Origin of the sequence: Pseudomonas sp. LLC-1 (assembly GCF_002992185.1) — a bacterium.
Classification (GTDB): Bacteria; Pseudomonadota; Gammaproteobacteria; order Pseudomonadales; family Pseudomonadaceae; genus Aquipseudomonas; species Aquipseudomonas monteilii.
Window position 1 is genome coordinate 1 of record NZ_LUVY01000003.1, and the last position, 105,044, is coordinate 105,044.

The following is a 105,044-nucleotide window of genomic DNA, read 5'->3' on the forward strand; positions in this document are numbered from 1 at the left end:
TACGCTCGGCCTCCTGAAGTCGCAATCGGCGGCGCCTGAACGATTGCGCGCTTAGAAGCAAAAGCCGAAGCAAGAGCAAGAGCAAGAGCGCTCAGGCTCGTACGCTATCAAGCTACCCGCGCCAACGGAAACAACCGTTTGAAGTTCGCCGTGGTTTGTTCCGCCAGTTGCTCATAACTGGCCCCCCGCAACGAGGCCACGTACTCCGCCACCTCGCGCACATACTGCGGCAAATTCGGCTTGCCCCGGTGCGGAATCGGTGCCAGGTACGGCGAATCGGTTTCCACCAGCAGCCGATCGACCGGCACCTGCCGCGCCACTTCACGCAGGGCTTCGGCATTGCGGAACGTCACGATGCCAGACAGGGAAATGTAATACCCCAAATCCAGCGCCGCCCTGGCCATGTCCCAGTCTTCGGTAAAGCAATGCAGCACGCCAGCCTGCGGCAGGTTGGCCTCGCGCAACAACGCCAGGGTATCGGCGCGTGCCGCCCGGGTGTGCACGATCACCGGCTTGCCAGTCTGCCGCGAGGCTTCCAGGTGCAGGCGGAACGAAGCCTGCTGCAGTTCGGCAGCTTCGGGCTCATAGTGATAATCCAGCCCGGTTTCGCCAATCGCCACCACATGCGGGTGGGCCAGCTCGCGCAGCAGCCACTCCAGCGCCGGGGTTTCACCCGGCGCCAGGTCCAGCGGGTGCACACCTACCGAGCAATCAACATCGGCGTATTGCTCGCTCAGGGCTTTCACCGCGCCGGCGTTCTCGGGACTGACACCGATACAGAGGAAGTGCCCCACCCCACGTTCACGCGCCGCCTGCAAGGCAGCATCGAGGGAGCCCTGATGGGCGCTCAGGTCAAGACGGTCGAGGTGGCAATGGGAATCTACGAGCATGGGATAACAGCACACATGAAAAATGGGAAATCAGCGGGCGCCCGGCAATTGCAGCCAGTGAGCCAGCAGCGACTCTAGCAACAGGGCGCGGTTGAGGTTGGCCTTGCCCAGCACCTTCTGGCGCTGCTCCAGGATCCATGCCTGCACCTCCAGCACCTTGGCCTGGCGGCTCTTCTGCGCCAGGTATTGCACCACCTTGCGCATATCGGCCAAGCCTAAACCTTCCTCGTCCTGGGTCAACTGGTAGCGCAGGATCAGGTGCGACCAATCGCAAAACCAGTCGAACAGCAACAACAACGGTACACCGTTCCAGGCATCGGCCAACTGACTGGGCGATTGCTGCTGTTTGAGCAGCTTCTTCACCCCGTCGGTAACCAGCGCACGCTGCTCACGCACGCCTTGCGCCTGCAGGCTGACTGCCATCAATGGCGAACCGGCCGCCAACGTCAGCAGCTCGTCACGTTCGGCCTGGTCACTGTCGGGCAACGCTTCGGCCAGCCACGCCTGGCTCTGGGCCAAGCCGGGCTGCGGGCAGGCGACCTGCTGACAGCGGCTCTTGATGGTGGGCAGCAGGCGGCTAGGCTGGTGCGTGACCAACAGCAACACGGTATTGCCAGAGGGCTCTTCAAGGCTTTTGAGCAGTGCGTTGGAGGCATTTACGTTCATCGCCTCCACCGGCTCGATCAAGACGACCTTGCGCCCGCCCAGCTGGGCCGTCTGCACCACGAAGGCTACCAGTTCGCGCACCTGGTCGACCTTGATCGGCTTATCGGCCTCTTCAGGTTCGAGGACGAAGTTGTCCGGGTGGCTGCCCGCCTTGAGCAGCAGGCAAGACTTGCACCCACCGCAGGCGTTCAGCCCTTGAGGCTGCTGACAGAGCAGACGGGCCATCAGGCGCTCTGCCAAGGCCCGCTTGCCGATACCCTGTGGCCCGTGCAACAGATAGGCATGGGCGTGTTGGCTTCGGCCGGCCAGCTGCTGCCAGAGGGCCTGCTGCCAAGGGTAGGCCTCAGCCACGGCAACGCTCCACGATGCCAGGCAGCAGCACGTCAATGGCCCGCTGCACAGCCTCAAGGGATTGCGCGGCGTCCAGCAGGCTGTAGCGCTGCGGCTCGCGCCGGGCCCGCTGCAGATACGCCTGGCGAACGGCTTCGAAGAAGGCCTGGCCTTCCTGCTCGAAACGGTCCAGGCGACCGCGGGCGGCGGCGCGGGCAAGGCCTACCTCGACCGGCAGGTCGAACACCAGGGTCAGGTCTGGGCGCAGGTCGCCCTGTACAAATTGCTCCAGGGCAGCGATACGCTCGACAGACAAGCCACGGCCACCCCCTTGATAGGCATAGGTGGCGTCCGTGAAGCGGTCACACAACACGACGGCCCCGCGGGCCAATGCCGGACGAATGACCTGTGCCAGGTGCTGGGCGCGCGCAGCAAATACCAGCAGCAGCTCGGTGTCGGCTGCCATGGTTTCATCGCTGGGAGCCAGCAACAGTTCGCGCACTTTTTCGGCCAGGGGCGTACCGCCAGGTTCCCGGGTCAATACCACATCCAGGCCCTGCTCGCGCAAGCGCGCGGCCAGGTAGTCACGATTGGTGCTCTTGCCCGCGCCTTCGGGGCCTTCCAGCGTAATAAACAAGCCGCTCACAGGCAGTCCTTAATGTTGTTCGTCAGGCGTCGGCCGTTCGGCCGCTTGCGCGCCACCGGCAGGGGCGTCCTGCACAGGGGGCTCATCGGGTGCCGGCTGCGCTGCCGGCTCATCCACCGCAGGCACCTCGGGCTGGGCGTCTTCAGCAGCCGGTTGTACCTCTTGCTGCGGGGCGGGGCTGGAGCGGTAGTCTGCACGGCGCTTGAGCTGGAACTCGCGCACCGCCGAGTTGTGGTCATCGAGGTCGTCGGAGAACACGTGACTACCGTCGCCACGGGCGACGAAGTACAGGCTGGTACCATTCGACGGGTTGAGCGCCGCATGAATCGCTTCGCGACCGACCATGGCAATCGGGGTCGGCGGCAACCCTGTGATGGTATAGGTGTTGTAGGGCGTCGGTTCGCGCAGGTCGGCGCGGGTAATCTTGCCGTTGTAGCGCTCACCCATGCCGTAGATCACCGTCGGGTCGGTCTGCAGCATCATGCCCAGGCGCAGGCGCCGCACGAACACGCCGGCTATCTGCCCACGTTCCTGGGGGATACCGGTTTCCTTTTCCACCAGCGAAGCCATGATCAGCGCCTGGTAAGGGTCGCGGTATGGCAGGTCGGTGGTGCGCTCGGCCCATTCCTTGGCCAGCACTTCGTCCAGACGCATGTAGGCCTGTTGCAGCAACTCGACATCGCTCATGCCGCGCACGAAGCGGTAGGTGTCCGGGAAGAAGCGCCCTTCCGGGAACACGCCGGTATGGCCGAGCTTGTCCATCACCTCGGAGTCCGACAGGCCGTCCAGGGTGTGCTTGATCTTTTCATGCTTGGCCACGGCCGAGCGTACCTGGCGGAAGGTCCAGCCTTCGACCAGCGTGAGGTTGTACTGCACCACATCAGCACGTCGCCAGGCATCGAACAGCTGCTCGACGGTCATGCCCGGGGTAAGGCGGTACTCGCCGGTGTGCAGGGGGGTGCCAGCCATGTTGAAGCGCCAGTACAAGCGCAGCCACACGGCGTCGTCGAGCAACCCTTCCCTCTGCATGCGATAGAACATGCGGTTGGGGGTGGTGCCATTGGGCACATCGAGCAGGCGCTCCTGCGTGACGTGCAAGGGTTGCTCCAGGACGGCGTTGACCTTCCAGGCCGACCAGCCAAGCGCCAGGCCGGCGAGGATCAAGCCCATTTCCAGCAGCAGCAGGAATTTACGTCTCACGAATTCAGGTTTCCAGTAACGTACGGGCAACGGCCTGCAGTTTACGGGTGAGCGGGCCAGGCGACCAGTTTAGCGCGGCTACGCCACGCACGGGCCAAATGCCGTAAACGCTATTGCAAACAAATACTTCATCTGCGTGCTCCAGCGCCTCGAACGGCAAGTCACAGACCTGCGCCGGGATGCCCAGCAGTACGGCCTGCTCCAGCAACGCCGCACGCATCACCCCGGCCACACCACAACGGCTGAGGTCGGCGGTAAACAGCACGCCGTCGCGCACCAGGAACAGATTGCTGTATACCCCTTCGATTACCCTGCCCTGCCCGTCACGCATCAGGCCTTCGGCGTGTTCGCTGTCCTGCCATTCGGCACGGGCCAGCACCTGCTCCAGGCGGTTGAGGTGTTTGAGCCCGGCCAGCAGCGGTTGTTCCCCAAGCCGGGTCTGGCACGGGAACAACCGCACACCTTGCTCGGCATGCTCAAGAGGATAGCCGGGCAACGGGCTGCCCTGCAGGATGCGCCGCGGCGCGACACCGGCTACCGGGGCATAGCCACGCTGGCTGTCGCCACGGGTGAGGATAAGTTTGGCTACGCCTTCACCGAGCTGGCTGGCATAGCGAAGCAGTTCGTCGCGCACCAGCGCCAGGTCGGCGGTGATCGCCAGGCGCTGGCAGCCCAGCGCCAGGCGTGCGAGGTGGCCGTCCAGCAAGCTGGGGCGACCGCCGCGCACGGCAATGGTCTCGAACAGGCCATCGCCGTAGGCCAGGCCACGGTTCTGCAGGTTGAGTGCAGCCGCCGGCTGGCCATCGATCCAGCTGTGCATCAACCGGCGAACCGGCGGAACACCAGCGAGCCGTTGGTGCCGCCAAAGCCGAACGAGTTGGACAACACCACGTCGATCGGCATGCTGCGCGCCTGGTGCGGCACAAAGTCAAGGTCGCAACCTTCGTCCGGCTCGTCCAGGTTGATGGTGGGCGGTGCCATCTGGCTGTTGATGGCCAGCACGCTGAAGATCGCCTCCACCGCACCGGCAGCACCCAGCAGGTGACCGGTCATCGACTTGGTCGAGCTGACCGCCAGCTTGTAGGCATGCTCACCGAACACGCGCTTGATCGCAGCCACTTCGGCCACGTCGCCCGCAGGGGTCGAAGTGCCGTGGGCGTTGATGTAGCTGACTTCTTCCGGCTTGATGCCGGCATCGCGCAGGGCGTTGGCCATGCAACGGGCAGCGCCTTCGCCAGTGTCGGGCGGCGAGGTCATGTGGTAGGCGTCGCCGCTCATGCCAAAGCCAACCAGCTCGGCATAGATGGTCGCACCACGCGCCTGGGCGTGCTCCAGCTCTTCGAGCACCAAGGCACCGGCACCGTCGGACAACACGAAGCCGTCACGGCCCTTGTCCCACGGACGGCTGGCCCGGCTTGGCTCGTCGTTGCGGGTGGACAGCGCGCGCGAAGCACCGAAACCGCCCATGCCCAGGCCGCAAGCGGCCATTTCGGCGCCACCGGCGATCATCACGTCGGCCTCACCGTAGGCGATATTGCGTGCGGCCATGCCGATGCAATGGGTGCCGGTGGTGCAGGCGGTGGCAATGGCGTAGTTCGGCCCTTGCAGACCCAGGTGGATCGACAGGAACCCGGAGATCATGTTGATGATCGAGCCCGGTACGAAGAACGGCGAAATGCGGCGCGGCCCCGAGTCGTGCAGGGTGCGGCTGGTTTCTTCGATGTTGGTCAGGCCACCGATACCCGAGCCCATGGCCACGCCAATACGCTCGCGATTGGCGTCGGTGACCTCCAGGCCGGCATTACGCACCGCCTGGAAACCGGCCGCCAGGCCGTACTGGATGAACAGGTCGAGCTTGCGGGCCTCTTTGGCCGACAGGTATTGCTCGACTTCGAAGCCTTTCACCGAGCCGCCAAAACGGGTGGAGTAGGCAGACAGGTCCGTGTGTTCGATCGGACCAATGCCACTGCGGCCAGCCAGAATGCCCTGCCAGGTGCTCGGTACATCGGTACCCAGTGGCGACAGCATACCCATACCGGTGACCACGACGCGTCTACGCGACACAGTACTCTCCTTTTCTAATAACAGAGTCTCTTGCCATTGCATTCAAGCGCAGGAATGGAATGGCAACAGGCTCTTGGTGCGCGGTGAACGAAGCAGCCTTGAAAATGCGGGGCGCTCGCAAAGAAAAAACCGCACGCCAGCGAAGGCAGTGCGGTTTTCCCCGACAAGAAGCGTCGACTAAAGCGTCTTAGGCCTGGTGGGCTTTGACGTAGTCTACAGCAGCTTGAACGGTAGTGATCTTCTCGGCTTCTTCGTCAGGGATTTCGGTCTCGAATTCCTCTTCCAGAGCCATCACCAGCTCAACGGTGTCAAGCGAATCGGCACCCAGGTCATCAACGAAGGACTTCTCGAGAGTCACTTCTTCTTCCTTGACGCCCAGTTGCTCGGCGACGATTTTCTTGACGCGTTCTTCGATGTTGCTCATACCTAGGTTTACTCCTAATGGATATATGTCAGGCAGCTGGCCGGTGGCTAATTTTATAGAAAGACGTTCGCTTTTCAAGCGAAACGCACCTTCAAGCTAGCCACCCCACCCGCTGCCTGGAATCTGGTTGCAGCTTTATAACGGATTTTAGGCTCGCAGTATGACTCTTTTTTTACGAAATCCGTCACATTGAGTTGCAGTGTTACATGTACATCCCGCCGTTGACCGGCACGGTAGCGCCGGTCACGTAGCCAGCGCCGTCGGACGCCAGGAACGAAACCACCTTGGCGATTTCGTCGGCCTGGCCCAGGCGGCCCAGCGGAATCTGGGTCTGCAGGGCTTCGCGCTGCGCTTCTGGCAGCTCGCGGGTCATGTCGGTGTCGATGAAGCCCGGGGTCACCGAGTTGACGGTGATGCCACGCGAGCCCACTTCACGCGCCAGGGCGCGGCTGAAGCCTTCCAGGCCAGCCTTGGCGGCCGCATAGTTGGCCTGGCCGGCGTTACCCATGGCACCCACAACCGAGCCGATGCTGATGATACGGCCCCAACGTGCCTTGGTCATGCCACGCAGCACGCCCTTGGACAGACGGTAGAGGCTGTTCAGGTTGGTGTCGATCACGTCGAACCACTCGTCGTCTTTCATGCGCAGCATCAGGTTGTCGCGGGTGATGCCGGCGTTGTTGACCAAAATGGCCGGTGCGCCGAACTGCTCGCCGATGGCGGCCAGTACCGCTTCAACCGACTCGGCGCTGGTCACGTTCAGCTCCATGCCGGTACCGGTGATGCCGTGCTCTTTCAGGGTGGCAGCGATGCGCTCGGCGCCGGACGCCGAAGTGGCGGTGCCGATCACGGTCGCGCCCTGGCGGCCCAGCTCGAGGGCGATGGCCTGGCCAATGCCACGGCTGGCGCCGGTGACCAGTGCAACTTTACCTTGCAGGCTCATGCAAGCTTCTCCAAATCAGGCCAGTGCCGCGCGGGTGGCGGCAACGGCATCAGGGGTGTTGAGGTTGTAAGTGGTCACGCCATCGGCGCAACGCTTGTTCAGGCCAGCCAGGACCTTGCCCGGGCCACACTCGACCAGGTTGACCGCACCATTGGCAGCCAGGGTCTGCACACACTCCACCCAACGCACAGGCTGGTACAGCTGCGCCAGCAGGTCGTGCTTGAGTGCATCGAGGTCGGCAGCAACAGCAGCCGTGACGTTCTGCACCACTGGAATTTGCGGGGCCTTCCACTCGATGGCGTTGACCGACTCGGCAAAGCGCTCGGCCGCCGGCTTCATCAGGGCACAGTGCGACGGCACGCTGACCGCCAACGGCAGGGCACGCTTGGCGCCCTTGGCCTTGCACAGCTCCATGGCGCGATCCACGGCAGCTTTATTGCCAGCGATGACCACCTGGCCTGGCGAGTTGAAGTTGACGGCGCTGACCACTTGGTCTTCAGCGGCTTCGGCGCAGATTTCAACGACCACAGCATCGTCCAGGCCGAGGATGGCAGCCATGGCACCATGCCCCGCCGGTACGGCCTCCTGCATCAGCTGACCGCGGCGCTCGACCAGGCGAACAGCGTCTTTCAGGGTGATGCTGCCCGCAGCGACCAGGGCGCTGTATTCGCCCAGGCTGTGGCCAGAAACGAAGGCTGGCTGCGCGCCGCCCTCTTCCAGCCACAGGCGCCACAGCGCGATGGACGCGGTGAGGATGGCCGGCTGGGTCTTGTCGGTCTGGTTGAGTTGCTCTTCAGGGCCTTCCTGGACCAGCTTCCACAGGTCGTAACCCAGTGCTTCGGACGCTTCCTTGAAGGTTTCGATGATCACTGGCTTCTCGGCGCCGAGCTCGGCGAGCATGCCCAGCGACTGGGAACCTTGACCGGGAAAGACGAATGCGAGAGATGCAGACATTGAACAAGCCCTTATGATCTTGTCGTCGGATAGGGTGCGCCAGGCCCTGGGCCAGGCGCGGAATCTGAAAACTTGGATGGATACACAGACCAAGCGGTCACATTTAAGCACTTCATGGGCAAAATGCCTAAGGCAACAGGTCTTCGAGGCGCCCATGCAAGCGCTGCGGCAGGTTTTCCTGTATCTCGATCAACGCCCGCTGGATGGCGCTCTGAAAGCCCTGCACGCCCGCCGAGCCATGGCTCTTGATGACAATGCCCTGCAACCCCAGGAAACTGGCACCATTGTGCCGCGCCGGCGCCAGGTCGGCCTGCAGACGCTTGAGCAGCGGCATGGCCACCGCCCCGGCTGCCCGCGACAACACGCCACCCTTGAACAACTGCTCGATGCGCGCAGCGATCATCGTCGCCAACCCCTCGCTGGACTTGAGCAGGATATTGCCGACGAACCCATCGCACACCACCACATCGGCCTCACCACGATACAGCCCGTCACCCTCGACAAAGCCCACGTAGTTAAGCCCACGGGCATTCTGCAACAGGCTGGCAGCCAGCTTGACCTGCTGATTGCCCTTGATGTCCTCGGTGCCGATGTTCAGCAGCGCCACCCGCGGGCGATGCACACCCAGAGCCTGAGCAGCCACCGACCCCATCACGGCAAACTGGTAGAGGTTTTCGGCACTGCAATCGACATTGGCACCCAGGTCGAGCAACTGACAGTAACCCGCCTGAGTCGGAATCGCCGCCACCATGGCGGGCCGGTCGATACCTGGCAAGGTCTTGAGCACGAAACGGGACAGCGCCATCAGCGCGCCGGTATTACCGGCACTGACGCAGGCCTGGGCCTTGCCGTCACGCACCAGTTCGAGGGCGATGCGCATCGACGAATCCGGCTTGCCCCGCAATGCCTGGGAGGGCCGCTCATCCATGCCGACCACCTCACTGGCGGCGACAATCTGCAGGCGCGCGCGATCCGCAGCCGCAAGGCCGCTGACAAGATCTTCCAGAAGGGAGGGTTGACCGACGAGGGTCAGGTGCAGCGAGGGGGTAGCAGAAAGGCAGGCAATGCTAGCCTGGACAATGCTGCGGGGACCGAAGTCCCCGCCCATTGCGTCGATCGCGATGATCTGAGCGGACAAGGATTACTCGTCAGCGCCCTTGTCGACCACTTTGCGACCACGGTATACGCCTTCTGGCGAAACGTGGTGGCGCAGGTGAACTTCACCGGTGGTTTTCTCTACCGACAGCGCGTTTTCCGACAGGGCGTCGTGCGAACGGCGCATGTCACGGGCAGAGCGGGATTTTTTGTTCTGCTGAACAGCCATAATTGATTAACTCCTAAACGTTTGGGTCACGCTTTAACTGCGCCAAAACACTGAACGGGTTGGACCGCGATACCTCGTCCTTGCTCGATTCGGGCTCGTCTGCGCCCGCCGGCTGCTGGCATTCTTCCGGATGATGAGCAGGCACGATTGGCAAGGCGAGCAGAAGCTCCTCCTCGATCAATGCCTGCAGATCCAAAGGATCTTCGCCCAGTTCCAGCACGTCATAGCCTTTCGGCAACGACTGGGTATTCGCACCCTCCTTCACCACGGCGTAAGTACATTCGCTGTGGATCGGCAGGGTGACCAGCTCAAGACAACGCTGGCAAACCATCTTGACTTCGACGTCCAGCTCGCTGTGGATAACCACCACGTGCTGTTCATCTCGTTCAAAATCGAACTTCGCCTGCACCGTACCGACATTGTCGGAAAGCGGGTCGCAGAGTCTTTCCAAATCAGCGAGTTGCAGCGAACCGTTAAGGGTTACGCCACGATCGGCTAATTTGCGCGGGTCAACGTGAGGTGGAATCGGGTCATTCAACATAGGCGCAGCATAATAGGGATGCCCCCCGCCCCTGTCAAAGGAAATTAGGCGGCATCGTGCGTGATAGAATTTGTTCAACTGATTCAGGAGTCTACCATGCTTCCTTTGCTACTGGCTTCCAGCTCTGCCTATCGCCGCGAACTGCTCGCACGCCTGCGCCTGCCCTTCACCTGGGCAAGCCCCGATATAGACGAGCAGCGCCTGGCTGATGAACCGGCGGTAGAGCTGGTGCGCCGCCTGGCCAGGCAAAAGGCCGAGGCCCTGGCGGGCAGCCACCCCGGGCACCTGATTATCGGCTCGGACCAGGTGGCCGTGCTGGGCGAACAGGTGCTGGGCAAACCACACACCTTCGAGCGGGCCTGCGAGCAATTACTGGAGTGCAGCGGGCAGCAGGTGAGCTTTTTGACCGGATTGGCACTACTGAACAGCGCCACCGGGCAATGCCAGGTGGATTGCGTGCCGTTTACCGTGACGATGCGCGAATTGAGCCGCGAGCGCGTGGAGCGCTATGTTGCGGCGGAACAGCCGCTGGATTGCGCAGGGAGCTTCAAGGCAGAAGGATTGGGGGTGAGCCTGTTCCAGAGTACGCACGGCTGCGATGCGACCAGCCTGATCGGGCTGCCACTGATCCGATTAGTGGACATGCTGACCAAAGAAGGCGTGGTGATTCCTTGAGATTCCGGGGGGCGCAAAGCGCCCCCAGCGGTTTCAGCCTGAATCAACGCAACTGCGGCCCCTGGAACCCCATCCACATCGCCAGGTGCTCAGCCACGCTGGCCCCTACGCGCTTGGAGAAGCGGTCGAACGGCGACTCCTGAACAGTGAAGTCCACCAACTCTTTCTCACCAACGACCTCACGCGCCACATAGCTGGCACTGCCCAGCCCGTCCACCAACCCCAGCGCCTTGGCCTGCTCACCCGACCAGATCAGGCCGCTGAACAGCTCCGGATGCTCTTTGTCCTTCAGACGCTCGCCACGGCCCTGCTTGACCATGGCAATGAACTGGTTGTGCGTGGTGTCCAGCACACCCTGCCAGAACCGGGTTTCATCAGGCTTTTCCGGTGAAAACGGGTCAAGAAACGCCTTGTGCTCACCCGACGTGTAAGAACGCCGCTCCACACCCAGCTTCTCCATGGTGCCGACAAAACCATAGCCGGCTGCCGTCACACCAATTGAACCGACCAGACTGGCTTTATCGGCATAGATTTCATCCGCCGCACTGGCGATGTAATAGGCACCGGAAGCACCAAGATCCGCAATGACCGCATACAGCTTGATGGCCGGGTATTCGGCCCGCAAACGGCGGATTTCGTCATACACGTAACCCGCCTGCACCGGACTGCCACCCGGGCTGTTGATGCGCATTACCACAGCCTTGGTCTTGCTGTCCTTGAACGCCTCGCGCAGGCTCTTGACGATATTGTCGGCACTGGCGGCCTCCTGGTCGGCAATCACCCCGCGCACCTCGACCAGCGCGGTATGGCTGACACTGCGCGACGCGGCCTTGTCCATGTCCATGAGCGGTGTGAACAACGCCAGGATGCCGAACAGGTAGACGAAGGTCAGCAGCTTGAAGAAGATGCCCCAGCGCCGCGACCGACGCTGCTCCTGCACGCTGGCCAGCAGGGTCTTCTCCAGCAGCTTCCAGCTTTTGCGCTCTTCACGCTCCTCGGGCTCGGCCTCGGGGGCTTTCCATTCGTCTGCCATGTTTACCTACCTTGGAAGTGGAATTGCGGAACCAGCCAGCCACTCGCGCAACTGGGAAAAGTGATTGATGCTTACCTGCGGGCCGAATTCGGCCAGCGCCTGCAGCGACATGGCGCCATAGCCCACCGCCACCGAATGCATACCGGCATTGCTGGCCATCTGCAGGTCGAACGCCGAATCTCCGACCATCAGCGCACGCCCGGGTTCGACGCCGCAATGGCCGAGGATTTCCTCAAGCATCAAAGGATGCGGCTTGCCACGGGTTTCGTCGGCGGCGCGAGTGATATCGAAGAACGCCTCCCAACCGTTGGCCTTGAGCACCCGGTCCAGGCCGCGACGCGCCTTGCCGGTAGCCACCGCCAGGCGGTAACCCTCGGCACGGAAGGCGTCCAGCGACTCGACAACGCCGTCGAACAACGGCGAAGGCTGCTGGTCCAGCGCCATGTAGATATCGGCATAGTGCTGACGGAAGGTTTCGACCTGCGCAGGCGCCAGGTGCGGGTACAGGGTATGAATGGCCTCGCCCAGGGCCAGGCCGATGATTCCCTTGACCGCCTCGTCACTGCTTTGCGCCTCGCCGGCGCGATCGGCAGCGGCATTCATGGCCTCGACGATGCGCCCGATGGAATCGGCCAGCGTGCCGTCCCAGTCGAAGATCAGTAGCTCATAGCCTTTTTTCATAGGTCAGGACGCACTCAGACGCTCAACGGTTTTCGCCCACACTTCATCCACGGGCGCTTCAAGCTTGAGCTCACCACCGTCCGGCAGTGGCACGGTCAGCGCGTAGGCGTGCAGGAACAGGCGCTTGCCACCCAGCTCGCGGATCTCGCGACTGAAGTCTTCGTCACCGTACTTGCTGTCGCCAGCAATCATGTGCCCGGCATGCAAGGTGTGCACGCGGATCTGGTGGGTGCGGCCGGTGATCGGGCGCGCCTCGACAATGGTCGCGAACTCGCCAAAGCGGCGCAGCACGCGGAACAGGGTCAGCGCCTCCTTGCCCTCCTCGTTCACTTCGACCATGCGCTCGCCGGAGCGCAGGTTGCTCTTGAGCAAGGGCGCATTGACCTGCTTCTTCGAGGTGGGCCAGTGGCCGCGCACCAGCGCCATGTAGCGCTTGTCGACACCGTCGCCGCGCAGTGCGGCATGCAGGTGGCGCAGCATGCTGCGCTTCTTGGCGATCATCAGCAGGCCGGATGTGTCGCGGTCCAGGCGATGCACCAGCTCCAGCTCCTTGGCGTCCGGGCGCAGTTGGCGCAGCGCCTCGATCACACCAAAGCTCAGGCCACTGCCGCCGTGCACGGCAATGCCAGCCGGTTTGTTCATCACGATCAGCGCCTTGTCTTCGTAGACAATGGCGGCCTCAAGGCGCTGCAGCAGGCCCTGGGCCACCGGCGCCGGCTCGTCACGCTCCGGCAGGCGGACGGGCGGCACCCGCACGATGTCGCCAGCCTGGATCTTGTACTCCGGCTTGACCCGCCCCTTGTTCACCCGCACTTCACCCTTGCGCAGGATGCGGTAGACCAAGGTTTTGGGCACGCCCTTGAGGGCCGTGATGAGGAAATTGTCGATGCGTTGGCCGGCAAGCTCCGGCGCGACTTCGATCAGCTGAACGCCGGAAGTCGGAGGGGTATTGGTCGTCATGGCGGGATCATAACAATTTTTTATGGAATTGAAGCACTTAATCATTGCTGCTATAGTCGCGAACGCCGCCAAAAGCGGCAGGCCAGCGGCACCAGGCTCTTTGCCGGCCCTGACCAACGCAATTCTCCAGGACGCGAGGCCGTCCTACGGGGTTTTCGCCAGTTTACCGAATTGCCTGGAATCGCCACCAGCGCTGTGTAGAGAAGACCGAAAAAAAACGACAAGTGCGGTGTTTCACCTGCTTACCCGATTCTTTTCGCTGCACCTCTGCCCGCCCCGTCGCTTCCACGCAACGCACGGCGAATGCTTCGGAAATACCTGCCTTGGACATGAATGGCGCCAGTGCAGTACCTGCAGTGGCGAAAAATGCAACCCGTTGCGGATTCAGCGCGCGGCAGCACCCGAATTATCAGGGATACGTGCAGGGTGGAGATGCACAGCCCTCGGACCGTGTAGCACCGCGTCCGGCCACCAGCCCACTGACGGCTGGCGAGCGGATAAGGTCCTGAACAGATGCCCCCGGGCGTCCACGGCTGACGGTTGATTCCTCCTCCTGACTGAGTGCACAAGGCCCGCTTGGTTGATTCGGATTCCTATTCGAAGCCACCGGGGCCTTGTTGGCACCGCAGCAAACAGGACGCGTCGTCGCGACAACGGCAGGCTGGGCAACCGGCTGGTGCCGAACGTCGCTCGACACGGGGGTGGCCCGGCCACCCTTTGCGCACCTTGGCACCGACCATGAGACGTCGTGTGTGCCGAACGCCGTTTCCGGCAGCCCGGAAACCGACGGTACAACATGAAAAGAATGCTGATTAACGCGACTCAACCCGAAGAGTTGCGTGTAGCCCTGGTGGACGGCCAACGTCTCTACGACCTGGACATCGAGTCCGGTGCGCGCGAGCAGAAAAAGGCCAACATCTACAAAGGCAAGATCACCCGCATCGAACCCAGCCTCGAAGCCGCCTTCGTCGACTTCGGCTCCGAACGTCACGGCTTCCTGCCGCTGAAAGAAATCTCCCGCGAATACTTCAAGAAGGCCCCCGAAGGCCGCGTCAACATCAAGGAAGTGCTCAGCGAAGGCCAGGAAGTCATCGTCCAGGTCGAGAAGGAAGAGCGCGGCAACAAAGGCGCCGCCCTCACCACCTTCATCAGCCTGGCCGGCCGCTACCTGGTACTGATGCCCAACAACCCGCGCGCCGGTGGCATCTCCCGCCGCATCGAAGGCGAAGAGCGCAACGAACTGCGCGAAGCCCTGAACGGCCTGACCGTGCCGGGCGACATGGGCCTGATCGTGCGCACTGCCGGCCTTGGCCGCAGCAGCGAAGAGATGCAGTGGGACCTCGACTACCTGCTGCAACTGTGGACCGCCATCAAGGAAGCGTCCCTGGACCGCGCCGCGCCGTTCCTGATCTACCAGGAAAGCAACGTCATCATCCGCGCCATCCGCGACTACCTGCGCCAGGACATCGGTGAAGTGCTGATCGACAGCATCGACGCCCAGGAAGAAGCCCTGACCTTCATCCGCCAGGTGATGCCGCAGTACGCCAGCAAAGTGAAGCTGTACGAAGACAGCGTGCCGCTGTTCAACCGCTTCCAGATCGAAAGCCAGATCGAAACCGCCTTCCAGCGCGTGGTCGACCTGCCGTCCGGTGGTTCGATCGTGATCGACCCGACCGAAGCCCTGGTGTCCATCGACATCAACTCGGCGCGCGCCACCAAAGGCAGCGACATCGAAGAAACCGCCCTGCAGACCAACCTGGAAGCGGCCGAAGAAATCGCCCGCCAGCTGCGCCTGCGTGACATCGGCGGCCTGATCGTCATCGACTTCATCGACATGACCCCGGCGAAGAACCAGCGCGCCGTGGAAGAGCGCGTTCGTGAATGCCTGGAAGCCGACCGCGCCCGCGTGCAGGTTGGCCGCATTTCGCGCTTCGGCCTGCTGGAAATGTCCCGTCAGCGCCTGCGCCCGTCGCTGGGCGAAAGCAGCGGCATCGTCTGCCCGCGCTGCTCCGGCACCGGCATCATCCGTGACGTCGAGTCGCTGTCGCTGGCCATCCTGCGCCTGATCGAAGAAGAAGCCCTGAAGGACCGCACCGCCGAAGTCCGTGCCCAGGTCCCGATCCCGGTAGCCGCGTTCCTGCTCAACGAGAAGCGCAACTCGATCACCAAGATCGAACTGCGCACCCGTGCACGCATCATCATCCTGCCGAACGACCACCTGGAAACCCCGCACTTCGAAGTCCAGCGTCTGCGCGACGACAACCCGGAAGTGCTGAACAACCAGTCCAGCTACGAAATCGCCGCCGCCGAGGCCGAAGAAGCGCCGCAGCCGACCGCCACCCGCACCCTGGTACGCCAGGAAGCCGCGGTGAAGACCGCTCCGGCCCGCGCCAATGCGCCAGTACCCGCCGCCGCTGAAGAGCAGCAGCCTGCCGCACCGGTCGCCCCTGCCCCGAGCGCTCCGGAGCCAAGCCTGTTCAAGGGCCTGGTGAAGTCGCTGGTCAGCCTGTTCGCCGGCAAGGACGAGCCTGCTGCCGCACCAGTCGTTACCACCGCCGCCGAAAAACCGGCTGCCGAACGCAGCCCGCGCAACGAAGAGCGCCGCAACGGCCGCCAGCAAAGCCGCAACCGCAACGGCCGCCGCGACGAAGAGCGCAAGCCGCGTGAAGAGCGTGCCGAGCGCGCGCCACGCGAAGAACGCCAGCCACGCGAGGAACGCGCTCCGCGCGAAGAGCGTGCGCCACGTGAAGAACGCGCCCCACGCGAAGAGCGTGCACCGCGTGAAGAACGCGCACCACGCCAGCCGCGCGAAGACCGCCGCAGCAACCGTGGCGAAGAGCGCGTGCGCGAACTGCGCGAGCCGCTGGATGCCACTCCGCCAGCCGAACGCGAAGAGCGTCAGCCACGCGAAGAACGTGTAGCCCGTGAAGAGCGTGCACCGCGTGAAGAACGCGCACCACGTGAAGAACGTGCGCCGCGTGAGCCGCGTGAAGAGCGCGCGCCACGCGAAGAACGTGCTCCGCGTGAAGAGCGTGCCCCACGCGAAGAACGCGCACCGCGTGAAGAACGCGCCCCACGCGAAGAGCGTGCTCCACGCCCACCACGCGAAGAGCGTCAACCACGGGCAGCCGAAGAAGCAGCTGAACAGGCTGCCGAACTGGCCGAAGAGCAACTGCCAAACGAAGAACTGCTGCAAGACGAGCAGGAAGGCACCGATGGCGAGCGCCCGCGCCGCCGCTCCCGTGGCCAGCGTCGTCGCAGCAACCGTCGCGAGCGTCAGCGCAACGCCAATGGCGAGCTGATCGACGGCGAAGAAGAAGGCAGCGAAGAGCAGCCACAACAGCACCAGGCCACCGAGCTGGGTGCCGAACTGGCCGCTGGCCTGGCGGTAACTGCCGCCGTCGCCAGCAGCAACATCAGCGCCGACGCCGAGGCCCAGGCCAATCAGCAGGCCGAGCGTGCTACCGCTGAAGTTGCCGTCGCTGCAGAGACCGACAACAGCGAAGCCGCCCAGCCGGTTGAACAGGCTGAAAAAGTGGAGCAGGCCGAAGCGGTCGCCAAGGCCGAGGAAGTTGCCGTGGCCCCAGTGGTCGAGCAGCCTGTCAGCGAGCCGGTGGTCGTGGCCGAAGTCACTGCCGCGCCAGTGGTCGAAGTCGCCCCGCAGCCAGCCGTTGAGGAAGCCCCTGCCGCCGAGCCGGTCGTGGTTGCCGAGGCGCCAGTGGAGGCCCCGGTGGTCGAAGCCGGTGAAATCGAACAGGCCCCGGCCGTGGTCGAAGCCGCTCCGGTTGTCGAGCAGCCTGCAGCGGTTGTTGAAGCCCAGCCAGAAGTTGTGGCCGAGCCTGCACCTGTGGTCGAGCCGGCACCGGTCGAAGCCCCGGTAGCGGTAGAGCCTGCTACTGTCATGCTGGCCAACGGCCGTGCGCCGAACGACCCGCGTGAAGTGCGCCGCCGCAAGCGTGAGGCCGAGGCTGCCGCCAAAGCTGCACAGGAAGCTGCTGCTGCCTCCGAGGAGCCAGCCCTGGAAGCCGCCGATGAGCACAAGCCTCATCACGGTTGATAGCCAAGGCTGAATGAAAAAGCCCCGCCAGTGCGAACTGGCGGGGCTTTTTCTTGGTCAAGCGGAAATGGTCGCTTTGTTCGATACGCCTCTACAGTGCCCAACCTGACAGACCTAGCAGATTTGCCAGTAGTGGCTGCGTTAGCCCGGTGATACCGTCGGGACTCACTCGAACTCATTTGCTCGCCGAGAAACCTTATGAAAAACCAACAAAGCATCATGGCGTGCTATTTCCGCTCCTGGCGCGACATTGCGACTGGCGCCCCGGAAAACAAGGTATCCATGCGTGATCTACCGGCCGAGGTGGATATCGCTTTCGTCTTTCCTGACGGCAACGAACCAGCCACTTACTGGAAGACGCTTGAGTCGGACATCATTCCGGCCTTGCACCAGAAAAACATCAAAGTCGTTCGCACAGTCGCCATTGACGAACTGATCGAACTTGGTGCAACAGCCGATGCCATCTTCCAGCGCTTCTTTTCATCGACGAATGGCCTGGACGGCCTCGATATCGATATCGAACGCACACTGACAGAAACTCAACGCAATCAGGCCGAAGCCATTTCCCGAGAACTGAAACAACTGCTAGGCCCAGACCGGTTGTTCATCTACGACACCACTGAGCGGGGCGACGCCAGCCTGCTTCGCTCACTGGAACCTCAGCTGGATTACGTACTTTTCCAGGCCTATGGCCAGAATCCAGGCAGCTTACAACAGCATTTTGACCGAATGTTCAATGACTTTCTTGCGCCGTCGAAGTTTCTGGTTGGCTTCTCATTCTATGAAGAACGCGGCTTTCGCTGGGGCGATGTGAAGGTCCCTTTTGAAAGCAGTACTGCTCACGCCTATGCCGCCTGGAACCCAAGCCAGGGGCGCAAGGGCGGCATCTTCTCCTACGCCGTGGACCGTGACGGTGTGCTTGAGGGTGATGACACATTGCAAGCCACAGACTTCGAGTGGACCAAACAACTGAAGGGGTTGCTCTAGAAGCGGTTTTGCCCGCTAACATGCACGTCGGGGCTGCTCCGCAGCCCCTCGATCAGTAGAGGTTAGGCTCCATCTCCAGCTCAACCCCGAACCGCTCCAGGATGTCAGCCTGAATGCGTTGCGCCAGCGCATGCATCTGCGCCCCGCTCGCCTGGCCGTAGTTGACCAGCACCAGCGACTGCAAGCGATGAACACCGGCATCCCCCTCGCGATGCCCCTTCCAGCCCGCCTGCTCGATCAACCAGCCCGCCGCCAGCTTCACCTGGCCTTCGGCCTGAGGATAAGCCACCACGCCAGGGCAATGCGCACGAATACGCTCGACCTGCGCGGCCGACACCACCGGGTTCTTGAAGAAGCTCCCGGCATTACCCAACTCCGCAGGGTCTGGCAGCTTCTCGCGGCGAATGCTGCAAATGGCATCACTGATTGCCTGGGCAGTCGGCTCGGTCGCGCCCTGCTCCGTCAGCCGCTGGCGCACCGGGCCGTAATCGAGATGGGCCTGCAGGGTATGGCTCAAGGCAAAGCGCACACGCAAGATCAACCAGCGACCAGGGTTGCGCTTGAACACGCTGTCGCGATAACCGAAATCACAGTCCGCCAAACCAAACTCACGCAGCTCACCTGTCTCGCGGTCCAGCGCCGTCAGGCCGGCAAACACGTCCTTGATCTCTACCCCATAGGCGCCCACGTTCTGCATCGGCGCGGCGCCCACAGTGCCAGGGATCAGGCTGAGGTTTTCAAGCCCACAATAGCCCTGCGCCAGCGTCCACTGCACGAACGGGTGCCATGGCTCACCCGCCTCGGCCTCGACCACGATACGTTCACCATCGTCGCTGAGCACACGACGGCCACGGCTGGCCATGTGCAGCACCAGCGCATCGATGTCACGGGTCAGCAGCAGGTTGCTGCCGCCGCCGATCACCAGCACCGGCAGGCCCTGCTGATGCGCCTGGCCCAGCGCCTGACGTACCTGCTGGTCATCCTGCGCCTGGCTGAAGTAGCGAGCCTTCACGTCGATGCCGAAGGTGTTGTACGGCTTGAGCGATACCTGCTCCTGCCACTGCACTGTCATAGCCGCCCCTTGATTTCCAACACCAGCGCCTGGCACGCCGCCTCGACCAGGTCCAGCACCTGTTCGAAGCCGTCTGCGCCGCCGTAATACGGGTCTGGCACTTCATCCAGCGCAGCACCATAGCGGCGCAGGAACAAGTCAAGCTCGCCCACTGCGTTGTGTGGGCGCAGGGCGCGCAGGTCGCGCAGGTTGCTCTCGTCCATCGCCAGGACCAGGTCATATTCGGCGAAGTGCGCCGCCTTGACCTGCTGGGCACGCTGCTGCGAAAGGTCGTAACCACGCGCCAGCGCCGCCTTGCAGGTACGGCTGTCAGGCGCCTTGCCCACATGCCAGTCACCCGTGCCGGCAGACGCCACCTGCACCTTGTCGGCCAGCCCGGCGGCCTGCAATTGGTGGCGCAGCACGCCTTCGGCAGTGGGCGAACGGCAGATGTTGCCCAGGCACACGAACAGAACGCGCATCAGGCCTCCAGCAAGCGCCGTACGCGCTCCAGGTCTTCAGGGGTATCCACACCCACGGCGGGCGCCTCGATGGCGTCCTCGACGTGAATGCGCACGCCATGCCACAGGGCACGCAGCTGCTCCAGCGCTTCGGTCTGTTCGAGCCAGCATGGCCCCCAGCCGACGAAGTCCTGCAGGAAGCCAACGCGGTAGGCGTACATGCCGATGTGGCGGCGATACGGCACACCCTCCGGCAGCACATTGCGGTCCTTGGCAAAGGCATCGCGAGCCCAGGGCAGCGGTGCACGGCTGAAGGTCAGGGCCAGGCCGTTCTTGTCACTGACCACCTTGACCGCGTTGGGGTTGAACACGGTTTCCGGCTCATGGATCGGCTCGGCCAGGGTGGCGATGCCAGCCTCTGGATGCGCCGCCAGGTTGGCGGCCACCTGGTTGATGATGACCGGCGGAATCAGCGGCTCGTCGCCCTGCACGTTGACCACGATGGCGTCAGCCGGCAGGCCCAGCTGTGCGGCCACTTCGGCCAGGCGGTCGGTGCCCGACTCGTGGTCGGCGCGGGTCATCAGCACTTCGGCACCAAAGCCTTGGCACGCTTCGAGGATGCTGGCGTCGTCGGTGGCGATGACCACGCGACTGGCAGCGCTTTTACGCGCCTGCTCCCACACATGCTGCACCATCGGCTTGCCGGCAATCGCCAGCAGCGGCTTGCCCGGCAGGCGCGTGGAGCGCAACCGGGCGGGAATCACTACCGTGAAGTCCAGGCTCATTTGTCCAGACGCTCGTCGTCGGTCAGGGTGCGCGCCTCGCTTTCCAGCATGACCGGGATGCCGTCGCGGATCGGGTAGGCCAGGCCGGCGCCCTTGCTGATCAGCTCGGTCTTGTCGGCGCTGAGCTTGAGCGGGCCCTTGGTGATCGGGCAGGCCAGGATATCGAGCAGTTTGGTGTCCATTGGAGGCTTCCTTTAGGCCAGTCGGCCGGAAATTGAAAATGGGCTCAGGGCTTGCGCAGCAGGCGCTGCAGCTGGCTGTCGAACCAGGCGCTGAACGCCGGGGTGGGCTGCGCCTCGACGGCCAGGTACCACCAGTCGTCAGCGGCGAAGGCCCGGCATTTCACCGCATCCTTCTCGGTCATGACCAACGGCAGCGGCGGGCTGAACGCCAGGCTCTGGGCGCTGAACTGCGCATGGTCGGCAAAGGGGTGCGGCACCGGCTGCCAGTTTAGCCCCAGCAGGGTATTGAAGAAACGTTGCGGGTTACCGATACCGGCTACCGCGTGCAGACGCTGGCCGGCGGGGAAGTGATCAAGCGCCCGGCGTTCGCCACTGCGCAGGTTGACCAGCGCGGACGGTTGCAGGCAAAAGCCAAAACCCTCGGCGCGGTCTGTGCTGGCACCATTGAACAGCACCGCGTCCGCAGCCTGCAGGCGCTCGGCCGGCTCACGCAGCGGGCCGGCGGGCAGGCAGCGGCCATTGCCCAGGCCACGGGCGGCATCGATCAGCACCAGCTCCAGGTCACGGGCCAGGCGGTAGTGCTGCATACCATCGTCACACAGGATCAGGTCGAGTGGTTCACTGGCCAACAGCGCCTGCACGGCACGGGAGCGGTCCGGGTCGATCATCAGCGGCACGCCCGTGCGCTGCACGATCAGCAGCGGCTCATCACCGGCCTGCCCGGCAGCTTGATCGGCCTGCACACGCCAAGGCAACTGCGGCGGCTTGGCGCCATAGCCACGGCTGACCACACCCACTTTCAGCCCCTGTTGGCGGCAGTGTTCGATCAGCCAGAGAATCATCGGCGTCTTGCCGGTGCCACCGACGGTGATGTTGCCCACCACGATGACCGGCACCGGCGCCCGGTAGCTGGCACTTTCGCCACTGAGAAAGCGCGTCCGCTTGCGCGTGACCACACGGCGGTACAGCGCCTCCAACGGGCGCAGCAACGCCAAGGCCGGATGCCCGGCGTACCAGGCAGCAAGCAAACGGTCGGCGAAAGCCATCAAGGCGTGCCCTGAGCCGCCTCGACTGTGGTCATGCGCAACTGGCTGAAACCGAGCTTGCCGGCAGCATCCATTGCAGTGACCACAGCCTGATGCGGCGTCTTGCCGTCGGCGCTGATGGCCAGCGGCAGCTTGTTGTCGCCGCCCGATTCACGCTCGATGGCTTCGCTCAAGGTGGCCAGGTCGCTCTTGGGCAGCAGGTGATTGTTCACCGAATACACGCCCTCGGCGCTGATGGTGATTTCCACCAGCTTGCCCTGGTCGGCCGGCGCCTGCTCGGCGCTGGCGGCTTCGGGCAGCTCGACACGCAGCTGAGTCTCGCGGGTAAAGGTGGTGGTAACCACGAAGAACAGCAGCAGGACGAACACCACGTCGATCAGCGACGCCAGGTTGATGTCGACGTTCTCCCGCTGGCGATTGCGCCGGAACTTCACGCCTTGCCTCCGGCCACTTCCACTTCACGGTCGCCCTGGATCACTTCCACCAGCTTGATCGCTTCCTGCTCCATGCCGACCACCAGTTCATCGATGCGGCGCAGCAGGAAACGGTGGAAGAACACGGCCGGGATACCGACCATCAGGCCTGCAGCGGTGGTCACCAGGGCCTTGGAGATCCCCCCGGCCAGTACGGCGGCGTTGGCGGTCATCTGCGAGCCCATGAAGGCACTGAAGATGTCGATCATGCCCAGCACGGTGCCCAGCAGGCCCAGCAGCGGGGCCATGGCGGCAATGGTGCCGAGGGTGCTGATGTAGCGCTCCAGCTCGTGGATGACGCGCGAGGCGGCTTCCTCGATGCACTCTTTCATGATTTCGCGGCCATGGCGCGAGTTGGCCAGGCCAGCGGCGAGGATTTCGCCCAGCGGCGAATCGGCGCGCAGGGCCTTGAGCTTGTCACTGGTCAGTTGCTTGTCCTTGATCCACATCCACACCTGGCCCAGCAGGTGCGGCGGGGTGACGCGACTGGCGCGCAGGGTCCACAGGCGCTCGACGACGATAGCCATGGCAGCGATGGAACTCAGAATGATCGGCAGCATCATCCAACCACCAGACTTGACCAATTCCCACACAGTAAACGCCCCTTCGGAAAAAGGCCGCCACTCTACCATAGGCGCGCCGAGGGCTCATCTGCCGGAGGTCAGGGAATTGGCCTGGCACCTGAGAAGGGGCCGGTTTAGCCATCGCTACGCTCACGCCAGAATCGCCGCTGCCCCCGCACACCTTCAACCGTCCCGTTTCTGCCCAACACCAACCGCAACGCCCCCTCCACCGCCGTATCATGTATCGCCATCCCATACCGTCGATAGCGCTCGACCACCTGCACATGCGGGTGCCCGAAGCTATTGTTGCGCCCCCGCGAAATCAGCACCCCGCGCGGCGCCGTGGCACGGATGAAGGCCTCGCTGGACGAGCTGCGGCTGCCATGGTGTGGCGACTGCAACCAGTCGACCCTCGGCGTCTCGGCGGCCGCCAGCCAGGCCTGTTCGGCACCGGCCTCCATATCCCCCGCCAGCAGCAAGCGCTCGCCCTGCGCCTCGACCATCAGCACGCACGAGCGGTCATTGCTGCTCTGTCCGTCGGCCCAACGCCATAGCGAAAATCGCACGCCATCCCAGTCCCATCGCTCGCCGCTGACACAAGGTTGCAACGGAACATCGTTCAGCGCTTCCCCACCGATTATCCGCCGCACCGGCAGACCTCGCTGGATGGCGGCAGCGCCGCCCGCATGATCAGCATGGGCGTGGCTGACCAGCATCACGTCAAGGCCCGCCACCCCCAGCTTGCGCAGGGTCGGCAGCACCACCCGCTCGCCCAGGTCACTGTCACCCTTGGCCGGCCCGGCATCGTAAAGCAGGTTGTGATGGCGGGTGCGCAACAGCACTGCCAGCCCTTGGCCGACGTCCAGTTGCCAGACTTCGACCTGCCCAAGCGGCACCGCCTCCCTCGGCACCCACAGGGCCAACAGCATCACGCCCCCCAACCCACGCAACGGCACGCCCCGAGGCAGCAGCACCAACAGCGCCCCCAGGCAAACCAGTAACCAGGCCCACACTGGCAATGCCGCCGGCATCCAGGCCGGGCGCTGTTGCGCCACCAACGCCAACCCTCGGAACAACAGGTCCAGCAGCCCGCCCGCCAGCCATAACAACGCCTCCCCTACCCCGGGCAATGGCAGCAGCACCGTGCCCAGCAGCGCCATCGGCAACACCGCCAGGCTGATCCACGGCACCGCTACCAGATTGGCCAACGGCGCACTCAAGCTCACCGGCAGGCCAGTCGCCAACAACACTGGCAGCAAACCGATGGCGATGACCCATTGCGCCCGTGTCCAGGCTTGCCAGGGCCGCCAGCCCCCTAGCCGGGCACTGAAGCAATAGATAAGCGTGGCGACTGCGGTAAACGACAGCCAGAACCCCGGCAACAGCGCCGCCAGCGGTTCGACCAGCAACACCACGACCAGCGCCAGCAACAGCGGCAACAGTGCACCGAGGTGGCGAAAACGCAGACGCCAGAGCAACACCACGGCCAACATCAGGCAGGCGCGCTGCACCGGCACGCCCGCACCGGCCAGCCAACCGTAGGCCAGTGCTGCGGTCATGGCCAGGCCACACGCCCAGGGCAACCAGGGCAGCCGTGCAGGCCACAACCCCCAGCGCGCCAGCCCGGCAACCAGGCCATACAGCAAACCGGCGACCAGGCCGATATGCTGGCCAGAAATCACCAGCAGGTGCACCGTGCCGGTGGCCTGCAACGTCTGCCAGTCTTCCCGGGCCAGGCCCGCCCCGTCACCCAACACCAGCGCCACCAACGCCGCCGTTCGGCCATTGGCCTCGACTGCGAGCAAGCGCTGACGCAGCGCATCGCGCCAACCACCGGTTACTGGCGCCAGCAGCTGCCCCGCCTTGACCGTGCCCGTGGCACCCACCCGCCGCGCCAGCAACTGCGCCTCGCGGTCTGGCCCATGCGGGTTCGACAGCCCAGCCGGACGCTGCAAGGTCACGGCCAGCCGCCACTGCTCGCCCGCCCGCAGAGGCGGCCCGCCGAACCAGCTCAGTTGCAGGCGCTGCGGCAGCTCGGCCCGCCGCGAGCGTGCCGCGTCCAGCTCGAAGCGCACGCCTTGTGCCGTTCGGGCCGGCAAGCCGACCACCCGCCCTTCCAGCCACAAGGTGCGGCCATCCAGGCCGGCAGCCAGGCGATCATCAAGGGCCTGCTGGACAGACCCGCAAGCCCAGCACAGGCCCAGCAGAAAGCAGCCCAACGGCCACACGCGGGTGAACAGGCTGGCGACAGCGCAGGCAGCCAGCGCGATCAACCATCCGACCGATGGCAATGCGGGGAGAAAGCCCAGGCACAACAGCCCGAGCGCGAGCGCAAACATCCCTGTGCGCATGAGGTAGAGCTCCAGAAGGCAAATCACCCTCTGAGGCATAGCCCAATTGCCGGCAACCCTTGCTCAACAATTGTCACAAACTCTAAACGAGGCTGAATCCGAATCAAGGCATACTGCCCGGATCAACGCTCCGGGAGCCTACATGCCGCGCCGACTTTTCAAACGCTACATGCCGGACCCGACCAGCATTCGGGAACACAAGTCCTTACGCTTTTTCGGCAAGCTGCTGCACGACCCGAACCTCTGGCACCTGAACCGTCATTCAGTGGCACGGGCCATGGGTGTGGGCCTGTTTGCGGCGTTGATCCCGATGCCGGCGCAAATGCTGCTGGCCGCCGCGCTGGCCATTCCGGTGCGCGGTAACCTGCCGATTGCCGTCAGCCTGGTGTGGCTGACCAACCCGCTGACCATGCCGCCGGTGTTCTTCGTCACCTACATGACCGGCGCCTGGCTGATGCAGGTGCCGCCGCGCACCCTGCCCGACGAGCTGACCTTCCAATGGATCACCGACCAGCTGTCGACGCTGTGGCAACCTTTCCTGCTCGGTTCGGTGGTGTGCGGCGTGGTGCTGGGCATCGCCGGCTACTTCGCCACCATGCTGTACTGGCGCTGGTGGGTGGGCCGGCAGTGGCGCCGTCGCCAATGCCGGTGCAAGGCCTCAGGCCCGCATGCCGCGGCCGCTGACCAGCAAGCGAACGCACACCCCATAGAGCACTGCGGTGGCGACCAGCATGAAGGTGATCGCCGTGCCAATGCTGATATCCGACACCCCTAGAATGCCGTAGCGGAACGAGTTGACCATGTGCAGCACCGGGTTGGCCAGCGACACGGTCTGCCAGAACGGCGGCAGCAGGTTGATCGAGTAGAACACCCCGCCCAGGTAGGTCAGCGGCGTCAGCACGAAGGTGGGGATGATCGAAATATCGTCGAAGTTGCGCGCAAACACCGCATTGACGAAGCCCAGCAGCGAGAAGATGGTGGCCGTCAGCAGCACCACAGCCACGGTCACGCCCAGGTGATGCACCTGCAGGTCGGTGAAGAACATCGACAGGAGGGTCACGATCACCCCCACCGCCAGCCCGCGCAGCACGCCACCCAGCACATAACCCACGAGAATGGTGTGCGGCGATACCGGCGACACCATCAGTTCTTCGATCGAGCGCTGGAACTTGCTGCCGAAGAAGCTCGACACCACGTTGCCGTAGGAGTTGGTGATCACCGACATCATGATCAGCCCCGGCACGATGTACTGCATGTAGGTAAAGCCGCCCATGTCGCCGATCTGCCGGCCGATCAGGTTACCGAAGATGACGAAGTACAGCACCATGGTGATGGCTGGCGGCAGCAAGGTTTGCGGCCAGATGCGCAAGAACCGCCGCACTTCGCGGTAGACGATGGTGTTCAGGGCGACCCAGTTGGTGCGCAGTTCCACACTCATACGGCCACCTTCGACAGGTTTTTTTCCACCAGGGACACGAACAGCTCCTCAAGCCGGTTGGTTTTGTTGCGCAGGCTTTGCACCTCGATGTTCTGCAGCGCCAGCTGGCCGAACAGTGCGGTGATGCCAATGTCCTTTTCCACTTGCACCTCAAGGGTGTGCGGGGTCAGCAGCCGGCACGGGTAGCCTTGCAGCACCGGCGCGCTGGCCAGGTCCTGCTTGAGGTCGAGCACGAAGGTTTCGACATGCAGCTTGCCCAGCAACTGGCGCATGCTGGTGTTCTCGACGATGGTGCCGTGGTCGATGATGCCGATGTTACGGCACAGCTGCTCAGCCTCTTCCAGGTAGTGGGTGGTGAGGATGATGGTGATGCCTTTCTGGTTAAGCTCGGTGAGGAAACTCCACATCGAGCGGCGCAGTTCGATGTCCACACCTGCGGTGGGTTCGTCGAGAATCAGCAGGCGCGGCTCGTGGATCAGCGCGCGTGCGATCATCAAGCGGCGCTTCATGCCACCCGACAGCGAACGCGACTGCACATCACGCTTGTCCCACAGGCCCAGCTGGGTCAGGTACTGTTCGGCGCGCTCCTTGGCCACCTTGGGTGGGATGCCGTAGTAGCCGGCCTGGGTCACGACGATGTCGAAGGTTTTCTCGAACTGGTTGAAGTTGAACTCCTGCGGCACCACGCCCAGGCAGCGCTTGAGCGCCGAAGGCTCGCGGTCCAGGTCATGGCCGAACACATTGACCGTGCCGCTGGTTTTGTTCACCAAAGTGGACAGGATGCCGATGGTGGTCGATTTGCCGGCGCCGTTAGGGCCGAGCAAGGCGAAGAAGTCGCCTTCGGCAACATCAAGGTCGATGCCTTTGAGGGCCTGAAAGCCGTTGCCGTAGGTCTTGGTGAGCTGTCGGATGGACAGGGCGGAACTCATAGCGGGTCACTTACCGAAAAAAAGGTGCAGGACACGCCAGGTAAAGTCACTGGCGCAGTGAGTGCGGCCATGGTGCAAGGCCAGGCCGCACAAGTACAGTCACATCTATTGATAATGACTATCGAAGCAGGGTCAGGTGAGCGCGGTCATCACCGCGGCCTGATAGGCCGGGCGCTGTTTCAGGCGCTCATACCAGGCTTCCAGGTGGTACATGGCCGGGCGCTCGATGGGCATTTCGAACCAGGCATAGATGAAGCTGCCCAGTGGGATGTCGCCCATGCCGATCTGGTCACCGGACAGGTAAGGCTGTTGGGCCAGGGTTTCGTCGGCGATGGCCAGCAACTGGGCGCATTGTTTGTGCGCGGCGTTGATCGCCACCCAGTCGCGCTGGTCTTCCGGGGTGCGCAGCAGGCCCCAGAACAACGGGCGGAACGGTGCAGCGAAGGATGAGGTGGTCCAGTCCATCCACTTGTCGGCCAGGGCGCGTTGACGTGGGTCTTCCAGGTACCAGCCCTGCTCGGCGCCGTATTCGGCGCACAGGTAGCGGACGATGGTGTTGGACTCCCACAGGGTCAGGTCGCCGTCCTCCAGCATCGGCACCAGGCCGTTGGGGTTGCGGGCGCGGTAGTGCGGCTCGTTGACCACGCCGAAGGCGCCGCCGGCGTCGATGGATTCGAAGTCCAGACCCAGCTCGTGGGCGATCCACAGCGCCTTGCGCACATTGCTCGAATTCTTGCGGCCCCAGATCTTCAGCATGGCAATGTCCTTAATGAATGCGGAGGTGGTGCAGTCTACTCCAGAGTTTCGCCGCCTGTACCGGCCTCTTCGCGGGCACGCCCGCTCCCACAGGATCACCACAGTCATCAAACACTCACTACTCCTGTGCGGGCGTGCCCGCGAAGAGGCCGGTACAGGCAAACAAAGAACTGAAACTCCCACCGCCACACCCTGTCACTGTTCTGAACCTGCCGTTCACAGCGTTGCGTCTAAGCTGTCTGGGACGGCTAAAGCCCCCTGGTTCCAAGGAGGACCGATTATGTTGCTGTTGTGGTTGGTGGTGCTGGTAATCGGCGCGGCATATCTCACGCACCGGCGCCTCGCGCCTTTGCAAATACTGGGCATCATGGCGGCCTATGTGCTGCTGATGGGCATTTTCAGCAGTGCGCCCGGCTGGCTATTGGCCCTGATCTGGGTGGTGCTGGCATTGAAAATCGCCCTGGTGGCACTGCCGGACTGGCGCCGCAAGGTGTTCACCGGCCCGATATTCCGCTGGTTCCAGCGTACCCTGCCGCCCATGTCGCAAACCGAGCGCGAGGCAATCGACGCCGGTACGGTCTGGTGGGACGGCGAACTGTTCAGCGGCCGCCCCGACTGGCGTACTTTGCTGGCCTACCCGGCACCGAAGCTGACTGAAGAAGAGCAAGCCTTCATTGACGGCCCGACAGAAGCACTGTGCGCCATGGTCAGCGACTGGCAGATCGGCCAGGACCTGGACCTGCCGCCCGAGGCCTGGCAGCACATCAAATCCCACGGCTTCTTTGCCCTGATCATCCCCAAGGAATACGGCGGCAAAGGGTTCTCTGCCCATGCCCACTCCCAGGTGGCGATGAAACTGGCCACGCGCAGCGGCGACCTGGCCTCCACGGTAATGGTGCCCAACTCGCTCGGCCCGGCCGAATTGTTGTTGCACTACGGCACCGACGAACAACGTAACCACTACCTGCCGCGCCTGGCCCGTGGCGATGACATTCCCTGCTTCGCGCTCACCGGCCCGTTGGCCGGCTCCGACGCAGGTGCAATGCCCGACACCGGGGTCATCTGCAAAGGCCAGTGGAACGGCGAAGAGGTCATCGGCCTTCGCCTGAACTGGGAAAAACGCTACATCACGCTAGGGCCGGTCGCTACCCTGCTGGGCCTGGCGTTCAAGGCCTACGACCCGGATCACCTGCTGGGCGAGGAAGAAGAACTGGGCATCAGCCTCGCACTGATCCCAACCGAAACCCCCGGCGTGGATATCGGCAAACGCCACCTGCCGCTGGGCGCCGCCTTCATGAACGGCCCTAATAGCGGCAAGGACGTTTTCGTGCCGCTGAGCTTCCTGATCGGCGGCCAGGCCATGCTCGGCAAGGGCTGGATGATGCTGATGAACTGCCTGTCTGTTGGCCGTTCCATCTCACTGCCCGCTGTGGGTACCGGTGCGGCCAAGTACACCAGCCTGGTCACCGGCCAGTACGCCAACATCCGCGAGCAATTCAACGTGCCGCTGGCAGCCTTCGAAGGTATACAGGAATCACTGGCACGCATCGGCGGCAATGCCTGGCTAATGGATAGCGCCCGCCTGCTGACGGCCAAAGCTGTGGACTTGGGCGAAAAGCCTTCGGTGTTGTCGGCGATTCTCAAGTACCACCTCACTGAACGTGGGCGCGAATGTATCCAGCACGCCATGGACGTGCACGGCGGCAAGGGCATCATCATGGGGCCCAACAACTACCTGGGTCGCAACTGGCAAGGGGCGCCGATCTTCATCACGGTCGAGGGCGCGAACATTCTCTCGCGCAACTTGATGATCTTCGGCCAAGGCGCCATCCGCTGCCATCCGTTCGTGCTGAAAGAAATGGCTTTGGCTGGCCGTGATGACCGGGAGCAGGCACTGAAACAATTCGACGACCTGCTGATGAAACACATCATGTTCGCGGCCGGTAACGCCGCCAGCACGCTGGTGTTCAACCTGGGCCTTGGGCGCTTCGAGCCAGTACCCGGGGATGCCTTGAGCCAGGGTTACTTCCGTGCCCTCAATCGTCAGGCCGCCGCCTTCGCCCTGCTCGCCGACCTGTCGATGATGCTGCTGGGCGGCGCACTCAAGCGCCGCGAACGCCTGAGTGCGAGGCTGGGCGATGTATTGAGCTACCTGTACCTGTCCAGTGCCGCGCTCAAGCGCTACCACGACCTGGGCTCACCCGAGCACATGCAGCCACTGCTGCGCTGGGCCCTGGAAGAAAGCCTGGGCCAGGCGGAAAAGGCGTTGGACCGGCTGCTCGACAACTTCCCCAACCGTTTCGTCGGTTGCGCACTGCGCGTGCTGGTGTTCCCCTTTGGCCGTCGCCATACCGGGCCGAGCGATGAACTGGATGCCGAGGTGGCAGCACTGATCGGCCGCAGCAAGGGCGACCCGGCGCTGGAGGAATTGCTTGCCGGATGCTTTAGACCACAAGCCGAGGGCGACCCGGTGGCAGCACTGCAGCGGGCCTGCGATCTTCTGGACGAAGCTGCGCCACTGCACAAAGTGCTGCATCAGGCGATTAAGGAGGGCAACGCTTATCCTGCTCCCGGGCAGTCAACCATCGATGCCGCCGTCGCGAGCGGGGCACTGCAAGCTGACGAGGGGCACCGGTTGCACGCGGCGGAACAGGCACGACGGACGGTGATCGATGTGGATGCATTCGACAAAGAAATGCTGAGGCTGACACAGGGCAGAATCCGCTAAACATCAATTGACTTGGCGCCAATCGGGCCCTGTGCTCGCTTGGCGCCAGCGCTCGCACGCCTGCTTCAGTCATTGAAGAATTTAACGGCTTGGGTCGCTGAATATAGAGGGACAGGAATAACCGTGACCGCCCAGTACAACAATCGGCTACTGTCCATATCGCGCCCTGCAATGACGCTTACGGTCGAAGGGGCCGAGTTTCCCGGGGTGAAAACCCCGGCGTTGGAAACCGAACCGCCGCCATGGAGGGTAGACCACTCCGTTTCACCAGCAGGCACGGGCATATCCTTGCCTTCGTCCACATCGTAGTACCACAACTGGAGGGTCAAACTACCGTTAACAACAGAGTATTTAATATAGTGCGTTTGCCTGGCGTATAACGTGACAAATGTAGAAAGGGCAGAATTACCATTCACCGTTACTTTGATGACATCGAACACTGCTCGTTCCCTGACCGTCTCCACCTGCGCTGGCTTCTCCAACGTCTTCCGAACATCTTCGTATATTACAGATGGCGCCTGAGAAGGCGGCGGCACATAATAGCAAGCGCTATCGCTTTTCTCCAGCGCTCCATGCTGGTCGCCAACAAATACTATCGTGGCGTTTTTCAAATCGGATATTTCCATCAGCTCTTTTTCAAACCCCGCGCCGACTACGCACATCAACGGGCTTACTGATACCGGATCACCTGCAACGCCTATATCAGCATCTTCCATGGCTGCACTGCGCTTACGCTTGTATCCAAAGTTAAAGAGTATTGATGCCGCTTCATCATGGGATGGGTCTACCAGGGCCGTTCCTTCCGGCACCATCAAGGACGCCATCCACTCGCTGTCAAGGGGGCGCTGCGGAATCAGGATTTCCGGAAAGGCCGTAGCAAGGCTGGTAGCACTAAAACCCTGAAAGGAGCCCCATCCAAGGGCAGTGGACAACATGTCACTGCCCCTCACCAACTCTGCGGTTGAGGGCGACACAAGGCCATAATTGATACCCTCCAAGATTGCAGCAGCGGGCACTAATGCCACATCTTGCAGCCAGGGGTTTTCCGGAGCTGCAAGCAAGTGATAAAGCACTACCTTTTTTTGCTCATTATAGTGCTCAGCCAATAGCCGCTGTTCGCTATCGTTTCCGCTGTAGGTATAGTCCACTGCACCGTTCCACACCAGACTCACCGCTCTATCTGCCAGTGTCGAGTAGACGATTTTAAAGCGCTCATTGTAAGTTGTAAAAGCGATGCTGATTGTCAACATCCAGTGACCGGGGCGTTCCATTGTCCGAACATAGCTCATCCAGGGGGCGCTCGCGCCCGGGTCTGTAGTGAGCGCGACTTCCGTTTCTCTCAGCGCCCGCTGCTCCAGGTCAAGGAACAAGGTAGCGCCAGAGCTTCTGTATGCCAACTTAGGCAGCCCCATCTGTAACTGTTTGAATTTCTTGGTGCCGGGGCCGGTTTGCCTGTCCAGATTGATCATTTCCCCTGGGGCATCGGACAATGCAGGGTAACGATCATGCCAAAGCGTATTGAGCATGCTCGTCCCAATTTCCATTGCCCCAAGAAACATTGGTGATTGCGATTCAGTACTCATTGCCCGTCTCCTCTGTAATCCCTATCAGATTCCCGATGCCAGCATGACCGGCATTGCCCGCCTCGAATACTGGCAAAAATGTCAGGTCAGCCCCCGCGACTGCTCGATGGATCACAACGCGGTACAATGGCGGCATTGCCTCATGCCTAAGGACACATCCGTGACAAACGCCTTCCAAAACTATCACCTGCAACTGCTCGAGCACGTGCGCAGCATCCTCGTAGCCCTTGAAAACGCCGAGCAGTTGCCTGAAGAAAGCCATGCGCTGTTTTTGGAGCGCTTCGATGAACTGCTTGCCCTGCTGCCCGTAGAACCGTTACAGAGCCAGTACCTTGGCCAAGACCTGATGTGCCAGGTCATCCAGCGTTACCCCCAGATCGCTCATCTGGTGCCTCGTGATCTGCTCTGGTTCTTTGGCGGTGACTGCCTGCACTTCATGCCTGACGCAGAGCTTGATCTGTATCAGCAACTGGAGGAGCTTCGCTACGAAGCAACGCAGCGCGGGCTGCCGTTTGACTGGAACGTGGAAAAACAGCAACTGCTCGCCTCGCGGCAGGCTGATTGATCACGGGAGTGGCAGCCCCCAAAAATCGCATTCCACCCTACTCTATAGCGAATTGACCTACAGATTTGGTTTCCGCATCGCAGTTAGTCTCTTCTCCGCGATCAGCCGGCGCTCCCCATGGCCTCGGCTGAAGCGCACAAAACTAACAACTAACCTTCAATCTGGAGCGCTCAATGAAACGTATTTTTGCACTGCTGGCTTTCGGCCTTGGCTGCAGCTCAGCCATGGCCAACACGGGTATCATCAACTTCGAAGGTACTGTAAGTGCCGGCGGCACTTGCCAGATCGACGTCGTCACGCCTGGCGGCCCTGGCCTGCCGAAAGTCTACTTGGGCGACTTCAGAACTTCAGACTTCACAGCAGTCGGGCAAAAAACCCGGCTCGAAAGGTTTGCCCTTCGCGTAGACCCTGCGAAGTGCCCCGTCACCGCTGGCGACGTTGCAGCAGTCACATACAGTGCCAACTATGGTGCTGACCCATCCGGCAAACTGTATCAACTGCAGAGTGGCATCGGTTATGCTTCCGGTATGGCCTTGGCGATCTTTGACAAGAGCAACGCTCAGCTCGACCCTGATGCAGAGTCGGTAGAATATGCACTGAGCGACACACAAGTTACCGATATGAACTTTACCGCCCAGTTGCACACAACTGCAGCGTCGGTAACTGAAGGGCACATTGCCACCAGCGTCAACTTCCTGGTCGATATTCGATAACTCGCCATGGCACAAGCGCAGCCTGCTGCGCTTGCTCTCTTACTCATTCATGACTTGCCTCAATGCCTAATTCACTCATTTTCCGTTTACTTCTACTCACTGGCCTGTCAAGCGGCATGATTGCCTCAGCCCAAGCCGCGCTTACCCTCAGCACTACACGCATCATTCAAGCAAGTGACAAGCAAAGCAGTTCCATCATCGTTGCCAATCCCAGCACTCAAACCTTTGCCGCACAGAGTTGGGTCAACACCGAAGCTGACGACAATATTACCGCCGTTCCACTCATTGCCACCCCCGCGCTATTCCGCCTTGCGCCGGGCAGTGAGCAGACTGTTCAGATCAATCAAATCCCGAATAATCTGCCCAAGGACAAGGAATCCTTGTTTTACTTCAATGTACAGGAAATTCCGCAAACCGATGGTGACCCGTCAAACACACTGACCATTGCCCTGCGCACCCGAATCAAACTACTTTACCGCCCCGCCGAACTGCAGGAACCCCTTGAGGATGGCCTGAAAAAACTGCAATGGTCCTTACAGCGACTTGACGGCAAAACTCAACTGGTTGTGCATAATCCCTCACCCTATCATTACACCTTCAGGCAGGCGCACCTGGAAAACGGCAGCACACGCAAGCGCATTGAAGCCCATAAAATGGTTGCCCCAGGTGGCACTCAGGCCTACCCCGTAGAAGCGTTTGCAATAACCCCCAAAATGCACGTGACTTTCACAACCATCAACGACTTTGGGGGCACCACTGCCGAAATGAGAGCTCCTGTTTCCGGCCCATGATAACCACGTCAAGACTGCAACTGAGGTCTCATTTCAGGGAAATTTACCCAACTGTACCCCTGATTGAAACTTACATTGACATGTACCGTGAACGGGTTATTAAGCAACAGTGTTGACAGGTACGACTTCAGCACCACCACATCGTTACGTGCGCCGATGCCGTTTTCAACATCGTCCGCCTCAATCGCATAGTTTTTCAAAACTTGGTGCGGCTCCGCCTCTTGGCCATTGCTCAGGGTCCCGGTCACCCAGATATCGACCCATTGCCCTTCCGCCATGAACTTCCAGGTTCCCAATGTCACCCGGTTACGCTCATCCGCATCGGACAACTTGAATATCCCGTTCCTCACGCCAGCCAGTTGAACGACCGGTAGGCCCCGGCTCAACGAACCAACAGTAAGGCCTACTGGCGGCGAAGGGTAATCGTGACGCTTGTCGCCCGAGACGACATAGTTGACCTGGATGGTCGTTGCGCCCTGTGCAGCCACCTTGTCTTCAGGAATTTCGAATTGACGCGAACGTCCCTGGTATTCGGTAGAGGTCGAGTAATACCCTGGGTCTCCGGGCTGGCCCCATTCCACCCGTAATGTTTCATCGGGGTAAACAACTGCTTCAGCCGGTACCTTTATGAGAAGGGGTAGAGCCAGATCATTGAGTGCCAAATGCAGGTTTTCCTGATCCCCCGTGGTTTGCTCGATGCTCAACAATGGCAGCGCTCGCAAGCCAGCCGACACACTCAGTTTAAAAGGCCTGGGGAACACACTGATATTGCCGGCTCGATCCTTGATGGCATAGTACACATAGCGGTCTCCGTCTCCTCGTTCAAGCACCAATGCGCCAGGGAAATCGATGTAGACCGGCCTGATAGTGTCTTCAAATGTCAGTTCATGTTTACCGGCCTCCATTTCCGCAAAGGGCTCGGTATCCCAATAATAGATAACCGTGTCACCTGCTTTGGGCGTGATATATCCAGGCACCTGGGTTCGCAGGCGTTGATCGTGGTTCCTCAGGTAGCGCTCCGTAAGCCCGTCACGTTCGATTTCTTCCGGGTCTTCAACGACCGTCAGAAGGCCCTGGCCTGCCCCCAATACAGGCGCCTGCAAGTCGATCAATACCTCCAGCGTCTTGGAAAGGCTCGTGTCAAGGTTGGCATTGGTTACTTCGTAACGCAGCACATGGGGGCCGTCAGTCAGCTTGTCCTTGGGAACACTCAGGATCAGATCCCCAGGCTGCACAGGGGCCTCCCAGGACCCTTGATCCACTTCTACCTCATCCCAGAGCAATTTCAGCAGTTCCGGCCTGCCAGGGCGTGGATCACTGACCGGCCACATGGGTACGATCACCTCCAGATCCTTCTCGGTAGCGCTGATGGGGAGCAGGTTGATGTCGCCACCCGGGATGTCGTCAAGCAAGTCAGTCACCGTGACAGCCTCTAGTAGCTCCTTGAACAACAGCTTCGACCACGGCTTTAGTAACCACTTTAACAACTTGTTTAGTAACGACTCATTGTCTGACATTTGGCTCATTTAGTGACTCCCACTAAAAAGGAGGCCCTAGGGCCTCCTGATGAGTACTTACCAGCTATACCGCACGCCAAGGTTCACACCCCAGGGCTGGTCGATATGTTCGCCGCGGCTGTGATCGATATCGGCATGCAGCTGCAGGCTTTGCGCTACGGTAACAGCCACACCGGCGCCCACCTCCAGGCGGGAGCCTGAGAGATCGTTGGAGAAGCGGTTTTCGTTGACCTTTACATCATTGTTGTTGATGAACTCGTGAGCGTAGGCAGCACGCAGGTAGGGTTGAACAATGCCACCCGCTGACATCTCGAAGTTGCGCCCGACTGTCGCACCAGCCTTGCCCAGCACGGACCGGACAGCGTCGCCTTGGGCCTGCAGGTCATTGTCCAGGTGATAGTCTTTACCTTGAATATAAGCGGTGGACCACTGGGTAAATGGCTCAACGAAATACCCTTGATCGAGCTCGATGTGACGACCGAACTCGGCCGACACGCCAACACCGTTGTTGCCGTAGTGGCCTTTGGTTTGTGCACCGTCACTCAAGGCAACCGTGGAGTCGTTGTCAAAGCGGTTCAACTTCACTACGCCGTCGAAGTAGTACCCGCTGACGCGGTCAAGCCAGGTGGTGTACATCCCGAGGTAGTAGCTGTCCACCTCACCACTGGTGCCGCCCTCCAGGTTCAGGTCCGAACGGCTGTAACCAGCCAATACACCCAGTAACCATTGACCATCACCAACCGGCAGCGGCGCATCTGCACCGAGGGAAAACCCGTGTTGGGTTTGTTTGTAAGCAACACCGGAACTTGCGGCAACATCAAACTTGTTGCCATAGGTCCGAACCCAGCCACCGGCCTTGCCATCATCCAGACGCAACTCGCCCATGCGGCTGCGCAAAGAGGTCAACTCGCCGTACCATACGGTTGGCGCAGTATTGAACAGCGCCAATACCGAGCGGGTGCCGGGGCTGATGATCTTGCTCGAACCGTCGAGGAACCAGTCGTCACCACGCTGTACCAATTCGTAGGAAAACGCCCCCAGGTCCACAGGCCCGTTAACCAACGAGAACGAGGCATCACCCCCGCCCGTATGCACCACCTGAAGCTGGTTTTCTGCTTGCGGCTCTGCACCACTGCTGCCGATCAGCAAGCTATGGCTGCCCGTGGCTGTGCCAGTGATATCAAGGAAATCGGTTTCCCCGGTGGCGAAGTTGGCATCCATTTCAAACGTGCCTTCACCTGACAGGTTGTCCAGCGTCAACCGATGGTATGCATCGGGCTGGCCAAACTGCACGGTCCCGCCAGCGAGCACCAGATCGCCGACCTTGGCGTCGTCAACCATCGTCCAGCGTGACTGATCGCCAATAGACAGTTTGCCGACATTTTCCAACTGGCCCGTGAGCGTAGCTTGCCGATCCAGTGATATGGCTGCACTGGACCCCTCCTCCACTTTTACGTTGCCCACCAGGTTGGCGTTCACTACAGCCAGGTCGGCACTCGACTGGTTGCGCACTTCGAGGAGGTTGCCATTGCTAGCGCTAAGCTGTGCGCCATTGCTGACCGTGATTTTGGCTGTGGCACCCCCTTCGGTCTCCCCATCCACCAGTATGGCCGAACCGTCTTTCCCGACGACTTGCGAACCATCCAGATCGATACGGGCCTCGCCGGCACGGCCATCGGTATTTACCAAAATACCTTCCTGTGCGCCGACGATCGTGCTGCCCTGCGCCTGGAGCCAGCCATTGAGCATGCGCACGCCGGCACTGCCCTGCCCTATGCCCTGTACCGTACTGCCATTGAGGTGCAGTTCTGAGTCACTGGCAATGAGCGCACCACCCTTCCTGCCGCTGATGTTACTGCCCGTAACCCACGCCTGCGAGCCGACGCCATTACTGCGGCCCAAGACAACGCCACGCTCATCGCTGGTGATGGTACTGCCATTGATGTCAGCGCGCGCGCTCCCCTCCATCAACACACCGTCCCTGGCCGATGTCACCGTGCTACCGTTGAGTTCCAGCGCCCCACTTTCACGCAGGAAGATCTGGTCCGTGCTGGCGCCGTTGCCCGTCAGCTTTGCACCGCCCTGAACCTGATAACTATCAGGCAAATTACTGCCATCGATGACCGTGTCACGGTCGACGATGACCTGCGCCACCGCCACATCCCCTACATACAAGCTTAACGGCAGCGCCGCCATGCAACACACCAGCCCATTGCGAACTTTAAATTTCTTGAAGTTACTTTTCATTTCCAAAATCTCATGCAGATCTAGAAGCAGGCACGTTAATGAGTGAATGAAACACATGAGTCGGTGCCGATCGCGAACAAGCTACAGGAAATAAATCCAGCCACTATAGGAAAAGCCTTACAAACTAGCGCGAATAGCCCTACGCTGCGCGACATCCTTTTCGCGCAGCATAAGTTAATTCAGATGCCACCACCTTCAGGATCACAAACACCAGAGGGTGGCATAAAGGAAAGCTCCACCTTGGCTTCAATCGAAGGTATGTCTCCCTTGGCCGTCTTTAGTGTATATTGCACATTTGCGCGAGAACTATTGAACCTTGGGTCCGGGTTCCCTTCATGTGTGGGAAGCACATTGGTCTCGTAGGGGATCCGCCAGGTAAAGCCCGTGATCGGATGCTCACTATCTATAGCGATCGGAATGTCTAATGTGACAGCGTCAATTTCATCGAAACCTAAATCATCACTCTCGCCTCTGTACACCCACCACTTTGCTTGAATCTGCGTAAATGGAGAGAACTGATAATACTCAGTGAGGTCCGGAATCAACACCTCGACAGCGGGCCCGTCAGCATGATCGTTACTGCGTTGTATCGAAGTACAAGTAACCCTGCCATTTACCAAATGTTCGAATGTTGCGGCAACAGGTGTAATAGTGATTGCATCAACGGAGACAGGCGTAACTTTCGAGCGCACAGGGTTATGCACGCCTGGGCGTGAGGCCAAATAATCGACAAGTATAGCCGGGCCATTGCCACCCTTTTCGATGACAGCCCAAGGCACCTCTACCGATACCGTGTCACCTGGGCTGTCGGTGCCTGACACGGTGTAAGTCGCCGCTGGCTCACCTGCCCAATAGAATTCAAGTTCATCATCTTCCTCGACGAAGCTGTAGAGCTCAATTTCCAGATCGGCAATTAAACCCGCATCATCAGCATTCAATTCATTGTCGTCACTCGTGCCTCCCCTGCCCTTGACTACAACTTCTTTTAAACCGGGATGAATGGGCAGTGGCCATTCTGGATCGGGGCCACCTGGGTCCATGGTTTCGAAGTCTACGTTAATATCAGTATCAGCGCCGCCCACCGGATGGGTACCACGCATCAGGACATAGCTGACAGTGGTGGGCAGGGGCCCCTTGTTATTACCGTAAGCGCGCAGCAATACCTCATCGGATACTTTTACCGGGATATTCTCTTTAGTAGCAGACCCAACCGTTTCAGCCGGTAACGCTATGCCACCCCAACTCACCACCACAGTATCGGTGGCTTTCATATGTTCCTGCCAAGGGACCCATACTTCCACACCCAAATGAGCGTCAGCCTGGTCAATCAAAAAACCGTCAGCCGCAGTGGCCAACGGCACCACAGGGTCATCAAAGGTAGCAGGCAGTTCGCCCAACGCTACAGGAATACTGGTCCAGACAGACAACGCACTGATGTTGAGGGCCTTGTCGACCAGCAGGTAGAGGGCATACACCCCGCCATCCCCAACGGCGCGGATTTTATCTTCAGGAATCGATAGCTCCTGATCGGCACCTGTCGTAGGTAGCGCCACGATCGGTGGATCAAGGTCTTCAACCTTGTCTGGAAGGCGACTCATCCAGTACACCAAGACCTGATCGCCTTCTGCCCAGCTGGAATAGGCGGGTAGTTTCAACTTGGCACCCACTTTCAACGATTCATCGGTCACAACCGGGATATCAGGGAACTTGGGCGGCGCCGCATGCGAATAGGGCGGATTTCGGTCGAAAATCAGCGTCAGGGGTCCCGACCAGGAAGTATCCCCATTGATATTCATGACCCAACTTCTGAAATGGTGGGTGCCGTCCACTCGCAGCGCGTCTTGATCTTTAGGGATTACTACGGGATATGGATCAGGCGTACCGGGTTCGCGAAAATCGCCAACCTTTTCGTAAACCGTCGTCCACGTGGCACCATCCCTGGAGTGTTCAATGCGAAGCGTGTCTTCACGTGTCCTCACCCAGAGTGGCACGCTCAATACAAAGGGCAATGCAGGGTCAGCGGGACCGCCGCTTTCTTCAATTGTAAATTTTCTGTAGACCAATCCACTGGGTGGATCGGCCAGCATACTCCCATCAATTACCAAGTCTTCCATACCCGAATGAATTCGGGGATCAAGATGGGGCTTATGGTCTGCAAGCGAACGCAGGTACGCCTTACGCACGCGTTCGGAAGCACTGTACGCCTTGGAGTCACTCATGATGCGCCTCTGGTTTATCAGGTTGACGGGTAGCTGCGCTGCTGAAAGCATTCAAAGCCATCCCGGCATTCTGAACAACTAGCACTATTACCAGGTGACAAACTCATGAGTTTCCAGCCATGAAAAAAGGGCCGCAATGCGGCCCTATTTTAAAGGTACTCTACCAGGATGACTTAAGGCTGCTCTTGAGAGACCAATCGATCCAGCGGGTCATATCCATAGGCAAAGCCATTGACACTCTCCAGGCGCCCCAAGGCGTCATAGGCTAGTTGACGCCCCTGTTCATCAACCACCATATTTCCGTCATCGTCATACTCCAGCCGCACCTCGATAGGTTGCACGGACATGCCCCTGACCGTGAAACCAGTGAGTTGTGCAGGATCGGCCAGATTCGCGAAATGGTAGACAACGTCTACTTCGCCTTGAGCATGTGCGGTGAGCACACGTGTGATATTATCGACCGCATCGAACCTGAACGTCTGCCGACGTATACGGTTACCATAAGGATCCACAGGCAAATATTCATCGATTCCACCGCATGTATACTCGACCAAACGGCCCCGCTCATCGTAATCGAACACTTCCCTGCGCAGCAGCTCTTTCCCCTGACGCAACACCTTGCCGATAATTCGATCCGCCTTGTCATATCGCTGACTCAAGGTTTGCTTCGCATCCCCGAAATCGAATGTACGCGAGATTTCTCTATCAAAATCGTCAAATTTCAATTGGGTGCCAAGCCGCCGAGCTGGCTCGCCCGGCGTATTGTCAATCGTCTCGAAGAAATCGTTGCGCCCCAGGTCATCGTATTCAAAGTTACTGTGCAGTGTGCCAAGGCTCGTCGATTTCAAGCGAGCAGCCCCGTCGTAGCTGTAGGATTGCTCAGCACCCAGCACATCTATGTAAGACAGCATCTTACCCTGCAAGCTATGCACGTACTTCATTTCGTAAGGCTTGCCACCGTCAAATGAACATGTCTCTGATTTCAGCTCACCCGTGCTGAAATAGTCACGTGTCATGGCAACCCCGTGCTCTGAACACGACAGCAAGCGTGCATTCTGTGGGTCATAATCAAAATGCCCTGTAATGCCCGCGTCGACCTGCTTGCGCTCAACAGCCTCTTCACCCAACTGCGGCACGTATTTATATTCGATACGCTTTTTCTTGGGCGTAATCACCGCCTTGGGCTTACGCTGGCCTGGCTCATACTCCAGGCTTCGCAGACGGCCACCCGTTGTCGACTCGACCAGACGATCCAGCCCGTCGAACCGCTGCAAGCCCAGCACGCTCGGTTCGCTACCGCCCCGCCGAGTGACTTGAATCAGTTCCGGCAGGTCTCCAGTACTGTGCAAAGCATAGTCGCGATGAACCAGCGCACGGTCGGCAAGCGTGTGATCTACCAACCGATTGAACGCATCGTAGCTAAACCACGTTTCATTCTGCTCGGCATCTTTTTCCCTGACTGAACGCCCAAGGCCATCGTAGAAGTACTGATGAACGCTGTAAGGCTTTCTGCTTGCTGTCAAACGCTCGACTCTGACTGGTTTTTCGAACAGGTTCATGAACGTGATGGTTTGGCCGCTGCCAAGCACTGCGTCCTCGGACTCACTCCATGTACGCCGCACCGGCCCCAGCCGTTCCGGTGTGCCGATGGGGTCGACCTGGTCATGATGCACAACCTTATCAGGGCCCACCGTTTTACAGCGCTGCCCCCAGTTGTCATAACTGAAAGTGGTCTTCAACGGTACATCTTCGTCCCTGTGCCAGTCGAACTCAACTTCCTCGATCAAATCGCCCAGCCCGTCATACATGGCCTTGTAGGTTGGACGATAGTTCGGCTCCTGGCCTTTTTGCACAAAATCACGATCGATGCGCTTGGCCTCGACAACCCGGTTAAGGCCATCGACAGTACTCAAGGTTGAAACCCCTTTGACGTCTATCTGCTCTTGAGTGGCCTTGCCACCCGGGCTGGAAACCAACGCGTAATGATAATGGCGCGATGCGGTGTAAGCCGTTCCCGGTGCGACGGTTTCGCGTATCACTCTGCGCAACAGATCATATTCGTATTCAATCTCTACATCGTTGTCATCACGGTTGAGCAACGGCTCGCCAATCAGCAACGAATGCTGCAAGGTAATTTCCTTGCGGGCATGGTGTTCGGCCCCATGGTTGAAACCGGTGATGACTTGTTGAGTTACCAGAACCGGATGAGTCGTCGGTTTTTCGGGGGTATCCGAGTAGCCATAGTCGATCGTCGTCTGCCGCCCATTCCTTGTCGTTATTTCTTGCTCCAGCCGACCGTGGGTGAGGGGGTCGGTAGACTTATTTATATAAGTGCGCTTGATCTCTTGCAGCACCGCCTGCGAACCATCGCCCTGCAGTTGGTACTTGTCTTCATGTCGGTTAACCAGCCAACCCAGTCCGTCAGCCTTTACAGAGGGATGCAGCGCGTAGCGATAATGTGTGCGAAGCGTTTGTGCACCCGCTTCGTAACCTTCGGCCGGCTTTACGATCTCCTGTTCAACATGGCGTACGAACTTCTCCGGGTCATCATCCTGGGGATAAAACGTGCGCTCGATGCTTAGACCGCTGGGCTGAACTTCCAGCGTGTTGTTGGCAAAATCATCGTATTCGGTAGTCACCGTTTCGCTACGCGGATGCACAGGCGCTTCCGGGCAGTCGAACTCCCATGAGGTGGTCACCGTTGCCGGCATCTGGAAGTACTTGGGCTGCTCTGCAAAATCGTTGTCGCGCTCATGGTACTTCGTTTTGATACGCCGGGTGCAGGCTTGCTCCCGCGTGATTTCCTCAGTCATCAAGTGAAAGCGATTGTAAATTTTCTCCACCGTGCGCACTGGCTCGCCATCGCGATGTAACGTGGCAATGGCGCCATACGTAAATGTGCGGTCAGCCACCCGGTAGAGATTGTCTTCGCCATTATCCGCCCAACTGGTCAGCGAGCCATATCCCAGGAAATTGCTTGCAGAATACGTGTAGGTCGTTTCCATGTCTGCCTGCCCGGCGCCGGGCTTGATGACATGGCGATTCACGTAGGAGAGCGCCCGGCCCTTCTCTTCCGTGCTACCCGGGAAAAGATGCCCACGCTCTTGATACTCGATCAGTTCGGTAGCCCCAAGCGGCGTATCCAATTGCGTGATGCACAGTGACTCACCCTTTTGCGCATAATCGATGGTCCACCCCGCGCCGTTCGACGTAGGCAGTGTCACCCCTGTCAATCGATCGCCGGAAATCAGCAATGAATACAACGAGGAAGCGGCTGAGTTTGGCAAGAATGTGAGTTCCACCTTGCTATCACCCACATATTCGATTTTCAACAACGTACGGCCGGCATCGTCGACGATTGACTGCAGGCACCCTTTTTTTGTGGGGTGATAAGCCAGTGTGATGCCATGGCCCGAGGGGGCTTCTACACGTACAGGCAATGCCAGTCGCAGGTCCGATGGCTGCGGTTGCAGCCATTCGACGATGCCGGATTTATGGGCGATCCGGTAGCGATGGGTGTTGCCTTCACTCCTGTTTTCAAAGTGAAAGAGTTCAAGCTTGCGTTCGGGTACAGGAGCAGGCTCACCGGGGCCGTTATCGGAAATTTTGAAACTCTGCCCTGTATGCAGATCAAGTTTGTTGTCGTTCAGGTTGTACTGGCTGAGCTGAAGCGTCCAGCCTTTACCGAAGCCGCTATTGACGTTGTTCAGTGGGCTGAAGCTCAAGCGCAATGGCAGGTTCGGGCCAACCAAGGCATTACTCGGAAGCTCAGGCAGTTCGATACTGAGCGTGTATTGCCCTGTACGCTCATCAACGCCGCCCTGCACAAAGCTCATGAAATTGAATGCGTTGGAATGAATGAATGATTGTGTTGTCATTTTCGGATCTTCGCTATCAAAAAGTCAATTGGCAATTACTGAAGCCCCAGCTCCAGATAGTTTCGACCATTCGTACCGCCCCCAAACAAAATTTTAAGCTTGTGCGTCGTACCGTAATTATCGGTTACGGTAAAGTTCATTGCCCCATCGAGCTTATTTCGATACTTTACCGGAGACCAGTAATTGAAATTCGAAACCCGGTCCAGTGTGATCAACATCGCCCCCTCAGACGGCCTATCCTGCCCTTTGAATTCGGGATCAAGCGCCACCTGAATACCTGGCTCTTGAGAAAGTAATTGCAGCTCGGCCTGATACTGCACGCCTTCTGGCATGAGGGGAGCCTCCTCAGGACGTCGTGGCTTGAAGGCGATGCCGGTATAAGTGGCGAAACTTTCCGCTAACTGCTCCGACTCCCACTTAATCATCGAGGCGGATTCGAAATTCATCTCCACCAATTGAATGCCGTTTCCAGACAGTGACCAATAGTCTGTGGTGCGATGCCAGTAATTGAAAGTATCAGTAGGCGTACTTGATCCATCCTCTTCAAAAACCCGTTTGCCGCCCGAGTTTGGCCATACGAACGCGGCAAGGTTAGGCAAGGGAAGCTTGACTCCCTCCAATTCGATCTTACCTTTCTCTTTGTCTGGATTATCATCGCTGTACGAATATTTCCACGCTCTATCATAAGCCTGAAACTTGGCCGTGAACCTGGCCACTTCCGCCACCTTCGAATGCACATACACAGTGACGTAACGCTTGCCCTCTTCTTCCCCTCGCACCCCGCTCGCCCTATCCGAACTGCCCACGGGGTAATAATCAAAATGGTTACGCTTCTTTTTCGCCGCCCACACTTCCAAACTATCGCCTGGAATACCATGCTGATCGTCAGTCAAATAAGGAATTTCATTGCCAATTTCGTCAAGCAGCACCAATGTAGCCAGCTCAGCATTACTGACCGGGTCCCAAACGTCTTCACCGTTTTGGTCAGTAAAACTGTGAGTACCAATGACAATATCAATGCCTACTTGCTGGTAACCATTTGCAAACACCATATTTCGTTTTTTATTGTTCAAGCTGAGGCTAAATTCATTGAGTGTTTTCCAACGGTCCTGCAATGCCATGGCCTGCGCAGACAGGCCTGCGTAATGTTCAACAATGGCAACGCCCGCAAAGGGGCCGGAAAACGCGGCGATTACACTGACCTCAGCATCGGGCTGATCAGGCGCTTTATACTCCCCGGTCTCTTTGTCGATGTTTCCAGGCCCAAACACTTCCCAGCGATCTGCCGGGTCGTCATCAAGCGCAAATAGCCGGCCCGCGCCGGGTGCAAGGCGGGGTACATAATGGGGCGTGACCTGCAATCTGGGTTCCGTGCGCAGCATCACGACCGTTGCATGGCCCTTGGCCTCGCCAACACTGACTTCCACACGCTGCAAACGCACCAGCGGCACAGAACCCTCGTCTGGCGTAAACACCGCCCGCCGGGGGTCGTCGGCATCCTTGACCAACTCTCCCATTTTCTCGTCTAGCGGTTTCCACTCGACATTACCGGCAGCGTTGCTGGTAAAGGTGATAGCGCCCTGGCCCGAATACCAGACAACAACCCGCGGCGAGATTGACAGCGGCTCCGAAGATTCGATCAACAACGCTGAACGGGTAGCCGCATCTGCCTCCTCTGAAACCTTCGCTGACACTACCACTACACGCTGAGCGCTCGGCAGCTGGCCTCTTGGCCTGGCAGTGTAGGTTCCGTTATTGATCGCACCCGCTGCTCGTGGGCTAATAATGTCATGGGCCTGCCAGCCGTAGAGGCCAGTGTCACAACTCACCTGGTAGGATAAGGCTTGTCCAGCACCGATATGGCTCAGTGCGGGCAAAAGCTGGCAGGTACCTGTACCGGGCCGAATGTCGCCAAACAGGACCTTGTCATGCGGGTCGAACTCTTCATCTTCGAGGAAGCGGACGATATAGCCTTCCGGCATGATCACTTGCGCCAGCAGGCCGGAGGCAAGGTATGTGCTGTACTTTGCCCTTAGCTTGCCCAGCAACAACGTGGCACCGTAGTTGCTCACCTCTGTTGCTTCCTTTCGCGGCAGCAAATACGTAAACGCATCCGGAATGTCACCCGCATCGCTGTCACCCCGTAGTTGCATCAGCAGCAGCACTGCCCCGTCTGTTTGCGGCTGACTGCCCTGCCCGGCGCCTTCAGGGGCCTTTTGTGCAATAGGGTCGACCCTGTCAATCGTCAGTACATCGTTGCCAATAGGGGAAAAATTGATAAAACCGAACAGTGGTTCGAAGGCCGGTTGCTGCTGCAACTGCCCCAGGATGAATTGGCCCATTTTGCGCGCTGCCTGATCGGTAACTGCAAGGTTGCAGATCGGATCGGTGGCCTGGCCAAGATCGATAGCCAGTTGCTGTTGATTGCTCCCTGGCACAGGTACCACCACAAGCTTCGCTGTCATCTGCAGCGTGTAACCCATGCCCTGGGTCAGTTCATGGCTTCTGCGCAAGCGGCTGGCACTTCCGGGTGATTTCTCCTGCGCGCTGCAACGGCCGGCAATCAGCTCCATGACCACGGTCACCGTGCTGGTGCGGCCCGAAGCCTTTTCGAACGACAGCGCGGGCGGGCCGAGCATCAGCCCATCCAGCACCACAAGCTCGGTGGATTGCGCATCACCGTAATATTCGCCACTGATGGGTGTGATAAAATCCTGGTTCCTGAAACGCTCAATGAAACGCGCCTCAAGCAGTTGGTTGACCGAATCACGGCCGAGCGCAAGCATCGCCCCCCAACCATACATTGCATCGCCTTTGCTCAGAACATCCAGCAACTCGCGCTTGGAATGAGTGGCCATGATCAAATCTCCCCTTGCTTATTATGGGTACGAACATGCGCACAGAACGCTTCATATTCTTCGACGCGCGAAAGCGGAATAACCGCGTAGTTCCAGATGGGCGTACGCTCTGCTGGTGTTTCTCTACCGGCAACGATGATGTAAGGGCCTTCGTTCGGCCCTGGCGTGTAGATGCCAGTAGTGGGATTGATCTGACCTGCGCCTTTGAAAACTTTCCAAAGAGTTTCTGCGGGTGTCAGTTCGTCCTCCTCTCCTGTCTCTTCATTATCGAAGTACAGCGCCAGCTTTAAGCCACCTCCTGCTTGCGCGGTAGTTCTGAGCCCCGCCGTAGTTGTTCTCCAGGGGATGACAATATCGATCACTTCCGTCTGCCCGCCCGCCGATACCTCCACGCCGTCCAGATGAACAAGCGCGTCCACCGTGCCGGCTTCACCGACGGCTTTTTCCGGGGATTCATAGATCCGCACATTTTTGTCTACCGGAATATCCAGATCGGAATCACCGGCTTCCACTTCACGTACGGTGCCTTTGCTTGAACTGGTCATGTCCCATTTCAAGTCACCCTTTATATTGCCACCTGTCAAAACGTAGCGTGGGCGGTTATCGCCGGATTTGAAATTTGCAATTTGGAAATAGGGATAGATAGCAACGCTGTCCGCCACGACCGTTACCAATGCGCTGCTCGAGTTGCCATTTGCCGTGGCTGTCACGATGACACGCCTATAGCTGTCGGTTAGCGCCCCGACTTCAGGAGGTGTATAGACCCCATCCACAACAGCGCCTACTTTTTCGGGGTCAGTTGAGCCATCTGGCAAACCTTTGACACTCCAGCTAACCGTCCCGCCAATGGCAGGGTCGAGATGAAACTTAACCGTGTTACCTGGGGCCGCGCTCACTTTTTCTTCAAGCGGCTCTACAGCGAAGGTTGTCAATTTGGGGGCCAGATCCCCTAACAGCGAAAGTTCCCCAGGCGTTACCAATAACCGTGGCGTGGCAACATCATCACTGCGGAACAAAAGGCTGTTAAGGCGTAGAACATTAAATGGTTTGATCCCTGACGCCATGACAGCAACCTTGGCGGCCATTTGATTCACCTGGGGATCAATATGGGGCTTAATGTAATCATCAAACGATTCCTTAACATAGCTGTTAATGTAGCTGTGATCGCCCCCCAAAACTGGGCATTATAGTTAACCTCCACCTTGCCCGGCACAATTTCTATATCACCACGCTTACCCCCCTCATCCACCATTTTAATTCGAAGTTCTGTTTTCACCGAAATAGAAACATTGAAATCCGGATCATGACGACGAGTCTGAACCGAGTCGTAAAAGATAACAACCAACTCCTTAGTGGGACATGCCACATCCCATTCAACGACCAGAACATCATCAGTATGTACAATTTTAAAAGAACCCGAAAAAACAAGATTCGGCCATTCGTATGTGATGAACGTATAACGCTCATATTCACGAATCGTATTGTCCGTGCGCCCTTGCACCGTAAATCCGACATCAGCCTTCACAGTGGAAAAAAAGCCACTTTGATCACGATCCATATTAAGATTTATCAACCCAGGGATGTCACGCACCAACTGCCACAATTGATCCTTGACCCAGACTTCATTAGCAAAAAGAACATTCATTGTAAACGGATCATCTTCTGCATCCACCGGCGACGGCAACAGATAGGGCATATCCTTATCGCTCGGTGGAAAGGTTCCTGTCTTGTCCTTAACAAACGAGACCCCCACGATAACAGCGCCCTCCTCCTGCTCCTCTTGAGTGGCATTGGTCATCTGTTGTGAACGTGCCAGCGAATGTGTACGAACAGCAAATTCTTGAGGATTGAGCGCCCCCGCTACCGGCTTGATGATATTGAGCTCCCATACCCTGGCCTCCTTCGGCCATTTTTCAAACTCAGCTTTAACTGCCTCACCGAGCTTTTCGTTCATTTCCTTCCAACTGGAAACTTCAAAGGTGTACCCCTGCCCCGTTGAAAGATCCAATGTCACCCGGCCTTCGTCATCAATACTGCCGCTGTTGGTTTCATTCAGGGTTATGTCCATCCGGACCGTCGGCCCACCTAAAGGGCTCAGCACCGTATAGCTCACCAATTCCATCTGGTTGCTTCCAGGCAACTGGCGCAACTGGGTGATGACGCCACCGATGACGTTCATGCTCAAGCGCGCCTTGGAACTGGCGATATTGGAATTCGCGAACGACAAACGAGGCTTGTCCATCACGAGATCGCGAACCTCGGTCCAACTACCATTTTCCGTACTTGCCCTGAAACTGACAGGCGGCAGCCATTCACTGTCATCAAAACGCTGAATATGCTCCTGCGCCAACAGCCTGTTAGCCCTGAATCGATCGTAAACCAGTAGCGCCCCCCACCCCAAAGTACGCGGTTCTGCCCGGAGGTATTTCATGTATTTTTCAAACGTAGGTCTGGTCATAACTGTCACACTCTAAAATTAATTAACAATACGCAGCCTCAACATAAATAACACTCACACTGCGTTGACAATACGCTAACTAGCACTTCACTCAAGATTCCAGCGTGATACTCATTTCCGGAAACACTCTATATAGCGCCCCGCCATCGAAGCTCAACGCGACATGCAACGTAAACTGGTCATTCAGCTTTAATTGTTCCAAAAACAGTTTTGGCAACTTAGCCTCAACGCCCATATCCGCTTCCTCTTCAGTCACGGGTATAGATGCAGTCCGCAGGTCTTCAGAGAGATCTCCCTCTTGCCCTACGCCGCTTACCCAAATATGAAGAAGTTGACCAACCCGGCCAAATCTCCAGGTGCCCAGCGTCAATTTGGCCCCCCCACTTGGCACCCTCGATAGCGACAAGGCTTGCCCAACTACACCTTCACATTGGATTTGCGGATCTCCACTGGGAACGGGCGGGGTAATCCTTAAATGGTAAGGCGCCGAGTCCAGCGGAGAACCACTGCCAAGCACGCGATACGCCACTTCAAAGCGCCTGCTCTGGTCCCGCGAGCCGCGCCCGATGTTTGCCGGTACGAATTCTTCTGGTATAAGAAAAACCAGCGGATCAGCCCCTTCGGGTGTATTGGCAACGTACTCACCAAATACCGGCCACCCACGCCAAAGCACTTCAGCACGTTCGCCCGGCAACAGCACATCGGGTACCCGAACACGAACACCGCCAACGCCGTTCGCGCCAGGCAGGGTGCCATGATCCTTGCCTTCGTCTGGTGTCGCGCGGTCGATCAGGGGGACGGACAACACCCGCGTGGTAGCGATGGCCACGTTCAGCGGCTGCGATTGCAAACCTGCCCCTTCACGGCTGAAGAGGTAGGACAGGCTGACGTTTAATCCTTGATTCTCCAGCACGAAATCGACAGGCACATGCAGTACGATGGTGCCGACGGATTGCGTGCTGGCATCGACACGAACGTGTGTAAACAGCTCACGTACCGGGCTACGCCAGTACAGGGTGACGTGATCAGAAATCGACATCCCGGGGTAACCGTCAATATGGATTGTCAATCCATCCCGGAAGTTACCAGGATCCAACGGTTTTCCCGGGGTATACCCCACAATACGCGGAGCCGGGAGAGGTGTTGGCAGCGAGGCCTCAGAATCGATGACAAAGTCCTGGACGGGAGAATCCAGGGCCCCGCCGTCAGCAAAGTCGACACTGTAAGAAACTTTAGCAGTGCCCGGATCAATGAAGCGAAAAATATTCTTACCCACGGTGAACATTAAGGGTAGATTATCGAAATGCTCTTTTTTAACCGTCAACTTTTCGGTTTCCGGGTCCTCTTCATAACCATCCTCATCAAAGCCCTGGAACGTGAAGTTAATCACGTCCCCGACTTGCATCGCCTGATAGGGCATAACGATGAACATGACGCCAGCGCTGTCCAGCTCATCGGGCTTAATGACCAGGTCATGCGACTGAACAGCTTGAATGACCGCTAAACCTTCACCATCACCCTTTTCCCTGATACCCACGAGGCAGAATCTGCGCTGTGACTGGCCAACTGTAGTTACCACGTATGAATAAAAAGCTTGTCCACCTTCGGCGTTTCGAACAACAGCATTTTCTATTTTTACTTCTACGCCTTTCTCAAGATCTTCCGGCCTGACATAATACTTTGACCCTGCATCGTCAAACGCCGTCCCTTCCGCGTCGGCACCTAACCAGCTAATGACCACCTCATGGTCAGGCTGCATACCCGTATACTTTATATACGTAAGCAGATCACTTGCACCCAATTCATCCAGGTCGATTTCGTTACTAGAAGTCAGCCCTGAAATTGACGGCTGCTCCAGCTCCACTTCATTAGTCTTCATGCAATGTCGGCCTCTACTCTATTGATTGCATCGCTACGCTCAGCGGGCAACGGCTGCATACCGTTATAGAGTGGGTACCGAACCCAAACAACTAGCAAAAATACTAGGTCCCCGACGCCCCCCTAAGCACCGCACCCCGTCACCTGGGGACCTGGCATTTCTGCTAGGTGCCTGGCACCCCATATCGTCATACCCTGCCTGGACACGCTATACGCTGACGCGTGCATACCTCAATCATCAATCAATTAAGTGGAAGCTAATGACTATGTCACGCCAACATTCACCATCAGCAACTGGCACCATTACTGTTTATGAAAAAGTGGACAACGAGGGAGGCGGCGACTCCAGAGCATTGATCGTCGAAGGCGCGGGAAGCGACAAAAGGCAAGTGCTTGAAATGGGTGGCTTTTCAGCACGCAAGATACACATGATCAATATCCCATCGGCCACCACCATTGAACTGCAATCAAAGGCCATGGAAGGAGATGCACCTAAGTGGTGGATTAAGCTGAAGACAACGCACGCGCCCTCTGACCTCGACCAGCACGATATCGACCAATATGTAAACCGCAACGGCAAGGGTAGCTTCATACCTACAGCACTTGGCATCCTCGTTGTCGACAAATCCAAAAACCCGGCAACACGCGACTCGCTGGGAAGAATCATCGTGCAGACATCCGCCGGCCGCCGACCTACCACTGAAACTGAATAAGGACGCTATTCATGGCTATACAGTCCAATGCCTGTAACTTCATGAGTTACACCCAGGGTAGTGTCGACCCCCGCACGGGGCTTTACACATTTTCTATTGAAATCCCCCCCCTGAACGCCAATGACCTTCAGGGCCCGGAACTGCCTTTGAGCCTGAATTTCAACCCCTTGAACGAATCGAACGCAGGCTTCGGTATTGGCTGGTCTTTGAAACTGAGCCGATACGACCTGGACAGTGGCGTACTGGACCTGCACACGGGGGATAGTTTTGCGATCGCTGACAACGGCCCGAACGAACCTGTTGTGGTTCATGAGCGCAAATTTGACAGCTTTCATGTGGCGAATATCAGCAACGATAAAGGCAAACGTTACCGGATTGCCCATAAAGCGGGCCTGGTAGAGCTACTTGAGCCACTGAAAGCCGCCCCCCGGGTTTGCCTGCCAACCCGGGTCATGACGCCATCGGGCCACGGCATCACATTGGCCTACGACGACAGCAAAGGCCGGCTGGCTTCTATCCATGACGACAGTGGGCTAACACTGCTTACGGTAACGTTCAACGGTGACCATGAAGCCATGCTGGACCTTCATCCTGGCACTGAAGCGCATGTGTCTTTCACCCTGGCGCTCGAGGGTGAAGAACTGCGCACGTTAGTCATGCCCACCACCGACCAGCACAGCTGGACGTTTGACTATACTTCCTACGATTCCTTGCGTTGCCTGCAGAAACTGGTAAACCCACTGGGGGGTGAAGAGGAGCTGGTTTACAAAGAAAAGGGGCACCAACTACCCGGCCTGGAGCTGTTTGTCCCCTATGCAACCAGCCTTGTTGTGAAGCCCGATCGGCTTGATGAAACAACCTTCATAAAGACCGAATACGACTTTAGCAAAAATAACTTCCTGGGTTATGGCGCGTCGGGTGTAGTCTGGGATGAAAACTACAACCAGGACCACTTGTACAAATTTACCGGCAGTACATTCAACTACACATCAACCGTCAAGCACCACTACGAAGGCAAGGTACTCCGCACCGTCACGCGCACATTCAACCGCTTCCATTTGTTGGCCGAGCAAGTCACCGAAGAGTCCGGCTGTACCGAGACGTTGAAAACCGAGTACCACGAGCGCAGTGGCGGTTTTGCAGAACAGGATGAACGCCTGCAACTACCGAGCAAAATGACCAAGACCTGGACGGTTTCTGGTAATCCCGTCGACCGCCGTGACGAGTTCGTCACCTTCATTTACGACAAGGCAGGCAACCTGGAGGAGGAACGGACTGCCAGTGGCATACGCATGGTCCGCACCTATTATCCCGCCACCAAAAGTGACGGCTGCCCGGCGGACCAGGAGGGGTTCAAGCGCAACCTTGAAAGTATTACCGTTTACCCGGCTGACGATGCAGCAACCGGGAAGCCCGCTACGATCACTCGCACCCGGTACACCTACAAAGCGATGGACGTGTTGAGCGCAACAGCCTCGCTGCAGCAGGCAAGTTATTGGTTGGTTGCTGACAGCGAGGAGACCCTCGAAGTTACCCTGGAAGATGATGGCAAAGAAACCGAACAACGGTTGCGCCGGGTCGAGATGAGCCACCTGAACATGCCAGACAATGTCTTGCTGCACGGGCGCTCCGATCTAAAGACTGCCACGCTGGGCGCCTGCACGTCGAAAACCCGCTGGCATTATGAAAAAATAAACGACGAGCAGGGAAAACCAACTTACCTGAAGACCACAACCACGTTCTCGCCCCACGGCGGTACGATCGAGAAAACGTCGGCCTCTGTACACTCGTCGCTGCGTAACCGCGCCATCGAAGAGGAAGATGCCAACGGCGTGGTCACCCGTTACCGCTATGATTCACTCAACCGGCTGCTTGAACAGACCGTGGCGCCAGATGACCCGGATCATGCTGCCACAGTTGCTTATGACTATGGCCAGGTCATTGAGGACAAGCGCTCGCTCTGGTATGCCCAGATCACCGACCCCAACAAGGTCATCACCCGCGCCTATCATGACGGGCTCGAACGCTCGGTACGTGTGGAGCGCACACTGAAAGACCTGAATGACCCCAGCAAGACAATTACCCGCATAACGTCCAAAACCCAATATGACTCCATCGGGCGCGTGGCAAGCGAAACACAGTTCGATTACCTCCCCGCGCCTCCCGACAGCGACACCCCTGCAGAAACCGTGGTCGAGCTGACATCCAGCTACGCTTACGATGCCTGGGGGCAGCGCTGCGAGGTCACCCGCCCGGACCTCGTGAAAGAAATCACCGAGTTCTCGCCTTTCGGTGAGAAGGGCAACAAAACCACGATGTGGAGCGTAAGCCCCGACAAACCCGGCGACAAACAACAACTGCGCGTCGTGGAATACAACACATCCGAAAAACCCGTGTATGAGTACCTGCTGCTGCCGGTGGAAGACGAAGCAACAAAAGGCATCTCGTGGGTTGAGATCGACCGCACCGATTACACCTACGATGGGCTAAGCCGCTGCATCAAGGAAACCTTCAGCCCCGCGCAGACGCGCAAGCAGAAACCGTTGGTCACCGAGTACACCTACGATAACTGGGGGCGCATGTGCGAAACCGTTCGGGCAGACGGCAGCAAACTCCTGCGTACCTTCGCGGCGCACAGCGTCAGCGAGTTGACTACCCTGCTGGAAATGCTTGATACCCGCGGTGATCCGGCGCAGCCCGTATGCTCGCGCGAGTATGACGGGCTTGATCGCCTGACCCGCATGACCGTAGGACCGCGCGTGGAAAAATACCAGTACCGTGGGCTGACACAACTGGTCGAGAAGCGCTCCATCAGTAACAGCAAGGGCACCGACAAACGCACGCACGTCACCCATTACGAGTACAAGCCAAACCTCACCACCCAACCTTCCAAGGTGGCAGCGACGTTCGAGGATGTATCGCAGCCTCATGCGCCCGATGCGTCCAGCTTCGACTACTTCCCAAGCGATGCGCAAATTTCCTCGGCTGCCAACAGCAACGGCAACCGTACCTACAGTTACACCGACCAAGGCTACCTGGCCCATGAGTATTGGAAGGTGAACGATCAAGCGCAGTACGACATCCACAATGCGCACTCGCTGGATGGCCGGTTGATTTACCGCAAGCACAGCGACGGTATTGCCTGCCACTATGGCTACGACACACTTGGGCGGCTTCAGACCATTTCCCAGGACCAACTGGAATGCACACTCGAGTACAACAGCGAAGGGCTGCTGGAACACACGACCACCCGCGATGCCGAGCGTTATGTGCGCACAACCCAGACCTACGACCCGCTGGGCCGACAACATCGGCGTACGCTCAATGCCAACGGCGAAATCAGGGTGCTGGTGCTGAAATGGCGTGATGGCAAGAACCTTGAGTCGCGCACCCTGTACCGTGACAACGATGACGATGTAGACGCTTTCATCCGCAAGGAAGTGTTCGGTTATGACGAACTCGACCGCCTGACCACTCACGACTACGAAGGCGACTGGGACAGTGAAGAAGCAGACGGCGAACGCTGGCAGGCACTGCCGCGCAATGCAGCGGGCCGCTCGATCATTGCGCAAACGTTCGACTTCGATGCACTGGATAACCTGAGCCGCTGCCGCACTGATTTTGCCGATGGCGAACGTGATACCGCGCGCTTCACCTACGCTGAGGACTCCAGCTTCCAGTTGACCAAGGTGACCCATACCTTACTCGCAGATTACAGCGCAGAGCAGACGTTCCTTTACGATGCGCGGGGCAACATGCTCAACGACGAACAAGGGCGCAAGCTGGAATATGACAGCCATGGCCGCTTGCAGCGTGTGCTGGATGCCAACGACACCGAGTTGATGAAGTACTTGTACGATGGCCACGACCAGTTGTTCGCCGCCACGCAGGCTGGCAAGGCCCAGGTGCAAAGGCGCTATCTGGGCAATAGCCTGGACAGCACCCAAGAAAATGACCTGCTCACCCAGTACCTGTACGGTGATGGCCAGGCAGTGGGTGTGCAACGCGCGAACCAGAACGACAACCAGCTGCTGCTGACCGACACTGCCGGCAGCGTGGTTGCAGAAGTAGACAGTGATGGCACCCGCCATGCCAGCTACAGCGCGTACGGTGAACAGCCCGAAAACAATGGCTTGCGCAACCTGCTGGCGTTCAATGGTGAACTGCGTGAAGCGGGGTTGGGCTGGTACCTGCTTGGCAGCGGCTATCGTGCCTACAACCCCAACCTGATGCGCTTCCACAGCCCGGATTCGCTGCCGCCTGAGGTATCAGGCCCCAATCCTTATGTGTATGCACTGGGCAACCCGGTGAAATGGCGGGACCCTACCGGCCATAGGGTTAGTTCGGTGGCCGGTGGAGATGTACCACCGGATTACGTGGACCCACCGCCTAAAGCCAAGACGCCCATTGCAGCATGGATCGGGGTGGCGGTTGCGGCGATTGCGCTTGTGGTATCGGCCGGAATGATGGCAGTGCCTCTGGCGGCGGGCGCGGCCACGATCGCGTCGACCGCCACCCTCGTGAAAGCCTCAATCACGGTTATCGGGCAAGCTGTTGCTCTGGGTTTGCAGATAGGTGCGGCAGTTGTCTACAACAGTGACCCAGAACTTTCGAATACGCTATCGGGCATAGGGTACGGGGTTCAGGTTTTAACGGGTATGGTAGGTGGGGCATCACTCTACAAACTTTGGGGACTAGGCAAAGCGGCCAGTGCCGCTAAAGCGGCAGCTAAAGCGAGCGTTGCTGCAGCGACGAAGGGAGGCGCGCATCTGCAGGCGATCAATCGGCTTGTCGCGGCGACGAGTCAGCCAGGCTTGGGCGACATACCGACAAACCCCACAGGCATGGGTCTACAGTCAAACCCCTCCCCCAGTTTTGTTAATAGTAGTACGCAAACGGAGCTTTCAAGTTCGAGTAGATCTTCTAGCGCCAACCCACCCCTGAGGCGAGAAAATCTAGGAGCCGCTGTTTTCAGGAGCCGCAGAGGGCAAATGACAGTCAGTGAACCCCAAGTAACAATTGTTCACCATGAAGCATCTCTAATGCTGCAGCCGCCAAAGCCTCCTGCACCTACTAAATACTCCGGAGATGGAAGACTGCTTTCTGATGAATGGCATGGACTTCAACCAGGGGGAGTATAATCTGGGCTGATCACGTGCTGGGGTGTCGCCTGACACCCCAGCTCTATTCCCACTATCGAAACCACCGGCCCGTTATCAAGACTCTTCCTACAGCCCCCCTCTCCCCCCGCCCCTAATCTACCCCCGCAACACGGCCCCGTCAGCCACGCGCCTGGCGCACGCCACCCTAAGCACGCAACCAAGCCTCCCTTGCGCCTCCAGCTGCAAGCGATAACGCCCCAGGATTCCTTCCATGCCTAAGCTCCACTGGCGCAGGCCCGTGTCGTCACGCCCGCGCCCTGCCCGATTCGCGCTGCTTGGCAGCCCGCTGATCCTGCTCTTAGTCACACCCGCGCTCGCCACCCCCTCTTCGCCTCGTTTCCAGGCCGAGTTCATGCGTCAGGCACCCGGCCTGGCCAGCGACGCCGGCGCGCTGGCATTGCAGGCCCTGGCGGAACAGGAACCGTTGGCGGCCGGGCGTTACCGCGTTCAGCTACTGGTCAACCACACACCGCTGGACGCACGCGAAGTGGACATTCGCAACAACGACGGCCAAGGTTTGCAAGCCTGCCTGACGGGTGACCTGCTGCGCGACCTGGGCCTGCGTGAGCAAGCGCTGGAAGCGCCCCTGCCCAACAACGATCGCTGCCTGGACCTGGCCGCTTTGGTACCCCACGCCTACGCCGACTTCGACCCGTCGAACCTGCGCTTGTCGGTGTCCATCCCACAGATAGCGCTACACCGACAACCGTCCGACACGATCGCCGAATCGCGATGGGACGCCGGCATCAATGCCGCCTTCATCAACTACCAGGCGTCCACGCAACATTACCAAAGCCACAACGGCCGCAACCGCAGTAGCCACGACCTGTACCTCAACAGCGGCATCAACATCGCAGGCTGGCGACTGCGCAGCAACCAGGCGCTGCGCGACAATGCCGATGGCCAGACCGACTGGAGCCGCAGCGACACCTATGCGCAGCGTGATATCCCTGGGTTGCGCGCCAACCTCACACTGGGTGAAACCTTCACCGGTGGCGAGGTGTTTCGCAGCGTCCCGTTCATCGGCGCACAGGTGGCATCCGACCTGGACATGCACTCCGATACCGAGCAGCAATATGCCCCGGTCATACGCGGCGTAGCCCAGACGCGCGCCAAGCTCGAAGTGCTGCACAATGGCTACCCCATCTATTCCACCTACGTCGCCCCCGGCCCCTATGCCATCGACGACCTCAATGTCGGCGCTGGCCACGGCGAACTGGAGGTGATCCTGACCGAGGCCGATGGCCAGGTGCGGCGCTTCACCCAACCCTACTCGTCATTGGCCAACCTGCTGCGCGAAGGCGTATGGCGCTACAGCGCCACGGTCGGCCGCTACAACGGCGCCGAAGATCTTGAGCGGCCCGTGTTCTGGCAAGCGACCCTGGCCCGTGGGGGGATCTGGGACAGTACGCTGTACGGTGGCGCGTTCGCCAGCGACTACTACCACGCCGGCGCCCTTGGCGTGGCCCGCGACTTTGCCGGCCTTGGAGCGCTGTCGCTCGATGCAACCCAGGCACGCACCGATCTGGGCGGCCTGGCCGGCCAGGTACAGGGCCACAGTTTTGCCATGCGCTATGGCAAAAGCTTCCAGACCGGCACCAACCTGCGTTTTGCCGGTTACCGCTACTCGACCGAGGGCTACCGTGATTTCGATGAAGCGGTGAAGGATCGCAACCAGTCGGACCGTTACCTGGGCAACCGCCGCAGCCGCCTGGAAGCTTCGATCTACCAGAACTTCGGTAAAAGCTCGGTGAGCCTTACGCTTTCGCAGGATGACTATTGGAACAGAAGCGGCCAGCGCCGAAATTACCAAGTGCAATACAACACACGCTGGGGTGACCTGGGCATCAACCTGTTCGCCTCCCAGGCATTGGCAGAACGTGGCGGGGACAGCCGTTTGTTTGGCCTGAGCCTTTCACTGCCACTGGACTTCGGTCAACGGCACAACACCACCTTCGACCTGCAGCACCAGGACGGGCGTAATAGCCAGCGGGCCAGCCTGAACGGCGGGCTGATGAACAACCGGCTGGGCTACCAGGTCTCGCTCAGCCATGACGAGCAGCAGCGCAGCAGCGGCGCACTGTCGCTCGCTTACCAAGGCACCAATGCCAGTTATGGCGCCGGCTACACCGAAGGCACCGATTACCGCAGCGTATCGCTCAATACCAGCGGCGCGCTGCTGGCCCACGGCGGCGGCCTGGTACTGGGCCCCTACCTGAGCGAAACCAGTGCATTGGTCCACGTGCCGGATGCTGCCGGTATCACACTGGAAAATGCACCCGCAAGCCAGGCCAACAAGGGCGGCTATCTGCTGGCACCGAACCTGCGGCCCTACCGCCTGAACCCGCTGGTACTGCGCACCGACGATTTGCCCCCCGAGTTCATCATCGACAATGCCGTGCAGCGGGTAGCACCGCGCCGAGGGGCCATCGTCAAGGCTACGTTCCCAAGCCGACAGGTCATGCGCCTGGTCCTCACCCTTCAACTGCCCGACGGCCGCCCGCTGCCGTTCGGTACACAACTGACGGATGCACAAGGGCAAGCGGTGGCCGTGGTTGGGCAAGCCGGCCAGGCACTGGTAGCCACCGAGCATCAAGGTGAGCAGCAGCTACAGGCGCAATGGCTGGACCAAGGTACCCGCGAGTGCCAGGTAATGCTGACCCCCGAGAACATCACCGCAGTCAACGGCTATCGCATTCAAACGCTGGCGTGCCACCCCCGCGAGGCCGGCACACCTTCTGAAACAAGCACGAATCAGGAAGCAGCATCATGAGCATATTCGCCCCCACAGCCTTGCGGCCTCTTGCCGTAGTGACTTGCAGCCTGGCCATCTGGCTGTCGAGCAACCCGGCGTACGCTCGGTGCGAGTGGGATGGCGGGCTGCCCACCTACATGACGTTCGAGCACGATCTGGGCAGCCTTTGGGTACCTCGTGATGCTGAAATAGGGCGAGTCATTGCCGACTTGCCATTGGCGGTGCGTAACCGTGAGGGCAGCAACCTGCAGTGCTTCTACGACGCAACCCCTCCCACCACGGCGAGCATGATACCCAGCACCGCCCTGGTGCCGGGAATACCCGTCCGCGCTCAACGTTCTGCCGATAGCGTGCTACGCACCAACGTCGATGGCATCGGTGCCATCCTTACCCTGGGGTTCCCCTATGATGGGTCTGCTCCCAATGCGTTCACCTCCGACGATGGCACGCAGAGCGTGCCCTACAGTGGCACCATGCTTACCGCTACGGGTTTCGCTGCGCCACTCGGCGTTCTGAGGGGGCGCGTGACCTTGGTCAAGACCGGGCCAATTGCCCCTGGGGAACACATTGTCGACAAGCAGATGTTCCACGGTGTCACCAATGACAGAGGCCGGGTTCTGGACTACACCCTGAAGGCGAGAGTCAAGCAAGCGCAATGCACGCTGTTGGGCAACCCCGTTAGCGCCGACCCGGTAAAGCTCGGCGACTACACCTTGGCCGACTTCACAGGCCCCGGCCCGGTCGGCACGGACACGCCATTCAGTATTCGGCTTAGTGATTGCGAGGATGACAGCGCAGCGGGTACAGCTTTTGCCCACATCGAACTGGATGGTACAAAAGGCTCCACTGTCGTGGATGCCAAGAACGGTATCTTCAGCCTTGGCTCCGGCTCTACTGCAGCGGGCTTTGGCATTCAGATCCTGCATGGCGATGGCAGGCAGCTACCCCTACAGGAAGTGGTATCGGTCAAACCCTTGCAAGTGGGGATTACTCAGCTGGACTTCAGGGCGCGATTTTACCAACTCGACCCCAAGGTAACACCTGGGTTAGCCCAAGGTGCTCTGCACTTCACCATCAGCTACCGCTGAGCACGCCCCATCGCGCCCTACCCAGCATAGGGCGCATGGACGGGGAAAAACTTCAGACATGCAAAAACGAAGAAAGGGACTTTCGTCCCTTTCTTCGTTTCTATGTTTGGAGCGGGAAACGAGACTCGAACTCGCGACCCCGACCTTGGCAAGGTCGTGCTCTACCAACTGAGCTATTCCCGCATTTTGAAACTTTTACCGCTTTCGGCGTGAAGCGCCATGAAGACCTTCACCACCACTGCACCGCATAGACGCCACAGTATTTAAACTGGAGCGGGAAACGAGACTCGAACTCGCGACCCCGACCTTGGCAAGGTCGTGCTCTACCAACTGAGCTATTCCCGCAAATGGCGTCCCCTAGGGGACTCGAACCCCTGTTACCGCCGTGAAAGGGCGGTGTCCTAGGCCACTAGACGAAGGGGACACACAACACTTTTCAGTGCACCAGACTTGAACCTCACGATTCACCCTGGATTTTCTTTTCCTGCCCCGCCGTTAAGCGTTGCCGGAGAAACTGGAGCGGGAAACGAGACTCGAACTCGCGACCCCGACCTTGGCAAGGTCGTGCTCTACCAACTGAGCTATTCCCGCAATTTGGCGTCCCCTAGGGGACTCGAACCCCTGTTACCGCCGTGAAAGGGCGGTGTCCTAGGCCACTAGACGAAGGGGACACGCTGCTGGCATCGCTGCCTGCTTTCACTCCCTGCCGCGTTTCGCTGTGTGCTTTACGCTGCAAGTGGCGCGCATTCTAGGGATGGTTCAGAGATGCGTCAACCCCTTTGTAGAAATTTATTTAAATCAATGACTTCCGGGTGGGTGGAGGTGCAGATGCGGGGCGGCTTGTCGATATAGAGAGAAGCCAGTGCCGGCATATAGCCGCTGTTCGTCCTCCGGCGAACTCACTACACTCAAAGCTGTAATTCTTCTTCAATGAGGCATTAACGGTGACACCACTTCTGATCACCCTGCTCATCGTGGCGGGCATCGCGTTGCTGATCGTGATCGGCTACCTCAACAATGTGGTCGAGAACGGCAAGATCGAACGCGTCCGGACAAGGATCGAGCTGGCCGACCGCCTGCGCCGCTGTGGCGAAATCACCGAGACCTTCCCCGGGCAGTTCATGACCCCGGCCCTCAAATTGCTGCTGACCCGCCTGGAGCTGAACCTCAACCAGCGCCAGCTGGCGGTGGACAAGCACAACCCCGAGCTGAAGGCGCGCATCGCCGAGCTGGAGGGGTTGATTGCCCAGGGCGACAAGATACCGGTGAACAACCCGCCCAACCCGATCCACACCGAGGTCAAGGCCAAGGACGTGCGCTTCTTGCTGGAGGCGATGCACAACCAGGTAACCCGCGCCGCCCAGGAAGGCTTCTTGCCAGCACCCGAGGCCAAGCACTGGGTCAAGGAAATCCGCCATATCCTGGTGCTGTTGCATATCGAGTTCTTCAACAACCTTGGCCAGCAGGCCCTGCAAAAGAACCAGCCGGGCCAGGCGCGCCTGGCGTTCGAGCGTGGCGTGCAATACCTGCGCAAGCAGCCGGAGCCGAAGGTGTATGAAGAGCAGCTGACGTACCTGGAGAAACTGCTGGCCCGGGCCAACGCCCAGGTGCTGGACCGCATGGCACCGGCGGAGGATGAGCACAACGCACTGACAGACGGGCTCAAGACCGATGAGGAAGAGACCTGGAAGAAGAAGGTGATGTACGACTAAGCCTGAATCATGCGTCGGGTTTGATGGCCCTATCGCCGGCAAGCCAGCTCCCACAGGTACTGCACAAGCCTCCAGACCTGAGACAAACCTGTGGGAGCTGGCTTGCCGGCGATAGGGCCGGTACAGGCCACAACAATCAGCAGTCAGTCAGCTCAAGGAAGATCGCCGCCAACCGCTCCAGCCCCGCCTGATCCGCCTCACTGAACCGCCCAACCTTCGGACTGTCCAGGTCCAGCACCCCGATCAACCTGCCTTCCTTCACCAACGGGATCACCAGCTCGCTGTTGGACGCGCTGTCACAGGCAATGTGCCCGGGGAACGCATGCACATCCTCCACCCGCTGGGTCTGCCGGGTGGCCGCCGCTGCCCCGCACACACCCTTGCTGAACGGAATGCGCACGCACGCCACCTGGCCCTGGAACGGCCCCAACACCAGCTCTTCGTTGCGGTTGAGGTAGAACCCCGCCCAGTTCAGGTCGTCCACCTGGTTGTACAGAAACGCCGAAAACTGCGCGGCATTGGCGATGAAGTCACGCTCGTCGGCAAACAGCGCCTGCACTTGCGCCGCCAGCAGGTTGTAGCCGTCGAGGCCGGCGCCACTGGCATTGAGGTCGATCATTTACTTTTGCTCCAGCAATTGCAGCCCGACCCAGTAGCGGGCGAACTGATAGGCACAACGGCCATTACGGTTACCGCGGCCGGTGGCCCAGCGCACGGCGAGGATGTCGAGTTCTTCTGTACGCTGCCAGGCAAGGCCCGCAGGGCGCGCCAGCTGGCCGATCCAGTGTTCGACCACATTCAGGAAGTGGTCTTGGGTAAACGGGTAGAACGACAGCCACAGGCCAAAGCGGTCAGACAAGGCGATTTTGTCTTCCACGGCTTCGCTGGGGTGCAGCTCGCCGTCCACGCGCTTCCAGTTCTCGTTGTCGCTCTCTTTCTCCGGCACCAGGTGGCGGCGGTTGGAGGTGGCGTACAGCAGCACGTTGTCCGGGGCCTGTTCCAGCGAGCCGTCAAGCACGCTTTTAAGCACCCGGTAGTCGCCCTCCCCCGCTTCGAACGACAGGTCGTCGCAGAACAGGATGAAACGTTGCGGCAGCTTCTGCAGCTGCTCGACCACCCGTGGCAGGTCGGCCAGGTGGTCGCGTTCGATTTCGATCAGGCGCAGGCCGGCGCCGGCATGTTCGGCCAGCAAGGCACGTACCAGCGACGACTTGCCAGTACCGCGCGAGCCCCACAGCAATGCGTGGTTGGCCGGCAGGCCGTTGATGAACTGGTGGGTGTTGCGGCCTAGCTGGTCGCGCTGTTTGTCGACACCGATCAGGTCGGTCAGGCGGATATCCAGGCTGACGTCCAGCGGCAGCAGGTAACCACTGCGGCCATCGCGCTGCCAGCGGGCGGCCAGGGTGACGCCCCAGTCGATATTCGGGCGCTGTGCCGGCAACAGGGGTTCGAGGCGCGCCAGTACCGATTCGGCGCGGTCCAGGAAAGCAATCAAGCGAGCGTCCATGACGACTCCTAACAAGACAGGTGAGATTTCCAGCTGAATGTGTGACAGGCCCGCCAGCTGCCGGGGCTATTCGGCTATGCTTGCGCAGCGCAAGGGACGTGAAACCGGCTCGGGACTCATGGATATCAAGTTCACCAATCGCCTGTCATACAAGCAAGCCCGGTTGACAGTCCTGGTCGGCTTCATCCTGGGAACATTGCTCAGTCTCATCCAGATCGGCATCGATTATGCCAGCGAAGACGCGTCCATCAACCGCGAAGTGCGCGCGTTGCTGCAAATCAGCCACAACCCGGCCTCGCGCATCGCCTACAACATCGACGCGGAACTGGCGCTGGAGCTGACCCGTGGCCTGCTGCAGTCGCCGGCCATCATCCGCGCGCGGCTGATCGACAACAACGAAACGGTGCTGGCCGACGTCGAGCGGCCCAGGCTGGAGGACCGCTACCGGCCACTGAGCGACTTTCTGTTCGGCGAACAGCGCCAGTTCAAGGAACGCCTGTACCTCACCCACATGCCCGAGGAATACCTCGGCACCCTGTACCTGGACGTCGACACCTACGCCTTCGGCAGCCGCTTCCTCGACCGCGCCGGAATCACCCTCCTCAACGGCTTTGCCCGCAGCCTGGTGCTGACCGGCATCCTGCTGGCGTTGTTCTACATGATGCTGACCAAGCCACTGGTGACGGTGATCGGCGCACTCAGCGGCAGCGACCCGCGCAAACCCCGGCAAACCCGCCTTGAATGCCCACATGGGCACGAACACGACGAAATCGGCGTGCTGGTGAAGGTCGCCAACCAGCAGTTCGTCAGCATGGCCACCGAGATCGAGCAACGGCGCACCGCGGAAAACCGCCTGACCCAGTACCTGAACGAGCTGGAAGACATCGTCTCGGCACGCACCAACGAGCTGAAAGCCAGCAACAGCAGCCTGAGCCTGTCCAACCAGGAGCTGGAACAGGCCCGCAGCCGCGCGCTGGACATGGCCCAGGCACGCGCCGCCTTCCTGGCCAACATGAGCCACGAAATCCGCACCCCGCTCAACGGCATGCTCGGCATGATCGCCCTGGCGCTGGACAACCCGTTGCCCAGCGAGCAACGCCAGCAACTGGCGATTGCCCACGACTCGGGCAAGGTGCTGGTGGAACTGCTGAACGATATCCTCGACCTGTCCAAGTTCGATGCCGGCCAGCTGGAGCTGGAACGCATTGCGTTCGACATGGGCTCGATGGTGGAAGACACCGCCAACCTGCTGTCGCAGAACACCGCGCAAAGCGTAGAGCTGACCTGCCTGATCGCCCGCGACTTCCCCAGCAGCGTGCTCGGCGACCCCACGCGGGTACGGCAGATCGTCAGCAACCTGCTGTCCAACGCGCTCAAGTTCACCCGCTTCGGCCGTGTCGACATACGCCTGGTGACGATCGTCGGCGGCGTGCGCCTGGAGGTACGTGATACCGGCATTGGCATCCCCGAAGAAGCCCAGGCGCGGATCTTCCAGCCATTCACCCAGGCCGGTGCCGGCATCACCCGCCAGTACGGTGGCACCGGCCTGGGCCTGGCGCTGACACGCAACCTGTGCAAGGCCATGCAAGGTCACCTGCACATTCGCTCCGAGCCGGGCTTCGGCAGCTGCTTCACGGCCGAGCTGCCACTGCCGGTGCACACCGAAGCCATCCCGCCGACACCGCTGCATGGCCGGGTGGCCGCGCTAAGTGCAGCCGGTAGCGGGCTTAATGAGCTGTTGCAGAACCTGCTGCCCGCCTGGGGCCTGACCTACCAGCGCCATGACAGCAGCGCCACGCTGGACACCACAGCGATCGACCTGCTGATCACCGACGACGTGGACCACCTGTTCGAACTGCGCCCGGCACTGAAAACGCCGATTCTGCTGGTAACCGCCTACGGCAACTTCCTGCCCAACGAGCAGTCGCTGGCCTTGGCACCCCTGCATCAACTGGCCCGGCCTTTGGCACGTAACGCCCTGTACCAGACGCTGCGCCGCACCTTGCAAGGCCATGAGCCCGAACACCCACTGGCCACCCCGGCCATTAGCCTGGAGCAAGGGCGAGCGCGGATTTTGCTGGTAGAAGACAACCCGGTGAATCAGCTCGTGGCCAAAGGCATGCTGGCCAAGCTCGGCTGCCAGGTGCAGCTGGCCACCCAGGGCGCCGAGGCCCTGGAAATGCTGGAGCAAGATGAATTCGACCTGGTACTGATGGACTGCAACATGCCGGTCATGGACGGCTATGAAGCCAGCCGGCGCATCCGCCAGAGCGGCCGCTGGCCACACCTGCCTATCGTTGCGCTCACCGCCAACGCCATGCCCGAAGAGCGCGAACGCTGCCGGGCGGCAGGCATGAGCGACTACCTGGCCAAGCCGTTCCGCCGCGAAGAGCTACTGGCCCTGGTCGACCACTGGGTGCCCTTCAACGGCTGAGCAAACGCTCGATGTCCGCTTCCAGGGCCTGCGGCTTGGTGGTGGGCGCGTAACGCGTGACCTGGCCGCTGGCGGGGTCGACCAGAAACTTGGTGAAATTCCACTTGATCTTCTGGCTACCCAGAATGCCCGGAGCGCGTTGTTTGAGCTCGACGAACAGCGGGTGGGCGCCCGGGCCGTTGACCTCGATCTTGCGAAACAGCGGAAAGCTTACGCCGAAGTTGCGCTCGCAGAACTGCGCAATGTCCCGTGCATCGCCCGGCTCCTGCTTGCCGAACTGATTGCACGGAAAGCCCAGCACCACCAGGCCGCGCGCGCGGTAGGCCTGCCACAGTTGCTCAAGGCCCTTGTACTGCGGGGTAAAGCCGCACTGGCTGGCGGTATTGACCACCAGCAGCGCCTTGCCCGGGAAGTCGCCAAGCTTCTTGTGCTCGCCGCCCAGGGTTACGCAGGGGATGTCCAGCATCGATCCAGCCATGGTCGGGCTCCGGTCAGTCGCGTGGGCGCAAGTCGATGCACACCGAGTTGATGCAGTAGCGCAGGCCGGTCGGTGGCGGGCCGTCGGGGAACACATGCCCCAGGTGCGCGTCGCAGCGGGCGCAGGTAACTTCGGTGCGGATCATGCCGTGGGAGGTGTCACGGATCTCGATCATCGCGCTGTCCTCGATCGGTGCGTAAAAGCTTGGCCAGCCGCAGCCGGAATCGAACTTGGTCTGCGCATCGAACAACGCCAGGCCGCAGCAGATGCAATGGTAGATGCCATCGCGGCGCTCGCTGTTGTACTTGCCGCTGAACGGCCGCTCGGTGCCCTTGAGGCGGCATACCTGGTACTGCTCGGGGTCGAGCATCGACCGCCATTCATCCAGGGTTTTTTCGATCTTTTTCATGCAGGAACCTCGGCAGGCTTAATTTCACCCCGCACCGTCTTTTCCGGGGCGCGGGTGGCACGTATATTAGTTGGCTTCGTGTGCCAGGCGTTCAGTCTGGCACCCGCTTCCTGCCGTTTCAAACCTTTCGGCGTGGGTGGCGTGTTTTCTCATATCGGGATCCCATCATGCAGTTCAGCAAATCGAACAAGCTCGCCAATGTCTGCTACGACATTCGCGGCCCAGTGCTCAAGCACGCCAAACGCCTGGAAGAGGAAGGCCACCGCATCCTCAAGCTGAACATCGGCAACCCGGCGCCGTTTGGCTTCGAGGCGCCGGATGAAATCCTCCAGGATGTCATCCGCAACCTGCCCACCGCGCAAGGCTACAGCGACTCCAAGGGCCTGTTCAGCGCACGCAAGGCGGTGATGCAGTACTGCCAGCAAAAGGAAATCGAAGGCGTCACCATCGAGGACATCTACCTCGGTAACGGCGTGTCCGAGCTGATCGTCATGTCGATGCAGGCGCTGCTGAACAACGGCGACGAAGTGCTGATCCCGGCGCCCGACTACCCGCTGTGGACCGCCGCCGTGAGCCTGGCCGGCGGCAAGCCGGTGCACTACCTGTGCGACGAGCAGGCCGACTGGTTCCCCGACCTTGAAGACATCAAGGCCAAGATCACCCCGAACACCAAGGCCCTGGTGATCATCAACCCGAACAACCCGACCGGCGCGGTGTACTCCAAAGCGCTGCTGCAGGGCATGCTGGAGCTGGCCCGCCAGCACAACCTGGTGGTGTTCTCCGACGAGATCTACGACAAGATCCTGTACGACGAAGCCGTGCACATCAGCACCGCCTCGCTGGCCCCCGACCTGCTGTGCCTGACCTTCAACGGCCTGTCCAAGTCGTACCGGGTGGCGGGCTTCCGTTCCGGCTGGCTGATCATCTCCGGGCCCAAGCACCACGCGCAAAGCTACATCGAAGGCATCGACATGCTGGCCAACATGCGCCTGTGCGCCAACGTGCCGGCGCAGCATGCCATCCAGACCGCGCTGGGCGGTTACCAGAGCATCAACGACCTGGTGCTGCCGCCAGGCCGTTTGCTGGAGCAGCGCAACCGCACCTACGAGCTGCTCAACGACATCCCGGGCGTGAGCTGCGTGAAGCCGATGGGGGCGCTGTATGCGTTCCCGCGTATCGACCCGAAAGTGTGCCCGATTCTCAACGACGAGAAGTTCGCGCTTGACCTGCTGCTGTCGGAAAAGCTGCTGATCGTGCAGGGTACAGCGTTCAACTGGCCGTGGCCGGACCACTTCCGCGTGGTGACCTTGCCGCGGGTGGATGACCTGGAAGCGGCGATTGGCCGGATCGGCAATTTCCTGAAGGGCTATTCGCAGTAGGGTTCGGGGGGGGGAGCGAGAGGGTTCGACGGGGGGTTGGTGGTGGCGCGGATATCGAGCGCCGCCCGCGCGGCGCATCGCGGATAAATCCGCTCCTACATTTGTTGCAACGTGGCCATGCCTGTGTGGCCATGGTTGTCAGCGGTTTGCAAGACTCAAGACATGCACCAAGGCAGGCGACCATGGCGCAACAGGTTCGGCACGTTGCAACAAATGTAGGAGCGGATTTATCCGCGATGCGCCGCGCGGGCGGCGCTCGATCTCATAGGCGCTGCAAATGTTTCGGCGAACACCTGCGGCGCTCGGTCTCACAGACGCCGCAATTCTATAGGCGAACACCATTTCTTACATCCTGCAACGCTCTATCCCACAGCCCCCGCGCCATCCTCTGCCATACTCCGCCGTACACAGTTTGAAATAGTCGCCCGATTGAATCGGCGCGGCTGGCCCCTTATATACCCCGCAGTAAGCGACAATTCATCCGTCAGGAGAACGTAACAACCATGATGCGCATTCTGTTGTTTGTGGCCACCAACCTCGCGGTGGTGCTGGTTGCAAGCATTACCCTGAGCCTGTTCGGTTTCAACGGGTTCATGGCGGCCAACGGGGTCGACCTGAACCTCAGCAGCCTGCTGGTGTTCTGCGCCGTGTTCGGCTTTGCCGGCTCCCTGGTCTCGCTGTTCATCTCCAAGTGGATGGCGAAGATGACCACCGGCACCCAGATCATCAGCCAGCCGCGCACCCGCCACGAGCAGTGGCTGCTGCAAACGGTCGAAGAGCTGTCCCGTGAAGCCGGCATCAAAATGCCCGAGGTGGGTATCTTCCCGGCGTACGAGGCCAACGCCTTCGCCACCGGCTGGAACCGCAACGACGCGCTGGTGGCCGTGTCCCAGGGCCTGCTGGAGCGCTTCTCGCCCGATGAAGTGCGTGCGGTGCTGGCCCACGAAATCGGCCACGTGGCCAACGGCGACATGGTCACCCTGGCGCTGGTGCAGGGCGTGGTGAACACCTTCGTGATGTTCTTCGCCCGCATCATCGGCAACTTCGTCGACAAGGTCATCTTCAAGAACGAAGAAGGCCAGGGCATTGCCTACTACGTGGCGACCATCGTTGCCGAGCTGATCCTGGGTATCCTGGCCAGCATGATCGTGATGTGGTTCTCGCGCCGCCGCGAATACCGCGCCGACGAAGCCGGTGCACAACTGGCCGGTACTTCCGCCATGATCGGCGCCCTGCAGCGCCTGCGCGTGGAGCAAGGCCTGCCGGTGCACATGCCTGACACCATGAAGGCCTTCGGCATCAACGGCGGCCTGAAGCACGGCCTGGCCGGGCTGCTGATGAGCCACCCGCCACTGGAAGACCGTATCGAAGCCCTGCGCCGCCGCGGTTGATCCACCTGGCAATGCAAAAAAGGGCGACTTCGGTCGCCCTTTTTTGCGTTTGCCTGTACCGGCCTCTTCGCGGGCAAGCCCGCTCCCACAGGTACTCCACAGCTTTCAAAGGCTATGCAGTACCTGTGGGAGCGGGCTTGCCCGCGAAAGGGCCGGCGAAGGCTACGCATCTGTCAGCGGATAATGCGGTACACCCGCTCCAACAAACTCGAAACCCCGGCCTGCGAAAATTTCGGGCTTTCCTGTATAAGCTCCACAGCCCCCAGCTCGTCCACCTGCCACCTGGCAAACCCCTGCCGCACCTCTTCATCCCCCACCGAAAACGGCGGCCCGTCCAGCAGCGCCTGGTCATAATCCAGCGTCACCAGCAGCCCCCGACAGCTCATCGGCAACGATGCAGACAAAGCCTCCATGTACTTCGCACGCATCTGCGGCGGCAGCGCAATCAGCGCAGCCCGATCATAAAGCCCCACGCAATCGCTAATGTCCTGCGCGCGCAATGCGAAGAAATCGCCACACCACAGCTCGACGTCACCCTGGCGCCATACCTCGAATGCGCCTTGCTGACGCACCTCGGGTTCAAGCCCATGCTCACGGAAAAAATCCTCCACCGCCCGCCGCGACAGCTCCACGCCCAACACGCGATACCCCTGCCCCGCCAGCCAGGCCAGGTCCAGGCTTTTGCCGCACAGCGGCACCAGCACGCGGCTGCCTGGCGCCAGGCCCAGTGCTGGCCAATGCGCTTGCAGATAAGGATTGACCTGCCCCTGGTGAAAACCGATCTGGTTGTCGGCCCATCGTTTGTGCCAGAACGCTGGCTCCATGGTTGCTCCTTGTTTATCGAGTAAACCGATAGAAAACGCGTAAAACTTGCGATGGATATCGATCAGTTTCTGATCGAAGATGAGTGCATCTTAACCTTCAGGACCTCGCCATGCTGCCCAGCCTGTTCATCTCCCATGGTTCCCCTATGCTCGCCCTGCACCCCGGTGCCAGCGGGCCGGCCCTGGTCGGGCTGGCCAACAGCCTGCCAAGGCCGAAGGCCATCGTGGTGGTGTCGGCGCACTGGGAAAGCCGTGAACTGCTGGTGACCAGCAGCGCGCAACCCGAAACCTGGCATGACTTCTACGGCTTCCCGCCGGCGTTGTACGCCGTGCAGTACCCGGCGCCGGGCGAGCCTGCGCTGGCTGCCAAGGTAAGCGAACGGCTCACGAACGCCGGCCTGCCGGCCCGGCTGGATGCGCAACGGCCGTTCGACCACGGCGCCTGGGTGCCGCTGTCGCTGATGTACCCGGATGCGAGCATTCCGGTGGTGCAGGTATCGCTGCCCAGCCGCATGGGGCCGGCGCTGCAGGTGAAGGTAGGCCAGGCGCTGGCGGGGCTGCGTGGCGAAGGTGTGCTGCTGATCGGGTCGGGCAGCATCACCCATAACCTGGGCGAGCTGGACTGGCACGCCGGGCCGGATGTGATCGAGCCCTGGGCGCTGGCGTTCAGGGATTGGGTGGTGGAGCGGTTGCAGGCAGATGACCAGGCAGCGCTGCTGGATTACCGGCAGCAGGCGCCGTATGCGGTGCGCAACCATCCCAGTGATGAGCATTTGCTGCCGTTGTTCTTTGCCTTGGGGGCTGAGGGCAAGTTTGGGGTGGTGTACCAAGGGTTCACCTTAGGGGCGCTAGGGATGGACATTTATCGGTTCGACTGACGATAGCCGGGGGCGCTTTGCGCCCCTTTCGCGACACGAGGCCGCTCCTACAATGGATCGCGTACCCCTGTAGGAGCGGCCTTGTGTCGCGATGGGCTGCAAAGCAGCCCCAAAATCCCACAGGCAAAAAAAATCCCCAGCCAAGGCCGGGGATTTTTTCATTGCGCCAGGATCAATCCTCGCGATAGCGACGCAGCTTCAGCTGCTTGCCAGCCACGCGGGTGTCCTTGAGCTTGGACAGCAGCTTCTCCAGGCCATCTTCCGGCAGCTCGACCAGGCTGAAGCTGTCGCGCACCTGAATACGACCGATGGCGTCACGGGCCAGGCCACCTTCGTTGAGGATCGCACCCAGCAGGTTCTTGGCAGCGATGCCGTCACGGGCACCCAGGGCAGTACGGCAACGCACACGGCCTTCGGCCAGCGGCATCGGCGCACGGCGCTCACGGTCGCCACGGTCTGGGCGCTCGCCACGCTCACCGCGCTCGGTACGCTCGCCACGCGGGGCAAAGCTAGGCACCAGCGGCTGCTCACGCTCTACCGCTGCCAGGTCCAGCGCCTGGCCATTGGTGGCCTTGCGCAGCAGGGCCGAAGCCAGGGCACGGGCACTGCAACCCAGGTCGGTGGTCAGGCGGTCGAACAGGTCGCCGTGGGTGGCTTCGGCTTCGGCTACCAGCGGCGCCAGGCTCGAAGTCAGCTTCTTGATGCGGGCATCCAGCACGGCCTGGGCATTCGGCAGGCGGGCTTCCGCTACCTTCTGACCGGTCACACGCTCGATCACCTGCAGCATGCGGCGCTCACGCGGAGTGACCAGCAGCAGCGCACGGCCATCGCGACCGGCACGGCCGGTACGACCGATACGGTGTACGTAGGACTCCGGGTCGTACGGCATGTCAACGTTGAACACGTGAGTGATGCGCGGTACGTCCAGACCACGTGCAGCGACGTCGGTGGCGACGACGATGTCCAGGCGGCCATCCTTGAGCGAGTCGATCACGCGCTCACGCTGGTTCTGGGCGATGTCGCCGTTCAGCGCGGCAGCCTTGTAGCCCTTGGCTTCCAGCGCGGCGGCCAGGTCCAGGGTGGCTTGCTTGGTGCGCACGAAGGCGATCAGCGCGTCGAACTCTTCCACTTCCAGCAGACGCAGCACAGCCGGGATCTTCTGGTCGGCGTGGACCATCAGGTGGGCCTGCTCGATCGCGGTAACGGTCTGGGTCTTGCTCTGGATCTTGACGTGCTTGGGCTCACGCAGGTGGCGCTCGGCGATCGAACGGATCGACGAAGGCAGGGTTGCGGAGAACAGTACGGTCTGACGGGTAGCCGGGATTGCGTCGAAGATCACTTCGAGGTCGTCCATGAAGCCCAGCTTCAGCATCTCGTCGGCTTCGTCCAGTACCAGGTACTGCACGGTCGACAGGACTTTTTCGTCACGACGCAGGTGGTCACACAGGCGGCCCGGGGTGGCCACCACGATTTGCGCGCCGTTGCGGATTGCACGCAGCTGTGGGCCCATCGGGGCACCACCGTACACGGCAACCACGTTCACGCCTGGCATCTGCTTGGCGTAGGTTTCGAAAGCGGTAGCAACTTGCAGCGCCAACTCACGGGTTGGCGCCAGGATCAGGGCTTGCGGTTCGCGCTTGCTCACATCGATCTTGTTGAGGATCGGCAGGGCGAAGGCAGCGGTCTTGCCGGTGCCCGTCTGCGCCTGGCCGATCATGTCGTGACCGGCGAGGATGATCGGGATCGATTGTTGCTGAATGGCGGACGGCTCTTCGTAGCCGGTCGCCAGAACGGCAGCAACAATATTCGGATTAAGATCGAGAGCGGCGAAGCCGCCGGTTTCCTGGGTCATGGGTCTGCCTCTAGGTGCATCCGCAAAGACCCATGCTCCAAAGCTGCACATGCCTTGAAAGACCGTCAGGTCACCCAGGCAGCTTTGGCGGCGGGGATTTGCGAAAACGATTGAAAAAGAAAACGTGGGAAGGTCCGCCTAGCGGACGTGCAGCCGAAGCTGGACTCGGAGGATTTGCACCACCTGATTTTGAGGTCCGCTAAAAGACCGGCGCGTACTATACCCGAAATCGTGCGGGGACGTGAGGAATATTTTCGCAGTGAAAGGCCATTGTCGGGCCATCAGTTAGCGGGAGCTGAATCGTTATTTCCCTGAAGACTGACGCGGTCAGGTAGCCGGCCGAATCTCGCGGATCAGCCCCTCAAGGCTATACCCCAACCGCGGTGCCAGCGCCTCGGCACGCGCCCGCAACCCTTCCAGGTCCAGCGATTGTTCCAGATCAGCCGGCACCAGCAAGATCACATTGCCCTCCTTCACCGGCAGCTCCCAGTAATGCCGGTGGTACAACCCACGCAGCAACGCCGCACCCAGCGGCTTGCCATCATCGGTGGCCCACTGGTTGATCACCAGCCAACCGCCCGGGTTCAGCTGCTGCTGGCAGTTCTCCAGGAAGTTCCACGCCAGGTGCCCCACGCCCGGCCCGTGGTCGGTGTACAGGTCGACGAACAGCAGGTCAGCCTTCTCCGCCGTGGGCAGCAACTCCAGGGCATCGCCGATGCGCACATACAGCCGAGGGTCGTCATCCAGCCCCAGGTACTCCATGGCCAGGCGCGGCACGTCCGGGCGCAGTTCGATGGCTTCGATGTCTTCCAGCGGCAGGAACTTCATGCAGGCCTGGGTCAGCGTGCCGGCACCCAGGCCAAGAAACAGCGCGCTCTCGGGCTGTTCGTGGCACAGCGCCCCCACCAGCATGGCGCGGGTGTAGTCGTACTCCAGCCAACTCGGGTCGGCCGTGAACACACAGCTTTGCTCGATGGCATCACCGAATTCCAGAAAGCGGTAGTCGTCTACTTCGTACACGCTGATGACGCCAAACGCGTCCTCTACCCGTGCCAGTAGCCGCTCTTCCCGTTCCGCCGTCATGCTTACCACCCGCCCGCGCAAAAACGCGCATTGTCCGTCAACACCCTCGATGCAACAAGCGCAGCGCCAACTGTTACCATGGCCCATAGCCTACAACCGACAAGACCGAGCCCGAGATGAACCAACCGTGGAGCCCTGACAGCTGGCGCGCCCTGCCGATCCAGCAGCAACCGACCTACCCCGACGCCGCGCACTTGCTGAAGGTTGAACAAACCCTGGCCAGCTATCCGCCGCTGGTGTTCGCGGGCGAGGCACGCGAGCTGCGCCGCCAGTTTGCCGAGGTGACCGAAGGGCGCGCCTTCCTGCTGCAGGGAGGCGACTGCGCAGAGAGCTTCGCCGAGTTCTCGGCGGCGAAAATCCGCGACACCTTCAAGGTGCTGCTGCAAATGGCAATCGTGATGACCTTTGCCGCCGGCTGCCCGGTGGTCAAGGTAGGCCGCATGGCCGGCCAGTTTGCCAAGCCGCGCTCCTCGGGCGATGAAACCATCGGCGATATCACCCTGCCCGCCTACCGTGGCGACATCGTCAACGGCATCGGTTTCGATGCCAAAAGCCGCATCCCCGACCCGGATCGCCTGCTGCAGGCCTACCACCAGGCCACCGCCAGCCTCAACCTGCTGCGCGCCTTTGCCCAGGGCGGCTTTGCCGACCTGCACCAGGTGCACAAGTGGAACCTGGACTTCATTGCCAACTCGGCGCTGGCAGACAAGTACCACCAGCTGGCCAACCGCATCGACGAAACCCTGGCGTTCATGCGCGCCTGTGGCCTGGACAGCGCGCCACAACTGCGTGAAACCAGCTTCTTCACGGCCCACGAAGCACTGCTGCTGAACTACGAAGAAGCCTTCGTGCGCCAGGACAGCCTGACCGGCGACTACTACGACTGCTCGGCGCACATGCTGTGGATCGGCGACCGCACCCGTCAACTGGACGGTGCCCATGTGGAGTTCCTGCGTGGGGTGCACAACCCGATCGGGGTCAAGGTCGGCCCCAGCATGAACCCTGAAGAGCTGATCCGCCTGATCGACACGCTCAACCCGGCCAACGACCCCGGGCGCCTGAACCTGATCGTGCGTATGGGCGCGAGCAAGGTTGGCGACCACCTGCCGGGGCTGATCCGCACCGTCGAACGCGAGGGGCGAAAGGTGCTGTGGAGCTCGGACCCGATGCACGGCAATACCATCAAGGCCAGCACCGGCTACAAGACCCGCGACTTTGCGCAGATCCTGGATGAAGTGAAGCAGTTCTTCCAGGTACACCAGGCCGAGGGCAGCCATGCCGGCGGCATTCATATCGAGATGACCGGGCAGAACGTCACCGAATGCATCGGCGGCGCCCGGCCGATCACTGAAGATGCGTTGTCTGACCGGTATCACACCCATTGTGACCCACGGATGAATGCCGATCAGTCGCTGGAGCTGGCATTCCTGATTGCCGAAACGCTCAAACAGGTGCGGCGCTGAGTAACGCCAGGCGCAACTGGCTGCCCTCCGTGCGCGGGCAGTTCAGTTGCACGCTCGCCAACCCGAGCCAGTTGGCAAGGCGCAGCAGGTTGCCGGCCAGGGCCTGGTAACCCTGCTCGTCCAGCCCCGGCGGCTCGACATGCACGGCATGCACCGCCAGCCGGCCCTGGGCACGCTCGGCGCGCAGGTCCACCCGCGCGGCGATGCGTTCGCGGTACAGAAACGGCAGCACGTAGTAGCCGTACACCCGCTTATGTACCGGGGTGTAGATTTCAAGGCGGTAGCGGAAGTCGAACAGGCGTTCGGTGCGGTTACGCTCCCAGACCAGTGAGTCGAACGGCGACAGCAGCGCGCTGGCTTCGATGCACCGGGGGATGCGCGGCGTGCCGGCGCAGTAAGCAGGTTGCTTCCACCCCTGCACCTCAACCGTTTGCAAACGGCCGTCGGCCACCAGTTCGGCCAGCGCCGCCTTGCCTTGCCCGGGTTCCAGGCGGAAGTAGTCACGCAGGTCGCGTTCGGTGGCCACACCCAGGGCAGCAGCTGCGTGCAGCATCAAACCCTGATGCGCCTCGGCCTCCCGGGGCAATGGTTGGTCAAGAACCGCCCGGGGCAGAACCTTGTCCGGTACATCGTAGAGCCGCTCGAAACCACGCCGGCCCGCCACGGTCACTTCGCCGGCAGCGAACAGCCACTCCAGCGCGTGCTTTTCCTCGCTCCAGTCCCACCATGGCCCGGCCCGTTCCTCACGGGTAGACAAGCTGCCTGCGCCAAGGGCGCCTTGCTCACGGACGGCGGCCAGCACACGGGCGATCACGTCCTGGCGTTCACGGCCAAACTGCGCCAGCTGGCGGTAGATGCCTCGGCCATCGGCGGCATGCGCCATGCGCCAGCGCAGCAGCGGGTACAGGCTCATCGGCAGCAATGACGCTTCGTGTCCCCAGTACTCGAACAACTGCCGCTGACGGCCTTGGCCCCAGGCGAGTTGATCGAGGGTCGCTGGCGAGTAGTCGCCCAGGCGCGAGAACAGAGGCAGGTAGTGCGAGCGGACCAGGGCGTTGACCGAATCGATCTGCAACACACCCAGGCGATGCAACATGCGCTTGAGGGCCGCCAGGCTTGGGGCGGCTTCCGGCGGCTTGCCGAAACCTTGGGCAGAAAGTGCCAGACGACGGGCCTGGTTGATGGACAGCTGGAGGGGCAAGCTTGAACTCCTTGTTGTTGCTGTTCCGGCCCTTTCGCGGACAAGCCCGCGAAAGGGCCAGTAAACCCACCGACAAACGTAGCCTATTTTCGCAGCGGGTCATCCCAGAAAGGCCGCTCGGCCTCTTGCTGGATATCCGCCCGGCTCAGCCCCAAATCATGCAAGGTAGCATCGCTGAGGGCGGCCAGTTCTCGCCGCTGGCGGTACAACTCCAGCCAGCGCACCGGCCGCTGCAGGGCCACATGCCACAGGTGGTTCAGGGAGAAGGCAGGTTGCTGGATGCTGCTGACATGACCTTTCATCGTGAAGCCCTCCGTGTTGGATGGCCTCAGTCTCGCGCCGGGCTTAAGATCAATCCAACGAATGTTTCTGATGCTATGCATCTCGGAGATTGATGCAATGTCCCAGTACCAGAGCCTCGATGCAGACGTGCTGCGCACCTTCGTCGCCATCGCCGAGCAAGGCGGTTTCACCCGCGCCGGTGAGGTGGTCAACCGCACCCAGTCGGCGGTGAGCATGCAAATGAAACGCCTGGAAGAAGACATTCTGCAGCGTCAGCTGTTCGAGCGTGACGGCCGCCAGGTCAGGCTCACCGCCGAAGGCCAGGTGTTGTTGGGCTATGCCCGGCGCATCCTCAAGCTGCATGGCGAGGTGTTCAATACCTTGCGCATGCCGCACATGGTCGGGATGGTGCGCATCGGCACGCCAGACGACTACGCCATGCGCTTTCTGCCAAACATTCTGTCGAGCTTTGCCCAGGCCTACCCGCTGGTGCAGGTGGAAGTGCATTGCGACTCGTCCAAACAGCTGATGCTGCGCCAGGACCTGGACCTGACCATCGTCACGCGCGAGCCGGGCAACGAGGTTGGCCAGTTGTTGCGCCAGGAACGCCTGGTGTGGGCCGCCGCCGAAGGCTTTTGCCCGCAAGAGCAGCGGCCGATGCCTGTGGCGCTGTTCAATACCGACTGCTTCTGCCGAGCCTGGACGTGCAATGCACTGGAAGCGCAGGGCATCGACTACCGCATCGCCTATACCAGCCCCAGCCTGGCGGCGATCTTTGCCATTGTCACGGCGGGCTTGGCGGTAACGGCGCAATTGCAGAGCCTGATTGGCGGGAACATCCGCATCCTGGGCGAACAGGACGGGTTGCCGCAGCTGCCCATGGCCAATGTGATGCTGTTGCGCAACACCCAGACCCAGTCCCCCATCACCGACTGCATGGCCGATTACATCGTCGAAGGGTTCAAGTAATTGGGGGCCGTTTTGCGGCCCCACAATCTCAAAGTTCAAACCCGAGCATCACCGCACACACCACCAAAAACACACAGAACATCGCCCGCAATACCTTCTCGGGCAGCGCATGGGCCAACTTCACCCCCCAGCTGATACTGAGCAAACCGCCCACCGCCAGTGGAATCCCCACGCCCCAATCAACACTATGGTGCACGCCATAGGTCACCAGCGTGACCAAGGTGCTCGGCGCCGCCAGCGCCAGCGACAACCCCTGAGCCACCACCTGGGTGGTGCCAAACACACTGGTCAGGATCGGCGTCGCCACCACCGCCCCGCCGACACCGAACAACCCGCCCATGGTGCCGGCAAAGCTGCCCAGCACGCCCAGCCACGGCCAGGCATAGCGCAGTTCGGCACTCGGCGGCGACACTTTCATGAACATCCGTGCCACGTTCCACACCGCCAGCGCTACCAGAAAGCCGACAAAACCCAGGCGCATGGAATGCGCATCCAGCCCCACTGCCCAGATCGACCCCAGCCAGGCAAACAGGAAGCTGCACGCCGACAGCGGCACGGCATGGCGCAGCTCGATGCGGTTGCGCTGGTGATACCGCCACAGCGCCAGCAGCACGTTCGGCACCACCATCACCAGCGCCGTACCCTGCGCCAGTTGCTGGTCCAGGCCGAACAGCACGCCCAGCGCCGGAATGGCGATCAGCCCGCCGCCAATGCCGAACAGGCCCCCCATGGTGCCCAGGGCAGCGCCCAGCACGATATACAACAACCACTCGATCATCAGGGCCTCGTCCGCCTGTACAGATATTGCGAGCATGCTAACGATTGCGGGCTGGCGGGGAAACGCACAGCAGCGCACAATGGCTGTGCGCATTTCGCAAAAGCAAGGCAACCATGAGCCCCGATGCCCTCACCGACCAGCTGAGCCTGTTCCTCGATGTGCTGGAGACCGGCAGTTTTTCAGCCGCTGCCCGCCGCCATCCGCTGACCCCGTCTGCGGTGGCCCGACGCATCGACAACCTGGAAACCGCCGTGGGCAGCCGTCTGTTCACCCGCAGCACCCACGCCGTGCGCGCCACCCCTGCGGGCAATGCGTTTGCCGAACGGGCCAGGCGCATCATCGAGGAACTGCGCCTGGCCCGTGCCGAAGCGGTATCGCTGAGCAACGCACCGGAAGGGCTGATCCGCATCGACGCCCCCGCCGCGTTCGGCCGCCGCCATCTTGCACCGGCCATCGCCGACTTCCTGGTGGCCTACCCTGGCCTGGACGTGCAACTGCGCCTGATCGACAGCTTCGTTGACCTGCATGGCAGCCACCTGGGCGAGGTCGACCTGGTACTGCGTGCCGGTCCCCTGGCCGACACCCGCCTGGTCGCTACGCCGCTGGCCTACATGGTACGCATCGCCTGCGCCAGCCCGGCTTATCTGGCCAGCCGAGGCATCCCTACCTGCCCCAGCGAACTGCCCGGGCACGACGGCCTGGACTGGGACGGCCTGGCACCGCCGTTCGCCTGGCGCTTCAACGTAGCCGGGCAAACCCGCCTGTACCGCCCCGCGCGCATGCGCATGGCCGCCAACAATGCAGAAACCCTGCTGTTCGGCGCCCTCGCCGGCCTGGGTGTTGCCCACCTGCCCACCTGGCTGATCAGCGAATACCTTTTGCGCGGCGAACTGGTCCCGCTGTTTTGCGATGGCGGCCTGCCCGAAGCCGAAACCAGCGGTATTTATGCGCTACGCCTGGAACACAAAACGAACTCTCGCAGCCGTTTGCTGCTCGAATTCCTCAAGAGCCGCTTCAGCCCGGTTCCCCCCTGGGACCTGGCCTTGCGCAGTGAACTGCGCGAGTAATGCGCGCACTAATGATCAGCGAGCCAGAATTCCCCATTATTGCCTTCAAGGACCTGCATGAACGCCGACACCCAAGCCTCCTGTGACGAGCTGCTGCTGGACAACCAGGTCTGCTTTGCCCTGCACTCAACCTCGTTGCTGATGACCAAGGTCTACAAACCGCTGCTGCAGGCCTTGGGCCTGACCTACCCACAGTACCTGGCCATGCTCGTGCTGTGGGAGCGCGACGGCCTGACCGTGGGCGAGATCAGCCAGCACCTGCTCACCGACCCGGGCTCGCTGACCCCGCTGCTCAAGCGCCTTGAAAGCGAAGGCCTTCTGCAACGCAACCGCAGCCGCGAGGACGAACGGGTGGTGATGGTGCAACTGACCGACAAGGGCCGTGCCCTGCAACAGCAGGCCAAAGAGGTGCCTCAGTGCATCCTCAAGGCCAGTGGGTACAGCCTGGCGCAGCTGCAACAACTGCAGGCCGACCTGCTGAACCTGCGCGAGAACCTGCAAAAAAACCTCTGAAAGCTATGCTGTGCAGTGGCCGTTCGGATGAGCGGTGACGATTTATCTTGCGCACAAACTAATTGCGCGCTAATTTAAATCCCACACCAACCCGCGCCCTCCTGCAAACGGGAGCGCACAGCACATTAGCGAGGCTCAAGATGCAAAAGGTCACTCCGCTGTACATCGCAGAAGCTACCTCTACCGGTGGGCGCGACGGCAAATCCAAGTCCAGCGACGGTAAGCTGGTCGTCAGCCTGAGCACCCCCAAGGAACTGGGCGGCGCCGGCGGTGACGGCACCAACCCCGAGCAGATGTTCGCCGCCGGTTACTCGGCCTGCTTCATTGGCGCCCTCAAATTTGTAGCCGGGCAAGAGAAAAAAGCCCTGCCGGCCGATGCATCGATCACCGCCAAGGTGGGTATCGGCCAGATCCCGGGTGGTTTCGGCCTGGACATCGACCTGCACATCAACCTGCCGGGCCTGGCCCAGGCCGACGCCGAAGGGCTGGTGGAAAAAGCGCACAAGGTGTGCCCGTACTCCAACGCTACCCGCGGCAATGTGGATGTACGCCTGCACGTGACCGTGTAAATCACAGGCACAAAAAAACCCGGCCAAGGCCGGGTTTTTGCGTTTCACAAGAAGAATTACTTCTTGGAGCGGCCTTTGAAGCTGTTGTCGCGAGTGTCGATGTCGATCCACTCGTCGATCTGGATGAAGTCGGCAACCTGGATCTCGGTACCGTTCTTCAGTTTGGCAGGCTTCATGACCTTGCCCGAGGTGTCGCCGCGAGCAGCGTTCTCGGTGTAGACAACCTGACGGCTGATGGTGGTCGGCAGTTCAACCGATACCAGGCGGCCTTCGAAGAACACGGCTTCGCAGATGTCTTCCATGCCTTCTTCGATGTACGGCAGAACGGCGTCGATGTCTTCGGCGTTCAGTTCGTACATGGTGTAGTCGGTGGTGTCCATGAAGGTGTACGAGTCACCGCTGATGAACGACAGGGTCGCTTCTTTGCGATCCAGGATCACGTCGTCCAGCTTGTCGTCCGCACCGTATACGGTTTCGGTCTTGTAGCCGGTCAGCAGGTTCTTCAGCTTGGTCTTCATGATCGCGCTGTTACGGCCCGACTTGGTGAACTCAGCTTTTTGAACCAGCCACGGGTCGTTGTCGATCCGCAGGACGGTACCGGGTTTCAGTTCTTTACCAGTTTTCATTACGAAGTATCCGAATCTGGATGGATTTATAAAAATCGAGGCCGCGTATCATAGCGAATTTCGGTAAAAGTGTACTAGCGCTGTGGCAAGGTCCGGCTGAGCGGCCTGTTGCGCAGCCCAACGCCGGGCATGCTGCTGCAGTTCTGGCCAATGCTGACGGGCCGCCCGCCAGGCCTGGCCCATGTCGAAATCCATGTTCCAGGCACGCCATAGGCCCAGCAGTGCGGCATCGGCATCGTCTGACAGGCCGCGTCGATAATGCCCGAGAAACGCTTCGAGCTTTTCCCAGTGGGCGTTTTCGTCCTGTACGTAGATGTGCCACAGCATCGGTTGCCCGGCCCACTGTGCACGCACGAACGAGTCTTCGCCGCGCACGGCGTTGAAATCACAGCTCCACAGCAGCCGGTCGTAGTCGTCCTGGCTGACGAAAGGCAGCACCTGCACGGTCAGTGCCCCTCGTTTGCGCACGCTGCCCACGGGTAGCGGCGCCTCGCCAAGCCACTGGCTGAGCCCCGCGACAACGCGCCCCTGCGGCACCAGCAGGTGACAAGGCTGCTCGCTTGTGGCCAGGGCATCAAGCCAGTTGCCCAGCTGCGGGTTTTCGTAGGCGAACAGCGAAACCAGCAACGCCCCTGCTTCGGGATTTACACCAAGCCCCTGCAAGAAGGCCTGCCTTGCCCCCTGCTGGAACGCGTCACGCCGCGCCAGCAGCGAGCCCTCGCGCAGCAGTCCACCCGTCTTCTCGGTAAAGCCGGGGAAGAAAAACACCTTGCGCAGGCCATTGGGCTGCGGCGACGGCAAGCCATGGCAGCCCTCCACCCAGTCCTCGGCACTGAGGTATTCCAGGTTCAGCCACAGCGGCGGCGTGGCGCAGGCACGCATGGCCTCCACATAAGGTGCCGGCAACTGGCAGGCAAATGCGCCGATCACCACATCAGCCGGATCCACCGGCAACCAGGCTGCCGGCCATTGGCGCACGTCCACACCCTGCTGCCACTGTTGCGTAGCAGTGGCATCGGCGCCGGGGCACATGGGCGTGAAGGCGTTCAGGTCATCCACCCACAGGCGCACCGCCAGGCCATGCTCAGCCACCAGCTGCCGAGCCAGGCGCCAGGTCACGCCAATATCGCCGTAGTTGTCGACGACACTGCAGAAGATGTCCCAGGTGGCTTTCATGCGCCCCTCCCGTACCGGTGCAAAAACCGCGAATTCTGCGCATAAATTGTCGCCGACAAAAGCACCTGCGCGGAAAAATGCCCAAGTGCATGCGACAATGCACCCCGACCGACCTTGCCAGGAGGCTGCCATGCCCCGCCAGCGTGAACTGAAAATCACCCTCAAGCCGTTGCCGTTGATCCTGTGCGTTGCCTTTGGCCTTTGGCTGGGCGCGGTGGCCATCGTGGCGAGCGCCTGGCTAGCCCTGTCGGTGTGGCCGCAGCAGGTACAGCCGCTGGCCCAGGCCCTGCCCCCCAGCGTCTACCCGCCAGCAGCGGCGCCGGCAGCAGCCCCGCCAGCGGATGCCCAGGCCGAGATGTTCGACCGCTACAAGGACATCCTGCACAAGCAGGAACAGCAACAGGCCGCCGAAGCCGCCCAAGGCAACCCGCGCAACCTCAACAGCCCCAAGTGCCAGTTCTGGCTGCAGCAGAACCGCACCGCCCCCACCGACAAAAGCCAGGCCAATGTGCTGGAGTTCTGTTACTGACCATGGACAAGCCCCACCTGCTGGCGCAGATCGTCGCCATCCTCACGCATGATCTGGACGTGCTGACCCGTGCGGCGCAAACCGCCTACGAGGCCGCCACCGCCGAAGAGAACATCGCCGAGAACAAGTACGACACCCTGGGCCTGGAAGCCTCGTACCTGGCCACCGGCCAGGCCCGGCGCAGTGCAGAGATTCGCCAGGCCCTGCTGATCTACCAGCAACTACTGCTGCGCGACTATGACCCCGCACGCGGTGTGCAGGTGAGCAACCTGGTGACACTGGAGGATGAGGATGGCGGGCAGCGGCGGGTGTTCATCGGCCCTGAAGCGGCAGGGCTGAAAATTGGCGAGGGGGATGGGTTGGTAACTGTAATTACCCCGCGCTCGCCGCTTGGGCAGCAACTGATGGGCAAGCGTGTGGATGATGAGGTAAGCGTGGGGGCGCAGACATTGTTCATTACGGGTATTGCCTGACCGGGCCCTATCGCCGGCAAGCCAGCTCCCACAGGATTACCACAGGCCTGAATGCTGTGCGGTCTCTGTGGGAGCTGGCTTGCCGGCGATAGGGCCAGTATGGGCAATACAAATCTAATGGTCTTGCAAGGCATCAAACCGCCCCGCCAACCCCTGCTCGGCAAACTTCTCCACCACAAAATCGATGAACGCCCGGGTTTTGCCCGGCAACAGCTTGTGCTCGGCGAAATACAGGCTGATGTGCCCGTCGTCCACATACCAGTCCGGCAACACCCGCCGCAGCCGCCCACCCTGCAGGTAGGGCACGGCAAACGGCAGGCTCACCAGGGCAATCCCCAGCCCCTGCTCGGCCACCGCGCACGCCGCATCCGAATCGCTCATGGTCATCGCCTGGCGCAGTTGCAACGGCTGTTGCGCCTGCCAGCGGCTGGTCAACGGCCACGAACGCACCCGCCCGGTCTGCGGTGAGCGGATCAGGATGCCGTCGTGCCGCTGCAGCACCTCTGGGTCTGCAATCGGCGCATGCCGTTCAAGATACACCGGCGCCGCCACCAACACCCGGTGCGCAGGCGTCAGCTTGCGCGCCACCACCCCCGGCGGCAGTTCAAAACCACCGCCAATCGCCGCATCGAACCCTTGGCCAATCAAGTCGACCTGGCGGTTGTCGAAATGCCAGTCCGGGGTAATGGCCGGGTAACGGCGCAAAAACTCACTCAGCAACGGCAACACGTACAAGCGCCCGAACACCGTACCCATACTTACCCGCAACAGCCCGGCCGGCTGGCCTTCGGCGCTGGCCAGGTTGGCCACGGCGTACTGGATAGTGCGGAAGCTGTCACTGACCTCACCGAGAAAACGCTGCCCCGCTTCGGTCAAAGTCAGCTTGCGGGTACTACGCTGGAACAACCGCACCCCCAGGCGCGCCTCCAGCTGGGCCACATGCTTGCCCACAGCGGCCGGGGTAATGCTCAGGCGCCTGGCAGCCTCGGCAAAGCTGCCGACCTCGGCACTGCGGATGAAGCACTCCAACGCGTTGAACGATTCCATGGCCATGATTGGCAACCAAAGGTTTACTCTGCTGATAGTGATTGCCATCTTATCAGCAGGTAATCGAGCGCCGATACTGCGCCCATCCAAGGCATTCCGGCCTGGCTTCCAGCAGGAGATCAGCATGTCCAAGCAACTTACACTCGAAGGCAAAGTGGCCCTGGTACAGGGCGGTTCCCGTGGCATTGGTGCGGCCATCGTGCGGCGCCTGGCCCGCGAGGGCGCACACGTGGCCTTTACCTATGTCAGCTCTGCCGGCCCGGCAGAAGCACTGGCCCAGGAAATTATCGAAAACGGCGGCAAGGCCCTGGCCCTGCGGGCCGACAGTGCCGATGCAGCAGCCGTGCAGCTGGCGGTGGATGACGCCGTGAAGGCCTTCGGCCGGCTGGATATCCTGGTCAACAATGCCGGCGTGCTGGCGGTGGCACCGGTAGCCGAATTCGACCTGGCCGACTTCGACCGCATGCTGGCGGTGAATGTACGCAGCGTGTTCGTCGCCAGCCAGGCCGCCGCACGCTACATGGGCCAGGGCGGGCGCATCATCAACATCGGTAGCACCAACGCCGAACGCATGCCGTTTGCCGGTGGCGCACCCTATGCCATGAGCAAGTCGGCGCTGGTTGGCCTGACCCGCGGCATGGCCCGCGACCTGGGGCCGCAAGGCATTACCGTGAACAACGTGCAGCCAGGGCCGGTGGACACCGACATGAACCCGGCCAGCGGCGAGTTTGCCGAGAGCCTGATCCCGCTGATGGCGATTGGGCGCTATGGCGAGGCGGATGAGATTGCCAGCTTTGTGGCTTACCTGGCGGGGCCGGAGGCGGGGTACATCACCGGGGCCAGTTTGACTGTGGATGGTGGGTTTGCTGCCTGATTGAAAGGTCGCCTGTGCCGGCCCCTTCGCGGGCTTGCCCGCTCCCACAGGGAAATCACAAGGCTTGAGGGCAGTGATATCCCTGTGGGAGCGGGCAAGCCCGCGAAGAGGCCGGCACAGGTTCAACCTATCTGCGCCCCTCTACACCGCACAATAGATTGATGTCATGCCCGACACTTCCCGATAATCCCCCTTTTCCTCTGCCCGCCGCGAGCCACGCATGACCTCCCCCACTCTCAGCCGCGCCCTGATCCTGCTGATGGCCACCGCCACCGGCCTGGCCGTGGCCAGCAATTACTACGCCCAACCGCTGCTGCACAGCATCGCCCAGCAGTTCGGCCTGAGCACTGCCAGCGCCGGTAGCATCGTCATTGCCGCACAGCTCAGTTATGGCGCCGGCCTGTTGTTGCTCGCGCCGCTGGGTGACCTGTTCGAGCAGCGCCGGCTGATCACCGTAATGACCGCTATTTCCACGCTGGGCCTTGTCATCAGCGCCTGTGCGCCGAGCCTTCCCTGGCTGATTCTGGGCACGGCGCTGACCGGGCTGTTCTCGGTGGTGGCGCAGATCCTGGTCCCCATGGCCGCGACCCTGAGCGAGCCACATCAGCGCGGCCGTGCGGTCGGCACGCTGATGAGCGGCCTGCTGCTGGGCATCCTGCTGGCGCGCACCGCAGCCGGCTTCATGGCCGAACTGGGCGGCTGGCGTAGCATCTATGTGCTGGCCGCCGTGTTGATGGCGATTACCGCCCTGGCCCTGTACCGTAGCTTGCCACAGCACCACAGCCATGCCGGGCTGAAGTACCCGGCGCTGATCGCTTCGGTGTTCCGCCTGTTCTTCGAAGAGCCCGTGCTGCGCCTGCGTTCACTGCTTGGGCTGCTGGCGTTCAGCCTGTTCGCACTGTTCTGGACACCGCTGGCGTTTCTGCTCGCACAAGGCCCCTACCACTATTCGGACGCCGTGATCGGCCTGTTCGGCCTGGCTGGTGCGGCGGGTGCGCTGTCGGCCAACTGGGCCGGGCGGCTGGCCGACCGTGGCAAAGGCTCGCTGGGTACCACTGTGGGCCTGGTCGTATTGCTGCTGTCGTGGGTGCCGCTGGGGTTTGCCCAGCAGTCGCTGCTGGCCTTGCTACTGGGCGTGTTGATGCTCGACCTGGCAGTGCAACTGGTGCACGTGAGCAACCAGAACGCAGTGATTGCCCTGCGGCCCGAGGCACGCACGCGGCTGAATGCCGGGTACATCACCTGCTACTTCATTGGCGGGGCGCTGGGGTCGCTGCTGGGCACACAGTTGTTCCAGCACCAGGGCTGGATGGGCATTGTGGTAGCAGGCCTGGTGATAGGCGGGCTGGCGCTGCTGGCGTGGGGACTGGCCAATCGAAAGGCCGCTTGATTGACACAGGGGCGACATCGCACCGCACTACCCTCCGTCGTATTGGCGTTGACTTGCCTGCCCGGGCAGCGCTCAGTAGGCGCTGGTCAATGCCCTTTCCCTGACAGGACGACTTTATGACAAGACTCACGGTGCAATCCGGCGATTTCTTGCAAGGTGAAGGCGAGTATCGCAACGGATCGCTCACACTCAAGACCCCGCGCAGCCCCTCCCCGGGCGAGCGGATTTCACTCGCGCGCATCAGCGACCTCAGGCTGGCCAGCCTGGAATCAAGCCGCAGCCTAGGCAGCGCCCTGGGCTGGGGTGTGGCCGGCGCTCTGGTGGCGGGCCCGGTAGGGTTGCTGGCCGGGCTGTGGCTGGGTGGCAAGGAGGAAGAAGCCACCTTCCTGGCCACCTTCAAGGATGGGCGCAAGCTCATGGCGATAACCGACGGCAAAACCTGGTCAAAGATCGATGACAGCTGGCGGCAGCACAAGCGGCCCGCCAACCAGGACTGAATATCGCGGGGCCCGGATCGTTTTATGCAGAAGGCGGCTGTTAAGATGCCGCCTTTTTCATGGTCGGAGCCCCCGCATGCCACCGCATCACCCCCGTCTTCCCCTGAGCCTGCTCAGCCTGGGCCTGGCCCTGCATTGCCCCCATGCGCTTGCCGAAGACAGCGTGGTGCTGGCGCCGCTGCAGGTGTCCGACACCTATGCCAACGATGGCTACCAGGCACGCCAGGCCGCGGTGGGTGGCTTGCAGCCCGCGCCCTTGCTCGATACGCCCGCCTCGGTCAGCGTATTCACCCAGCAACTGCTGGAAGACCGCCAGGTGCGCAAGCTCAGCGAAGTGCTGCAAAGTGACGCCTCGGTTGGCGAAAGCTATGCCCCCATCGGCTACTACGAAAACTTCAATGTGCGCGGCTTCGAGCTGAATGCCGCCAGCAGCTACCGCATCAATGGCCAGACCATCGCCGGCGAGCAGAACGTGGCCCTGGAGAACAAGCAGCAGGTGGAATTGCTCAAGGGCCTGTCAGGGCTGCAGAGCGGCGTGTCGGAGCCGGGCGGCCTGATCAACTACGTGACCAAGCGTGCCGAAGACGTGCGCAGCATCACCGTATCGACCAACGAGCAAGGCGAACGCTACCTGGCCACCGACCTGGGCGGCTGGTTCGGCAGCGAAAAACAGTTTGGCCTGCGCGCCAACCTGGCCCATGAAGACATCCGCTCCTACGTCGACCACGCTGACGGCAAGCGCGACTTCGCCTCGCTGGCGTTCGACTGGCAGATCAACCCGGATGCCACCCTGCAGCTGGATGCCGAATACCAGCACCGCGAACAGCGCTCGGTGCCGGGCTACCAATTACTGGGCGGCACCGAAGTGCCCCACGGCATCGACCCGGATGACCGCCTGGCCTACCAGGATTGGGCCAAACCGGTGCAGAACGACTCGCTGAACCTGGGCGGGCGCTTCGAGTATCGCTTCAACGAGGCCTGGACCGGCACCTTGAGTGCCTCGCGCAGCAAGGTGGTGATCGACGACTACAGCGCGTTTGCCTGGGGAAGCGAAGATGGCTGGCAGTCTCATTTCAGCCCGGAAGGTGACTACGACATCTATGACTTTCGCAGCCCTGACGACACCCGGCGCGTCGATGAGGCACAGGCGATGGTCAACGGACGGTTTGACGTTGCCGGTATCAGCCATGAGTTGACCATGGGTACCAGCGCTCAACGTCGGACGCTGGATCAACGCCCTTACTACAACGAACTTCTGGAGCTCCCCGGGAATATCTACACAGGTTCCCCAGCTCAACCACCTTCCGACAAACCCGTTGGCGCCAGCGAGCGCCGCCTGGACAGCCGCCAGTATGGCCTGTTCGTCAGCGACCGCATCAGTTTCAACGAGCAATGGCAAACCGTATTGGGCGCCCGCGAAGTGCGCCTGGATGAAAAGACCTGGGACGAGAACGGTGTTGCCGGGCGCCATACCCGCCAATACGCGTTACTGCCCAATGCTGCGGTTATCTACAAGCCGCAGCCGAATACCACGGTATACGCCAGCTATTCCAAAGGCCTGTCGGCCGGCGGCACAGCGCCGTGGTTTGCGCTGAACAAATTCGAAATCCTTGCCCCCACGACCTCCCACCAACTGGAACTGGGCCTGAAGCACGATTGGCAAGGTGTGAGCTTCAGCGCCGCGCTGTTCCAGATCCGCCAGGCCTACCAGTACGCACGCCCGGACGGCGCCGGTAACTTCACCTATGTGCAGCAAGGCCAGCAGAAAAACACTGGCCTGGAACTGGGCGCCAGCGGCTGGGTGACCCACAACCTGCAGGTGCAAGCCAGCGCTGCGGCCATTCGGGCGCGGGTGCAAAACAGCGGCACCGAGGCCTATGAAGGCCATCAGGCGATCAACGTGCCCAGGTTCCGGGCAGCGCTGCAGGCAGAATACACACTACCGGTGCCAGGCCTGGCGTTGCTGGGCGGGGCGCGCTACAGCGCCAGCAAGTCTGCGAGCCAGGCGGGGAACGTGGAGGTTGGCGGCTATGCGGTACTCGATCTTGGCAGCCGCTACCGGACGCGTATTGCCGGGTATGACACGGTGCTACGGCTGACCGTTGATAACGTGTTCGACAAACGCTACTGGCGTGATGTAGGGGATTACCTGGGGGATAACTACCTGTTCCAGGGGGCGCCACGTACGGCTCGGCTGTCGGCTTCGGTCAGCTTCTAGATTAGAAGCGCACCAAAGCCAACCTGCATCACCGAAGGCATCATTCCTGGCGGAAGGGCAACATCCCCCGTGCCTCCTCGGCATACCCCCTTACCCCTTCCCGCTCCTGCGCCAGGAAATCCTCCACCGCCCGCCGCAACCCGGGGTGCAGCAGGTAATGCCACGACCGCGTCAACACCGGCTCGAACCCGCGTATCAGCTTGTGCTCCCCCTGCGCCCCGGCATCGAAACGCTGGTAGCCCTCGGCAATGGCAAAGTCCATGCCCTGGTAGAAACACGTCTCGAAATGCAACCGGTCGAATTCATCCAGGCAGCCCCAGTAACGACCAAACAGGCTGTCGCCCCCCACCAGGCTCAGCGCCATCGCCACATCGCGCCCACCCTGACGCGCCATCACCACCCGCACAGCCTCGGGCATGCGCTCGGCCAGCAGGCTGAAAAATGCGCGGGTCAGGTAGGGGGCACGGCGGCGCACCGCATAGGTGTTGGCGTAGCACAGGAAGACGAAATCCCACTGCGCCTCGTCCAGCTCATCGCCACGGTACCAGCGAAAATCAATGCCCTGCCCGGCCACCTGCTCACGCTCCTTGCGCATCTGCTTGCGCTTGCGCGAACTCAGGCTGTCGAGAAAGTCCTGAAAGTCCCTGTAGCCCCGGTTGCGCCAATGGAACTGACAACCAAGGCGCTCCATCCAGCCCGGCAGGCCTGCCAGCTGTGTGTCCAGTGCCGGGTCGGTGAAGTTGATGTGCGCACCGGATAACCCGCCCTTGCCAAGGTACTCGGGCAGGGCCTGCAGCATCATCAAACCGTCGGCAGGGTCCGCCGCCAACAGGCGTGGGCCGCTGACCGGGCTGAACGGTACTGCCCCCAGCAGCTTGGGGTAGTAGGCAATACCTGCCCGTTCACAGGCATCGGCCCAGCCATGGTCGAAAACGTACTCGCCAAACGAATGCCACTTGCGGTAAGCCGGCAACAACGCCCTCACCTGCCCGTCACGCTCCAGCACCAGGTGCTCGGCAGCCCATCCCGTGCTGCGCTGCACGCTGCCGCTGTCCTCCATCGCACTGAGGAAGGCATGGCGCAGGAACGGTTGGCCTGCTGGCACCAGGGCGTCCCAGGTGGCCGCCGGAAGATCACGCAAATGGGCAAGGCTGTACAGGCTGGTCACGGTTTCGGCTCGCTGTGTGAAGGCCTTCAGTATCCTCAAGGAAGGCCCGGCACTCAAATGACGAACGCCGGGCTGATCCTTTTATTCTCAATTACTTAACCGCAGTGCCACTAATTAGACATTAATCTGTCATTGGCCCCCGCAATACTTGCGCCTGTTTTCCGGAACCTCAGAACCTGTCTAGTCAGGCCCTTTCCGAAGACATGCCAACGCAGGGGCAGGCGCTTGAGCCTCCCCCATTTTTTTCAGTAGGGAGAACCTTATGCGTCTTGTTTCTACACTTACCGGAGTGAGCCTCACCGGCATGATGCTGGCTCTGAGCGCCCCGGCCAGTGCTGCTGTCGACGCCAAGCTGCTCGAAATGCTCCGCGCCAACGGCTCGATCAACCAGGCGCAGTACAACGAACTGCAGGGCGACCTGGCAAAAGAAACCAAGGAAAGGGCCGACCAGAAAGCTCAATCTGAACGGATGAGCAACTTCGAACAGAAAGTGGCATGGGCCGCCAAGACCCAGATCAAGGGTGATGTGCGCCTGCGTTACGAAGACGTCAACGTTGACAACCCGATCTCCCGCAGCGGCAACCAGGACCGTGAGCGCGTGCGTGCCCGTGTCGGCTTCTACAGCGAGATCAACCCGCAGGTTGACGCTGGCGTGCGTGTGGCCACCGGCAGCAGCGCCGATGCCCGTTCGACCAACCAGAGCCTGGACAACTACTTCGAGAAGAAATCGCTGTGGGTCGACCTGGCCTACCTCGACTGGCACCCGACTGCCGTACCTAACCTGCACCTGATCGGCGGCAAGATGATGCAGCCATGGGTGAGCATGGGCGACATCATCTGGGACAGCGACATCAACCCGGAAGGCGTGGCAGCTACCTACAAGACCAACCTCGGCCCGGCCGAAGTGTTCGGCAGCATCGGCCACTACAACCTGAAGGACAACGTCGACGGCGACGGCGTGCAGTTCAAGCACGACGCGCAACTGTACGCGGCCCAGCTGGGTACCAAGTTCAACGCGGCTGACACCGTCAAGGTTACCGTTGGCGGCAGCGTATACGGCTACGACAACGACAAGGCCTCGGCTGCTCTGCGCTCGCTGGGCAACACCACCGACGAGTTCAACCTGGTTGAAGGCTTCGGTCAGGTCGATTTCACCGGTTTCGCCATTCCACTGTCGGCTTACGGCCAGTTCGTCAAGAACACCGAAAGCACCGATGGCAAGGACAAGGCCTGGCTGGCTGGTTTGAAGAGCAAGATCGGCGCCTGGAGCCTGGACTACAACTACCGCGACGTACAGCGTAACGGTGTTGTCAGCCTGTTCACCGACTCCGACTTCGGTAACGGCTTTACCGGTTCCCGTGGCCACAAGTTCAAGGTGGGTTACGAAATCGACAAGAACTTCGCCCTGGGCGCGGCCTACATGATGGCCAAGACCGACTACTCCAACCTGCCGAACAGCGATGCTGATGTAGACACGCTGCAGGTGGACCTGGAAGCCAAGTTCTAAGCAAAACCCTCCTCTGCTTCACCTGAAGCGGGAAATGCCGACCCCATCCGGCGTTTCCCGCTTTTTTTTTGCCTGTCAGCCTGTACCGGCCTCTTCGCAGGTAAACCCGCAAAGAGGCCGGTACAGGCTGACAGAGGATCAGCGCTTGCGCAGAATCACGCTACCAATCGAATACCCCGCACCAAACGAGCTCAATACGCCCAACGACCCCTTGGCCAGGTCATCCTGATACAGGTGGAAGGCAATCACCGACCCCGCCGAACTGGTGTTGGCGTAACGGTCCAGAATCACCGGTGCATCTTCCTCGGCCACTTCACGCCCCAGCAGCTTCTTGACGATCAGGTGGTTCATGCTGAGGTTGGCCTGGTGCAGCCAGAAGCGCTTCACATCGCTCGGTTGCAGGCCATTTTCCTGCAGGTGCTCACCGATCAGCTCGGCCACCTTCGGGCACACCTCACGGAACACCTTGCGGCCTTCCTGGATGAACAGCTTGTCTGCGGCGCCCTCGCCCTCTTCCGCTGCCCGGTTGAGGAAGCCGAAGTTGTTGCGGATGTTGTTGGAGAACTCGGTCCACAGCTTGGTGCTGACGATGTCGAACTGGTGCGCCGAGGTGGCCTTGTCGGCACGCTCAAGCAACACCGCGGTGGCGGCATCACCGAAAATGAAATGGCTGTCGCGGTCACGGAAGTTCAGGTGCCCGGTGCACACTTCCGGGTTGACCATCAGCACCGCACGCGCCTGGCCCAGGGCCACGCTGTTGGCGGCAGTCTGGATGCCGAAGGTGGCCGACGAGCAGGCCACGTTCATGTCGAAGGCAAAGCCCTGGATGCCCAGCGCCTGTTGCACTTCGATGGCGATGGCCGGGTACGGGCGCTGCAGGTTGGAGCAGGCGACGATCACGCCATCGACATCGGCAGCCGTGCGGCCGGCGCGCTCCAGGGCCTGGCGGGCAGCGGCCACGGCCATTTCGCAGAGCACCGAGGGCTCGTCGTTGGAACGCTCGGGCAGGCGTGGTTTCATGCGCTGCGGGTCGAGGATGCCGGCCTTGTCCATCACGAAGCGGCTCTTGATGCCCGAGGCCTTTTCGATAAAGGCCGCATCGGACAGCGGCGCTGCTTCAACTTCACCGCGCTCGATGGCAGCGGCGTTGTCCTGGTTGAACTGCTGCGACCAGGCGTTGAAGGAAGCCACCAGTTCTTCGTTGGAAATGCTCTGGGCCGGGGTGTACAGGCCGGTGCCGCTGATCACGACGTTATGCACGGTCGTTCCTCTGGTCAAAGGCCATCGCCACAGGGCGCTGGCTGGGAATATGACAATTTAGTGGCACTTTAGTACCAATTCAGGGGCGTACGTGCCCCCTGTGGGAGCGGGCTCGCCCGCGAAGGGCCGCAACGCGGCCCCAAACTCCCTGAAGTTTGCCACAAATCGGGCAGGTTAGCCTTCCACCTGGCTCCACTGTTTGCTCAATCTTTTGTCGGAAATCGGCACCTTTGTGCCCAACTGCTGGGCAAACAGCGACACCCGGTATTCCTCCAGCCACCAGCGGTACAACGTCAGTTGCTCATCGCGCTTGCCTTCCTGGGCATGCTTGTCGGCACGGGCCTTGTACTGTGCCCACAAATTGGCCAGCTCACCGCTCCATACCCGGTCCTTCTGCACCTGCGAACCCAGCTTCTCCAGGCGCAGTTCCACCGCCTTGAGGTAACGCGGCAGCTCCTTGAACCAAACCCCGGGCGTTTCACGCACAAAGCCCGGGTACACGAGGTTGCCCAACTGTTGCTTGATGTCGTTCAGCGCCACCGCCTGGCTCAGGTCGATCTTGCCCTTGAAGCGCTTCTGCAGCCCATGCCACAGCTTCAGCACCTCCAGCGTCTGGCGCGCCAGCCGCTCGGCATGTTCGGCCCAGCTGCCGCGCTTGCGCTCAGCCAGCCCGGCCAAGGCCGCACCATCACGCGGCAACGGCTGTTCGCCTTCAAGGATGCAGCTGTCCAGGCTGGCCAGCAGGATGTCTTCGACCAGTGCCTCGACCCGGCCCATTTCACGGTACAGCAGGCCAAGCTCGGTCAGGCCCGGCAGCTTGCCGCGCAGGTACTTGGCCGGCTCGGCCAGTTGCTGCAACAACAGGCGCTGCAGGGCGCGGCGGTGCTGGAACTCGGCTTCGGCCTGGGTCGAGAAGCGCCCTTCGCGCACGCTACCGCCCTCTTCCACCAACGCCGGGTACACGGTCATCGACAGGCCGGCAATCTTCTGCTGGGCAGTCTGCTTCACTTCGCTGAAAGCCTTGGCCTGCACCGGCTGCTCGCTCTTTTCAGTGCGCGGCACCGCCAGGGCAGCCTGGCTGGCAGCAGCAAAGCGCGCGGTCAGCTCGGCCAGGTCGCGGCCTTCGCCAAGGAACTTGCCCTGGCCGTCGACCACTTCGATGTTCATGCGCAGGTGGCCCTCGACCAGCTGGACCGACTCGTCCCAGGCCTCGTCGGACACCCGCGCACCCGTCATGCGCAGCAACTCCTGACCCAAGGCCTGCGGCAGTGCGCCCTGACCAAAAGTCATGCGCGCCAGCGAAGCCTTGACGAAGTCCGGCACCGGCACGAAGTTCTTGCGCAGGGCCTTGGGCAGGTTGCGTATCAGCGCCACGCACTTGGCTTCCAGCAGGCCTGGCACCAGCCATTCCAGGCGCTCGCCGGGCAGGCTTGGCAGCAACGGTGCCGGCACCCGCACGGTCACGCCGTCACGCGGGTGGCCGGGTTCGAAGTGGTAGCTCAGCGGCAGGCGCAGCTCGCCGACCTGCATGCTGTCGGGGTACTGCGCTGCAGTGACTTCGCTAGCCTCACGGGCCAGCACGTCTTCCTCACGCATGATCAGCAGGTTGGCGTCCTTCTGGCTGCCCATGCGGTACCAGCTGTCGAAGGTCGCGGTCTGGTGGATTTCCGCCGGCAGGCGCGCTTCGTAGAAGGCGTACAGCGTTTCCTCGTCAGCCAGGATGTCGCGCCGGCGGGCCTTGGCCTCCAGCTCGTCGAGTTCTTCGAGCAGGCGTTTGTTGGCCGCCAGGCACTTGGCCCTCGACTGTATTTCGCCACCCACCAGGCCCTCGCGGATGAACAGCTCACGCGAAGTGACCGGGTCGATCGGGCCAAAATGTACCGGACGGCGGCCGACCAGAATCAGGCCGTACAGGGTGATCTGCTCATAAGCCACCACCTGCCCGCGCTTCTTCTCCCAGTGCGGTTCGAAGTGGTTTTTCTTGACCAGATGGCCGGCCAGCGGCTCGATCCAGTCCGGCTCGATCTTGGCGACCATGCGCGCATACAGCTTGGTGGTCTCGACCAGTTCGGCGGCCATGACCCACTGCGGTCGCTTGCGCCCCAGGCCCGAAGACGGGTGCACCCAGAAACGCCGTTGACGCGCCCCCTGGTAGTCGCCCTCTTCGGTCTTCTGGCCGATCTGGCTGAGCAGGCCGCTGAGGATGGCCTTGTGCATCTTCTGGTAGTCGGACGGTTCCTTGTTCACCGTCAACTGCAGGTCACGGCAGATCAGCGCCAGCTGGCGGTGGGCATCGCGCCACTCACGCAGGCGCAAGTAATTCAGGAAATTCTTGCGGCACCAGTTACGCAGCGGGTTGGCCGTCAGCGCCTGGCGCTGTTCTTCAAAACCGCGCCACAGGTTGACCAGCGCGGCGAAGTCGGAGTCTACGTCCTTCCATTGCGCATGGGCCTGATCAGCCGCCTGCTGACGCTCTGGCGGGCGCTCGCGCGGGTCCTGCACCGACAGTGCGCTGGTAACGATCAGCACTTCCTGCAGGCTGCCCAGTCGGGCGCCTTCAAGCAGCATGCGGCCCAGCCGCGGGTCGATGGGCAGGCGCGCCAGTTGGCGGCCAATCGGGGTCAGCTGGTTTTCGCGGTTGACCGCCGACAGTTCCTGCAACAGGTTGAAGCCATCGCTGATGGCCTTGCCATCCGGCGGCTCGATGAACGGGAACGCATCGATCGCGCCCAGGCGCAGGTGCAACATCTGCAGGATCACCGCCGCCAGGTTGGTGCGCAGAATCTCCGGGTCGGTAAACGCCGGCCGGCTGTTGAAGTCCTCTTCGCTGTACAGACGTACGCAAATGCCCGGCTCGACCCGGCCGCAACGGCCTTTACGCTGGTTGGCGCTGGCTTGGGACACAGCTTCGATGGGCAGGCGCTGCACTTTGGCGCGGTAGCTGTAGCGGCTGATGCGTGCGATGCCGGTGTCGATCACGTAGCGGATGCCCGGCACGGTCAGCGAGGTTTCGGCCACGTTGGTGGCCAGCACCACGCGGCGCCCGGTGTGCGGCTGGAAGATGCGCTGTTGCTCGGCCGGCGACAGGCGTGCGTACAGCGGCAAAATCTCGGTGTGGCGCAACTGCGCCTTGCGCAGGATTTCAGCGGCATCGCGGATTTCCCGCTCGCCGGGCAGGAAGATCAGCACATCGCCCGGGCCTTTGCCTTCACTGCGTTCGTGGTGCGCCAGCTCATCCAGGGTGGCGAGGATGGCCTGGTCGACGGTGAGGTCGTCCTCGATCTGGTTGCCTTCCTCGTCCTGCTCGCTGGTGAGCGGGCGGTACCAGGTTTCCACCGGGAAGGTACGCCCGGACACCTCGATGATCGGCGCGCCATCGAAGTGTTTGGAAAAGCGTTCCAGGTCGATGGTGGCCGACGTGATGATCAGTTTCAGGTCCGGCCGGCGATGCAGCAGTGTCTTCAGGTAGCCGAGCAGGAAGTCGATGTTCAGGCTGCGTTCGTGGGCTTCGTCGACGATGATCGTGTCGTAGCGCTCAAGAAAGCGGTCGTGCTGGGTTTCGGCCAGCAGGATGCCATCGGTCATCAGTTTGACCAGGGTATTGGCATCGCTCTGGTCTTCGAAACGTACCTGGTAACCGACCAGCCCGCCCAGCGGAGTGCCCAGTTCTTCGGCAACCCGCGCGGCCACGCTGCGCGCGGCGATCCGGCGCGGCTGGGTGTGGGCGATCAGGCCATGGCTGCCACGGCCCAGTTCCAGGCAAATCTTCGGCAACTGGGTGGTCTTGCCCGAACCGGTTTCGCCGGCGATCACCAGCACCTGGTTTTCGGCCAGGGCCTTCTTGATTTCGTCACGCTTGGCGGCGATCGGCAGGTTGTCGTCGTAGCGCACGGTCGGCACGCTCTGCTGACGTGCAGTGACCTGGGCGCAGGACGCCTGGACCTTTTCCACCCACTGCGAAAGCTTCGCCTCGTCGGGGCGCTTGCGCAGTTCGTGCAGTTGCCGGCGCAGACGATGGCGGTCGGCAATCATGGCGTGGTCGAGGTTTTGCAGCAGTTTGTCGATGGCGTGGTCAGTCATGGGGCTTTTTAGTGATGCAGGTGAGCCTGCTTTTTCATGATCGGCATTCGGAAAGTCGGGCGATTGTCGCAGATTTGCCGATTCTCTGCTGCTTGCACAATCCCTGTGGGAGCGGCCTTGTGTCGCGAAAGGGCCGCGCAGCGGCCCCAGCAATCTCTGCACTGAAGCTAATAACCTGGGGCCGCTTTGCGGCCCTTTCGCGACACAAGGCCGCTCCCACATTGAACGAGTTGCCTTCCGGATAATGTTTAGCCAACCGCGATGTAAAGGTTGCCATTCACTGCTTTAATCAACCTTACGCCGCATGTGAGTATCAAAAGCATGACTCCCGCCCAGCCCATCGCCCCACCGTCTTCCCGCCCTTCGCTACCGAAGGCCCGGAGCCGTGCCGGGGAAAATCCGCTGGTGCACATCATCCTCGCCTTCTGGGCACTGTGGCACTGCCGCCACGCGCGCCCACCGGACTGCTCGCTCACGCCTTTGTGACCAAACCCGGCCATCGTCTGGCCGTTTGACTCAACCGGACCGCGCTTTTTGCGCGAATGTCCTGTGCGCTTGTGAGCGAATTCATCATGCACTTTGCACCTGTAGAGCAGGCTACCCGTTTCCTGGCTGACAACCCCGATATCGAGTTGTTCGAGCTGTTCATCCTCGACGCCAACGGCGTACCACGCGGCAAGCTGCTGCACCGTGATGAACTGTTGGCCGTGTACCAGACCGGCCGGCCGCTGCCCAGCACTATCCTTGGCCTGACCCTGAACGGCGACGACGTGGAAAACTCGGGCCTGGTGTGGGACGTGGGCGACATCGACTGCCGCGCCTACCCACTCGAAGGCAGCCTGGTGCGCCTGCCCTGGCGCCGGGTGCCGACCGCCGCGGTACAGGTCAGCATGCACCCGAGCGAAGGCCTGCCAGCCAGCATCGCCGACCCGCGCCATGTGCTGCTACGCACCATCGAAGCGCTGAAAGCCGACGGCTACCACCCGGTGATGGCCTGCGAACTGGAGTTCTATCTGCTCGACCAGAAGCGTGACGCCCAGGGCCGCCCGCAACCGGCGCTGGACAATGATGGCGGCCGCCCGCGCAGCACCCAGGTCTATGGCCTGCGTGAACTGGAACAGATCGAACCGTTCCTCGCCGACCTGTACGCCGCCTGCAAGGCGCAGGGCATCCCGGCGCGCACTGCGATTTCCGAGTACGCCCCCGGCCAGGTGGAAATTACCCTCGAACACGGCGACGCCCTGCAGGCAATGGACCAGGCCGTGCGCTACAAGCGCTTGGTCAAGGGCGTGGCCCACGCCCACGGCATGCAGGCCTGCTTCATGGCCAAGCCGTTTGCCAACCTGGCCGGCACCGGCATGCACATGCACCTGAGCCTGGCCGACAGCACGGGCAACAACCTGTTCGCCAGTGAAGACAAGGCCGGCACCCCGCTGCTGCGCCAGGCCGTGGCGGGCATGCTGCGCCACCTGCGCGACTCGCTGCTGCTGTTTTGCCCCAATGCCAACTCGTTCCGCCGCTTCCAGGCCAACAGCTATGCGCCGCTGGCGCCGACCTGGGGCGTGGACAACCGCACCGTGAGCCTGCGCGTGCCCGGCGGCCCGGCCAACAGCCGGCATGTAGAGCACCGCATTTGCGGCGCCGACGCCAACCCTTACCTGGCTGCCGCAGCGATCCTCGCCGCCAGCCATCGCGGCATCCGCGAACAGCTGGACCCAGGCGCACCGGTGGAAGGCAACGGCTATGCCCAAGCCACCGAGCACCTGCCCACCGACTGGCTGACCGCCCTCGATGCCCTGCAGCATTCCCATTGGGCTCGCGAAGCCTTGGGCGCCGACTTCCTTGGCGTGTACCTGAAGGTAAAGCGTGCCGAGTACCGCCAGTTCATGGCCGAAGTCAGCGAGCAGGACTGGCGCTGGTACCTGCACCAGGCCTGAGCCCCTACCTAACAAGGAACACCCATGAACGCAGCATTGAACAAAGGCCCGGCGCAGCGTGCGCCGTCCTATTACACCGCCTCCCTCAACGACCACACCGAGTACCCGCAGCTCAAGGGCACGGTGCAGGTGGATGTGGCCATCATCGGCGGCGGCTTTACCGGCGTGGCCACAGCGGTGGAGCTGGCCGAGCGTGGCCTGAAGGTGGCCATCGTCGAAACCAACCGCATCGGCTGGGGCGCCAGCGGACGCAATGGTGGCCAGGTCACCGGCAGCCTGTCGGGTGATGAGGCCATGCGCTCGCAGATGCGCAACCACCTGGGTGGCGAAGTCGACGACTTCATCTGGCACCTGCGCTGGCGCGGTCACCAGGTGATCGAGCAGCGCGTGGCGCGCTATGGCATCGACTGCGACCTCAAGCGCGGCCACCTGCATGCGGCAATGAAACCTTCGCACATGGACGAACTGCGCGCCTTCGAGGCCGAGGCCCGCCGCCGTGGCATGGGCGAGCAGGTGCAATTGCTGGACCGTGCGGCAGTGGCGGAGCACCTGCAAAGCCCGCTGTACCTGGGCGCACTGAAAAACCTGCGCAACCTGCACCTGCACCCGCTCAACCTGTGCCTGGGTGAAGCCCGTGCGGCCCACAGCCTGGGTGCACTGATCTTCGAGAATTCCGAGGTGCTGGACATCGTTCACGGCCCGCGCCCGGCAGTGGTCACTGCCCATGGCCGGGTCGAAGCGCGCCAGGTAATGCTGGCCGGCGATGTGTATCACAAGCTGGAAAAGCGCCAGCTCAAAGGCAAGATCTTCCCGGCCATGGGCGGCATCGTCACCACCGCGCCGCTGGGTGAGCTGGCCGAGCAGATCAACCCGCAGGACCTGGCTGTATACGACTGCCGCTTCGTGCTCGACTACTACCGCCTGACCGCCGACAAACGCCTGCTGTTTGGTGGCGGCGCCAATTACTCGGGCAAGGACTCACGCGATATCGAAGGCGAACTGCGCCCGTGCATCGAACGCACCTTCCCGGCGCTCAAGGGCGTGCCGATCGAGTTCCAGTGGAGCTGTGCCATGGGCATCGTGGTCAACCGCATTCCGCAGTTGGGCAAGCTGTCGGACAACGTGTGGTATTGCCAGGGTTACTCGGGGCATGGCATTGCTACCAGCCACATCATGGGCGAGATCATGGCCGAGGCGTTGACCGGGACGCTGGAGAAGTTCGACACCTTCGCGCAGTGCAAGCATGTGCGGGTGCCGATGGGGGACTTGCTGGGGAACCCGCTGCTGGCGGCGGGGATGTGGTACTACCAGATGCTTGAAAAGCTGCGCTAAAGCATTCGCGGGCACGCCCGCTCCCACAGTTACAGCGCAGCCCTCTGGCTCAGCGCGATACCTGTGGGAGCGGGCGTGCCCGCGAAGAGACCAGTGAGATCTATCAGGCGATCTTCTTCAGGCCCTGCTTCTTCAGCTCTTCATCACGCAACTCGCGACGCAGGATCTTGCCCACGTTGGTAGTTGGCAACAAATCACGGAACTCGATCTGGCGCGGTACCTTGTAGCCGGTAACGTTGGCACGCATGTGCTCCATCACCTGCTCCTTGGTCAGGGTCATGCCCGGCTTGACCACGATGAAAACCTTGATCACTTCACCCGACTTCTCGTCCGGCACGCCAATGGCCGCGCACTGCAACACGCCCGGCAAGGCCGCCAGCACATCTTCCAGTTCGTTGGGGTACACGTTGAAGCCCGAGACCAGGATCATGTCCTTCTTGCGATCGACAATGCGCATGTAGCCGTCCGCCTGGATCAGGGCGATGTCACCGGTTTTCAGCCAGCCTTCGCTGTCGAGGATTTCGGCGGTGGCGTCTTCGCGCTGCCAGTAGCCCTTCATCACCTGCGGGCCCTTGACGCACAGCTCGCCCACTTCACCCAACGGCAACTCGTTGCCGGCGTCGTCGATGATCTTGCACAGGGTCGAAGGCACCGGAATACCGATGGTACCCACCTGGTTGGCCTCTGCCGGGTTCACCGCCGCCACCGGGCTGGTTTCGGTCATGCCGTAGCCTTCGCAGATGGCGCAGCCGGTAACGGCCTTCCAGCGTTCGGCCACGCTCAGTTGCAAGGCCATGCCGCCAGACAGGGTGATTTTCAGCGCCGAAAAGTCCAGGGCGCGGAACGCCTCGTTGTTGCACAGGGCAACGAACAGGGTGTTGAGGCCGACAAAGCCGCTGAACTTCCACTTGCCCAGTTCCTTGACCATGGCCGGCAGGTCACGCGGGTTGCTGATCAGCACGTTGTGGTTGCCGATCAGCATCATCGCCATGCAATGGAAGGTAAAGGCATAGATGTGGTACAGCGGCAGCGGCGTGATCAGGATTTCGCAGCCTTCGTGCAGGTTGGAGCCCATCAGCGCCCGGCACTGCAGCATGTTGGCCACCAGGTTGCGGTGGGTCAGCATCGCCCCCTTCGCCACGCCCGTGGTGCCGCCGGTGTACTGCAGCACCGCCACGTCGTTGGCCTGCGGGTTGGCCTCGGTTACCGGCTGGCCCTTGCCCAATGCCAACGCGTCGTTGAAGCGTATGGCACGCGGCAGGTTGTAGGCCGGTACCATCTTCTTCACGTACTTGATCACGCTGTTGATCAGCAAGCGCTTGAGCGGCGGCAGCAGGTCGGCCACTTCGGTGACGATAACGTGCTTGACCTGGGTCTTGGGCACCACCTTTTCAGCCAGGTGGGCCATGTTGGCCAGACACACCAGGGCCTTGGCGCCGGAGTCGTTGAACTGGTGTTCCATCTCCCGCACGGTGTACAGCGGGTTGGTGTTGACCACGATCAGCCCGGCACGCATGGCACCGAATACCGCGACCGGGTATTGCAGGACATTGGGCAGTTGCACGGCAATGCGGTCACCCGGCTTGAGGTCGGTATGCTGCTGCAGCCAGGCCGCAAACGCCCCCGACAGCGCATACAACTCGCCATAAGTGATAGTCTTGCCCAGGTTGCTAAAGGCCGGTTTGTCGGCAAAGCGTTGGCAGGATTGCTTGAGTACTGCCTGGATATTGGGGAATTCGTCAGGATTGATTTCCGCCGTAATCCCGGCTGGGTACTTATCCTTCCAAAAATGTTCGATCATGGAAGCCCACTCCTTCAGCAACAGCGAAGTTCGATTGGCGCGTCGATGCGCTTATTATTGATATGAGACGGCGGTTCGTTGCAAACCGGATCGTCTGAAAGCGGGCCGAGAGTAACAGCTTTGCCTGGGGTCGCCTAGAGGCCAAAACAGGCCTTATAGTCACAAAAATGACTCAATGAACAATACAAGTCATTTTTAGAGTTTTTAACCAAAATGTCGCAGATCAGGCTGTAACAAGCCTGTTAGAGCCGTTTAAAGGCCTTCGCGGGCAAGCCCGCGAAGAAGCCTCCGGTATCAAGCTATGTCGCGCAGCTCCCGCCGCAAGATCTTGCCCACCGGCGTCATCGGCAACGACTCCCGCAGCACAATGTGCTTGGGCACCTTGTAGCCGGTAAAGTTGGCCTTGCAGTAGGCCTTGAGCTCGTCAACGCTCAGCCCTCCCTCACGCGGCACCACGAACAGCTTCACCGCCTCGCCGGAACGCTCGTCCGGCACACCGATGGCTGCACAGTTGGCGACCTTGGGGTGGCCCATCACCACATCCTCGATCTCGTTGGGGTAAACGTTGAAGCCCGAGACGATGATCATGTCCTTCTTGCGGTCGACAATGCGGGTAAAACCGTCCGGGTCGATCACCGCAATATCGCCGGTCTTGAACCAGCCGTCCGCATCCAGGGCCTGGGCCGTGGCGTCGGGCTGCTGCCAGTAGCCCTTCATCACTTGCGGGCCCTTGATGCACAACTCGCCCCGCTCGCCCAGCGGCATCTCGTTGCCGTC

The 105,044-nt window shown here is 61.0% G+C and carries 81 protein-coding genes, 5 tRNA genes and 3 pseudogenes; 31 read left to right on the top strand and 58 right to left on the bottom strand.

The features are described 5' to 3' along the window. Nucleotides 1-107 precede the first annotated feature (107 nt). From A0O30_RS01560 to A0O30_RS01615, 12 genes are all read right to left on the bottom strand, one after another. Nucleotides 108-890 (bottom strand): TatD family hydrolase, encoded by a 783-nt coding sequence (locus A0O30_RS01560; RefSeq protein ID WP_105945352.1) that lies wholly within the window; start codon nucleotides 888-890, stop codon nucleotides 108-110. A gap of 30 nt (nucleotides 891-920) precedes the next feature. Continuing rightward, complete coding sequence (locus tag A0O30_RS01565; RefSeq protein WP_105945353.1) at nucleotides 921-1,907, bottom strand: DNA polymerase III subunit delta'; 987 nt, start codon at nucleotides 1,905-1,907, stop codon at nucleotides 921-923. After that, entirely contained in the window at nucleotides 1,900-2,532 is a 633-nt protein-coding gene (gene tmk / locus A0O30_RS01570) for a dTMP kinase (protein WP_105945354.1), read from the bottom strand. Before tmk ends, A0O30_RS01565 begins: the two co-directional genes overlap by 8 nt. Before the next feature lie 9 nt (nucleotides 2,533-2,541). Then, complete coding sequence (gene mltG / locus A0O30_RS01575) at nucleotides 2,542-3,732, bottom strand: endolytic transglycosylase MltG (protein ID WP_105945355.1); 1,191 nt, start codon at nucleotides 3,730-3,732, stop codon at nucleotides 2,542-2,544. A gap of 4 nt (nucleotides 3,733-3,736) precedes the next feature. Beyond that, the gene (pabC, locus tag A0O30_RS01580) at nucleotides 3,737-4,552 is read right to left on the bottom strand and encodes an aminodeoxychorismate lyase (protein ID WP_105945356.1); all 816 of its coding nucleotides are present in this window, start codon (nucleotides 4,550-4,552) and stop codon (nucleotides 3,737-3,739) included. Next, a complete protein-coding gene (gene fabF, locus A0O30_RS01585; RefSeq protein ID WP_016715142.1) occupies nucleotides 4,552-5,796 on the bottom strand; it encodes a beta-ketoacyl-ACP synthase II in 1,245 nt (414 codons plus the stop codon). Before fabF ends, pabC begins: the two co-directional genes overlap by 1 nt. A 187-nt stretch (nucleotides 5,797-5,983) precedes the next feature. Beyond that, nucleotides 5,984-6,220 carry an acyl carrier protein gene (gene acpP, locus A0O30_RS01590; RefSeq protein ID WP_016715141.1) on the bottom strand — a complete coding sequence of 79 codons (237 nt, stop codon included), beginning with the start codon at nucleotides 6,218-6,220 and terminating at the stop codon, nucleotides 5,984-5,986. Nucleotides 6,221-6,422: 202 nt separating this feature from the next. Continuing rightward, the gene (gene fabG, locus A0O30_RS01595) at nucleotides 6,423-7,163 is read right to left on the bottom strand and encodes a 3-oxoacyl-ACP reductase FabG (RefSeq protein WP_016715140.1); all 741 of its coding nucleotides are present in this window, start codon (nucleotides 7,161-7,163) and stop codon (nucleotides 6,423-6,425) included. Between the two features lie 15 nt (nucleotides 7,164-7,178). Continuing rightward, complete coding sequence (gene fabD / locus A0O30_RS01600; protein WP_016715139.1) at nucleotides 7,179-8,117, bottom strand: ACP S-malonyltransferase; 939 nt, start codon at nucleotides 8,115-8,117, stop codon at nucleotides 7,179-7,181. A gap of 127 nt (nucleotides 8,118-8,244) precedes the next feature. Further along, on the bottom strand, nucleotides 8,245-9,255 hold the full coding sequence (gene plsX / locus A0O30_RS01605) for a phosphate acyltransferase PlsX (protein ID WP_016715138.1): 1,011 nt from the start codon (nucleotides 9,253-9,255) through the stop codon (nucleotides 8,245-8,247). A 3-nt stretch (nucleotides 9,256-9,258) separates the two neighbouring features. After that, nucleotides 9,259-9,441, bottom strand: a complete 183-nt coding sequence (gene rpmF / locus A0O30_RS01610) for a 50S ribosomal protein L32 (RefSeq protein ID WP_003247154.1) — start codon at nucleotides 9,439-9,441, stop codon at nucleotides 9,259-9,261. 13 nt (nucleotides 9,442-9,454) lie between these two features. Continuing rightward, nucleotides 9,455-9,982, bottom strand: coding sequence for a YceD family protein (locus A0O30_RS01615; protein ID WP_012313431.1), 528 nt, complete (start codon nucleotides 9,980-9,982; stop codon nucleotides 9,455-9,457). A 96-nt stretch (nucleotides 9,983-10,078) separates the two neighbouring features. Between A0O30_RS01615 and A0O30_RS01620 the strand changes: the two genes are divergently transcribed. Then, the gene (locus A0O30_RS01620) at nucleotides 10,079-10,657 is read left to right on the top strand and encodes a nucleoside triphosphate pyrophosphatase (protein WP_105945357.1); all 579 of its coding nucleotides are present in this window, start codon (nucleotides 10,079-10,081) and stop codon (nucleotides 10,655-10,657) included. A gap of 43 nt (nucleotides 10,658-10,700) precedes the next feature. On the opposite strand, the gene A0O30_RS01625 is transcribed toward A0O30_RS01620, so the two are convergent. Genes A0O30_RS01625 through rluC form a run of 3 tightly spaced genes read right to left on the bottom strand, consistent with a single transcriptional unit; the run spans nucleotide 10,701 to nucleotide 13,331 of the window. Continuing rightward, the gene (locus A0O30_RS01625) at nucleotides 10,701-11,690 is read right to left on the bottom strand and encodes a S49 family peptidase (protein ID WP_105945358.1); all 990 of its coding nucleotides are present in this window, start codon (nucleotides 11,688-11,690) and stop codon (nucleotides 10,701-10,703) included. Between the two features lie 6 nt (nucleotides 11,691-11,696). After that, the gene (locus A0O30_RS01630) at nucleotides 11,697-12,371 is read right to left on the bottom strand and encodes an HAD family hydrolase (protein WP_105945359.1); all 675 of its coding nucleotides are present in this window, start codon (nucleotides 12,369-12,371) and stop codon (nucleotides 11,697-11,699) included. Nucleotides 12,372-12,374: 3 nt separating this feature from the next. Next, the gene (rluC, locus tag A0O30_RS01635) at nucleotides 12,375-13,331 is read right to left on the bottom strand and encodes a 23S rRNA pseudouridine(955/2504/2580) synthase RluC (protein WP_025754829.1); all 957 of its coding nucleotides are present in this window, start codon (nucleotides 13,329-13,331) and stop codon (nucleotides 12,375-12,377) included. A gap of 796 nt (nucleotides 13,332-14,127) precedes the next feature. Here rluC and rne point away from each other — a divergent pair. Then, on the top strand, nucleotides 14,128-17,388 hold the full coding sequence (gene rne / locus A0O30_RS01645) for a ribonuclease E (protein ID WP_105945360.1): 3,261 nt from the start codon (nucleotides 14,128-14,130) through the stop codon (nucleotides 17,386-17,388). A 198-nt stretch (nucleotides 17,389-17,586) separates the two neighbouring features. Then, nucleotides 17,587-18,375: a hypothetical protein gene (locus A0O30_RS01650; protein WP_105945361.1), complete on the top strand. Its 789-nt coding sequence runs from the start codon at nucleotides 17,587-17,589 to the stop codon at nucleotides 18,373-18,375. Nucleotides 18,376-18,427: 52 nt separating this feature from the next. Here A0O30_RS01650 and murB read toward each other — a convergent pair whose 3' ends face one another. The 8 genes from murB to A0O30_RS01690 form a co-directional block, all read right to left on the bottom strand. After that, nucleotides 18,428-19,447 carry a UDP-N-acetylmuramate dehydrogenase gene (murB, locus tag A0O30_RS01655; RefSeq protein WP_105945362.1) on the bottom strand — a complete coding sequence of 340 codons (1,020 nt, stop codon included), beginning with the start codon at nucleotides 19,445-19,447 and terminating at the stop codon, nucleotides 18,428-18,430. Then, nucleotides 19,444-19,908 (bottom strand): low molecular weight protein-tyrosine-phosphatase, encoded by a 465-nt coding sequence (locus tag A0O30_RS01660; RefSeq protein WP_105945363.1) that lies wholly within the window; start codon nucleotides 19,906-19,908, stop codon nucleotides 19,444-19,446. The genes murB and A0O30_RS01660 overlap by 4 nt, the downstream gene beginning before the upstream one ends. After that, nucleotides 19,908-20,672, bottom strand: a complete 765-nt coding sequence (gene kdsB, locus A0O30_RS01665; protein ID WP_105945364.1) for a 3-deoxy-manno-octulosonate cytidylyltransferase — start codon at nucleotides 20,670-20,672, stop codon at nucleotides 19,908-19,910. Before kdsB ends, A0O30_RS01660 begins: the two co-directional genes overlap by 1 nt. Further along, the gene (locus A0O30_RS01670; RefSeq protein ID WP_003247142.1) at nucleotides 20,669-20,854 is read right to left on the bottom strand and encodes a Trm112 family protein; all 186 of its coding nucleotides are present in this window, start codon (nucleotides 20,852-20,854) and stop codon (nucleotides 20,669-20,671) included. The genes kdsB and A0O30_RS01670 overlap by 4 nt, the downstream gene beginning before the upstream one ends. A 44-nt stretch (nucleotides 20,855-20,898) precedes the next feature. Next, nucleotides 20,899-21,900 (bottom strand): tetraacyldisaccharide 4'-kinase, encoded by a 1,002-nt coding sequence (gene lpxK / locus A0O30_RS01675; RefSeq protein ID WP_105945365.1) that lies wholly within the window; start codon nucleotides 21,898-21,900, stop codon nucleotides 20,899-20,901. After that, entirely contained in the window at nucleotides 21,900-22,334 is a 435-nt protein-coding gene (locus tag A0O30_RS01680) for a biopolymer transporter ExbD (protein WP_012271149.1), read from the bottom strand. The genes lpxK and A0O30_RS01680 overlap by 1 nt, the downstream gene beginning before the upstream one ends. Then, nucleotides 22,331-22,966 carry a MotA/TolQ/ExbB proton channel family protein gene (locus A0O30_RS01685; RefSeq protein WP_016391244.1) on the bottom strand — a complete coding sequence of 212 codons (636 nt, stop codon included), beginning with the start codon at nucleotides 22,964-22,966 and terminating at the stop codon, nucleotides 22,331-22,333. The genes A0O30_RS01680 and A0O30_RS01685 overlap by 4 nt, the downstream gene beginning before the upstream one ends. Before the next feature lie 104 nt (nucleotides 22,967-23,070). Next, nucleotides 23,071-25,287 carry a DNA internalization-related competence protein ComEC/Rec2 gene (locus A0O30_RS01690; RefSeq protein ID WP_105945366.1) on the bottom strand — a complete coding sequence of 739 codons (2,217 nt, stop codon included), beginning with the start codon at nucleotides 25,285-25,287 and terminating at the stop codon, nucleotides 23,071-23,073. Nucleotides 25,288-25,429: 142 nt separating this feature from the next. On the opposite strand from A0O30_RS01690, the pseudogene A0O30_RS01695 reads away from it, so the two are divergent. Further along, nucleotides 25,430-25,936, top strand: a pseudogene (locus tag A0O30_RS01695) (DUF2062 domain-containing protein); the annotation flags it as partial. Between the two features lie 9 nt (nucleotides 25,937-25,945). Here the strand turns inward: A0O30_RS01695 and A0O30_RS01700 are convergent. The 3 genes from A0O30_RS01700 to A0O30_RS01710 form a co-directional block, all read right to left on the bottom strand. After that, nucleotides 25,946-26,725: an ABC transporter permease gene (locus A0O30_RS01700; protein WP_105945367.1), complete on the bottom strand. Its 780-nt coding sequence runs from the start codon at nucleotides 26,723-26,725 to the stop codon at nucleotides 25,946-25,948. Then, on the bottom strand, nucleotides 26,722-27,654 hold the full coding sequence (locus A0O30_RS01705; protein WP_016715124.1) for an ABC transporter ATP-binding protein: 933 nt from the start codon (nucleotides 27,652-27,654) through the stop codon (nucleotides 26,722-26,724). Before A0O30_RS01705 ends, A0O30_RS01700 begins: the two co-directional genes overlap by 4 nt. Before the next feature lie 132 nt (nucleotides 27,655-27,786). Beyond that, nucleotides 27,787-28,410 carry a glutathione S-transferase gene (locus A0O30_RS01710; RefSeq protein ID WP_105945368.1) on the bottom strand — a complete coding sequence of 208 codons (624 nt, stop codon included), beginning with the start codon at nucleotides 28,408-28,410 and terminating at the stop codon, nucleotides 27,787-27,789. Between the two features lie 280 nt (nucleotides 28,411-28,690). Here A0O30_RS01710 and A0O30_RS01715 point away from each other — a divergent pair, with 280 nt between their 5' ends. Then, complete coding sequence (locus A0O30_RS01715) at nucleotides 28,691-31,138, top strand: acyl-CoA dehydrogenase (RefSeq protein ID WP_105945369.1); 2,448 nt, start codon at nucleotides 28,691-28,693, stop codon at nucleotides 31,136-31,138. A 65-nt stretch (nucleotides 31,139-31,203) separates the two neighbouring features. Here the strand turns inward: A0O30_RS01715 and A0O30_RS01720 are convergent, their stop codons facing one another. After that, a complete protein-coding gene (locus A0O30_RS01720; protein ID WP_146256287.1) occupies nucleotides 31,204-32,721 on the bottom strand; it encodes a hypothetical protein in 1,518 nt (505 codons plus the stop codon). A gap of 142 nt (nucleotides 32,722-32,863) precedes the next feature. On the opposite strand from A0O30_RS01720, the gene A0O30_RS01725 reads away from it, so the two are divergent. The 3 genes from A0O30_RS01725 (at nucleotide 32,864) to A0O30_RS01735 (ending at nucleotide 34,790) form a co-directional block, all read left to right on the top strand. Then, the gene (locus tag A0O30_RS01725) at nucleotides 32,864-33,286 is read left to right on the top strand and encodes a PA2817 family protein (RefSeq protein ID WP_105945371.1); all 423 of its coding nucleotides are present in this window, start codon (nucleotides 32,864-32,866) and stop codon (nucleotides 33,284-33,286) included. A 173-nt stretch (nucleotides 33,287-33,459) separates the two neighbouring features. Then, nucleotides 33,460-33,999 carry a fimbrial protein gene (locus tag A0O30_RS01730; protein WP_158261449.1) on the top strand — a complete coding sequence of 180 codons (540 nt, stop codon included), beginning with the start codon at nucleotides 33,460-33,462 and terminating at the stop codon, nucleotides 33,997-33,999. Nucleotides 34,000-34,061: 62 nt separating this feature from the next. Beyond that, a complete protein-coding gene (locus A0O30_RS01735; RefSeq protein ID WP_105945372.1) occupies nucleotides 34,062-34,790 on the top strand; it encodes a molecular chaperone in 729 nt (242 codons plus the stop codon). A gap of 8 nt (nucleotides 34,791-34,798) precedes the next feature. Here A0O30_RS01735 and A0O30_RS01740 read toward each other — a convergent pair whose 3' ends face one another. The 8 genes from A0O30_RS01740 to A0O30_RS01780 all read right to left on the bottom strand — a co-directional run bounded on the left by A0O30_RS01740 (nucleotide 34,799) and on the right by A0O30_RS01780 (nucleotide 51,846). Continuing rightward, nucleotides 34,799-36,316 carry a hypothetical protein gene (locus tag A0O30_RS01740; RefSeq protein ID WP_105945373.1) on the bottom strand — a complete coding sequence of 506 codons (1,518 nt, stop codon included), beginning with the start codon at nucleotides 36,314-36,316 and terminating at the stop codon, nucleotides 34,799-34,801. A gap of 48 nt (nucleotides 36,317-36,364) precedes the next feature. After that, nucleotides 36,365-38,554: an autotransporter outer membrane beta-barrel domain-containing protein gene (locus A0O30_RS01745; protein ID WP_105945374.1), complete on the bottom strand. Its 2,190-nt coding sequence runs from the start codon at nucleotides 38,552-38,554 to the stop codon at nucleotides 36,365-36,367. Nucleotides 38,555-38,733: 179 nt separating this feature from the next. Further along, entirely contained in the window at nucleotides 38,734-40,773 is a 2,040-nt protein-coding gene (locus A0O30_RS01750) for a hypothetical protein (protein WP_146256288.1), read from the bottom strand. A 173-nt stretch (nucleotides 40,774-40,946) separates the two neighbouring features. Continuing rightward, entirely contained in the window at nucleotides 40,947-44,651 is a 3,705-nt protein-coding gene (locus A0O30_RS01760) for an RHS repeat domain-containing protein (protein WP_105945377.1), read from the bottom strand. A 35-nt stretch (nucleotides 44,652-44,686) separates the two neighbouring features. Then, nucleotides 44,687-47,509 carry a hypothetical protein gene (locus A0O30_RS01765; protein ID WP_105945378.1) on the bottom strand — a complete coding sequence of 941 codons (2,823 nt, stop codon included), beginning with the start codon at nucleotides 47,507-47,509 and terminating at the stop codon, nucleotides 44,687-44,689. A gap of 2 nt (nucleotides 47,510-47,511) precedes the next feature. Further along, nucleotides 47,512-48,594 carry a hypothetical protein gene (locus A0O30_RS01770; RefSeq protein ID WP_105945379.1) on the bottom strand — a complete coding sequence of 361 codons (1,083 nt, stop codon included), beginning with the start codon at nucleotides 48,592-48,594 and terminating at the stop codon, nucleotides 47,512-47,514. A gap of 5 nt (nucleotides 48,595-48,599) precedes the next feature. Further along, nucleotides 48,600-49,967, bottom strand: a complete 1,368-nt coding sequence (locus A0O30_RS01775) for a hypothetical protein (RefSeq protein WP_146256289.1) — start codon at nucleotides 49,965-49,967, stop codon at nucleotides 48,600-48,602. A 91-nt stretch (nucleotides 49,968-50,058) separates the two neighbouring features. Further along, on the bottom strand, nucleotides 50,059-51,846 hold the full coding sequence (locus tag A0O30_RS01780) for a hypothetical protein (RefSeq protein WP_105945381.1): 1,788 nt from the start codon (nucleotides 51,844-51,846) through the stop codon (nucleotides 50,059-50,061). Between the two features lie 259 nt (nucleotides 51,847-52,105). Between A0O30_RS01780 and A0O30_RS01785 the strand changes: the two genes are divergently transcribed. From A0O30_RS01785 to A0O30_RS01805, 4 genes are all read left to right on the top strand, one after another. Continuing rightward, the gene (locus A0O30_RS01785) at nucleotides 52,106-52,558 is read left to right on the top strand and encodes a hypothetical protein (RefSeq protein ID WP_146256290.1); all 453 of its coding nucleotides are present in this window, start codon (nucleotides 52,106-52,108) and stop codon (nucleotides 52,556-52,558) included. Nucleotides 52,559-52,569: 11 nt separating this feature from the next. Next, the gene (locus tag A0O30_RS01790) at nucleotides 52,570-57,699 is read left to right on the top strand and encodes an RHS repeat domain-containing protein (protein WP_105945383.1); all 5,130 of its coding nucleotides are present in this window, start codon (nucleotides 52,570-52,572) and stop codon (nucleotides 57,697-57,699) included. 232 nt (nucleotides 57,700-57,931) lie between these two features. After that, entirely contained in the window at nucleotides 57,932-60,493 is a 2,562-nt protein-coding gene (locus A0O30_RS01800; RefSeq protein ID WP_177410242.1) for a fimbria/pilus outer membrane usher protein, read from the top strand. After that, entirely contained in the window at nucleotides 60,490-61,563 is a 1,074-nt protein-coding gene (locus tag A0O30_RS01805) for a fimbrial protein (protein ID WP_105945386.1), read from the top strand. The genes A0O30_RS01800 and A0O30_RS01805 overlap by 4 nt, the downstream gene beginning before the upstream one ends. A gap of 107 nt (nucleotides 61,564-61,670) precedes the next feature. Here A0O30_RS01805 and A0O30_RS01810 read toward each other — a convergent pair. From A0O30_RS01810 to A0O30_RS01830, 5 genes are all read right to left on the bottom strand, one after another. Then, nucleotides 61,671-61,746: transfer RNA gene (locus tag A0O30_RS01810), tRNA-Gly, on the bottom strand. Between the two features lie 86 nt (nucleotides 61,747-61,832). Next, nucleotides 61,833-61,908, bottom strand: a tRNA-Gly gene (locus A0O30_RS01815). 3 nt (nucleotides 61,909-61,911) lie between these two features. Continuing rightward, nucleotides 61,912-61,987: transfer RNA gene (locus A0O30_RS01820), tRNA-Glu, on the bottom strand. 91 nt (nucleotides 61,988-62,078) lie between these two features. Further along, nucleotides 62,079-62,154: transfer RNA gene (locus A0O30_RS01825), tRNA-Gly, on the bottom strand. 4 nt (nucleotides 62,155-62,158) lie between these two features. After that, nucleotides 62,159-62,234 (bottom strand) — tRNA-Glu (locus A0O30_RS01830). A gap of 273 nt (nucleotides 62,235-62,507) precedes the next feature. Here A0O30_RS01830 and A0O30_RS01835 point away from each other — a divergent pair. Beyond that, on the top strand, nucleotides 62,508-63,275 hold the full coding sequence (locus A0O30_RS01835; protein ID WP_019099435.1) for a hypothetical protein: 768 nt from the start codon (nucleotides 62,508-62,510) through the stop codon (nucleotides 63,273-63,275). 136 nt (nucleotides 63,276-63,411) lie between these two features. On the opposite strand, the gene A0O30_RS01845 is transcribed toward A0O30_RS01835, so the two are convergent. Further along, on the bottom strand, nucleotides 63,412-63,894 hold the full coding sequence (locus A0O30_RS01845; protein ID WP_060498725.1) for a GAF domain-containing protein: 483 nt from the start codon (nucleotides 63,892-63,894) through the stop codon (nucleotides 63,412-63,414). After that, nucleotides 63,895-64,782 carry an ATP-binding protein gene (locus tag A0O30_RS01850; protein WP_019099437.1) on the bottom strand — a complete coding sequence of 296 codons (888 nt, stop codon included), beginning with the start codon at nucleotides 64,780-64,782 and terminating at the stop codon, nucleotides 63,895-63,897. A 76-nt stretch (nucleotides 64,783-64,858) separates the two neighbouring features. On the opposite strand from A0O30_RS01850, the gene A0O30_RS01855 reads away from it, so the two are divergent. Beyond that, nucleotides 64,859-67,216 carry a response regulator gene (locus tag A0O30_RS01855; protein ID WP_105945387.1) on the top strand — a complete coding sequence of 786 codons (2,358 nt, stop codon included), beginning with the start codon at nucleotides 64,859-64,861 and terminating at the stop codon, nucleotides 67,214-67,216. On the opposite strand, the gene A0O30_RS01860 is transcribed toward A0O30_RS01855, so the two are convergent. Together A0O30_RS01860 and msrB are read right to left on the bottom strand one after the other, a co-directional pair. Then, complete coding sequence (locus A0O30_RS01860) at nucleotides 67,206-67,694, bottom strand: glutathione peroxidase (protein WP_060498722.1); 489 nt, start codon at nucleotides 67,692-67,694, stop codon at nucleotides 67,206-67,208. The two genes, A0O30_RS01855 and A0O30_RS01860, sit on opposite strands and share 11 nt — an antisense overlap. A 13-nt stretch (nucleotides 67,695-67,707) precedes the next feature. Continuing rightward, entirely contained in the window at nucleotides 67,708-68,103 is a 396-nt protein-coding gene (msrB, locus tag A0O30_RS01865; protein WP_016715103.1) for a peptide-methionine (R)-S-oxide reductase MsrB, read from the bottom strand. Nucleotides 68,104-68,270: 167 nt separating this feature from the next. Between msrB and A0O30_RS01870 the strand changes: the two genes are divergently transcribed. Both A0O30_RS01870 and htpX read left to right on the top strand, forming a co-directional pair. After that, entirely contained in the window at nucleotides 68,271-69,482 is a 1,212-nt protein-coding gene (locus tag A0O30_RS01870) for a pyridoxal phosphate-dependent aminotransferase (protein WP_016715102.1), read from the top strand. 503 nt (nucleotides 69,483-69,985) lie between these two features. Then, nucleotides 69,986-70,873: a protease HtpX gene (gene htpX / locus A0O30_RS01875; RefSeq protein ID WP_016500929.1), complete on the top strand. Its 888-nt coding sequence runs from the start codon at nucleotides 69,986-69,988 to the stop codon at nucleotides 70,871-70,873. 173 nt (nucleotides 70,874-71,046) lie between these two features. On the opposite strand, the gene A0O30_RS01885 is transcribed toward htpX, so the two are convergent. Beyond that, a complete protein-coding gene (locus A0O30_RS01885) occupies nucleotides 71,047-71,697 on the bottom strand; it encodes a thiopurine S-methyltransferase (protein WP_105945388.1) in 651 nt (216 codons plus the stop codon). A gap of 110 nt (nucleotides 71,698-71,807) precedes the next feature. On the opposite strand from A0O30_RS01885, the gene A0O30_RS01890 reads away from it, so the two are divergent. Then, the gene (locus A0O30_RS01890) at nucleotides 71,808-72,575 is read left to right on the top strand and encodes a class III extradiol ring-cleavage dioxygenase (RefSeq protein WP_105945389.1); all 768 of its coding nucleotides are present in this window, start codon (nucleotides 71,808-71,810) and stop codon (nucleotides 72,573-72,575) included. A 172-nt stretch (nucleotides 72,576-72,747) separates the two neighbouring features. On the opposite strand, the pseudogene A0O30_RS01895 reads toward A0O30_RS01890, so the two are convergent. Beyond that, nucleotides 72,748-74,461: pseudogene (locus A0O30_RS01895) on the bottom strand (DEAD/DEAH box helicase). A gap of 293 nt (nucleotides 74,462-74,754) precedes the next feature. Continuing rightward, nucleotides 74,755-75,510, bottom strand: a complete 756-nt coding sequence (locus A0O30_RS01900; protein WP_016715097.1) for a spermidine synthase — start codon at nucleotides 75,508-75,510, stop codon at nucleotides 74,755-74,757. 116 nt (nucleotides 75,511-75,626) lie between these two features. Here A0O30_RS01900 and A0O30_RS01905 point away from each other — a divergent pair, with 116 nt between their 5' ends. Next, nucleotides 75,627-76,973, top strand: coding sequence for a class II 3-deoxy-7-phosphoheptulonate synthase (locus A0O30_RS01905; RefSeq protein WP_016715096.1), 1,347 nt, complete (start codon nucleotides 75,627-75,629; stop codon nucleotides 76,971-76,973). Here the strand turns inward: A0O30_RS01905 and A0O30_RS01910 are convergent. Beyond that, nucleotides 76,954-78,174: a winged helix-turn-helix domain-containing protein gene (locus tag A0O30_RS01910; protein WP_105945390.1), complete on the bottom strand. Its 1,221-nt coding sequence runs from the start codon at nucleotides 78,172-78,174 to the stop codon at nucleotides 76,954-76,956. The two genes, A0O30_RS01905 and A0O30_RS01910, sit on opposite strands and share 20 nt — an antisense overlap. 83 nt (nucleotides 78,175-78,257) lie before the next feature. Further along, entirely contained in the window at nucleotides 78,258-78,476 is a 219-nt protein-coding gene (locus A0O30_RS01915; RefSeq protein ID WP_105945391.1) for a DUF1127 domain-containing protein, read from the bottom strand. Between the two features lie 97 nt (nucleotides 78,477-78,573). Here A0O30_RS01915 and A0O30_RS01920 point away from each other — a divergent pair, with 97 nt between their 5' ends. After that, entirely contained in the window at nucleotides 78,574-79,425 is an 852-nt protein-coding gene (locus tag A0O30_RS01920) for a LysR substrate-binding domain-containing protein (protein ID WP_105945405.1), read from the top strand. 28 nt (nucleotides 79,426-79,453) lie between these two features. Here A0O30_RS01920 and A0O30_RS01925 read toward each other — a convergent pair whose 3' ends face one another. Further along, on the bottom strand, nucleotides 79,454-80,203 hold the full coding sequence (locus A0O30_RS01925) for a sulfite exporter TauE/SafE family protein (RefSeq protein ID WP_041166652.1): 750 nt from the start codon (nucleotides 80,201-80,203) through the stop codon (nucleotides 79,454-79,456). A gap of 113 nt (nucleotides 80,204-80,316) precedes the next feature. Between A0O30_RS01925 and A0O30_RS01930 the strand changes: the two genes are divergently transcribed. The 3 genes from A0O30_RS01930 to A0O30_RS01940 all read left to right on the top strand — a co-directional run bounded on the left by A0O30_RS01930 (nucleotide 80,317) and on the right by A0O30_RS01940 (nucleotide 82,352). Beyond that, entirely contained in the window at nucleotides 80,317-81,270 is a 954-nt protein-coding gene (locus A0O30_RS01930) for a LysR family transcriptional regulator (RefSeq protein WP_105945392.1), read from the top strand. 57 nt (nucleotides 81,271-81,327) lie between these two features. Then, nucleotides 81,328-81,783 carry a MarR family winged helix-turn-helix transcriptional regulator gene (locus tag A0O30_RS01935; protein ID WP_016715092.1) on the top strand — a complete coding sequence of 152 codons (456 nt, stop codon included), beginning with the start codon at nucleotides 81,328-81,330 and terminating at the stop codon, nucleotides 81,781-81,783. Nucleotides 81,784-81,923: 140 nt separating this feature from the next. Continuing rightward, the gene (locus A0O30_RS01940) at nucleotides 81,924-82,352 is read left to right on the top strand and encodes an organic hydroperoxide resistance protein (protein ID WP_012271110.1); all 429 of its coding nucleotides are present in this window, start codon (nucleotides 81,924-81,926) and stop codon (nucleotides 82,350-82,352) included. Between the two features lie 56 nt (nucleotides 82,353-82,408). Here A0O30_RS01940 and efp read toward each other — a convergent pair whose 3' ends face one another. Together efp and earP are read right to left on the bottom strand one after the other, a co-directional pair. Next, nucleotides 82,409-82,978, bottom strand: coding sequence for an elongation factor P (gene efp / locus A0O30_RS01945; protein ID WP_012271109.1), 570 nt, complete (start codon nucleotides 82,976-82,978; stop codon nucleotides 82,409-82,411). 48 nt (nucleotides 82,979-83,026) lie between these two features. After that, nucleotides 83,027-84,154, bottom strand: coding sequence for an elongation factor P maturation arginine rhamnosyltransferase EarP (gene earP, locus A0O30_RS01950; RefSeq protein WP_105945393.1), 1,128 nt, complete (start codon nucleotides 84,152-84,154; stop codon nucleotides 83,027-83,029). A 130-nt stretch (nucleotides 84,155-84,284) separates the two neighbouring features. Between earP and A0O30_RS01955 the strand changes: the two genes are divergently transcribed. Further along, entirely contained in the window at nucleotides 84,285-84,683 is a 399-nt protein-coding gene (locus A0O30_RS01955) for a hypothetical protein (protein WP_105945394.1), read from the top strand. Nucleotides 84,684-84,685: 2 nt separating this feature from the next. Continuing rightward, nucleotides 84,686-85,156 (top strand): GreA/GreB family elongation factor, encoded by a 471-nt coding sequence (locus tag A0O30_RS01960; protein ID WP_105945395.1) that lies wholly within the window; start codon nucleotides 84,686-84,688, stop codon nucleotides 85,154-85,156. A 114-nt stretch (nucleotides 85,157-85,270) separates the two neighbouring features. Here A0O30_RS01960 and A0O30_RS01965 read toward each other — a convergent pair whose 3' ends face one another. After that, nucleotides 85,271-86,209: a LysR family transcriptional regulator gene (locus A0O30_RS01965; RefSeq protein ID WP_104835357.1), complete on the bottom strand. Its 939-nt coding sequence runs from the start codon at nucleotides 86,207-86,209 to the stop codon at nucleotides 85,271-85,273. Between the two features lie 118 nt (nucleotides 86,210-86,327). Between A0O30_RS01965 and A0O30_RS01970 the strand changes: the two genes are divergently transcribed. The 4 genes from A0O30_RS01970 (at nucleotide 86,328) to A0O30_RS01990 (ending at nucleotide 91,182) form a co-directional block, all read left to right on the top strand. Next, entirely contained in the window at nucleotides 86,328-87,077 is a 750-nt protein-coding gene (locus A0O30_RS01970) for a 3-oxoacyl-ACP reductase family protein (protein WP_105945396.1), read from the top strand. A gap of 220 nt (nucleotides 87,078-87,297) precedes the next feature. After that, the gene (locus A0O30_RS01980; protein ID WP_105945397.1) at nucleotides 87,298-88,467 is read left to right on the top strand and encodes an MFS transporter; all 1,170 of its coding nucleotides are present in this window, start codon (nucleotides 87,298-87,300) and stop codon (nucleotides 88,465-88,467) included. Nucleotides 88,468-88,583: 116 nt separating this feature from the next. Next, nucleotides 88,584-88,964 carry a hypothetical protein gene (locus tag A0O30_RS01985; RefSeq protein WP_060498703.1) on the top strand — a complete coding sequence of 127 codons (381 nt, stop codon included), beginning with the start codon at nucleotides 88,584-88,586 and terminating at the stop codon, nucleotides 88,962-88,964. 76 nt (nucleotides 88,965-89,040) lie between these two features. Further along, nucleotides 89,041-91,182 (top strand): TonB-dependent siderophore receptor, encoded by a 2,142-nt coding sequence (locus tag A0O30_RS01990; RefSeq protein WP_105945398.1) that lies wholly within the window; start codon nucleotides 89,041-89,043, stop codon nucleotides 91,180-91,182. A 40-nt stretch (nucleotides 91,183-91,222) separates the two neighbouring features. On the opposite strand, the gene A0O30_RS01995 is transcribed toward A0O30_RS01990, so the two are convergent. Next, entirely contained in the window at nucleotides 91,223-92,350 is a 1,128-nt protein-coding gene (locus A0O30_RS01995; RefSeq protein WP_105945399.1) for a GNAT family N-acetyltransferase, read from the bottom strand. A gap of 262 nt (nucleotides 92,351-92,612) precedes the next feature. On the opposite strand from A0O30_RS01995, the gene A0O30_RS02000 reads away from it, so the two are divergent. Next, nucleotides 92,613-93,857 (top strand): putative porin, encoded by a 1,245-nt coding sequence (locus A0O30_RS02000; RefSeq protein WP_016711900.1) that lies wholly within the window; start codon nucleotides 92,613-92,615, stop codon nucleotides 93,855-93,857. A gap of 138 nt (nucleotides 93,858-93,995) precedes the next feature. Here A0O30_RS02000 and A0O30_RS02005 read toward each other — a convergent pair whose 3' ends face one another. Next, on the bottom strand, nucleotides 93,996-95,117 hold the full coding sequence (locus A0O30_RS02005) for a beta-ketoacyl-ACP synthase III (RefSeq protein ID WP_019099150.1): 1,122 nt from the start codon (nucleotides 95,115-95,117) through the stop codon (nucleotides 93,996-93,998). A 174-nt stretch (nucleotides 95,118-95,291) separates the two neighbouring features. Then, on the bottom strand, nucleotides 95,292-99,197 hold the full coding sequence (gene hrpA, locus A0O30_RS02010) for an ATP-dependent RNA helicase HrpA (protein WP_105945400.1): 3,906 nt from the start codon (nucleotides 99,195-99,197) through the stop codon (nucleotides 95,292-95,294). Between the two features lie 572 nt (nucleotides 99,198-99,769). Between hrpA and A0O30_RS02020 the strand changes: the two genes are divergently transcribed. Beyond that, nucleotides 99,770-101,134: a glutamine synthetase family protein gene (locus tag A0O30_RS02020; protein ID WP_105945406.1), complete on the top strand. Its 1,365-nt coding sequence runs from the start codon at nucleotides 99,770-99,772 to the stop codon at nucleotides 101,132-101,134. Between the two features lie 24 nt (nucleotides 101,135-101,158). Next, nucleotides 101,159-102,466: an FAD-binding oxidoreductase gene (locus tag A0O30_RS02025; RefSeq protein WP_105945402.1), complete on the top strand. Its 1,308-nt coding sequence runs from the start codon at nucleotides 101,159-101,161 to the stop codon at nucleotides 102,464-102,466. Between the two features lie 103 nt (nucleotides 102,467-102,569). Here the strand turns inward: A0O30_RS02025 and fadD1 are convergent, their stop codons facing one another. Both fadD1 and A0O30_RS02035 read right to left on the bottom strand, forming a co-directional pair. Then, on the bottom strand, nucleotides 102,570-104,267 hold the full coding sequence (gene fadD1, locus A0O30_RS02030; RefSeq protein WP_105945403.1) for a long-chain-fatty-acid--CoA ligase FadD1: 1,698 nt from the start codon (nucleotides 104,265-104,267) through the stop codon (nucleotides 102,570-102,572). Nucleotides 104,268-104,561: 294 nt separating this feature from the next. Then, nucleotides 104,562-105,044 (bottom strand): annotated as a pseudogene (locus A0O30_RS02035) (AMP-binding protein); the annotation flags it as partial.

Excerpts from the sequence above, each read along its gene's own strand:
- A0O30_RS01560 (WP_105945352.1), bottom strand. The coding sequence starts at position 890 with ATGCTCGTAGATTCCCATTGCCACCTCGACCGTCTTGACCTGAGCGCC.
- pabC (WP_105945356.1), bottom strand. The coding sequence starts at position 4,552 with ATGCACAGCTGGATCGATGGCCAGCCGGCGGCTGCACTCAACCTGCAG.
- acpP (WP_016715141.1), bottom strand. The coding sequence starts at position 6,220 with ATGAGCAACATCGAAGAACGCGTCAAGAAAATCGTCGCCGAGCAACTG.
- fabG (WP_016715140.1), bottom strand. The coding sequence starts at position 7,163 with ATGAGCCTGCAAGGTAAAGTTGCACTGGTCACCGGCGCCAGCCGTGGC.
- fabD (WP_016715139.1), bottom strand. The coding sequence starts at position 8,117 with ATGTCTGCATCTCTCGCATTCGTCTTTCCCGGTCAAGGTTCCCAGTCG.
- rpmF (WP_003247154.1), bottom strand. The coding sequence starts at position 9,441 with ATGGCTGTTCAGCAGAACAAAAAATCCCGCTCTGCCCGTGACATGCGC.
- A0O30_RS01615 (WP_012313431.1), bottom strand. The coding sequence starts at position 9,982 with ATGTTGAATGACCCGATTCCACCTCACGTTGACCCGCGCAAATTAGCC.
- A0O30_RS01620 (WP_105945357.1), top strand. The coding sequence starts at position 10,079 with ATGCTTCCTTTGCTACTGGCTTCCAGCTCTGCCTATCGCCGCGAACTG.
- A0O30_RS01625 (WP_105945358.1), bottom strand. The coding sequence starts at position 11,690 with ATGGCAGACGAATGGAAAGCCCCCGAGGCCGAGCCCGAGGAGCGTGAA.
- A0O30_RS01630 (WP_105945359.1), bottom strand. The coding sequence starts at position 12,371 with ATGAAAAAAGGCTATGAGCTACTGATCTTCGACTGGGACGGCACGCTG.
- rluC (WP_025754829.1), bottom strand. The coding sequence starts at position 13,331 with ATGACGACCAATACCCCTCCGACTTCCGGCGTTCAGCTGATCGAAGTC.
- rne (WP_105945360.1), top strand. The coding sequence starts at position 14,128 with ATGAAAAGAATGCTGATTAACGCGACTCAACCCGAAGAGTTGCGTGTA.
- A0O30_RS01650 (WP_105945361.1), top strand. The coding sequence starts at position 17,587 with ATGAAAAACCAACAAAGCATCATGGCGTGCTATTTCCGCTCCTGGCGC.
- murB (WP_105945362.1), bottom strand. The coding sequence starts at position 19,447 with ATGACAGTGCAGTGGCAGGAGCAGGTATCGCTCAAGCCGTACAACACC.
- A0O30_RS01660 (WP_105945363.1), bottom strand. The coding sequence starts at position 19,908 with ATGCGCGTTCTGTTCGTGTGCCTGGGCAACATCTGCCGTTCGCCCACT.
- kdsB (WP_105945364.1), bottom strand. The coding sequence starts at position 20,672 with ATGAGCCTGGACTTCACGGTAGTGATTCCCGCCCGGTTGCGCTCCACG.
- A0O30_RS01670 (WP_003247142.1), bottom strand. The coding sequence starts at position 20,854 with ATGGACACCAAACTGCTCGATATCCTGGCCTGCCCGATCACCAAGGGC.
- lpxK (WP_105945365.1), bottom strand. The coding sequence starts at position 21,900 with ATGGCTTTCGCCGACCGTTTGCTTGCTGCCTGGTACGCCGGGCATCCG.
- A0O30_RS01690 (WP_105945366.1), bottom strand. The coding sequence starts at position 25,287 with ATGCGCACAGGGATGTTTGCGCTCGCGCTCGGGCTGTTGTGCCTGGGC.
- A0O30_RS01700 (WP_105945367.1), bottom strand. The coding sequence starts at position 26,725 with ATGAGTGTGGAACTGCGCACCAACTGGGTCGCCCTGAACACCATCGTC.
- A0O30_RS01705 (WP_016715124.1), bottom strand. The coding sequence starts at position 27,654 with ATGAGTTCCGCCCTGTCCATCCGACAGCTCACCAAGACCTACGGCAAC.
- A0O30_RS01710 (WP_105945368.1), bottom strand. The coding sequence starts at position 28,410 with ATGCTGAAGATCTGGGGCCGCAAGAATTCGAGCAATGTGCGCAAGGCG.
- A0O30_RS01715 (WP_105945369.1), top strand. The coding sequence starts at position 28,691 with ATGTTGCTGTTGTGGTTGGTGGTGCTGGTAATCGGCGCGGCATATCTC.
- A0O30_RS01720 (WP_146256287.1), bottom strand. The coding sequence starts at position 32,721 with ATGAGTACTGAATCGCAATCACCAATGTTTCTTGGGGCAATGGAAATT.
- A0O30_RS01725 (WP_105945371.1), top strand. The coding sequence starts at position 32,864 with ATGCCTAAGGACACATCCGTGACAAACGCCTTCCAAAACTATCACCTG.
- A0O30_RS01730 (WP_158261449.1), top strand. The coding sequence starts at position 33,460 with ATGAAACGTATTTTTGCACTGCTGGCTTTCGGCCTTGGCTGCAGCTCA.
- A0O30_RS01735 (WP_105945372.1), top strand. The coding sequence starts at position 34,062 with ATGCCTAATTCACTCATTTTCCGTTTACTTCTACTCACTGGCCTGTCA.
- A0O30_RS01740 (WP_105945373.1), bottom strand. The coding sequence starts at position 36,316 with ATGAGCCAAATGTCAGACAATGAGTCGTTACTAAACAAGTTGTTAAAG.
- A0O30_RS01745 (WP_105945374.1), bottom strand. The coding sequence starts at position 38,554 with ATGAAAAGTAACTTCAAGAAATTTAAAGTTCGCAATGGGCTGGTGTGT.
- A0O30_RS01750 (WP_146256288.1), bottom strand. The coding sequence starts at position 40,773 with ATGAGTGACTCCAAGGCGTACAGTGCTTCCGAACGCGTGCGTAAGGCG.
- A0O30_RS01760 (WP_105945377.1), bottom strand. The coding sequence starts at position 44,651 with ATGACAACACAATCATTCATTCATTCCAACGCATTCAATTTCATGAGC.
- A0O30_RS01765 (WP_105945378.1), bottom strand. The coding sequence starts at position 47,509 with ATGGCCACTCATTCCAAGCGCGAGTTGCTGGATGTTCTGAGCAAAGGC.
- A0O30_RS01770 (WP_105945379.1), bottom strand. The coding sequence starts at position 48,594 with ATGGCCGCCAAGGTTGCTGTCATGGCGTCAGGGATCAAACCATTTAAT.
- A0O30_RS01775 (WP_146256289.1), bottom strand. The coding sequence starts at position 49,967 with ATGACCAGACCTACGTTTGAAAAATACATGAAATACCTCCGGGCAGAA.
- A0O30_RS01780 (WP_105945381.1), bottom strand. The coding sequence starts at position 51,846 with ATGAAGACTAATGAAGTGGAGCTGGAGCAGCCGTCAATTTCAGGGCTG.
- A0O30_RS01785 (WP_146256290.1), top strand. The coding sequence starts at position 52,106 with ATGACTATGTCACGCCAACATTCACCATCAGCAACTGGCACCATTACT.
- A0O30_RS01790 (WP_105945383.1), top strand. The coding sequence starts at position 52,570 with ATGGCTATACAGTCCAATGCCTGTAACTTCATGAGTTACACCCAGGGT.
- A0O30_RS01800 (WP_177410242.1), top strand. The coding sequence starts at position 57,932 with ATGCCTAAGCTCCACTGGCGCAGGCCCGTGTCGTCACGCCCGCGCCCT.
- A0O30_RS01805 (WP_105945386.1), top strand. The coding sequence starts at position 60,490 with ATGAGCATATTCGCCCCCACAGCCTTGCGGCCTCTTGCCGTAGTGACT.
- A0O30_RS01845 (WP_060498725.1), bottom strand. The coding sequence starts at position 63,894 with ATGATCGACCTCAATGCCAGTGGCGCCGGCCTCGACGGCTACAACCTG.
- A0O30_RS01850 (WP_019099437.1), bottom strand. The coding sequence starts at position 64,782 with ATGGACGCTCGCTTGATTGCTTTCCTGGACCGCGCCGAATCGGTACTG.
- A0O30_RS01855 (WP_105945387.1), top strand. The coding sequence starts at position 64,859 with ATGCTTGCGCAGCGCAAGGGACGTGAAACCGGCTCGGGACTCATGGAT.
- A0O30_RS01860 (WP_060498722.1), bottom strand. The coding sequence starts at position 67,694 with ATGGCTGGATCGATGCTGGACATCCCCTGCGTAACCCTGGGCGGCGAG.
- msrB (WP_016715103.1), bottom strand. The coding sequence starts at position 68,103 with ATGAAAAAGATCGAAAAAACCCTGGATGAATGGCGGTCGATGCTCGAC.
- A0O30_RS01870 (WP_016715102.1), top strand. The coding sequence starts at position 68,271 with ATGCAGTTCAGCAAATCGAACAAGCTCGCCAATGTCTGCTACGACATT.
- htpX (WP_016500929.1), top strand. The coding sequence starts at position 69,986 with ATGATGCGCATTCTGTTGTTTGTGGCCACCAACCTCGCGGTGGTGCTG.
- A0O30_RS01885 (WP_105945388.1), bottom strand. The coding sequence starts at position 71,697 with ATGGAGCCAGCGTTCTGGCACAAACGATGGGCCGACAACCAGATCGGT.
- A0O30_RS01890 (WP_105945389.1), top strand. The coding sequence starts at position 71,808 with ATGCTGCCCAGCCTGTTCATCTCCCATGGTTCCCCTATGCTCGCCCTG.
- A0O30_RS01900 (WP_016715097.1), bottom strand. The coding sequence starts at position 75,510 with ATGACGGCGGAACGGGAAGAGCGGCTACTGGCACGGGTAGAGGACGCG.
- A0O30_RS01905 (WP_016715096.1), top strand. The coding sequence starts at position 75,627 with ATGAACCAACCGTGGAGCCCTGACAGCTGGCGCGCCCTGCCGATCCAG.
- A0O30_RS01915 (WP_105945391.1), bottom strand. The coding sequence starts at position 78,476 with ATGAAAGGTCATGTCAGCAGCATCCAGCAACCTGCCTTCTCCCTGAAC.
- A0O30_RS01920 (WP_105945405.1), top strand. The coding sequence starts at position 78,574 with ATGTCCCAGTACCAGAGCCTCGATGCAGACGTGCTGCGCACCTTCGTC.
- A0O30_RS01925 (WP_041166652.1), bottom strand. The coding sequence starts at position 80,203 with ATGATCGAGTGGTTGTTGTATATCGTGCTGGGCGCTGCCCTGGGCACC.
- A0O30_RS01930 (WP_105945392.1), top strand. The coding sequence starts at position 80,317 with ATGAGCCCCGATGCCCTCACCGACCAGCTGAGCCTGTTCCTCGATGTG.
- A0O30_RS01935 (WP_016715092.1), top strand. The coding sequence starts at position 81,328 with ATGAACGCCGACACCCAAGCCTCCTGTGACGAGCTGCTGCTGGACAAC.
- A0O30_RS01940 (WP_012271110.1), top strand. The coding sequence starts at position 81,924 with ATGCAAAAGGTCACTCCGCTGTACATCGCAGAAGCTACCTCTACCGGT.
- efp (WP_012271109.1), bottom strand. The coding sequence starts at position 82,978 with ATGAAAACTGGTAAAGAACTGAAACCCGGTACCGTCCTGCGGATCGAC.
- earP (WP_105945393.1), bottom strand. The coding sequence starts at position 84,154 with ATGAAAGCCACCTGGGACATCTTCTGCAGTGTCGTCGACAACTACGGC.
- A0O30_RS01955 (WP_105945394.1), top strand. The coding sequence starts at position 84,285 with ATGCCCCGCCAGCGTGAACTGAAAATCACCCTCAAGCCGTTGCCGTTG.
- A0O30_RS01960 (WP_105945395.1), top strand. The coding sequence starts at position 84,686 with ATGGACAAGCCCCACCTGCTGGCGCAGATCGTCGCCATCCTCACGCAT.
- A0O30_RS01965 (WP_104835357.1), bottom strand. The coding sequence starts at position 86,209 with ATGGCCATGGAATCGTTCAACGCGTTGGAGTGCTTCATCCGCAGTGCC.
- A0O30_RS01970 (WP_105945396.1), top strand. The coding sequence starts at position 86,328 with ATGTCCAAGCAACTTACACTCGAAGGCAAAGTGGCCCTGGTACAGGGC.
- A0O30_RS01980 (WP_105945397.1), top strand. The coding sequence starts at position 87,298 with ATGACCTCCCCCACTCTCAGCCGCGCCCTGATCCTGCTGATGGCCACC.
- A0O30_RS01985 (WP_060498703.1), top strand. The coding sequence starts at position 88,584 with ATGACAAGACTCACGGTGCAATCCGGCGATTTCTTGCAAGGTGAAGGC.
- A0O30_RS01990 (WP_105945398.1), top strand. The coding sequence starts at position 89,041 with ATGCCACCGCATCACCCCCGTCTTCCCCTGAGCCTGCTCAGCCTGGGC.
- A0O30_RS02000 (WP_016711900.1), top strand. The coding sequence starts at position 92,613 with ATGCGTCTTGTTTCTACACTTACCGGAGTGAGCCTCACCGGCATGATG.
- hrpA (WP_105945400.1), bottom strand. The coding sequence starts at position 99,197 with ATGACTGACCACGCCATCGACAAACTGCTGCAAAACCTCGACCACGCC.
- A0O30_RS02020 (WP_105945406.1), top strand. The coding sequence starts at position 99,770 with ATGCACTTTGCACCTGTAGAGCAGGCTACCCGTTTCCTGGCTGACAAC.
- A0O30_RS02025 (WP_105945402.1), top strand. The coding sequence starts at position 101,159 with ATGAACGCAGCATTGAACAAAGGCCCGGCGCAGCGTGCGCCGTCCTAT.
- fadD1 (WP_105945403.1), bottom strand. The coding sequence starts at position 104,267 with ATGATCGAACATTTTTGGAAGGATAAGTACCCAGCCGGGATTACGGCG.